General features: G+C 68.0%; 105 protein-coding genes and 3 tRNA genes (2 of these 108 cut by a window edge). 23 read left to right on the top strand and 85 right to left on the bottom strand.

Translation table 11 applies throughout. The features are described from left to right. Nucleotides 1–156: the 5' end (the start) of a (2Fe-2S)-binding protein gene (locus tag AC07VX_RS20795; RefSeq protein WP_493166170.1), read on the bottom strand. Its footprint begins 339 nt before the window's first position; only the first 156 of its 495 coding nucleotides appear in the window; it begins with the start codon at nt 154–156; its stop codon lies off the left edge, out of view. A gap of 90 nt (nt 157–246) precedes the next feature. On the opposite strand from AC07VX_RS20795, the gene AC07VX_RS20790 reads away from it, so the two are divergent. Further along, the gene (locus AC07VX_RS20790; protein ID WP_493166171.1) at nt 247–741 is read left to right on the top strand and encodes a type 1 glutamine amidotransferase domain-containing protein; all 495 of its coding nucleotides are present in this window, start codon (nt 247–249) and stop codon (nt 739–741) included. Then, complete coding sequence (locus AC07VX_RS20785) at nt 742–1005, top strand: hypothetical protein (RefSeq protein WP_493166172.1); 264 nt, start codon at nt 742–744, stop codon at nt 1003–1005. It abuts the gene before it with no gap. Between the two features lie 16 nt (nt 1006–1021). Here the strand turns inward: AC07VX_RS20785 and AC07VX_RS20780 are convergent, their stop codons facing one another. Beyond that, nucleotides 1022–1315: a hypothetical protein gene (locus AC07VX_RS20780; RefSeq protein ID WP_493166173.1), complete on the bottom strand. Its 294-nt coding sequence runs from the start codon at nt 1313–1315 to the stop codon at nt 1022–1024. Between the two features lie 428 nt (nt 1316–1743). Between AC07VX_RS20780 and AC07VX_RS20775 the strand changes: the two genes are divergently transcribed. After that, nucleotides 1744–2430 carry an N-acyl amino acid synthase FeeM domain-containing protein gene (locus AC07VX_RS20775; protein ID WP_493166174.1) on the top strand — a complete coding sequence of 229 codons (687 nt, stop codon included), beginning with the start codon at nt 1744–1746 and terminating at the stop codon, nt 2428–2430. 26 nt (nt 2431–2456) lie between these two features. On the opposite strand, the gene AC07VX_RS20770 is transcribed toward AC07VX_RS20775, so the two are convergent. The 8 genes from AC07VX_RS20770 to AC07VX_RS20735 all read right to left on the bottom strand — a co-directional run bounded on the left by AC07VX_RS20770 (nt 2457) and on the right by AC07VX_RS20735 (nt 11390). Beyond that, on the bottom strand, nt 2457–2711 hold the full coding sequence (locus AC07VX_RS20770) for a hypothetical protein (protein WP_493183945.1): 255 nt from the start codon (nt 2709–2711) through the stop codon (nt 2457–2459). Continuing rightward, nucleotides 2689–2886, bottom strand: coding sequence for a hypothetical protein (locus tag AC07VX_RS20765; RefSeq protein WP_493166176.1), 198 nt, complete (start codon nt 2884–2886; stop codon nt 2689–2691). The genes AC07VX_RS20770 and AC07VX_RS20765 overlap by 23 nt, the downstream gene beginning before the upstream one ends. Before the next feature lie 23 nt (nt 2887–2909). Next, nucleotides 2910–3095: a hypothetical protein gene (locus tag AC07VX_RS20760; protein WP_493166177.1), complete on the bottom strand. Its 186-nt coding sequence runs from the start codon at nt 3093–3095 to the stop codon at nt 2910–2912. Between the two features lie 212 nt (nt 3096–3307). Continuing rightward, a tRNA-Arg gene (locus tag AC07VX_RS20755) sits at nt 3308–3384 on the bottom strand. Between the two features lie 16 nt (nt 3385–3400). Next, the gene (locus AC07VX_RS20750) at nt 3401–5380 is read right to left on the bottom strand and encodes an OPT family oligopeptide transporter (RefSeq protein ID WP_493166178.1); all 1980 of its coding nucleotides are present in this window, start codon (nt 5378–5380) and stop codon (nt 3401–3403) included. A gap of 177 nt (nt 5381–5557) precedes the next feature. Further along, nucleotides 5558–5634: transfer RNA gene (locus AC07VX_RS20745), tRNA-Pro, on the bottom strand. A 15-nt stretch (nt 5635–5649) separates the two neighbouring features. Continuing rightward, nucleotides 5650–8859, bottom strand: a complete 3210-nt coding sequence (locus AC07VX_RS20740) for a UvrD-helicase domain-containing protein (RefSeq protein ID WP_493166179.1) — start codon at nt 8857–8859, stop codon at nt 5650–5652. Further along, nucleotides 8856–11390 (bottom strand): PD-(D/E)XK nuclease family protein, encoded by a 2535-nt coding sequence (locus AC07VX_RS20735; RefSeq protein WP_493166180.1) that lies wholly within the window; start codon nt 11388–11390, stop codon nt 8856–8858. Before AC07VX_RS20735 ends, AC07VX_RS20740 begins: the two co-directional genes overlap by 4 nt. Before the next feature lie 145 nt (nt 11391–11535). On the opposite strand from AC07VX_RS20735, the gene trxA reads away from it, so the two are divergent. From trxA to AC07VX_RS20715, 4 genes are all read left to right on the top strand, one after another. Next, the gene (gene trxA / locus AC07VX_RS20730) at nt 11536–11865 is read left to right on the top strand and encodes a thioredoxin TrxA (protein ID WP_056195487.1); all 330 of its coding nucleotides are present in this window, start codon (nt 11536–11538) and stop codon (nt 11863–11865) included. A 242-nt stretch (nt 11866–12107) separates the two neighbouring features. After that, nucleotides 12108–13373: a transcription termination factor Rho gene (gene rho / locus AC07VX_RS20725; RefSeq protein WP_493166181.1), complete on the top strand. Its 1266-nt coding sequence runs from the start codon at nt 12108–12110 to the stop codon at nt 13371–13373. Between the two features lie 136 nt (nt 13374–13509). Then, a complete protein-coding gene (locus tag AC07VX_RS20720) occupies nt 13510–13761 on the top strand; it encodes a type B 50S ribosomal protein L31 (protein WP_493166182.1) in 252 nt (83 codons plus the stop codon). Nucleotides 13762–13875: 114 nt separating this feature from the next. After that, nucleotides 13876–15516, top strand: coding sequence for a hypothetical protein (locus tag AC07VX_RS20715; RefSeq protein ID WP_493166183.1), 1641 nt, complete (start codon nt 13876–13878; stop codon nt 15514–15516). Here the strand turns inward: AC07VX_RS20715 and phoR are convergent. From phoR to pstS, 7 genes are all read right to left on the bottom strand, one after another. Then, on the bottom strand, nt 15510–16877 hold the full coding sequence (gene phoR, locus AC07VX_RS20710; protein WP_493166184.1) for a phosphate regulon sensor histidine kinase PhoR: 1368 nt from the start codon (nt 16875–16877) through the stop codon (nt 15510–15512). The genes AC07VX_RS20715 and phoR overlap by 7 nt on opposite strands. 15 nt (nt 16878–16892) lie before the next feature. Continuing rightward, a complete protein-coding gene (gene phoB, locus AC07VX_RS20705) occupies nt 16893–17594 on the bottom strand; it encodes a phosphate regulon transcriptional regulator PhoB (protein ID WP_493166185.1) in 702 nt (233 codons plus the stop codon). 14 nt (nt 17595–17608) lie between these two features. Next, nucleotides 17609–18316, bottom strand: a complete 708-nt coding sequence (gene phoU / locus AC07VX_RS20700; RefSeq protein ID WP_493166186.1) for a phosphate signaling complex protein PhoU — start codon at nt 18314–18316, stop codon at nt 17609–17611. Nucleotides 18317–18333: 17 nt separating this feature from the next. Beyond that, nucleotides 18334–19119 (bottom strand): phosphate ABC transporter ATP-binding protein PstB, encoded by a 786-nt coding sequence (gene pstB / locus AC07VX_RS20695; RefSeq protein WP_493166187.1) that lies wholly within the window; start codon nt 19117–19119, stop codon nt 18334–18336. Between the two features lie 12 nt (nt 19120–19131). Further along, nucleotides 19132–19992: a phosphate ABC transporter permease PstA gene (gene pstA / locus AC07VX_RS20690; RefSeq protein ID WP_493166188.1), complete on the bottom strand. Its 861-nt coding sequence runs from the start codon at nt 19990–19992 to the stop codon at nt 19132–19134. Further along, nucleotides 19989–20948, bottom strand: coding sequence for a phosphate ABC transporter permease subunit PstC (pstC, locus tag AC07VX_RS20685; protein ID WP_493166189.1), 960 nt, complete (start codon nt 20946–20948; stop codon nt 19989–19991). Before pstC ends, pstA begins: the two co-directional genes overlap by 4 nt. Before the next feature lie 154 nt (nt 20949–21102). After that, nucleotides 21103–22152 (bottom strand): phosphate ABC transporter substrate-binding protein PstS, encoded by a 1050-nt coding sequence (gene pstS / locus AC07VX_RS20680; protein WP_493166190.1) that lies wholly within the window; start codon nt 22150–22152, stop codon nt 21103–21105. A gap of 227 nt (nt 22153–22379) precedes the next feature. Between pstS and AC07VX_RS20675 the strand changes: the two genes are divergently transcribed. Continuing rightward, the gene (locus AC07VX_RS20675; protein WP_493166191.1) at nt 22380–22859 is read left to right on the top strand and encodes a fasciclin domain-containing protein; all 480 of its coding nucleotides are present in this window, start codon (nt 22380–22382) and stop codon (nt 22857–22859) included. A 69-nt stretch (nt 22860–22928) separates the two neighbouring features. Here the strand turns inward: AC07VX_RS20675 and glmM are convergent, their stop codons facing one another. The 4 genes from glmM to AC07VX_RS20655 all read right to left on the bottom strand — a co-directional run bounded on the left by glmM (nt 22929) and on the right by AC07VX_RS20655 (nt 27837). Beyond that, nucleotides 22929–24260 carry a phosphoglucosamine mutase gene (glmM, locus tag AC07VX_RS20670; RefSeq protein WP_493166192.1) on the bottom strand — a complete coding sequence of 444 codons (1332 nt, stop codon included), beginning with the start codon at nt 24258–24260 and terminating at the stop codon, nt 22929–22931. 13 nt (nt 24261–24273) lie between these two features. Beyond that, nucleotides 24274–25116: a dihydropteroate synthase gene (gene folP, locus AC07VX_RS20665; RefSeq protein ID WP_493166193.1), complete on the bottom strand. Its 843-nt coding sequence runs from the start codon at nt 25114–25116 to the stop codon at nt 24274–24276. 59 nt (nt 25117–25175) lie between these two features. Next, the gene (gene ftsH / locus AC07VX_RS20660; protein WP_493166194.1) at nt 25176–27077 is read right to left on the bottom strand and encodes an ATP-dependent zinc metalloprotease FtsH; all 1902 of its coding nucleotides are present in this window, start codon (nt 27075–27077) and stop codon (nt 25176–25178) included. A gap of 85 nt (nt 27078–27162) precedes the next feature. Next, complete coding sequence (locus AC07VX_RS20655) at nt 27163–27837, bottom strand: RlmE family RNA methyltransferase (RefSeq protein WP_493166195.1); 675 nt, start codon at nt 27835–27837, stop codon at nt 27163–27165. Between the two features lie 20 nt (nt 27838–27857). Between AC07VX_RS20655 and AC07VX_RS20650 the strand changes: the two genes are divergently transcribed. After that, nucleotides 27858–28337, top strand: a complete 480-nt coding sequence (locus AC07VX_RS20650) for a YhbY family RNA-binding protein (protein ID WP_493166196.1) — start codon at nt 27858–27860, stop codon at nt 28335–28337. Here AC07VX_RS20650 and AC07VX_RS20645 read toward each other — a convergent pair. The 6 genes from AC07VX_RS20645 to AC07VX_RS20620 form a co-directional block, all read right to left on the bottom strand. Beyond that, nucleotides 28315–28758, bottom strand: coding sequence for a DUF4149 domain-containing protein (locus AC07VX_RS20645; protein ID WP_493166197.1), 444 nt, complete (start codon nt 28756–28758; stop codon nt 28315–28317). The two genes, AC07VX_RS20650 and AC07VX_RS20645, sit on opposite strands and share 23 nt — an antisense overlap. A 106-nt stretch (nt 28759–28864) precedes the next feature. After that, on the bottom strand, nt 28865–29341 hold the full coding sequence (gene greA, locus AC07VX_RS20640) for a transcription elongation factor GreA (protein ID WP_493166198.1): 477 nt from the start codon (nt 29339–29341) through the stop codon (nt 28865–28867). A gap of 81 nt (nt 29342–29422) precedes the next feature. After that, on the bottom strand, nt 29423–32698 hold the full coding sequence (gene carB / locus AC07VX_RS20635; RefSeq protein ID WP_493166199.1) for a carbamoyl-phosphate synthase large subunit: 3276 nt from the start codon (nt 32696–32698) through the stop codon (nt 29423–29425). Nucleotides 32699–32722: 24 nt separating this feature from the next. Beyond that, a complete protein-coding gene (gene leuE, locus AC07VX_RS20630) occupies nt 32723–33364 on the bottom strand; it encodes a leucine efflux protein LeuE (RefSeq protein ID WP_493166200.1) in 642 nt (213 codons plus the stop codon). A gap of 10 nt (nt 33365–33374) precedes the next feature. Beyond that, nucleotides 33375–34535, bottom strand: a complete 1161-nt coding sequence (carA, locus tag AC07VX_RS20625) for a glutamine-hydrolyzing carbamoyl-phosphate synthase small subunit (RefSeq protein WP_493166201.1) — start codon at nt 34533–34535, stop codon at nt 33375–33377. A gap of 168 nt (nt 34536–34703) precedes the next feature. After that, on the bottom strand, nt 34704–35105 hold the full coding sequence (locus AC07VX_RS20620; protein WP_493166202.1) for a GlcG/HbpS family heme-binding protein: 402 nt from the start codon (nt 35103–35105) through the stop codon (nt 34704–34706). A 91-nt stretch (nt 35106–35196) separates the two neighbouring features. On the opposite strand from AC07VX_RS20620, the gene AC07VX_RS20615 reads away from it, so the two are divergent. Continuing rightward, on the top strand, nt 35197–35889 hold the full coding sequence (locus tag AC07VX_RS20615) for a Bax inhibitor-1/YccA family protein (RefSeq protein ID WP_493166203.1): 693 nt from the start codon (nt 35197–35199) through the stop codon (nt 35887–35889). Between the two features lie 122 nt (nt 35890–36011). Here AC07VX_RS20615 and AC07VX_RS20610 read toward each other — a convergent pair whose 3' ends face one another. Both AC07VX_RS20610 and AC07VX_RS20605 read right to left on the bottom strand, forming a co-directional pair. After that, the gene (locus AC07VX_RS20610) at nt 36012–37523 is read right to left on the bottom strand and encodes a glycoside hydrolase family 5 protein (RefSeq protein ID WP_493166204.1); all 1512 of its coding nucleotides are present in this window, start codon (nt 37521–37523) and stop codon (nt 36012–36014) included. 128 nt (nt 37524–37651) lie between these two features. Continuing rightward, complete coding sequence (locus AC07VX_RS20605) at nt 37652–38776, bottom strand: PA0069 family radical SAM protein (protein WP_493166205.1); 1125 nt, start codon at nt 38774–38776, stop codon at nt 37652–37654. A gap of 150 nt (nt 38777–38926) precedes the next feature. Between AC07VX_RS20605 and trxC the strand changes: the two genes are divergently transcribed. Further along, nucleotides 38927–39349 (top strand): thioredoxin TrxC, encoded by a 423-nt coding sequence (trxC, locus tag AC07VX_RS20600; RefSeq protein ID WP_493166206.1) that lies wholly within the window; start codon nt 38927–38929, stop codon nt 39347–39349. 37 nt (nt 39350–39386) lie between these two features. Here trxC and dnaB read toward each other — a convergent pair whose 3' ends face one another. From dnaB to ppsA, 7 genes are all read right to left on the bottom strand, one after another. Continuing rightward, on the bottom strand, nt 39387–40811 hold the full coding sequence (gene dnaB, locus AC07VX_RS20595) for a replicative DNA helicase (RefSeq protein ID WP_493166207.1): 1425 nt from the start codon (nt 40809–40811) through the stop codon (nt 39387–39389). Nucleotides 40812–40978: 167 nt separating this feature from the next. Next, nucleotides 40979–41431 (bottom strand): 50S ribosomal protein L9, encoded by a 453-nt coding sequence (rplI, locus tag AC07VX_RS20590; RefSeq protein WP_493166208.1) that lies wholly within the window; start codon nt 41429–41431, stop codon nt 40979–40981. Between the two features lie 12 nt (nt 41432–41443). Then, nucleotides 41444–41734: a 30S ribosomal protein S18 gene (gene rpsR, locus AC07VX_RS20585; protein ID WP_415656944.1), complete on the bottom strand. Its 291-nt coding sequence runs from the start codon at nt 41732–41734 to the stop codon at nt 41444–41446. A gap of 28 nt (nt 41735–41762) precedes the next feature. Next, nucleotides 41763–42074 (bottom strand): primosomal replication protein N, encoded by a 312-nt coding sequence (priB, locus tag AC07VX_RS20580; protein WP_493166209.1) that lies wholly within the window; start codon nt 42072–42074, stop codon nt 41763–41765. 50 nt (nt 42075–42124) lie between these two features. Then, entirely contained in the window at nt 42125–42487 is a 363-nt protein-coding gene (gene rpsF, locus AC07VX_RS20575; protein WP_088481805.1) for a 30S ribosomal protein S6, read from the bottom strand. 144 nt (nt 42488–42631) lie between these two features. Then, entirely contained in the window at nt 42632–44698 is a 2067-nt protein-coding gene (locus AC07VX_RS20570) for a sodium:solute symporter family protein (protein ID WP_493166210.1), read from the bottom strand. Nucleotides 44699–44764: 66 nt separating this feature from the next. Next, nucleotides 44765–47173 (bottom strand): phosphoenolpyruvate synthase, encoded by a 2409-nt coding sequence (ppsA, locus tag AC07VX_RS20565; protein WP_493166211.1) that lies wholly within the window; start codon nt 47171–47173, stop codon nt 44765–44767. A 309-nt stretch (nt 47174–47482) separates the two neighbouring features. Between ppsA and AC07VX_RS20560 the strand changes: the two genes are divergently transcribed. Beyond that, a complete protein-coding gene (locus tag AC07VX_RS20560) occupies nt 47483–48787 on the top strand; it encodes an HD-GYP domain-containing protein (RefSeq protein ID WP_493166212.1) in 1305 nt (434 codons plus the stop codon). 45 nt (nt 48788–48832) lie between these two features. Next, nucleotides 48833–49654, top strand: a complete 822-nt coding sequence (gene ppsR, locus AC07VX_RS20555; RefSeq protein ID WP_493166213.1) for a posphoenolpyruvate synthetase regulatory kinase/phosphorylase PpsR — start codon at nt 48833–48835, stop codon at nt 49652–49654. A 149-nt stretch (nt 49655–49803) separates the two neighbouring features. Here ppsR and glgA read toward each other — a convergent pair whose 3' ends face one another. From glgA to rpsB, 20 genes are all read right to left on the bottom strand, one after another. Next, complete coding sequence (gene glgA / locus AC07VX_RS20550) at nt 49804–51261, bottom strand: glycogen synthase GlgA (protein ID WP_493166214.1); 1458 nt, start codon at nt 51259–51261, stop codon at nt 49804–49806. Next, on the bottom strand, nt 51261–52520 hold the full coding sequence (gene glgC / locus AC07VX_RS20545; RefSeq protein WP_493166215.1) for a glucose-1-phosphate adenylyltransferase: 1260 nt from the start codon (nt 52518–52520) through the stop codon (nt 51261–51263). Before glgC ends, glgA begins: the two co-directional genes overlap by 1 nt. Nucleotides 52521–52588: 68 nt before the next feature. Next, complete coding sequence (locus tag AC07VX_RS20540) at nt 52589–53767, bottom strand: DUF2325 domain-containing protein (RefSeq protein WP_493166216.1); 1179 nt, start codon at nt 53765–53767, stop codon at nt 52589–52591. Between the two features lie 59 nt (nt 53768–53826). Then, the gene (hemP, locus tag AC07VX_RS20535; RefSeq protein WP_493166217.1) at nt 53827–53955 is read right to left on the bottom strand and encodes a hemin uptake protein HemP; all 129 of its coding nucleotides are present in this window, start codon (nt 53953–53955) and stop codon (nt 53827–53829) included. Between the two features lie 106 nt (nt 53956–54061). Further along, entirely contained in the window at nt 54062–54838 is a 777-nt protein-coding gene (locus AC07VX_RS20530) for a TrmH family RNA methyltransferase (RefSeq protein WP_493166218.1), read from the bottom strand. Then, on the bottom strand, nt 54835–55452 hold the full coding sequence (gene rnhB, locus AC07VX_RS20525) for a ribonuclease HII (RefSeq protein ID WP_493166219.1): 618 nt from the start codon (nt 55450–55452) through the stop codon (nt 54835–54837). The genes AC07VX_RS20530 and rnhB overlap by 4 nt, the downstream gene beginning before the upstream one ends. Continuing rightward, nucleotides 55424–56557 (bottom strand): lipid-A-disaccharide synthase, encoded by a 1134-nt coding sequence (lpxB, locus tag AC07VX_RS20520; protein ID WP_493166220.1) that lies wholly within the window; start codon nt 56555–56557, stop codon nt 55424–55426. The genes rnhB and lpxB overlap by 29 nt, the downstream gene beginning before the upstream one ends. Before the next feature lie 3 nt (nt 56558–56560). Then, the gene (gene lpxA, locus AC07VX_RS20515; RefSeq protein ID WP_493166221.1) at nt 56561–57349 is read right to left on the bottom strand and encodes an acyl-ACP--UDP-N-acetylglucosamine O-acyltransferase; all 789 of its coding nucleotides are present in this window, start codon (nt 57347–57349) and stop codon (nt 56561–56563) included. An 11-nt stretch (nt 57350–57360) separates the two neighbouring features. Beyond that, the gene (fabZ, locus tag AC07VX_RS20510) at nt 57361–57822 is read right to left on the bottom strand and encodes a 3-hydroxyacyl-ACP dehydratase FabZ (RefSeq protein ID WP_493166222.1); all 462 of its coding nucleotides are present in this window, start codon (nt 57820–57822) and stop codon (nt 57361–57363) included. Next, entirely contained in the window at nt 57819–58847 is a 1029-nt protein-coding gene (gene lpxD / locus AC07VX_RS20505; protein ID WP_493166223.1) for a UDP-3-O-(3-hydroxymyristoyl)glucosamine N-acyltransferase, read from the bottom strand. The genes fabZ and lpxD overlap by 4 nt, the downstream gene beginning before the upstream one ends. Before the next feature lie 13 nt (nt 58848–58860). Then, nucleotides 58861–59370, bottom strand: a complete 510-nt coding sequence (locus tag AC07VX_RS20500; RefSeq protein ID WP_493166224.1) for an OmpH/Skp family outer membrane protein — start codon at nt 59368–59370, stop codon at nt 58861–58863. Next, entirely contained in the window at nt 59370–61688 is a 2319-nt protein-coding gene (gene bamA / locus AC07VX_RS20495; RefSeq protein WP_493166225.1) for an outer membrane protein assembly factor BamA, read from the bottom strand. The genes AC07VX_RS20500 and bamA overlap by 1 nt, the downstream gene beginning before the upstream one ends. Before the next feature lie 15 nt (nt 61689–61703). Then, nucleotides 61704–63065 (bottom strand): RIP metalloprotease RseP, encoded by a 1362-nt coding sequence (gene rseP / locus AC07VX_RS20490; protein WP_493166226.1) that lies wholly within the window; start codon nt 63063–63065, stop codon nt 61704–61706. Next, nucleotides 63062–64228: a 1-deoxy-D-xylulose-5-phosphate reductoisomerase gene (gene ispC / locus AC07VX_RS20485; protein WP_493166227.1), complete on the bottom strand. Its 1167-nt coding sequence runs from the start codon at nt 64226–64228 to the stop codon at nt 63062–63064. Before ispC ends, rseP begins: the two co-directional genes overlap by 4 nt. Beyond that, nucleotides 64225–65061: a phosphatidate cytidylyltransferase gene (locus tag AC07VX_RS20480; protein WP_493166228.1), complete on the bottom strand. Its 837-nt coding sequence runs from the start codon at nt 65059–65061 to the stop codon at nt 64225–64227. Before AC07VX_RS20480 ends, ispC begins: the two co-directional genes overlap by 4 nt. Before the next feature lie 10 nt (nt 65062–65071). Beyond that, entirely contained in the window at nt 65072–65791 is a 720-nt protein-coding gene (gene uppS / locus AC07VX_RS20475) for a polyprenyl diphosphate synthase (protein ID WP_493166362.1), read from the bottom strand. 11 nt (nt 65792–65802) lie between these two features. Beyond that, complete coding sequence (frr, locus tag AC07VX_RS20470; protein WP_493166229.1) at nt 65803–66363, bottom strand: ribosome recycling factor; 561 nt, start codon at nt 66361–66363, stop codon at nt 65803–65805. A 20-nt stretch (nt 66364–66383) separates the two neighbouring features. Then, entirely contained in the window at nt 66384–67094 is a 711-nt protein-coding gene (pyrH, locus tag AC07VX_RS20465) for a UMP kinase (protein WP_493166230.1), read from the bottom strand. Between the two features lie 92 nt (nt 67095–67186). Further along, a complete protein-coding gene (gene tsf / locus AC07VX_RS20460; RefSeq protein WP_493166231.1) occupies nt 67187–68080 on the bottom strand; it encodes a translation elongation factor Ts in 894 nt (297 codons plus the stop codon). Between the two features lie 68 nt (nt 68081–68148). Further along, entirely contained in the window at nt 68149–68895 is a 747-nt protein-coding gene (gene rpsB, locus AC07VX_RS20455; RefSeq protein ID WP_493166232.1) for a 30S ribosomal protein S2, read from the bottom strand. A gap of 310 nt (nt 68896–69205) precedes the next feature. Between rpsB and AC07VX_RS20450 the strand changes: the two genes are divergently transcribed. Both AC07VX_RS20450 and AC07VX_RS20445 read left to right on the top strand, forming a co-directional pair. Continuing rightward, nucleotides 69206–70456: an NAD(P)/FAD-dependent oxidoreductase gene (locus tag AC07VX_RS20450; protein ID WP_493166233.1), complete on the top strand. Its 1251-nt coding sequence runs from the start codon at nt 69206–69208 to the stop codon at nt 70454–70456. Between the two features lie 9 nt (nt 70457–70465). Next, nucleotides 70466–71818 (top strand): NAD(P)H-hydrate dehydratase, encoded by a 1353-nt coding sequence (locus AC07VX_RS20445; RefSeq protein ID WP_493166234.1) that lies wholly within the window; start codon nt 70466–70468, stop codon nt 71816–71818. A 4-nt stretch (nt 71819–71822) separates the two neighbouring features. On the opposite strand, the gene rnr is transcribed toward AC07VX_RS20445, so the two are convergent. Continuing rightward, entirely contained in the window at nt 71823–74102 is a 2280-nt protein-coding gene (rnr, locus tag AC07VX_RS20440) for a ribonuclease R (protein ID WP_493166363.1), read from the bottom strand. Between the two features lie 113 nt (nt 74103–74215). On the opposite strand from rnr, the gene AC07VX_RS20435 reads away from it, so the two are divergent. After that, nucleotides 74216–74300 (top strand) — tRNA-Leu (locus tag AC07VX_RS20435). 199 nt (nt 74301–74499) lie between these two features. Here AC07VX_RS20435 and AC07VX_RS20430 read toward each other — a convergent pair. From AC07VX_RS20430 to AC07VX_RS20335, 20 genes are all read right to left on the bottom strand, one after another. Continuing rightward, a complete protein-coding gene (locus AC07VX_RS20430; RefSeq protein ID WP_493166235.1) occupies nt 74500–75021 on the bottom strand; it encodes a phosphoribosyltransferase in 522 nt (173 codons plus the stop codon). Between the two features lie 31 nt (nt 75022–75052). Continuing rightward, entirely contained in the window at nt 75053–76384 is a 1332-nt protein-coding gene (locus AC07VX_RS20425) for an adenylosuccinate synthase (RefSeq protein ID WP_493166236.1), read from the bottom strand. 44 nt (nt 76385–76428) lie between these two features. After that, nucleotides 76429–77592 carry an ATP phosphoribosyltransferase regulatory subunit gene (locus AC07VX_RS20420; RefSeq protein WP_493166237.1) on the bottom strand — a complete coding sequence of 388 codons (1164 nt, stop codon included), beginning with the start codon at nt 77590–77592 and terminating at the stop codon, nt 76429–76431. Nucleotides 77593–77656: 64 nt separating this feature from the next. Next, the gene (locus tag AC07VX_RS20415; protein ID WP_493166238.1) at nt 77657–77839 is read right to left on the bottom strand and encodes a DUF2065 domain-containing protein; all 183 of its coding nucleotides are present in this window, start codon (nt 77837–77839) and stop codon (nt 77657–77659) included. Next, nucleotides 77836–78732 carry a protease modulator HflC gene (gene hflC / locus AC07VX_RS20410; RefSeq protein ID WP_493166239.1) on the bottom strand — a complete coding sequence of 299 codons (897 nt, stop codon included), beginning with the start codon at nt 78730–78732 and terminating at the stop codon, nt 77836–77838. Before hflC ends, AC07VX_RS20415 begins: the two co-directional genes overlap by 4 nt. 14 nt (nt 78733–78746) lie before the next feature. Next, nucleotides 78747–79994 (bottom strand): FtsH protease activity modulator HflK, encoded by a 1248-nt coding sequence (gene hflK, locus AC07VX_RS20405; RefSeq protein WP_493166240.1) that lies wholly within the window; start codon nt 79992–79994, stop codon nt 78747–78749. Further along, nucleotides 79991–81232: a GTPase HflX gene (hflX, locus tag AC07VX_RS20400; RefSeq protein WP_493166241.1), complete on the bottom strand. Its 1242-nt coding sequence runs from the start codon at nt 81230–81232 to the stop codon at nt 79991–79993. The genes hflK and hflX overlap by 4 nt, the downstream gene beginning before the upstream one ends. A gap of 10 nt (nt 81233–81242) precedes the next feature. Then, entirely contained in the window at nt 81243–81485 is a 243-nt protein-coding gene (gene hfq / locus AC07VX_RS20395) for an RNA chaperone Hfq (protein WP_056198163.1), read from the bottom strand. A gap of 79 nt (nt 81486–81564) precedes the next feature. Next, entirely contained in the window at nt 81565–82902 is a 1338-nt protein-coding gene (gene der, locus AC07VX_RS20390) for a ribosome biogenesis GTPase Der (protein WP_493166242.1), read from the bottom strand. Continuing rightward, on the bottom strand, nt 82899–84035 hold the full coding sequence (bamB, locus tag AC07VX_RS20385) for an outer membrane protein assembly factor BamB (protein WP_493166243.1): 1137 nt from the start codon (nt 84033–84035) through the stop codon (nt 82899–82901). Before bamB ends, der begins: the two co-directional genes overlap by 4 nt. After that, nucleotides 84032–84703 (bottom strand): YfgM family protein, encoded by a 672-nt coding sequence (locus tag AC07VX_RS20380; protein ID WP_493166244.1) that lies wholly within the window; start codon nt 84701–84703, stop codon nt 84032–84034. The genes bamB and AC07VX_RS20380 overlap by 4 nt, the downstream gene beginning before the upstream one ends. A gap of 39 nt (nt 84704–84742) precedes the next feature. Then, on the bottom strand, nt 84743–86050 hold the full coding sequence (hisS, locus tag AC07VX_RS20375) for a histidine--tRNA ligase (protein ID WP_493166245.1): 1308 nt from the start codon (nt 86048–86050) through the stop codon (nt 84743–84745). Then, nucleotides 86047–87309, bottom strand: coding sequence for a flavodoxin-dependent (E)-4-hydroxy-3-methylbut-2-enyl-diphosphate synthase (ispG, locus tag AC07VX_RS20370; protein WP_493166246.1), 1263 nt, complete (start codon nt 87307–87309; stop codon nt 86047–86049). The genes hisS and ispG overlap by 4 nt, the downstream gene beginning before the upstream one ends. Beyond that, complete coding sequence (locus tag AC07VX_RS20365) at nt 87309–88262, bottom strand: helix-turn-helix domain-containing protein (RefSeq protein ID WP_493166247.1); 954 nt, start codon at nt 88260–88262, stop codon at nt 87309–87311. Before AC07VX_RS20365 ends, ispG begins: the two co-directional genes overlap by 1 nt. 3 nt (nt 88263–88265) lie before the next feature. Then, nucleotides 88266–89051 carry a type IV pilus biogenesis/stability protein PilW gene (pilW, locus tag AC07VX_RS20360; RefSeq protein ID WP_493166248.1) on the bottom strand — a complete coding sequence of 262 codons (786 nt, stop codon included), beginning with the start codon at nt 89049–89051 and terminating at the stop codon, nt 88266–88268. A gap of 20 nt (nt 89052–89071) precedes the next feature. Further along, nucleotides 89072–90181 (bottom strand): dual-specificity RNA methyltransferase RlmN, encoded by a 1110-nt coding sequence (rlmN, locus tag AC07VX_RS20355; RefSeq protein ID WP_493166249.1) that lies wholly within the window; start codon nt 90179–90181, stop codon nt 89072–89074. Between the two features lie 42 nt (nt 90182–90223). After that, the gene (gene ndk, locus AC07VX_RS20350; protein WP_057297017.1) at nt 90224–90652 is read right to left on the bottom strand and encodes a nucleoside-diphosphate kinase; all 429 of its coding nucleotides are present in this window, start codon (nt 90650–90652) and stop codon (nt 90224–90226) included. A gap of 83 nt (nt 90653–90735) precedes the next feature. Then, the gene (locus AC07VX_RS20345; protein ID WP_493166250.1) at nt 90736–92703 is read right to left on the bottom strand and encodes a pseudouridine synthase; all 1968 of its coding nucleotides are present in this window, start codon (nt 92701–92703) and stop codon (nt 90736–90738) included. Next, the gene (gene scpB, locus AC07VX_RS20340; RefSeq protein WP_493166251.1) at nt 92700–93407 is read right to left on the bottom strand and encodes an SMC-Scp complex subunit ScpB; all 708 of its coding nucleotides are present in this window, start codon (nt 93405–93407) and stop codon (nt 92700–92702) included. The genes AC07VX_RS20345 and scpB overlap by 4 nt, the downstream gene beginning before the upstream one ends. Nucleotides 93408–93644: 237 nt before the next feature. Beyond that, a complete protein-coding gene (locus AC07VX_RS20335; protein ID WP_493166364.1) occupies nt 93645–94643 on the bottom strand; it encodes an RluA family pseudouridine synthase in 999 nt (332 codons plus the stop codon). 43 nt (nt 94644–94686) lie between these two features. Between AC07VX_RS20335 and AC07VX_RS20330 the strand changes: the two genes are divergently transcribed. Then, nucleotides 94687–95502 carry an outer membrane protein assembly factor BamD gene (locus tag AC07VX_RS20330; protein ID WP_493166252.1) on the top strand — a complete coding sequence of 272 codons (816 nt, stop codon included), beginning with the start codon at nt 94687–94689 and terminating at the stop codon, nt 95500–95502. A gap of 18 nt (nt 95503–95520) precedes the next feature. Here the strand turns inward: AC07VX_RS20330 and yoaA are convergent, their stop codons facing one another. Both yoaA and AC07VX_RS20320 read right to left on the bottom strand, forming a co-directional pair. Then, a complete protein-coding gene (gene yoaA, locus AC07VX_RS20325; RefSeq protein ID WP_493166253.1) occupies nt 95521–97572 on the bottom strand; it encodes a DNA repair helicase YoaA in 2052 nt (683 codons plus the stop codon). Further along, entirely contained in the window at nt 97559–97762 is a 204-nt protein-coding gene (locus tag AC07VX_RS20320) for a YdcH family protein (protein WP_493166254.1), read from the bottom strand. The genes yoaA and AC07VX_RS20320 overlap by 14 nt, the downstream gene beginning before the upstream one ends. 62 nt (nt 97763–97824) lie before the next feature. On the opposite strand from AC07VX_RS20320, the gene AC07VX_RS20315 reads away from it, so the two are divergent. Further along, nucleotides 97825–98595, top strand: coding sequence for a PP2C family protein-serine/threonine phosphatase (locus AC07VX_RS20315; protein WP_493166255.1), 771 nt, complete (start codon nt 97825–97827; stop codon nt 98593–98595). On the opposite strand, the gene AC07VX_RS20310 is transcribed toward AC07VX_RS20315, so the two are convergent. The 5 genes from AC07VX_RS20310 to AC07VX_RS20290 all read right to left on the bottom strand — a co-directional run bounded on the left by AC07VX_RS20310 (nt 98592) and on the right by AC07VX_RS20290 (nt 105968). Beyond that, nucleotides 98592–99173, bottom strand: a complete 582-nt coding sequence (locus AC07VX_RS20310; RefSeq protein ID WP_493166256.1) for a hypothetical protein — start codon at nt 99171–99173, stop codon at nt 98592–98594. The two genes, AC07VX_RS20315 and AC07VX_RS20310, sit on opposite strands and share 4 nt — an antisense overlap. Then, a complete protein-coding gene (zapE, locus tag AC07VX_RS20305; protein ID WP_493166257.1) occupies nt 99170–100270 on the bottom strand; it encodes a cell division protein ZapE in 1101 nt (366 codons plus the stop codon). The genes AC07VX_RS20310 and zapE overlap by 4 nt, the downstream gene beginning before the upstream one ends. Nucleotides 100271–100322: 52 nt before the next feature. Beyond that, nucleotides 100323–101744 carry a dihydrolipoyl dehydrogenase gene (gene lpdA / locus AC07VX_RS20300; RefSeq protein ID WP_493166258.1) on the bottom strand — a complete coding sequence of 474 codons (1422 nt, stop codon included), beginning with the start codon at nt 101742–101744 and terminating at the stop codon, nt 100323–100325. Between the two features lie 18 nt (nt 101745–101762). Beyond that, entirely contained in the window at nt 101763–103025 is a 1263-nt protein-coding gene (odhB, locus tag AC07VX_RS20295) for a 2-oxoglutarate dehydrogenase complex dihydrolipoyllysine-residue succinyltransferase (RefSeq protein WP_493166259.1), read from the bottom strand. A gap of 87 nt (nt 103026–103112) precedes the next feature. Further along, nucleotides 103113–105968: a 2-oxoglutarate dehydrogenase E1 component gene (locus AC07VX_RS20290; RefSeq protein WP_493166260.1), complete on the bottom strand. Its 2856-nt coding sequence runs from the start codon at nt 105966–105968 to the stop codon at nt 103113–103115. A 305-nt stretch (nt 105969–106273) separates the two neighbouring features. On the opposite strand from AC07VX_RS20290, the gene AC07VX_RS20285 reads away from it, so the two are divergent. The 4 genes from AC07VX_RS20285 to AC07VX_RS20270 all read left to right on the top strand — a co-directional run bounded on the left by AC07VX_RS20285 (nt 106274) and on the right by AC07VX_RS20270 (nt 111246). Continuing rightward, on the top strand, nt 106274–107116 hold the full coding sequence (locus tag AC07VX_RS20285; protein WP_493166261.1) for a 2OG-Fe(II) oxygenase family protein: 843 nt from the start codon (nt 106274–106276) through the stop codon (nt 107114–107116). 339 nt (nt 107117–107455) lie between these two features. After that, complete coding sequence (locus AC07VX_RS20280) at nt 107456–109024, top strand: ABC transporter substrate-binding protein (RefSeq protein WP_493166262.1); 1569 nt, start codon at nt 107456–107458, stop codon at nt 109022–109024. Further along, the gene (locus tag AC07VX_RS20275) at nt 109021–110583 is read left to right on the top strand and encodes an ABC transporter substrate-binding protein (protein ID WP_493166263.1); all 1563 of its coding nucleotides are present in this window, start codon (nt 109021–109023) and stop codon (nt 110581–110583) included. Before AC07VX_RS20280 ends, AC07VX_RS20275 begins: the two co-directional genes overlap by 4 nt. A gap of 15 nt (nt 110584–110598) precedes the next feature. Then, entirely contained in the window at nt 110599–111246 is a 648-nt protein-coding gene (locus tag AC07VX_RS20270) for a trimeric intracellular cation channel family protein (protein WP_493166264.1), read from the top strand. Between the two features lie 58 nt (nt 111247–111304). On the opposite strand, the gene cadR is transcribed toward AC07VX_RS20270, so the two are convergent. After that, nucleotides 111305–111757 carry a Cd(II)/Pb(II)-responsive transcriptional regulator gene (cadR, locus tag AC07VX_RS20265; RefSeq protein WP_493166265.1) on the bottom strand — a complete coding sequence of 151 codons (453 nt, stop codon included), beginning with the start codon at nt 111755–111757 and terminating at the stop codon, nt 111305–111307. Nucleotides 111758–111854: 97 nt separating this feature from the next. Here cadR and AC07VX_RS20260 point away from each other — a divergent pair, with 97 nt between their 5' ends. Continuing rightward, nucleotides 111855–112430, top strand: the start of a protein-coding gene (locus tag AC07VX_RS20260) for a heavy metal translocating P-type ATPase (protein ID WP_493166266.1). Its footprint extends 1692 nt past the window's final position; the window shows 576 of its 2268 coding nt (coding positions 1–576); its start codon is at nt 111855–111857; the stop codon falls past the right edge of the window.

Raw genomic sequence — 112430 nt, 5'->3', positions numbered from 1 at the left:
GCCGTCGATGTGCACGGTGCAGGCGCCACACTGGGCGACACCGCAACCGTATTTGGTGCCCGTGAGGCTGAGCTGCTCGCGCAGCACCCAGAGCAGCGGGGTGTCGGCTTCCGCCTCGAACTGCATCCGCTTGCCGTTGACCGTCAATTCCGCCATGCCTGCCGCTCCCGCTCCGCCACCTTTGGCGGGCGCGGGCAGCCTAGCAGCATCGGCGCCCTCCTGTCTTGTCCTCCTAAGATGGCCGCGATGGCCCGCCTCCTGATCCCGCTGCCCGCCCAGGACTACGACCCCAGCGAGGCCGCCATCCCCTGGCGGCTGCTCACCGGGCGCGGCCACGCCATCTGCTTTGCCACGCCCGACGGCCAGCCGGCCCAGGCCGACCCGCGCATGCTGGACGGCCGCGGGCTGGGGATCTGGGCGCCCCTGCTGCGCGCCGACGCCAACGCGCGCACGGCCCACGCGGCGATGGTGCAGAGCGAGGCCTTCCAAAGGCCCATCGCCTATGCCGACATCGACGATGACACCGTCGACGCCCTGCTACTGCCCGGCGGCCATGCACCGGGCATGCGGGTCTACCTCGAATCGCCCAGCCTGCAGGCCCTGGTCGCCGCCCAGTTCGCTGCCGACAAGCCGGTGGCCGCGATCTGCCATGGCGTGCTGCTGGCGGCCCGCAGCAGGCGGGCGGACGGCCGATCCGTGCTGCATGGCCGGCGCACGACCGGCCTGACGAAGCAGCAGTAATTGACCGCGTGGCTGATGACGGCCGCCTGGCTGGGCCGCTACTACCGCACCTACCCAACGCCGCTGCAGACGGAGGTGCAGTCGCTGCTGGTCAGCCCGGGCGACTTCGACGCCGGCCCGCCGCCACTGCTGCGCGACTCGCCGGAGCGCCCGGGTCGCGGCTTCACGCTGCGCGACGGAAACTACCTCAGCGCCCGCTGGCCGGGCGACGCCCATGCCTTTGTGCAGGCGTTGGCGCAAATGCTGGACGGCGTCTCACGCTGACAGGCGGGTGGCGACTTCATCCGCCGAACACGCGCCAGCCCCTTGCCTCCATGCAACGCTTGCGCGCATTGACGGCCTCGGCGGTCGTCTGGATGCGCTGGTTCTCGGCCAGGCTTAGGCACATCGGCCCATCGACGCAATTGCGGCTCGCCACCTGGCTGCCGAGCTGATTGAGCCGCCCGACGCGCTCGGCATCCCTGTCGCACGCGACGCCGTCGGCCTCGAGATCAGCGCCGGGGTTCTGCGGGTTCACCCAACGAGGCGAGGCACATGCACTCAGCGCAATGCAGACGAACAGCAGAACTCTCATGGGCGGGCGAACGGGTCGTGGGCGGCAGCGCATGCTAGCGCCGCATCGGCGCGGCCTTACCGATGCCGCCGGATGCGTCCAGGGCCGAGGCTCAAAAAGAAACCCCGGCCATCGGCCGGGGTTGAAACCGTCATCCGCTGTCACGGCGACGCCTGCTCAGGGAGGAAAGCAGGGGGCTCGAAACCCACCACCAATTTATCGCCGTGCATGGCGCCGGCGTGTAGGACGGCATGCCGAGTTTGCTCCGATGAACAAAGGCTTCTCCGGCATACGAAGCCTTACAACTTGGCGCAAGGCGCAGTGCCCCGGCGTGCGAAATCGCATGGACCTCATGTGTCCGGTGTATCGGTCTGTGAGACTCGATCAAAGCCCGCTCATGCATCCCTAGACTGCGGCCCGCGCAATCGGCGCTGGCAAGGATGCAGTCCATGGTCCCCAACTTTCAAGCGCGGCGCAGCCCGCCCGACAACGCCTTCGGCGGCATGCCCCTGGCGCTGGACAGCGGCTTTGGCGGGCTCGAAGGCGATGCCCTCGATCTGGTCGAGCGGCGCTACGGCGCCCGCGGGCTGACCGTTTCGCGCGAGCGCTTCAGCAGCCGCAACCAGGACGGCGACATCGTCTGCACGGCGCGCGACGGCGACGAGATCGTCGGCACGCTGTCCGTGCGCTTCGACGGTGCCGGCGGCCTGCACGCCGACCTGCTGTTCAAGGCCGAGCTCGACGAATGGCGGGCCGACGGCGCGAGGCTCTGCGAGTTCGGCGGCCTGGCCGTGGACCGGCATTCCCACGACCCCAAGCGCGTTCTGGCCCAGATCTTTCACCTCGGCTATCTGCACGCCCACCGCCGGGCGCGCTGCGAGCGGCTGGTCATCGAGGTCAATCCGCGCCACGTGCCGTTCTACCGGCGCTGCCTGGGCCTGGTGCCGCTGACCGTGGCCCGCCACAACCCGCGCGTGCAGGCGCCGGCGGTGCTGATGAGCATCGAGTTCGCCGACGTGCGCGAGCAGATCGCGCTGTGGGGCGGCCGCCCCGACAGCGTCGCCTCGGCGCGCAGCCTCTACCCGCTGGCCTGGGACGAGGCGACCGAGGCCACCATGCTCGCCCGCCTGCCCTGACGCGGGCGGCAGGGCAGGCGCTCGGCTCAGAAGGGGAAGGCCGGCGGCGGCCGCGTGCCGATGCGGGTCAGGTCGGACGCACGCTGCGCCGCGGCGCCGACGTCGAACGCCGCTGCCAGGCGTGCGCCGAACAAGGGGTCGGTCGCGATGGCCATCAGCACCCGCCCCTCGCCATCGCAGGCGTTGATCTGGCCGGGGATGGACTCGTACACCCAGTGGCTGATGCGCGGCGCCGACGCCCAAGGGCGGCGTTCGGCGTCAAACATGGAACTGGCGAACATCGAAGCTCGTCTCTTCCCATTCGGACCAGCTGACCTCGCTGGCCTCCACGCCAGCCAGGAACTCGTCTTCGAGCTGTTCTTCGAGGGTGTTGGCGTGCAGCGTCGTCACGCGGCGCAGGGCCTCGCGCAGCTGCTGGACGGAGGCCTGTGCCAGTGAGGCGAGGGGAACGCGCATGGCGAGTGTCGCGGGGGCGAGCTTCACAGCACCGTCCTGCGCACGTCGATCTCGGTGCCTTCCCAGGCTTCCTCGTCAGCCGGCACGGTGATGCAGTGCCTCGCGGCCTCGACCTCCCAGGCGCGCAGCTGGCCAAGGGTGATGCGCAGGATATCGGCGCTTGCCCAACGGATGTCGTCGGGTGCCGGCGGGCTGGACTGGATTTGCATGATGGCTCCTGTGTCGATGAAGCCAGTCTCGGCGCCGGGGCCCGATCGGGATATCGCCCTTTGGGGGTGTCGAAGGGGGAGAAGTCCGACGGCATCCCCCTCGCATCCCCCCAAAGGGGGATGGTGTTTTCGGTGCTCGCCAAGAAAAAAGGCGCCGGGTTCTCGGTGAACCCAGGCGCCTGATGGCGGCAAGACGGAGCGATCCGCCGAGTTGGCCTGCCCGGAGGGACTCGAACCCCCGACCTGCTGCTTAGAAGGCAGCTGCTCTATCCAGTTGAGCTACGGGCAGACAGAACGGCCGATTATCAGATCAGCACGTTGATGATCGCGTTGCCGATGCCCATCAGCGCGGCACCGGAGATCAGGCCGGCGCAGATCGGCTCCATGCCTTCGACCCAGACACGGTGGCCGGGCGTGCCAGCCGTCTTGTGCTTCTTGCTCATGATGAAGAACACCAGCGCGCCCAGGAACATGGCCAACACGGACTCCGGCGGCAGCACGACGCCCAGGCCGGTGGCCACGGCGGAGATGGGGAACCGGCCCTTGGTCTTGATGCGGGCGATTTCCATCGCCACGGCGGCCACGGCGGCGAAGGCCATGGAGATCAGTGCCGAGGTCGGCAGGCCCTTCAGGCCCTTGGCGATGATGTCGGCCACGCCCTTCCACTGCAGGGCCGCCGGCATGGCGAACTGGTCGGACACCAGCGTCGCGACGCTGCGCACGCCGCTCGAATCGGGCGTCAGGAACAGCAGGAAGAACAGCGGCACGCAGAACAGCACGCCAGCCAGGTTGCCGATGACGTGGCCGACGGCCTGGTGGCGCGGCTTGCCGCCCAGCATGTAGCCGGGCTTGATGTCCGACAGCAGGTTAGCGGCGTTGGAGGCGATCTCGCTGGTCATGCCGGCCGGCAGCAGGTTGGAGCCGGGATTGCTGCGGTCGATGGCGCCCATCGTGAACTGCGTGATCTTGGCCAGCGAGCCCGTGGGCGTCCAGGACGTCAGCGCCATGGAGTTGGTGCAGATGACGGTCAGCACGAAGATCAGCGGCAGCGACACAAGAGCCAGCCAGAACGGCACGCCGAAGAAGGCGTGGGTCACGTAGCTGCCCAGCACGCTGAACACTGGCACGCCGATGTAGCTGATCCACAGCGGCACCTCGATGTCCTTCAGCAGATCGCCGTTGCTGCCGGCGGCGGCCTTGGCCTTGCGCTTGAAGGCGCTCTTGAAGATCTCGGGCTTGGCGAGCAGGCCCACCAGCGCGCCGACAACCATCATCGTCACGCCCCACCACAGCGACCACTGGTTGACGATCTCCGCGCGGTTCAGCGGGATCAGCACACCGTTGGCGCCCAGGCGCGGCGCGATGTCGCCGGCCTGGATCATCATCGGCGCCAGGATGACGAAGTTGATGAAGGCTCCAAGGAAGCAGCTCGTCGCCACGGCGATGCCCATCAGGCCGCCAACGCCCAGCATGGCGGCGTCCAGCGTCAGGCGCAGGCCGAGCTGGCGGATGTCGGTGCCCATGATGGTGGGGATGAGCGAAGTCGTCTTGCCGGCCCAGGCGTAGTAATACTGGTCCAGGCGCTCGTGCAGATACCAGGGCTCCTTCATGCCAGCCCATTTGTCCATCATCAGGATCTTGAACTGCACCAGCTTCATCCAGCCGTCGCTGATGATGGCCTGGTAGAGCGCCGTGAAGCCGCCCACCACGCCCAGCAGCTTGGCCTTGAAGATGCCTTCGTCACCGGCGCCGTGGTAGAGCGAGTCCAGCACCACGCCGCAGGCGCGGCCCTCCGGGAAGGGGGCCTGGTCTTCGTTGATGAAGCGGCGCTTGAGCGGGAAGGCCAGCAGCACGCCGATCATGGACACGACGAAGATCCACACCATCAGCTGCCACCAGGTCGGGATGACGCCGGTGACCAGCATATAGGCCGCCAGGCTGGAGAAAAGCGGCGTGATGACGTAGCCCGCCGCGGTGGCGATGGACTGGGTGCAGTTGTTCTCGAGGATGGTGTAGTCCTGCGCGAAGCCGCTGGCGTGCAGCGCGCGGAACAAGGCGAAGGCCAGGATCACCGAGGTGAGGCCGACGCCAATGGCGATGCCGGTCTTGGCGCCGATGTACAGGCCCGTGGCCGACAGGATGCCGCCCAGCAGGAAGCCGGTGAAGCCCGAGCGCAGCGTGAGCTGGGCCATGTCGCCGCGGAAGACGTTCTTGAACCACCACTCGTCCTTTTGGGCGCGGGTCCAGGTGGCGATCTGCTCGTCGGTCAGGTGTTGGAGTGCCATGGAATCTCGGGCGGCGCTTGTGGCCCCGCCTGGGTTGAAGCAAAGCTGCGGATTGTCCCGGCCGACCGCTCGGTCGGACTTTGGGGGATGCCCTGGGATCGAAGCCTCCGGATGCGGGGGCCTCAAAAAAACAAACCCGCCGTGGCACGGGCCAGCGGCGGGTCGGTCGGAAAAGTTTGGTCGGGGCGGCGGGATTCGAACTCGCGACCCTCTGCTCCCAAAGCAGATGCGCTACCAGGCTGCGCTACGCCCCGAACAAGCCCGACATTCTATGCGACGTGGACCACCCTGCCCTCACCGCTGATCAAAGCGGCCTTCACCGGCTCGCCCGGCTGCAGCACCTGCACCGCCGCCACGTAGCCGCGCAACTGGGCGTGGTAGGCCTCCACCGACTCGGGCGTGAGGCCCAGCTTGTAGTCAAGCACCCACCAGGTCGCCGGCTCGTGGGCGGTGGCGCGGCGCTGCACCAGCCGGTCGATGCGGCCTTCGCCACCGTCCAGCGTCACCGCCACCTCGTTGCCGGCCCACAGCAGCTCTGCCGGGTCGAAGAAGGGCCGCGCCTCGGGGCTGGCCAGGATGGCGCGCACGCTGCGCTCCAATTGCTGGCGCCCGGCCGCGTCCAGCCCGAAGGCCTGGCCGCTGCCGGCCAGCAGCGCATCCAGCGGCTGGGCCTGGCCGGGCTGGCTGGCCCACTCCAGCACGCGGTGCAAGGCCTCGCCCACCTGCGCGGCGCGGGCGTTGTCGGCCGTGCGCGGCGGCAACGCCAGGCGCTGGCCCTGCCAGGCCGGCAGCGGCCACCAGCAGGGTGCCGCCGGCTCGGTCACCGCGCCGTCCTGCAAGGCCAGCGGCCAGGGCTGGCCCAGCGGCGCGAGCCGCGCCCACCAGCTCGCCTGCGGCCGCCTGGCCGGCGTGCGGCTCACGACGAGGGTGCGCCGGGCGCGCGTCAGTGCCACGTAGAGCGCGTTGAACTCCTCGCGTTCGCGGGCCGCCTGCTCCTGGGCGACGAGACCGGCCAGCGACGGTGGCGGCTTGGCCTCGGAGCCGAAGAAGGCCGCCTGGCGCGGCGCGGGCTGGTCCACCGGCCAGTCCAGCAGCAGGCCGTAGGTCTCGGCCTTGGGCGGCTGAGCGTCGGTGTCCAGCAGGATGACGACCTCGGCCTCAAGGCCCTTGGCGCCGTGGATGGTCAGCAGTTGCACGCCGGCTTCCCCCGCCGCCGCGGCCCAGGTGATGGGCCGGCTGCGCAACGCGCGCACGAAGCCGTAGAGCTGCGTGTAGCGGCCACCGTCCAGGTCCAGCGCGGCGCGCAACAGGGCCTGCACGCTTTGCACGCGGGCGGCGGCCTCGGTGGGCGGGCTGGCGGCCAGCAGACGCGGCAGCAACTCGCCCTCATGGACGATGCGATCCAGCAACTCGTGCGGCGTGCTGCGCGCGGCGGCCTCGCGCCAACTGGCCAGCAGGCCGCGGGCGCGGGCCAGCGCGGGGCTGGGCCGGGCCAATGCCTGCGCGGCCTCCCACCACGGCGTCGGCGTCTCGGCGGCCGGTGCGTCCAGATAGGCCACACGGCCGCTGGTCCGGGCGATGTGCAGCAGCTCGTCGTCGGCGATGCCGAACAGCGGGCTGGCCAACGCCTGGGCCAGCGAATGGTCGTGGCCGGGCGATGCCAGCACGTCCAGCAGCGCCAACAGGTCGCGCACGGCGGGCGCCTCGGCCAGCGGCGTCTCCTCGGGTGCGGCATGCGGGATGCCGGCGGCCGTCAGCGCCACGCTGAGCTGGCGCAACGGCTCGCGCTTGCGGGCCAGCACGAAGATGTGCTGCGGCCCCAGGTCGGGCCGCTCAGCCAGCAGGCCGGCGATGCAGGCGGCCACGCGCCGGGCCTCGGCAGCGCGACGCTCGAACTCGGGCTCGTGGCGAGGCTCGGTCAGGCTCGGGCGCCAGGCCAGCGGGTCCAGCTCGCGCTCGGTCTTCTCGCCGGGCGGGCCGTCCAGCAGCCACAGGCCGGCCAGCGCGTCGCTGCCCGGCCGGCCTTCGGTGGTGTGCGGGCGAAAGCCTTCCAGCACGCCGTCCAAGGCGCCGTTCACGGCGGCAAGCACCTCGGGCGCGTTGCGCCGCGTGTGGTCGCAGGCCAGGCTGACACCCGCCAGGCCGCCCAGCACGAACTCGCGCGCGGCTATGAAGACGCGCGGCTCGGCGCGGCGGAAGCGGTAGATGCTCTGCTTGGGGTCGCCGACGATGAAGACGCTGATCTGCGCGCCACCACCCGCGCCGGCATAGGCCTGCAGCCAGCCGTGCAGCGCCTGCCATTGCAGCGGGCTGGTGTCCTGGAACTCGTCGATGAGCAGGTGGCGCACCTGGGCGTCCAGCCGCTGCTGCACCCAGCCGGCCAGTTCGGGCTTGGCCAGCAGCGCCAGCGCGCCGCGCTCCAGGTCGTTCATGTCGACGAGGCCGCGGCCGCGCTTGAGCGCATCGAACTCGGCCACCAGCACGCGGGCCAGCCGCGTCATCTGCGCGTGCTGATGGGCGGCGGCCTGCTGGTCGAAATCGGCGCGCAGGCCTTCCAGCTCGGCGAGCGCGGCGCGCAGCGACGCCAGCGCTTCGCTGGCCTTGTCGAACTTGCGCGGCGTGCCGGAGGCCGTGAACAGGGCGGCCCAGACTTCGTCGAAGTTGCCGGCATCCACCAGCGCCGCCGCGGCCGTCTGCGCCTTGGCGCCCCCCCCCTGCCCCAGCTCGCTGGCCAGAGCCACCAACGCCGGCGCGAGCTGCTCGAAGCGCTCGGCCGGGTCCTGCGCCGGCGGCTGCAGGCTGGCCTCCAGCACGCCGCCCGCATCGGCCAGGCCCAGCTCCACGCGCTTGGCAAAGGCGGCCAGCAGCCATTCGCGCAGGTTGTGCCGGCCGCGCACCAGCGTCAGCGCCTGGAAGTCGGCCAGCAGCCCGGCGTCGCCCAGCACCCGGCCATGGAAGCGCCGCCACAGCGGCGGCATCAACTCGGTCTCGTCCTCGACGAGCTGCAGTTCGGGCGAGATGCCCAGCTCGGCTAGCAGGCTCATGGGCGCAGCACGCAGCAGCTGCGAGAACCAGCCGTGGAAGGTGCGCACCTCCACGCCCCGCCCGCCGCGCAGCAGCTCGGCCTGCAGCACGGCCAGGCGCGGGCGCAGGCGCTCGGCCTCGGCGAGATCCAGGCCGCGCTCCAGCAGCGCCTGGCGCTGGGCCGCTTCGTCCGCACGCGCAAAGCCGGCCAGCCATTCGGACAGCCGCTCGCGCATCTCGCCCGCGGCCTTGCGGGTGAAGGTGATGGCGACGATCTGCTGCGGCTCGGCGCCGGCCAGCAGCGCGCGCAGGATGCGCGACACCAGCATCCAGGTCTTGCCCGCGCCGGCGCAGGCTTCGACGATGCTGCTGCGCGCCGGGTCGCAGGCGATGGCGTAGAAGCGCTCGCGCGGGATCAGCTGCCCATCGGCGTAGTAGGCGAAATCCGTCGTCATGCCCAGTCGTCCTTGCGGCACAGGCCGCGCGCCTCGCAGAAGTCGCAGACCCGGCCCTCGCCCAGCGCCGGCAGCGCGGCGCCGCCCAGCACGGCGGCCAGGTCGGCCTGCAGACCTTCGCGCAGCGCAAGCGCGGTCTCGCCGACGGCCTCGTGCGGCACGAGCTTCAGCGCATCGGGCTCGTCCAGCGCCAGATAAGCCGCCTGCAGCGCGGGATCGCCCCCCATCAGCAGCGCGTAGACGGCCAGCTGGGTGTCCTCCAGCGGGGTCTTGAGCTTGTCCTTCAACTCCGCCGCGCGGCCGGTCTTGTAGTCCAGCAGCAGCGTGCCCGCGGGCGTGGTGTCGATGCGGTCGATGCGGCCCTGCAGCGTCAGCCCGGCCAGCGCGCCGGCGAAGGGCTGGCAGCGCTTGTCCACCTCACCGGCCTCGAAGCGCTGGCCCTGCGCCTCGGTCTCGGCCAGCCAGCTCACGTAGCGCGGCAGCAGGCGCTCGAAGGCGGCGCGGTAGGGCAGGAAGTCGGCCGCGTCCAGCCGCTCGCCCTCGGCATCGGCGGCGGCACGCAGGTCGGTCAGGTCGTTACCGCTGCGGTGCTCGTGGAAGCGCTTGAGCACGTCGTGCAGCCAGGTGCCGTAGTCGCGCTTGTCCAGCTCCACGTCCAGCTCGTCGGGCTCGCGCAGGCCCAGCAGGCTGCGGCTGAAGAACTGGTAGGGGCAGTTGCGCAGCGCCTCGATGCTGCTGGCGCTCAGGCTGGCCGGCACCCGAGCCGGGAGCGCCTCTCGCCGTAGCATGAGCGTGTGGGCCAGCGCCTGGGGCAAGCGCTGGTCCTGCCAGGGCGCCAGTGGCCGGCCCCAGGCCGCCTCCAGGCGCTCCAGCAACGGACTGGGCGGCAGCGGTTCGGCACCGGCATGGCTGCAGCGCAGCAGCGTCACGGCGGGCAGGCGCAGCAACTGCGCGAAGGCCCAGGCCTGGGCTTGGCGCTGCGCTGCCATGTGGGGCAGGCCCAGGGCCTGGGCATCGGCGTCCGACAGCACGCCGTTGCGCGGCGGTGCGGCGGCAAGCGTCGCGGCGTCCACGCCGGGCAGCACGGCAGCGCCGAAGGGCCGCAGCAGCGCGCGCGCCAGCGGCGTGATGACGACGGCCGCCTGAGCGTCTTCCTGGGGGCTGAACTGGGCGCCCTCCAGCGTGGCGTCCACCCAGGCCAGGAACTCGTCGGGCCGCAGCCTCGTTGCGCCGATGACCTGCTCGTGGGCGCTGCCTTCCCAGGGGTTGCGGCTGATCCACAAAGCATCCAGCAGCGGCTCGCCGCCCTCCACGCCGGCCAGCGGCCCCAGGCGGCGCAGTACGCGGCCCAGGTCGGCCAGCCAGCCGCCCAGCTTGCGGGCACCGCCACCGGCCAACGGCGCCGTCGCGTCGCGCGCCTCGCGCCACAGCGGCAGGCCCAGGGCATCCAGCGGGCCGGTCTGGCGCCAGCCCTTGCGGCGGCACAGGGCTTCCAGCTCGCGCAGCGCAGCGGCGTCCCAGCCGGCGCCGAGCGGCGACTTCAACCAGGCCAGCCAGTCGTCCAGCGACGGCTGGGCCAGCAGGGCACGCAGCAAGGCCATCAGCGCCGCAGCGGCAGGCGTGGTGGCCAGCGTCCAGCCGGTCTCGTCCTGCACCGGCACGCGCTGGCGCATCAGCAGCGTGCGCACGCGGCGCACGACGACGCGGTCCTGGGCCAGCAGCGCCACCGGCACGCGCCCGGCATTGAGGTGCTGCAGCACCGCCGTGGCGGCCTGCTCGGCCAGGGCCTCGAAGTCGGCGCCGGTGGCCAGGCCCAGATCCACGCCGGTGGGCACGGCGGCATCCAGATCCACATCGGCCTGCAGGCACAGCGCCGGCAGCCCCTGGGCCATCAGCGCCTGGCACAGCGGGTCGTGGCCGCCCACCTGCAACACCAGCCAGGCGCTGGGACGCTGGCCGAACAAGGCGTCGGTGGCCGGCCGGCGGTCGTCGGCCTCCACCCAGGCCACGGCCACCAGGCCCAGCGCACGTTCGAGGTCACCAGGACCGCCGGCCTGCAGTTGCAGCCGTGCGCGGGCGGCCTCGAAGAAGGCCGGCCGCGCCTGCGGCTGGCCCTGCGCCGCGCCGCGCGCCAGCGCATGGGCGGTCTCGACCAGCCGGGCCCGCGCCGCCACGTAGGCCTTCTCGTCGCGACCACGCAAGGCCTGGGCCCAGCTCTGGTCGGCCAGCAGCCCTTCGGCAGTGAAGGCGTCGATGGCGGCGTCTTGGCTGATCTGCCCCGGCGCGGCCAGTCGGCTGGGGCCCAGCGACGAGGCCAGGCTGTGGCTGGTGGTGATCAGCGGCGCCCAGCCGCCGCGCGCGGCAAAGGCGCGCCGCGCAGGAGCGATCTGCTGGGCGAAGGGCAGCAGCAGCACGGCGTCGCGCAGCGCCAGGCCCTGCCCGGCCGACCAATCCGCGCAACAGGCTGCGACGCGGCGCCAGAAGGTTTCGATGTCTTCCCCAGGGACCAGGCCCAGGCTGATGGCTTGCAATCCGGGCCTCCCGCCCTCACGTTTAACGCCGCTTTGGTCACCCCGGTGACCGTCCGGGCAAAAGTGGCTATGTCACAATGATTTTGCCTATTCGGACGGCGCCCCCGCGGTGACCGCCACCCCTTTGAGGCCAAGGAACCCTCCCATGAGCAGCGAATTGATCAAGCATGTTTCCGACGCGTCCTTCGACGCCGACGTGATCCAGTCCGGCAAGCCGGTGCTGGTGGACTACTGGGCCGAATGGTGCGGCCCCTGCAAGATGATCGCGCCCATCCTGGACGAGGTCGCCACCGGCTACGGTGACAAGCTGCAGATCGCCAAGATGAACGTGGACGAGAACCGCGAAGTGCCGGCCAAGTTCGGCATCCGCGGCATCCCGACACTGATGCTGTTCAAGGACGGCCAGCTCGCCGCCACCAAGGTCGGCGCCTTGTCCAAGGCCCAGTTGACCGCCTTCCTCGACGCGAACCTATAATCGCGCCCAACTGCTGCAGTGTCTGTCTGACGCCTACCGGCGCCGGCACTGCAGCAGCCAAAGCCAACACGCCCCGGGTTCCACGGGACCCAGCCAGCGTGGCCTCGGCTCCCCTTCCCCCAACTTTCTGAATCCGCTTCGCTCGCTGTTTGAGCGTTTGCCTTTTCGGTCCTGTCCCGGGGCAGCCGTGGAATCGCCGTTGCGCCTTGGCTGGCGCTGCGGCCCCTGACGGGTGTTCACCCATGCATCTTTCCGAACTCAAAGCCCTCCACGTCTCCGCCCTCATCCAGATGGGTGAGGAGCTGGAGATCGACAACGTCACGCGTCTGCGCAAGCAGGAGCTGATGTTCGCCATCATGAAGAAGCGCGCCAAGGCCGGCGAGCAGGTCTTCGGCGATGGCGTGCTGGAAGTGCTGCCTGACGGCTTCGGCTTCCTGCGCTCGATCGAGGCGAGCTACATGGCCTCCACGGACGACATCTACCTGTCGCCCAGCCAGATCCGCCGCTTCAACCTCCACACCGGCGACCTCGTCGAAGGTGAAGTCCGCGTCCCCAAGGACGGCGAGCGTTACTTCGCGCTCGTGAAGGTCGACCGCGTCAACAACCAGACGCCGGAGGAGAGCAAGAACAAGATCATGTTCGAGAACCTGACGCCCTTGTTCCCCAAGGAGCAGTTCAAGCTCGAACGTGAAGGGTTCAAGGGCGAGGAGAACATCACGGGCCGCATCGTCGACCTGATCGCCCCCATCGGCAAAGGCCAGCGCGCGCTGATCGTGTCGCAGCCCAAGACCGGCAAGACCGAGATGATGAAGAGCCTGGCGCACGCGCTGGTGGCCAACCATCCGGACTGCCATCTCATCGTGCTGCTCGTGGACGAGCGCCCCGAGGAAGTGACCGAGATGATCCGCACCGTGCGCGGCGAAGTCATCAGCTCCACCTTCGACGAGCCGGCCGCCCGTCACGTGCAGGTGGCCGAGATGGTCATCGAGCGCGCCAAGCGCCTGGTCGAGCTGAAGAAGGATGTGATCATCCTGCTGGACTCGATCACCCGCCTGGCCCGCGCCTACAACAACGTGCTGCCCAGCTCCGGCAAGGTGCTGACCGGTGGCGTGGACGCAAACGCGCTGCAGCGCCCGAAGCGCTTCTTCGGCGCGGCGCGCAACATCGAGGAAGGCGGCTCGCTGACCATCATCGGCACGGCCCTCATCGACACCGGCTCCAAGATGGACGAGGTGATTTACGAAGAGTTCAAGGGCACCGGCAACTGCGAAATCCACCTGGATCGCCGCATGGCCGAGAAGCGCGTCTACCCGTCCATCCTGATCAACAAGTCCGGCACGCGCCGCGAAGAGCTGCTGCTCAAGCCCGAGATCCTGCAAAAGAGCTGGATCCTGCGCAAGCTGCTCTACAACATGGACGAGATCGAGGCGATGGAGTTCATCCTCGACAAGATGAAGGCGTCGAAGAACAACCTGGACTTCTTCGACATGATGCGGCGCGGCGGGTAACTTCAGCCCCAAACTAGCCAAACCGCAGGGAAGCCCGCTACAATCGCAGGTTTTCCGCCCTGACACCCCCGGAAAGTGCGCCGACCGAGCGATTGATCATCGTCGGCGTGGCTCCCGACCTAGCCAAGAGGTTCCCATGAAAGAAGGCATTCACCCCAACTACCGCGAAGTCGCGTTCGTTGACCTGTCCAACGGCTTCCAGTTCGTGACGCGTTCCACCGTCCAGTCCAAGGAAACCATCGAGATCGACGGCAAGACCCTGCCGCTGGTGAAGCTGGAAACCACCAGCGAGTCGCACCCCTTCTACACGGGCACGCAAAAGAGCGTGGACAACCTGGGCGGCCGCGTCGAGAAGTTCCGCAACAAGTTCGCTCACCTCAAGAAGTAAGCTGGCTGCGGCTGTTTCGCCGCGCCAACGTCAAAGGGCAGCCTCGGCTGCCCTTTTGCATTGCCGTGCGCCGTTTGACGGCATGATGCCGGCCGACCCCCTCATCTTCAGCGCGTGAATCTCCCCACCCCTGCCATCGTCGCCGAGCGCGGCGTCGAGCGTCTGCCGCGCCTGGCGCTGCTCCTGCTGTGCGCAGCCTATGTGCTGCCCGGGATCTTTGGCCGCGATCCCTGGCGCAATGCCGACCTCTCCGCCTTCGGCTTCATGGCCAGCATCGCCGAGGGCCGCGCGCCCTGGTGGCAACCGGCCATCGCCGGCATCCCGGCCGAGGGCGGTCCCCTGCCGTACTGGCTGGGGGCGCTGGCCATCAAGGCCCTGCCCTTCCTGGACGCGCCCGTTGCCGCCCGCCTGCCCTATGCCCTCGTTCTGGCCGGCGTGCTCGTCGCCGTCTGGTACGCCTGCTTCCACCTCGCTCGCACCGAGGCCGCCCAGCCGGTGGCCTTTGCCTTTGGCGGCGAAGCCCAGGCCGTGGACTACGCCCGCGCGCTGGCCGACGGCGCGCTGCTGGCGCTAATGGCGTCCCTGGGCCTGCTGCAGCTGGGCCACGAGACGACGCCGGAGCTGATGCAGCTGCTGGCCGTGTCCGTCTATCTTTACGGGCTGGCGGCGGCGCCCTTGCGACCCGGCCGGGCGCGGATCGCCGTGCTGGTCGCCCTGCCGGTGCTGGCCGCCAGTGGCGCGCCGACCGTGGCCTGCGCGCTCGGCCTGCTGGGCGTGCTGCTCAACCATCGCTCCAGCTACGACGAGGCCAAGGCCCAGCGCGTCTGGCTGCTGGGCGCACTGACGCTGGCCGTGCTGGCCGCCTGGGGCTTCAACGGCTGGGCCTGGCGCGTTCAACCGGGTCTTCAATTCGGCTCGCTGGCAAGCCTGCTGGCCTGGTTCTGCTGGCCGGCCGGACCGCTGGCCCTGTGGACGCTTTGGCGCTGGCGCCGCCACGGCCTGCGCCGCCACATCACCGTGCCGGCCATCGCGCTGCTGGTGCCGCTGTTGGCCTGCATCGCGATGGACGGCTCGGAACGCGCTCTGCTGCTGGCGCTGCCGTCACTGGCCATCCTGGCGGCGTTTGCGCTGCCGACGTTGAGCCGCGGCTTCTCGGCAGCGGTGGACTGGTTCTCGGTGTTCTTCTTCAGCGCCGCGGCGCTGTTCTTCTGGCTGTACTACCTGTCCATGCATCTGGGCTGGCCGCCGCGGCCGCTGGCCAACCTGCGCCGCCTGGCCGAGGGATTCGAGCCGCGCTTCAGCCTGCTGGCCCTGCTGTTCGCGATCGCGGCGACGGTGTCGTGGCTGGCCCTGGTGCGCTGGCGCACGGCCCGCCACCGCCACGCGCTGTGGAAGAGCCTGGCCCTGCCCGCCGGCGGCGTTGCCCTGGGCTGGCTGCTGGTCATGAGCCTGCTGCTGCCGCCGCTGGATTACGCGCGCAGTCTGGCGCCGCTGGTGGCGAGGCTGAGGGCGCGCATGCCGGCCGACGTGTCCTGCCTGGCGGCGCCGGGTCAGAACCTCGCGACGCTGGCCGCCCTGGAATGGCATGGCGGCTGGACCGTCCGCGGCCGCGGTTCGCTGGGAACCTCGGGCTGCAGCTATGCAGTCGTCGGTGCAGGCCAGCCCACGCCGCACGGCTGGCAGGTCGTCGCCCAGGTGAAGCGGCCGACCGACCGCAGCGGCAGCGCGGGGCTGGTGCTGCTCAAGCGTCAGTGATCTGACATCGCGGCGGCGTTGAAGGCCGCCTCGTCGCCCAGGGCCGAATCGCTGGCGTGGCGCACGCGCGCGGCCGGGAAGACGAGGCGGAAGCGCGACCCCTTGCCGACCTCGCTCTGGATCATCAGTTCGCCGCCGTGGCGCTGCATGACATGCTTGACGATGGACAGTCCCAGGCCCGTGCCGCCGGTTTCACGCGAACGGCTGCCGTCCACCCGATAGAAGCGTTCGGTCAGCCGCGGGATGTGCTCGCGCGCGATGCCGAGGCCCGTGTCGATGACAGTCAGTTCGCCATTGCCGCCCTCCAGCACCCGCCAGGTCACCTCGACCTCGCCGCCATCCGGGGTGTAGCGCACCGCATTGGTGACGAGGTTGGCGACGGCACTGAGCAGTTCGCTCTCGATGCCGGCCAGCTCGATGTGGGTCGCGGGCCTGAGACGCAGGTGGTGGCGGCCGGCGGACAACGCCTCGGCATCCGCCGCTATGCGCACCAGCAGCCCGTCCAGTGCCACCCAGCGGTCCGGCGCTGGGCGCGGGCTGCCTTCGAGCTGGGCCAGCGTCAGCAGGTCGGCCACCAGGGTCTGCATGCGCTGGGTCTGCTGCGTCATCAGCACGAGGACGCGCTCGCGCTCCACGGCCGTCAGCGGCAGCGTGTGCATGGTTTCGATGAAGCCCGCCAGCACGGTCAGCGGCGTGCGGATCTCGTGCGAGACGTTGGCGACGAAGTCGCGCCGCATGGCCTCGGAACGCAGGCGCTCCGTGACGTCCAGCGACAGCACGAGGCGCATGCCGTCACCGTACTCGCGCACGATGATGGACAGCGTGCCCGGGCCGCGACCGTTGCCGAGCACCAGCGGCTCGGCGAAGTTGCCGGCCTGCAGATAGGCCACGAAGGCCGGCGCGCGCACGAGATTGGTGATGCGCTGCTGCAGGTCGCGCTGGGGATCCAGCGAGAAGTGGTCTGCCGCCGAGCGGTTGCACCACATGATGTGTTCCTGGGCATCCAGCATCAGCACGCCGTTGGGCGAGGCCTCGATGGCCGACAGGAACTGCTCCAGCTCCAGCCGGCCACGGGCGACGTCGCGGTCGCGGTCGCGCACGGCGCGCTCGATGCGGTAGCCCACCTCGCCCCACAGGCCCGTGTCGCGGGGCGCGTTCCCTAGCTGGTTGCCGCGCAGCCAGCTCAGCAGGCGATGGCCGCGCACGGCATCGACCAGCAGCATCGTCACGACACCCCCGACCACGCCGATACCCAGGCCCAGGCCGTCCAGGCCCGTGGCCGTGCGCACGGCCGCTCCGATGACAAACCCGAGCAGTGCGGCCCCGAAGGCCAGCAGCAGTCGAGGCAACAGCCAGGTCATGAAGTCGGGCGAATCTCAGGCGGAGAGCGCGCTGCTCTGCTGGGTCAGGCGGTAGCCGGCGCCGCGCACGGTCTCGATCATGCGCGCGCACTGCACGCGCTCCAGCGCCTCGCGCAGCCGCTTGACGTGGACGTCGATGGTGCGCTCCTCGATGAAGACATGGTCGCCCCAGACGCGGTCCAGCAGCTGCGAGCGGCTGTGCACGCGCTCGGGATGCGTCATCAGGAAATGCAGCAGGCGGAACTCGGTGGGACCGAGCTTGACCTCGGCGCCGTCGCGACTGACTCGGCGCGTTCCGGGGTCCAGCAGCAGCGGGCCGATCTCGACCGCGCTGTCCAGCGCTTCGGGCGCCTTGCGACGCAGCACGGCACGGATGCGGGCCAGCAGCTCATTGGTCGAGAAGGGCTTGGTCACGTAGTCATCGGCACCGGCGTCCAGGCCGGCGATCTTGTCGCCTTCCTCGGCGCGCGCCGTCAACATGATGATGGGCAGCTCTTTCGTGCGGGCGGTGCCGCGCCATTGGCGGGCCAGGGCGACGCCGCTCTGGCCGGGCAGCATCCAGTCCAGCACGACGAGATCGGGCAGCACGCGGTCCACCTCGTGCTGGGCCTGCGTGGCGCTGCCGGCCAGCGTGACTTCAAAGCCGGCGTGGCGCAGATTGATGGAGATCAGCTCGGCAATCGCCGATTCGTCTTCCACCACCAGGATTCGACTCATTCGCTCGCTCCCTTTCAACGCACCATGGTCTCGACGGCTTCCGGCGAGTTGTGCCGGACGTCCTGACCCTTGACCACATAGATGACGACCTCGGCCAGGTTCTTGGCGTGGTCGCCGACGCGCTCGATGGCCTTGGCGACGAAGACCAGGTCGATGGACGACGAGATGGTGCGCGGGTCTTCCATCATGTAGGTGATGAGCTTGCGCAGCAGGCCGTCGAACTCCTTGTCGATCTCGTCGTCGTGCTTGAGCACGTCCAGTGCCCGTTCGACGTCCAGCCGGGCGAAGGCGTCCAGGGCCTTGCGCAACTGGGTGGTCGCCAGCTCGGCCTCGAAGGCCAGATCGGACATAGGCACGCGCAGGCGGCTCGACACGCCGCTGGCCACCAGGCGCTGCACGGTGCGGGCGATGCGCGCTGCCTCGTCGCCGACGCGTTCGAGGTTGGCGATGCTCTTGGAGATCGCGATCAGCAGGCGCAGGTCGCGGGCCGTGGGCTGGCGGCGCGCGATGATGGTCGAGAGATCGCGGTCGATCTCGACTTCCATCATGTTTACGCGACCCTCACGGGCCAGCACTTCGTCGGCCGACTCGGCCGAGAAGTCGCCCAGCGCCTGCACGGCCTGGGCTACCTGAGCTTCCACCAGGCCGCCCATTTCCAGCACGCGGGTCGAGATGCCGCTGAGTTCGGCGTCGAACTGGGTCGAGAGATGCTTGTCCACCATACCGTCCTCCTAGCGGGTCAGCCGAAGCGGCCCGTGATGTAGTCTTCCGTGTCCTTGCGCTTGGGCTTCATGAAGAGCTCGGCCGTGGGGCCGAACTCGATCAGGTCACCCAGGTACATATAGGCCGTGTAGTCGGAGCAGCGCGCGGCCTGCTGCATGTTGTGCGTCACGATGGCGACCGTGTAGTCGCTCTTCAGTTCGTGGATGAGCTCCTCGATCTTGCCGGTGGAGATCGGGTCCAGCGCCGAGCAGGGCTCGTCGAGCAGCAGGACTTCGGGCTTGATGGCGATGCCGCGTGCGATGCACAGACGCTGCTGCTGGCCGCCCGAGAGGCCGGCGCCGCTCTGGTTGAGCTTGTCCTTCACTTCCGTCCAGAGGGCTGCCTTCTTCAGGGCCCATTCGACGCGCTCGTCCATCTCCACGCGCGGCAGCGTCTCGAACAGGCGCACGCCGAAGGCGATGTTGTCGTAGATGGACATCGGGAAGGGCGTGGGCTTCTGGAAGACCATGCCAACCTTGGCGCGAATCAGAGAGACATCGTCATTGCTGGTCAGGATGTCTTCACCGTCCAGCAGGATCTGGCCTTCGGCGCGCTGCTCGGGATAGAGCTCGAACATGCGGTTCAAGGTGCGCAGCAGCGTGGACTTGCCGCAGCCCGACGGGCCGATGAAGGCGGTGACCTTCTTCTCGGGGATGTCGAGGTTGATGTTCTTCAGCGCATGGAAACTGCCGTAGAAGAAGTTCAGGTTGCGCACCGAGAGCTTGGCGCGCTCGCCCACGGGCGTTTCGATCTTGGCGTCCATGTGGGTGGATCCTTAGTGTTTGTTCTTGAAGAGCACGCGGGCGAGGATGTTCAGCAGCAGCACGCCGACGGTGATCAGGAAGACACCGGCCCAGGCCAGCTTCTGCCAGTTCTCATAGGGGCTCATCGCAAACTTGAAGATGGTGACCGGCAGGCTGGCCATGGGGGCGCCGAGATCGCTGGTCCAGAACTGGTTGGACAGTGCCGTGAACAGCAGCGGCGCGGTCTCGCCTGACACGCGGGCCAGTGCCAGCAGGATGCCGGTGATGACGCCGGCACGGGCCGCCTTCAGCGTGATGGACAGGATGACCTTCCACTTCGGCGTGCCCAGCGCGTAGGCGGCCTCGCGCAGCGCGTTGGGCACGAGGCTGAGCATGTTCTCGGTCGTGCGGATGACGACGGGAATGACCAGCAGCGCCAGGGCCAGCGCACCGGCCAGGCCGGAGAAGCTGTGCATCCGGGCGACGATGACCGCGTAGACGAACAGGCCGACGACGATGGACGGGGCGGACAGCAGGATGTCGTTGATGAAGCGCACCGCACTGCCGAGCCAGTTCTTCTGGCCGTACTCGGCGAGGTAGACGCCCGCCATGATGCCGATCGGCGTGCCGACCAGCGTCGCCAGGCCGACCATGACGAAGCTGCCGAAGATGGCGTTGGCCAGGCCACCACCCTCGCCTTGCGGCGGCGGCGTCATCTGCGTGAAGGTGGCGAAGTTCAAGCCGCCGATGCCGAGATAGATGGTTTCGAACAGGATCCAGATCAGCCAGAACACGCCGAAGGCCATGGCCCCCAGCGACAGCGTCAGCGCTACGGCGTTGACGCGCTTGCGCTTGGCGTGCATGGCCAGGCGGCCTGCGTCCAGCTTGCTCATGAGCGCGCTCCTTCGTTCTTCTTCAGGCGGATCAGCAGCAGCTTGGAGATGGACAGCACGACGAAGGTGATCAGGAAGAGGACCAGGCCGAGATACATCAGCGAGGCCTGGTGCAGACCCTCGCCGGCTTCGGCGAACTCGTTGGCGAGCGTGGACGTGATGCTGTTGGCCGCCTCGAACACCGACAGCGAGTTCAGCTGGTTCATGTTGCCGATGACGAAGGTGACCGCCATCGTCTCGCCCAGCGCCCGGCCCAGGCCCAGCATGACGCCGCCGACAACGCCCGTCTTGGTGTACGGCAGCACCACCTTGGAGACGACCTCCCAGGTCGTCGCGCCCAGGCCATAGGCGCTCTCCTTCAGCATCGGCGGGGTGACTTCGAAGACGTCACGCATCACCGAGGCGATGAAGGGGATGATCATGATCGCCAGGATGATGCCGGCGGACAGGATGCCGATGCCCACCGGCGGACCGGAGAACAGGGAGCCCACATAGGGCACCCCGCCGAACAAGGCCTGCAGCGGCTGCTGCACGAAGGTTGCGAGGATGGGACCGAACACCAGCAGGCCCCACATGCCGTAGACGATGGACGGGACGGCGGCCAGCAGCTCGATGGCGATACCCAGGGGGCGCTTGAGCCAGCTGGGGGAGAGCTCGGTCAGGAAGATGGCAATGCCGAAGCTAACCGGCACGGCGATGAGCAGCGCGATGAAGGAACTGGCCAGGGTGCCGTAGATCATCACCAGGCCGCCGAACTTCTCCTGGACCGGATCCCATTCCGCGCTGGTCAGAAAACCCAGGCCAAAGGCCTTCAGCGCCGGTGCAGCGCCGATGACGAGCGAGCCGATGATGCCGACCATCAGGGCCAGCGTCAGCCAGGCGGCCCCCTGGGACAGGGCGGCAAACAGCGCGTCGGCCCAGGGGGCGACGCGGCGGCGCGGGGGTTGCGGCTTCATCGAGTGCGGCTGAGGTTCGCTTCGATCAGCGCCGGCGCTGTCGGCGGGAAGTATGGCTGCCAAGGAACCTCCGGAGGGGCTGGTCGGTAGAGGTGGGCGCCTTCGATGTGGCGAAGCCCGGCCGGAGCCGGGCCTTTGCCTCAGCACCCCGATATCACTTGTAGGCGACGGGCTTGCCGGCCGTGTCCTTGATGTGATCGGCCCACTGCTTGCGCACCAGGTCCTTCACGCTGGCCGGCAGCGGCACGTAGTCGAGGTCATCGGCCATCTTGTCGCCATTGGAGTAGGCCCAGTCGAAGAACTTCAGCGCGGCGCTGGCGTTGGCGGCCTTGTCCTGCGACTTGAACATCAGGATGTAGGTCGGGTTGGTCAGCGGCCAGGCAGCCTTGCCGGGCTGGTCGGTCGTGATCTGGTAGAAGGTCTTGTTCCAGTCGGCGCCCGAGGCAGCGGCCTTGAAGGCGTCGTCGCTCGGATTGACCCACTGGCCGTCCTTGTTCTTCAGCTGGACGTAGGTCATCTTGTTCTGCTTCACATAGGCGTACTCGACGTAGCCGATGGAGTTGGGCAGGCGCTGCACGAAGGCGGCGACGCCCTCGTTGCCCTTGCCGGCCGTGCCGGCCAGCCACTTGACCGTCGTACCTTCGCCGACCTTGTCCTTCCAGTCGGCGCTGACCTTGGAAAGGTAGTTGGTGAAGATGAAGGTCGTGCCCGAGCCGTCGGCGCGAGCCACCGGCGCGATGGCCGCGTCAGGCAGCGCCACGCCGGGGTTCAGCGCCGTGATGGCCGCGTCGTTCCACTTCGTGACCTTGCCGAGGTAGATGTCGGCCAGCACGGTGCCCGTCAGCTTCAGCTGGCCCGGGGCGACGCCCTTGACGTTGACGACGGGCACCACGCCGCCGATGACTGTAGGGAACTGCACCAGGCCGTCCTTGGCCAGTTCCTCGTCCTTCAGCGGCATGTCGGAGGCGCCGAAGTCGACCGTCTTGGCCTTGATCTGGCGGATGCCGGCGCCGGAGCCCACCGACTGGTAGTTGATGCGCGCGCCGGTCGCCTTGTTGTAGGCATCGGCCCACTTGGCATAGATGGGCGCCGGGAAGGTCGCGCCTGCGCCGGTGACGTCCTGGGCAAGCGCCACTTGGGCACCGAACAGGCCCGCCAAAGTGGAAACAAGAGCGAGCGACTTGCTGACCTGGACAAATTTCATCTGAGACACCTTCCGCAGGGCGGTTTTGACGATGACGGCATCCTAGGGATCGAATGTGACGGTTCGGTGACCGTCGATTCGTCATTACGGGCATTGGAACGCGTCAAACGCCCGCTGGGAAGCACCCCAAACCCGCTTTGTGACAGCGTCATTTTCAATTCATGCGAATGTCATATGACACTCCTAGAGTGCCGACGAGTCGATTTCCATCCAACCGGAGCCCCTGAATGATTCGTCGCTCGTCGCTGATCGCCCTTGCCGCCAGCGCGCTGCTGGCCGCCTGCGCCACCACTCCTGCCCCCGCGCCGCTGACGGACACGCTCGCCCGCGACCCACAGCTCAGCACCTTCAACCGCCTCGTGGCCCAGGCTGGCCTGGCCGACGAACTGCGCGCAACCGGTCCGTTCACCGTCTTTGCCCCCAGCGACGAAGCCTTCAAGGCCGTCCCGGCCAAGACGATGGAAACGCTGGCCGCCGACCGGGCCCAGCTCAAGGCCGTGCTGAGCTATCACATCATCGACGGCCGCCTGGCCGCTGCCGACGTGAAGCCGGGCGCCGCCAAGACCCGCCAGGGCGCCTCCGTCGCCCTCGCGAAGGCAGGCAGCTTCGTTACCGTGGACGATGCCGTCGTTCAGCAGGCCGACATCGTCGCGACGAACGGCGTGGCCCATGTGGTCGACCGCGTGCTGATGCCGCCCAAGAAGTAAGCCAGGTACTCCGCCCGTCAAAAGGCCGCCCTCGGGCGGCCTTGTTCATCTGGCACGTGCACGCGACTGTCAGGCGGCGACGGCCTCGGCCAGACGCTGAGCGCAGCGCTGGGCAAGCCCGGCGTCGGAGGCCTCCACCATGACGCGCAGCAACGGCTCCGTGCCCGAAGCGCGGATCAGCACGCGGCCACGGTCGCCGAGCTCTGCCGTCACCGCGGTCTGCTCGTCGGCCAGGCGGGTATTGGTCTTCCAGTCTTGGCCCGCCTGCAGGCGAACGTTGATCAGCGTCTGAGGGAACAGCTCGACACCCTGAAGCTGCTCCGCCAGACCGCGACCACTGCGGCAAACCGACTGCAGCACCAGCAGCGCGCTGACGATGCCGTCGCCTGTCGTGTGTTTGTCCAGCGCCAGCAGGTGGCCAGAACCCTCACCGCCCAGTTGCCAGCCGCGCGCGGCCAGCTCTTCCAGCACGTAGCGGTCGCCGACCTTGGCGCGCACGAACTCGACATCGCGCGAGCGCAGCGCCAGCTCGACGGCCATGTTCGTCATCAGCGTACCGACGGCGCCGGCCACGCGCACGCCCTGGCTGAGGCGGTCGGCCACCATCACGTAGAGCAGTTCGTCGCCGTTGTAGAGGCGCCCGTTGGCATCCACCAGTTGCAGGCGGTCGGCGTCGCCGTCCAGCGCCACGCCGTAGTCCGCACCGTTGGCCTTGACGGCCTCGACCAGCGCGCCAGGCGAGGTCGCACCGAAGCCGGCGTTGATGTTGAAGCCATCGGGCTTGCAGCCAATGGCGATCACCTCGGCACCGAGCTCGTGAAAAACGTCGGGCGCCACGTGGTAGGCCGCGCCATGAGCGGCATCGACGACGATCTTCAGCCCCTTGAGCGTCAGGTCGGAGCCGAAGCTGTTCTTGCAGAACTCGATGTAGCGGCCGCGCGCGTCTTCCAGGCGCTTGGCGCGGCCGAGACTGGCGGAATCCACCCACTGCGGCGCTTCTTCCAGCGCGGCCTCGACGGCCAGCTCCCAGGCGTCGGGCAGCTTCTCGCCCCTGGCAGAGAAGAACTTGATGCCGTTGTCCTGGAATGCGTTGTGCGAGGCGCTGATGACGACGCCGAGGTCCTGGCGCAGCGCGCGGGTCAGGTAGGCGACGCCCGGGGTGGGCAACGGGCCGGTCAGCAGCACGTTGACGCCGGCGGAAGCGAAGCCGGCCTCCAGCGCCGATTCGATCATGTAGCCGGAGATGCGGGTGTCCTTGCCGATCAGCACCGTCGGGCGTTTGCTGGACTTGCGAAGCACGCGACCGACGGCATGGCCCAGGCGCAGCATGAAGTCGGGCGTGATCGGGTCCTGGCCCACCGTGCCGCGAATGCCGTCGGTTCCGAAATACTTGCGGCTCATCTAGCTCATCCTTTTATACAGTGGGCGAAATTGTCGCCGCATCGACGGCGGCCCAGACCTTGAGGGCGTCCACCGTGGCGGGGACATCGTGCACACGAATTACGTTTGCGCCGGCACTGACGGCCCGCAGCGCAGCGGCCAGGCTGGCAGCCAGGCGCTGGTCCACAGGCCGGCCGGTGATGTCGCCCAGGGTGCGCTTGCGCGACCAGCCCACCAGCAGCGGGTAGCCGAGTTCCGTCAGCCGCCGCTGACCGGCCAGCAGGCGCAGGTTGTGCTCGGCACTCTTGGCAAAGCCATAGCCTGGGTCGAGGGTGATGCAGTCGGCCGGCATGCCCGACTCGCGCGCGGCCTGGGCGCGCCGGGCCAGGAAGGCGCCCACTTCGGCCACGATGTCGCCATAGACGGCCAGGTCCATCATCGACGCAGGCTCGCCACGCATGTGCATCAGGCAGACGCCCGCGCCACTGCCGGCCACGGCGGCCAGTGCGCCTGGCATCTGCAGGGCCTGCACGTCGTTGATGATGTCTGCACCGGCATCCAGTGCGCGGTGCATGACGTCGGGCTTGTAGGTGTCGACGGAAACCGGCACCCCCAAGGTCACAGCTGCGGCCAACACCTCGGCAATGCGTGCCCACTCGCTGGCGGCATCGACGTGCGGCGCGCCCGGCCGCGTGGACTCGCCACCGATGTCGAGGATGTCCGCCCCCTCGGCCACCAGTCGCTCGCAATGCGCGATGGCCGCGCGAGTGTCGTCGTGGCTGCCACCGTCGGAGAAGGAGTCGGGTGTCACGTTGACGATGCCCATTACGCGGGGGCGGCTCAGATCGATGCGGAAGCGGCGGGTCTGCCAGTGCATGGTTGTCTGCCCGAATGGAAAACGGGCCCGGTGGAAGCCGGGCCCGTCTGGAGTGGGGATCAGGCCGCGGCCGGTGCGCCGTCGGTGCTGACCGGCGGCGTGCCGCCGCTCGGGCCGCTGCTGGGCGCCGACGGCGTGCTGCCGGGCTCGCGCGGCGGGCGGCCGGCCATGATGTCCAGGATCTGCTCGCGGTCAATGGTTTCCCACTTCATCAGCGCGGCCGTCATGGCCTCGACCTTGTCGCGGTTGTCTTCCAGGATCTTCTGCGCGACGGCGTACTGCTCGTCGAGGATGCGGCGGATCTCGCTGTCGACCTTCTGCTGCGTGGTCTCGCTGATGTTGGCCGTCTTGGTCATGCTGCGGCCGAGGAAGACCTCGCCCTCGTTCTCCGCATAGACCATCGGGCCCAGCGCCTCGCTCATGCCGTAGCGCGTGACCATGTCGCGGGCCATGCGGGTGGCGCGCTCGTAGTCGTTGGACGCACCGGTGGAGATGTCGTGGACGAACAGATCCTCGGCAATGCGGCCGCCGAACATGATGCTGATGCTGTTGAGCATCTGCTTGAAGTAGAGGCTGTGCTGGTCACGCTCGGGCAACTGCCAGGTCACGCCCAGGGCGCGGCCGCGCGGCATGACCGTGACCTTGTGGACCGGGTCGGTGCCCGGCAGCATCTCGGCGACGACGGCATGACCGGACTCGTGATAGGCCGTGGCCTTTTTCTCGTCCTCGGTCATGACCATGCTCTTGCGCTCGGGGCCCATGTAGAGCTTGTCCTTGGCGCGCTCGAAATCGATCATCTCGACGAGGCGGGCGTTGCGGCGGGCAGCGAACAGCGCAGCCTCGTTGACGAGGTTGGCCAGGTCAGCGCCGCTCATGCCGGGCGTGCCGCGGGCCAGGATGGACGCGTTCACGTCTTGGCCGATGGGCACCTTGCGCATGTGCACGTTCAGGATCTGCTCGCGGCCGCGGATGTCGGGCAGCGTGACGTAGACCTGGCGGTCGAAGCGGCCCGGGCGCAGCAGAGCTGGGTCGAGGATGTCGGGGCGGTTGGTGGCCGCGATGACGATGACGCCCAGGTTGGTGTCGAAGCCGTCCATCTCGACCAGCATCTGGTTCAGCGTCTGCTCGCGCTCATCGTTGCCGCCGCCCAGGCCCGCGCCACGGTGTCGGCCGACAGCGTCGATTTCGTCGATGAAGATGATGCAGGGCGCACTCTTCTTGGCCTGCTCGAACATGTCGCGCACGCGCGCCGCGCCGACGCCGACGAACATCTCGACGAAGTCGGAGCCGGAGATCGTGAAGAAGGGGACCTTGGCTTCGCCGGCGATGGACTTCGCCAGCAGCGTCTTGCCAGTGCCCGGGGGCCCCACCATCAGCACGCCGCGCGGAATGCGGCCGCCGAGCTTCTGGAACTTCTGCGGATCCTTCAGGAAGTCCACGAGTTCCTTCACCTCTTCCTTGGCTTCGTCGCAGCCGGCGACGTCAGCGAAGGTGATGGAGTTGTTGGCCTCGTCGAGCATGCGGGCCTTGGATTTGCCGAAGCTGAACGCTCCGCCCTTGCCGCCGCCCTGCATCTGGCGCATGAAATAGACCCACACCCCGATCAGCAGCAGCATGGGCGTCCAGTTGATCAGCATGCTGACCAGGAAGCTCTGCTCTTCGCGCGGCTTGATGTCGAACTTGACGCCGTTGCTGCGCAGGTCGCCCACGAGGCCGCGGTCCTGGTAGGTGGCCAGGGTGCGGATCTTGTTGCCTTCGGTGTCCTCGGCGTAGATGTCGCCGGTGATGCCGTCAGGCAGCGTCGCCGACTTGATCCGGTGCGCCTGGACCAGATCCAGGAACTCGGAATAGGTGACTTGCTTGCCGGGGGCCGTGGTGCTGCCGAACTGCTTGACGACCGTGAACAGCACCAGCGCGATGACGATCCAGACGGCGAACTTCGAAAACCATTGATTGTTCACTGCGACTCCTTGGCCCTGATGGCCCAGCGCGGGTTTCGGGACAGTGGGGACGATTTTATGTGAGGCAAGAGGGCCAGCCCTGTAATCAGCGGTTTTTCAACCCCAGGCCAACCAAGAATGTCTCGGAAGAGCGGATGCGCGAGGCCTTGGGCTTCACGACCTTGAAGACCTTGAAATGCGCCTTGAAGAGGTCGACGAGCTCGTTGTAGCCGCTGCCGTGGAAGACCTTGGCCACCAGCGCCCCATCGGGTTTGAGGTGCTTGTCGGCGAAATCGACGGCCAGCTCGATCAGGTTGGAAATGCGGGCGGCGTCTGTCGCCGCAATACCCGACAGATTGGGCGCCATGTCCGAAACAACGACATCCACGGGCTTGCCGGCCAGCGCTTCTTCCAGCTGGGCCAGCACGGCGTCTTCCTGGAAATCGCCCTGGATAAACTGCACGCCCTCGATGGGCTCGAACTCCAGCAGGTCCAGCGCAATGATGGTGCCGTTGAGCTGGCCCACCGCCGCCCCGCCCTGCCCCGCCTCCTTGGGCGCGAACTTGCGGCGCAGATACTGGCTCCAGGCGCCGGGGGTGGCGCCCAGGTCGACCACCACCTGGCCCGGGCGGATCAGCTTGAGCTCCTCGTCGATTTCCTTGAGCTTGTAGGCCGCGCGCGACCGGTAGCCGTCCTTTTGCGCTTGCTGGACGTAAGGATCCGAGACATGGTTGTTCAGCCATGCCTTGTTCAGCTTCTTGCTTTTGGTTTGAGTTTTCATGCCTACGGGATAATACGGGGATGCCTCAAATCAACCTGACCCCCGCCCAGCGCAAGGACAAGCGCGCCGATGCCCACCATCTCGACCCGGTCGTGATGATCGGCGGCGAGGGCCTGACGCCTGCCGTCGTCAAGGAAACCGACGCGGCGCTGAAGTCCCACGGCCTCATCAAGGTCCGCGTGCTGGGCGACGACCGCGCTGCCCGCGAAGCGATGTTTGCCCAGCTCTGCGACGAGCTGAGCGCGGCACCCATCCAGCACATCGGCAAGCTGCTGGTACTGTGGCGCCCCATCCCCGAGAAGGCCAAGGCCGAGCGCGAAGGCGCCATGCCCGGCCCGCGCGTCGTCAAGATCGTCAAGTTCTCCAAGAGCGGCAACGGCCGCCCCCAGATCAACAAGGTCAAGGTCATGGGCAATGAGCGCGTGACCCAGGGCGGCGAGATCAAGCGCATCAAGAAGCGCAGCAAGACTACGAGCGTCAAGAAGACCGCTGCTGACTGATCCAGGCGAGGCCCAGCACCGCGAGGCCCTTCACACCGAAAAAGGCCAGCGACACGCCATGCAGCGCCGCGAATGACGCGACGCCATGGCCGGCCTTGGCGTCCGCCATCATGGGCTGCAGCCCGTAGTAGCCGGCAATCGTGCAGAACAGCGCGACCGCCGGCAGCAGCAACTTGGGCGAGAAGACATTGCTTGTGGCGCCCGCCTCGACGGCGTCACGGGCAATGCGGCGCTCAAGCAGCATCAGGATCAGGGCTGCGGCCAGGCTGATCTGGGCCTCGATGGCGAACACACGTCCCACATAGGCGCCCGCCTGAGCCCGCTCCAGCACGGCGAAGGCACTGGGCGTGGCCGCAAAGGCAACGCAAAGCAAAAAGCCGCCCCAGAGGGCGGCCAGCAGGGCTTGGAGTTTCTGAAACATCGTCGCCAATTCGTAGTGCCTGACCGAGCGGCTGCCGCGGATCCGGCTTTGCCGGGCCGCTGGCTGCGCCCCCTAGAGGGGGCCGGCGCAGCAGGTAGGGGGTGGGCTATTCGTACCGGACTTCGACGATCTCGTAGCGCTTGATGCCGCCGGGGGCCTGCACTTCGGCGACGTCACCGGCCTCCTTGCCGATCAGCGCGCGCGCGATGGGCGAGCCGACCGAGATGCGACCCAGCTTGATGTCGGCCTCGTCGTCGCCGGTGATCTGGTAGGTCACCTCGGTGCCACTGGCCTCTTCTTCCAGATCCACGGTCGCGCCAAACACGACACGGCCGCCGGCGTCCAGCGTGGCGGGATCGATGATCTGCGCGGCCGCGAGCTTGCCCTCGATTTCGAGGATGCGGCCTTCGATGAAGCCCTGCTTGTCCTTGGCGGCGTCGTACTCGGCGTTCTCGCTCAGGTCGCCCTGGGCACGGGCCTCGGCAATGGCCTGGACGACGGCATGGCGCTCGACGGTCTTGAGGCGATGCAGTTCGGCCTTGAGCGCCTCGGCGCCGCGCTTGGTCAGGGGAATGGTCGTCATGTCAGAACTCGATGGCAAAAAGAGTTCCGCCGCTGCGGCCCGGGAGTCCAGGCTGCGGCGGCGGAATCGATGAGCTGTAGTTTAAGCCAGCTCGGCGTGCAGTTCCTGCAGGGATTGCACGGTCAGACCGTCACGGTGTTTCATGCCTTCGACCGCGGCTTCGCAGCCGGCCATCGTCGTGTAGTAGGTCACGCGGTTGGCCAGCGCGGACTGGCGGATGTAGCGGCTGTCCGCGATGGCCGTGCGGGTCTCGTCCACCGTCGTGAAGACGAGCTGGATGTCGCCACCCTTCAGCGCGTCGACGATGTGCGGCCGGCCGTCCTTGATCTTGTTGATCAGCTTGACCGGCACGCCGGCTTCCGTGATGGCCGCGGCCGTGCCCTTGGTCGCGACGATGCCGAAGCCCAGTTCGTGCAGGTCCTTGGCGATGGCAATCGCACGGGCCTTGTCGTTGTTCTTGACCGTGATCAGCACGTTGCCCTGGCGCGGCAGACGCGAGCCCGCGCCGATCTGGCTCTTCAGCATGGCTTCGCCAAAGGTCTTGGCTGCGCCCATCACTTCACCGGTCGAACGCATCTCGGGGCTGAGGATGGGGTCCACGCCCGGGAACTTGTTGAAGGGGAAGACGGCTTCCTTGACGCTGAAGTAAGGCGGAATCACCTCGGCCGGCACGCGGCCCTTGCGGTCGCGCTGGTCGGCGATCTTCTGGCCGGCCATGCAGCGGGCCGCAATCTTGGCGAGCTGCTGGCCGGTGGCCTTGGAGACGTAGGGCACCGTGCGCGAGGCGCGCGGGTTCACTTCCAGCACGTAGATCGTGCAGTGGGCGAGGCCCTTGGCCACGTCGCCCTGGATGGCGAACTGCACGTTCATCAGGCCGACGACCTTGAGCGCCTTGGCCATGGCCGCGGTCTGGCGGCGCAACTCGTCCTGCACGTCGGCCGCCAGCGTGTAGGGCGGCAGCGAGCAAGCTGAGTCGCCAGAGTGAATGCCGGCCGCCTCGATATGCTCCATGATGCCGCCGATCATCGTGTCGACGCCGTCGCTGATGCAGTCCACGTCCACCTCCACGGCGTCCTGCAGGAAATGGTCCAGCAGCACGGGCGATTTCTCGCTGACGCGCACGGCCTCGCGCATATAGCGCTCCAGGTCCTTGTCGCCGTGCACGATCTCCATCGCGCGGCCACCCAGCACATAACTCGGACGAACGACCAGCGGGTAGCCAATCTCATTGGCCAGCGTGACGGCCTGCTCTTCGGTGCGCGCGGTGCGGTTGGGCGGCTGCTTCAGGCCCAGCTCGTGCAGCAGCTTCTGGAAGCGCTCGCGGTCCTCGGCGATATCGATGGAATCAGGCGTGGTGCCGATGATGGGCACGCCGGCGCGCTCCAGGTCCAACGCCAGCTTCAGCGGCGTCTGGCCGCCGTACTGCACGATGACGCCGGCCGGCTTTTCCTTGTCGACGATCTCCAGCACGTCTTCCAGCGTGACCGGCTCGAAGTACAGGCGGTCGGACGTGTCGTAGTCGGTCGAGACGGTCTCAGGGTTGCAGTTGACCATCAGCGTCTCGTAGCCGTCCTCGCGCATGGCGAGGGCCGCGTGCACGCAGCAGTAGTCGAACTCGATACCCTGGCCGATGCGGTTGGGGCCACCGCCCAGCACCATGATCTTCTTCTTGTCCGTCGGCGCGGCCTCGCACTCGGCGCCCTCGCCCTCATAGGTCGAGTACATATAGGCCGTCTGCGTCGAGAACTCGGCGGCGCAGGTGTCCACGCGCTTGTAGACCGGGCGCACGTTCAGCGCGTGGCGGCGTTCGCGCACGGCATGCTGGTTCGTGCCCAGCAGCTTGGCCAGGCGCTTGTCAGAGAAGCCCTTGGTCTTGAGCAGGCGCAGTTCGGCTTCGGTGATCGATTCAATCGAACGCCCCTTCAGGTCGCCTTCGATCTGGATCAGCTGTTCGATCTGGGCCAGGAACCACGGGTCCACCGCGGTCTCGTCGTAGATCTCGTCCAGCGTCATGCCGATGCGGAAGGCATCGGCCAGGAAGAGGATGCGCTCGGGACCGGCTTCGCCGATCTCCTGCACGATCTCTTCACGGTCGGTCGAGCGCTCGGTCAGGCCGTCGATGCCCGTCTCCAGGCCGCGCAGCGCCTTCTGGAAGGATTCCTGGAAGGTGCGGCCCATGGCCATCACCTCGCCGACGGACTTCATCTGCGTCGTCAGCCGCGAGTCGGCCATCGGAAACTTCTCGAAGGCGAAGCGCGGGATCTTGGTGACGACGTAGTCGATGCTAGGTTCGAAGGACGCCGGCGTGGCGCCACCGGTGATGTCGTTCTTCAGCTCGTCCAGCGTGTAGCCGACGGCCAGCTTGGCCGCGACCTTGGCGATGGGGAAGCCGGTGGCCTTGGATGCCAGCGCGGATGAACGCGACACGCGCGGATTCATCTCGATGACGATCATGCGGCCGTTCTTCGGGTTGATGGAGAACTGCACGTTGGAGCCGCCCGTGTCCACGCCGATCTCGCGCAGCACGGCCAGCGACGCGTTGCGCAGCAGCTGGTATTCCTTGTCCGACAGCGTCTGGCTGGGCGCCACGGTGATGGAGTCACCGGTGTGGATGCCCATGGGATCCAGGTTCTCGATGGAGCAGACGATGATGCAGTTGTCCGCCTTATCGCGGACGACCTCCATCTCGTACTCCTTCCAGCCGATCAGGCTCTCTTCGATGAGGAGCTCGTTGGTAGGCGACAGGTCCAGGCCGCGCTTGCAAATCTCTTCGAACTCTTCCGGGTTGTAGGCAATGCCTCCGCCCGTGCCGCCCAGCGTGAAGCTGGGGCGGATGACCATAGGGAAGCCGGCGCCGCCGATCTCGGCGTGGATGCGCTTTTGCACGCCCCAGGCCTCTTCCAGCGTGTGCGCGATGCCCGACTTGGCCGAGTCCAGACCGATCTTGGTCATCGCGTCCTTGAACTTCAGGCGGTCCTCGGCCTTCTCGATGGCGACCTCGTTGGCGCCGATCATCTCGACGTTGTACTTGGCCAGCACGCCATGCTTGTGCAGGTCCAGCGCGCAGTTCAGCGCGGTCTGGCCGCCCATCGTGGGCAGCACCGCGTCCGGGCGCTCCTTGGCGATGATCTTCTCGACCACCTGCCAGGTGATGGGCTCGATGTAGGTGACGTCCGCCGTGTCCGGGTCCGTCATGATGGTCGCGGGGTTGCTGTTCACCAGGATGACCTTGTAGCCCTCCTCGCGCAGCGCCTTGCAGGCCTGGGCGCCCGAGTAGTCGAACTCGCAGGCCTGGCCGATGATGATCGGGCCGGCGCCGATGATGAGGATGCTCTTGAGGTCTGTACGTTTCGGCATGGCGGTCTGCGCTCTTGGAACTTTTTAGAGGGTGGCCGTGGCCAGCTTGGCCCCGAATCCAACGAAAAGGGCACCGACGCCTGCGTTAGCGGCACCGGAGAGACGACGCCGCGCACGGAAGGCCGCCGCGAGGCGGGCGCCGGCGAAGATCAGCGTCGAGAGATAGACGAAGCTGAGCACCTGGATGATGGCGCCCAGGATCAGGAAGGTCAGCGCCGGCGTCGGATAGGCCGGGTCGACGAACTGGATGAAGAAGGACAGCAGGAAGGCAATGGCCTTGGGGTTCAGCAGGCTGACGACCAGGGCCTTGCGGAAGGGCTGGCTGGCGTCGACGGCGCGCGGCGCCTCGTTGCTCTTGCCATCGCCGCGCCAGGTGCTCAGCGCGCCACGCAGCAGCTGGATGCCGATCCAGCCCAGGTAGACCGCGCCCACCATCTTCACGACGAAGAAGATCTGCGGGCTGGCCATCAACAGCGATGCGCCACCGGCCGCGGCAGCCGTCATCAACACCGTGTCGCCGACGAACACGCCGCAGGCGGCCGTGTAGCCGGCGCGCACGCCACGCTGCGCCGCAACGGACAGCACGTACAGCGAGTTCGGGCCCGGCAGCAGGATGATGAAGATCGCTGCCGCGAGAAAGGTGCCGAGGTCGGTGATGCCGAACATGCGAGCCTCCTCAAGCCTTGTTCATCAGGCCAATGAAACGGTCGAACAGATAGGCGATGTCGTGCGGGCCGGGGCTGGCTTCCGGGTGGCCCTGGAAGCTGAAGGCCGGCTTGTCGGTACGGGCGATGCCCTGCAGCGTGCCGTCGAAGAGGCTGACGTGGGTGGCGCGCAGGTTCGCCGGCAGCGTCTCGGGGTCGACGGCGAAGCCGTGGTTCTGGCTGGTGATGCCGACGCGGCCGCTGTCCAGGTCCTTGACCGGATGGTTGGCGCCGTGGTGGCCGAACTTCATCTTGAAGGTCTTGGCGCCCGAAGCCAGCGCCAGGATCTGGTGACCCAGGCAGATGCCGAAGACGGGGATGCCGGATTCGATCAACTGGGCCGTGGCCTTGATGGCGTAGTCGCAGGGCTCCGGGTCACCAGGACCGTTGGACAGGAACACGCCGTCCGGCTCCAGGTCGAACACGGTGCTGGCGGGCGTCTGTGCCGGCACGATGGTGACCTTGCAGCCGCGCTCGGCCAGCATGCGCAGGATGTTGAGCTTGACGCCGAAGTCGTAGGCGACGACGTGGAACTTCGGCGCGCCCTGAGTGCCGTAGCCGCTGCCGAGCTTCCACTCGGTCTGCGTCCAGGCTTCGCTCTCGGTGCGGCTGACGACCTTGGCGAGATCCAGGCCGGCCATCGACGGTGCGGCCTTGGCGGCGGCGACCGCCGTGTCGATGTGCGCCTGCGTGACGGCCTCACCAGCGGGCAGAGCCAGGATGCAGCCGTTCTGCGCGCCCTGGGTGCGCAGAACGCGCGTCAGGCGGCGCGTGTCCAGGCCGGCGATGCCGACTGTGCCCTGCTCGCGCAGGTAAGCATCCAGCGTCTTGCCGGAGCGGAAGTTGGACGCGCGGATCGGCAGGTCCTTGATGACAAGGCCGGCGGCGAAGACCTTGCCGGCCTCGACGTCTTCCTCGCTGATGCCGTAGCTGCCAATGTGCGGATACGTCAGCGTGACGATCTGGCGGCAGTAGCTGGGGTCGGTCAGGATTTCCTGGTAGCCGGTCAGCGCGGTGTTGAACACCACTTCACCGACCGTCTGGCCGGTCGCGCCGATGGACTGGCCTCGGAACACCGTCCCATCCGCCAGAGCCAGGATTGCTTGAGGGGGATGGAGCAGGTCGGTCAGCACAAAGGGTCTCCGCAAGTGGTTCGCGTGCCCAGCATCAACCCGTCCGGGGACGGGTCAACTTGTAGAAACCGAGGGGTTTTGGCGCCGGGCAGCGTAGGGTTCAGGTAAACCCATCGAGTATAGCCGACTGGGGTTAGTACGGAGGCTTCGTGACCGGCCCGTGACGCCTCAAAGTGCCGCGATGCCGGCCTTGGCAATCTCCGCGTCCTCGACGGACTTGACGCCGCTGACACCCACGGCGCCGACGACCTGTCCATCCACAACGATCGGCACTCCACCTTCCAGCATGCCGTGCATGCCGGGCACGCTGAGGAAGGACTGGCGCCCTCCGTTGATCATGTCCTCGTAGACCTTGGATTCACGCCGGCCGAGAGCTGAGGTGTGGGCCTTGGCGGGCGCGAACAGGGCCGAGCTGGGCGAGGCGCCATCCAGACGCTGCAGCCACAGCAGGTGGCCGCCGGCATCGACGATGGCAATGGACACCGCCCACCCCTTGCCGAGGGCATGGGCCTCGGCGGCGGCGGCGATGCGCTTGACGTCGGAGAGTTCGAGTTGAGCTTGCTGTTTCATGGTCTTGATTTCCTGATGACAGGCCTCAATGTACCGGCCCGATGCCGCCCTAGAATCCCTGCGGTTTTCTTTTCTCTCTTGGAGGATCGTCATGAACGAAAGCCTGCAAACCCAGTACGGCTATGCCGGCGTGGGCCTTGCCGCCGACCGCCAGCGCGTGCTGCGCAACACCTACTGGCTGCTGGCCCTGTCCCTGGTGCCGACGGTGCTGGGCGCCTGGATTGGCGTCTCGACCGGCGTCTTCCGCATGATGAGCCCGGGGATGAGCGCCCTGGTGTTCTTCGTCGGCGCCTTCGGCCTTATGTTCGTCATCGAGAAGACCAAGGACAGCGCCACCGGCGTCGCCGCGCTGCTCGGATTCACCTTCTTCATGGGCCTGATGCTGTCGCGCCTGGTGGGCTATGTGCTGGGCTTCAAGAACGGCACCTCGCTGGTCATGACCGCCTTTGGCGGCACGGCAGCGGTGTTCTTCACAATGGCCAGCCTCGCCACCATCATCAAGCGCGACCTGTCCTCGATGGGCAAGTTCCTGGTGGTGGGCGCCGTGATCCTGATGGTGGCCGGCATCGCCAACATCTTCCTGCAGTCGTCGGCGCTGATGCTGACCATGCTGGTGATGTCGCTGGGCATCTTCTCGGCCTTCATGCTGTACGACATCAAGCGCGTCGTGGACGGCGGCGAGACCAACTACATCACGGCCACGCTGGCCATCTACCTGGACATCTACAACGTGTTCCAGAGCCTGCTGTCGCTGTTGGGCATCTTCGGCGGCGATCGCGACTAATTGATCCGCCCCCCCGGGAGGCGCTTTGCGCCTCCCCCTCAAGGGGACGCCGCCAGTGGCCCGGCAAAGCCGGCTCCACTGCGGCAGCTCGATGAAGGAGCCTGCTGTCGCGGCTCCTTTTTTTATTTGCCGCTCGGCGTGTAGTTGCGCAGCACAAAGGGCGCGCTGACCCAGATGGGCTGGCCCACCTGGCCCACATGGGCCGACAGCATCACCGTGCCGGCGGCCTGGTTGTCCTGGGCCGTGCCGTTGAGCACCACGGGCTCGAGCTTGCTCGTCAACGTCGCCACGCCGGACAGCAGGGCCGTGTAGGGCGCGCCATTCAGCTGCAGCGCCACCGGCACGCTGACCTTGGCCCTGGCATCGTCCGTGTCCAGCCGCATCCACACCAGCACCTGCAGCTTGTCGCCCTTGCGGATGTCGGCCGTGATGGGCGCGATGACGCCGTTGTCCCAGGGGTTGGCGCGCCTGCCCTGCAGGTCTACGCGCAGGCAGGTCTTGCCCGAGGCCTCGCAGGGCACCTGCTGGGTGGACTGGCCTTCGCCGTAGACCGACCAGGCGCTGACCTTGGGCGAGTTGATCAGGTGGTCCAGCGCCGGGTCGCTGCTGCGCGCAACGGGCTGAGCCGCGCCGGGAACAGGCACGAGAGCACTCAGGATGGGCCTCACCCAGCCGTCCGCCTTCATGTCCCAGACGACGAAGTCCGAGTCGAACTGCCAGTAGCTCCAGCCGAAGCCCCTCGCCTCCGCCGCGCGGGCGACGGCCGCCGTCCAGGCCACGCGCTGCGCCATGCCCGCTGTCTCCAGCGCGCCGAATTCACCCAGCAGGATGGGCCGGCCGGTGCGCTGCGACCAGGCCTTCACCCGGTCGAAGTCCTGCTTTAGCTTGTCCAGCTCCGGCGGCACACCCCAGGTCACGCCTGAGAGCTTCTGGAACTGCGGAGTCCACGACGCCCCCTGGTGCGTGAACTCCATCGGCGTGTAGTAGTGGAAGGTCACGATGAGGTTGCGGTCGGCCTCGGGCAGTTGCAGGCTGTCGAGCTGGTCCAGCGAGTTCCAGAACTTGGGGCCGACAACGACGCGGCGCCTGGGGTTGGTCTCGCGGATGATGGCCAGGTTCTCGGCCAGCATGTCGTTCCAGACCGCGTCGGCAGCCCCGTTGGGCTCATTCAGGATCTCGAACAGCACGGCATCGGGCGCGTCCCTGAAGCGTGGCGCCACCTGGCGCCAGAAGGCCTTGAGCCGCGCTCGGCACTTCTCGATCTCCTTGGCGCAGTCGTTGAAGTTGTGCTGGTCCACGATGACCTGCAGGCCGGCATTCAGCGCCGCCGCCGTCACTTCGTCCAGCGTCTTCAGCCAGGTCACCGACAGGCGCCCCTCGGCATCCATGTGCTCGAAGGCATGCAGGTTCAGACGCACATGGTCGAAACCGCCGTCACGGATGGCCTGCATGTGGCGCAGTTGGAAGCGCGCCTTGGCCGGCTCGCTCCAGAGCGGGTCATAGCCCAGCACGTTGACACCGCGTTTGAGCGCCTGCTGCGGCAGAGCCGCCGTTTGCGCCAGCGCGGCAGAGGCCAGCCCCAGGATCAGGCAGATGACGCCCAGCGCGCGGGGCAAGGGATTTCGAATGGACATGGCCGACCTCTTGTATCCGGATTCTTCAGATAAACAAACTAAACAAACTTGTTTATCTATTTTGTCCACCCACCGGGAATCGACACCCCGTACTTACGCGGAGGCACGCGCGGCCCAGGAGGCCATCGCTAAAACAGATCGCCCTGCGCCGAAAGCTTGCGCGGTGGCTTGAAGAGCGCCAACTGCACCGGCCGCCGCTCCGTGCGCAGCCCCAGCTTGGCGGCCGCGCGGCGCAGTCGCGCGCGCAGCAGGTCGGCCCAGATGCCCTCGCCGGTGAAGCGGGTGCCGAAGCGCGCATCGTTGTCCTTGCCGCCACGCATGTCGCGGATGCGGGCCATCACGCGCTCGGCGCGGTCGGGAAAGTGGCGGGCAAGCCAGTCCTGGAACAGCGGGTTCACCTCCCAGGGCAGGCGCACGGGGATGCTGAAGGCGCTGCTGGCGCCAGCCTGGGCAGCGACAGCGAGGATGCGCTCCAGCTCGGGCTCGTTGATGAAAGGAATGATGGGCGACACGCTGACACCCACCGGCACGCCCGCTTCGGCCAGCGCCTGAATCGTGCGCAGCCGCCGGGCCGGCGCCGCCGCGCGTGGCTCCATGATGCGGGAGAGTTCGTTGTCCAGCGTCGTCACCGACAGATAGACCGACACCAGGCCCTGAGCCGCCATCGGCGCGATCAGGTCCAGCTCACGCTCGATGCCCGAGGACTTGGTGACGACGGAAAAGGGGTGGCCGCACTCTGCGAGCACCTCGACGACACGCCGCGTGATGCCGAGCCTGCGCTCGACGGGCTGGTAAGCATCGGTGGCGGTGCCCAGCACCAGCGAACGTGGCTCATACCTCGCACCGGCCAGCGTCTCGCGCAGCCGTTCGGCCGCGTTCACCTTGGCGACGATGCGGGTCTCGAAATCCAGGCCGGGCGACAGGTTCAGATAGCTGTGCGTCGGCCGGGCGAAGCAGTAGATGCAGCCGTGTTCGCAGCCCCGGTAGGGGTTGATCGAGTAGTCGAAGCTGATGTCCGGCGACTGGTTGCGCGTGACGATCTTCTTCGCCGGCTCCTCAATGATCTGCGTGGCAGGCGGCAGATGCTCCTGGGCGGCGTCCTGATCCAGCGATCCCCAGCCGTCGTCGTACTGCTCCCGCTGCCGTTGCTCGAAGCGATGGGGCATGGCCGTGGCACTGCCGCGGCCCTTGATGGAGTCGAGCGGAACAAGGGCCGGCTGGGCCGGGGCAACGCGAGTGGGGGCGGGCGACATACTGTAAATATATACAGTATTCATCATCTCGCCAGCGCCAAGTCCAGGCGACGCGAACAGATTTGCACCCGCGCAGGCCAAGCCCCTCTTGAGGCCGATGTCATCCACACCACATGCAAGGCCAACACCAACAGCAACCCGGAGATTGGCATGCTGCTCGTTTGCCCCAGCTGCGGAACCCGCAATCGCGTTCCCGATGAGAGACTGGCTGACAACCCGGTCTGCGGCCATTGCGGCCAGGCCGTGGCGCCACACCAGCCCATGCCGCTGGGCGACGCCGAACTCCTGCCTTACCTGCAAGGCACGGAGGCGCCCGTTCTCGTTGACTTCTGGGCCGCGTGGTGCGGTCCCTGCCGGGCCTATGCCCCGCAGTTCGAACAACTCGCCGCCGCGAGGCCCGACCTGCGCTTCATCAAGGTGGACAGCGATGCCGCGCCACGCGCCAGCGCGAGCCTACAGATCCGCAGCATCCCGACCACACTGCTGTTCCTGAACGGCCGCGAAGTGGGGCGCCAGAGCGGTGCCATGTCGGCGGCACAGCTCAACAGCTGGGTAGACCAGGCCCTGCGCTGAAGTCGGTCCCGCCGACCCTCACGCGAGGGTCGACAGGCTAGTACTCGTCGCGCTCCACGCCGACATATCCAGGCGCTAGGTTCTCGAACTTGGTGTGCATGCGCTGGAAGGCCAGCTTCACCGTGCCGACCGGGCCGTTACGCTGCTTGGCGATGATGATCTCGGCCACGCCCGGCTCCTTGCACTCGTCCTTGGTGTAGTACTCGTCGCGGTAGATGAACATGATGATGTCCGCGTCCTGCTCGATGGCGCCGGACTCGCGCAGGTCCGACATCATGGGGCGCTTGTCGGGGCGCTGCTCCACCGAGCGGTTCAGCTGCGACAGCGCAATGACCGGGCACTTCAGCTCCTTGGCCAGGGCCTTCAGGCCCCGTGAGATTTCGCCCAGAACCGTCGCGCGGTTTTCCTCGCTGCCGCCGCCGTTGCCGGACATCAGCTGCAGGTAGTCGATGACGATGAGGCCCAGCTGGCCGCAGATGCGCGCTTGGCGGCGCGCGCGCGCGCGCACTTCCGACGGCGACAGGCCGGGGCTCTCGTCGATAAAGATGCTGGACTTGCCGAGCTTGTCGACGGCTTCGGCCAAGCGCCCCCACTCGTCGTCCTTGAGTTGACCCGTGCGCAGATGGCTCTGGTCGATGCGGCCGATGGAGCCCACCATCCGCAGCGCCAGCTGGGCGGCACCCATTTCCATCGAGTAGATGACGACGGGCAGGCCCTCGCTGATGGCGACGTTCTCGGCGATGTTGACCGCGAACGCCGTCTTGCCCATGGAGGGGCGGGCCGCCAGCACGATGAGGTCGCCGGGCTGCAGACCGGCAGTCTGGCGGTCGAGGTCGTAGAACCCCGTGCGCACGCCGGTCACGTCCTGGGCGCCGCTCTCGGCCAGCTCGTTGACGCGGTCCATCAGCGCGATCATCAGGTGATCGATGGCCTGGAAGCCCTGTTTGCTGCGTGAGCCTTCCTCGCCGATGCGGAAGATCTTGCCCTCGGCCTCGTCGAGGATTTGCGTGACAGCGCGGCCCTGCGGGTTCATCGCGGCGGTGGCGATCTCGTCGCTGGTGGCGACCAGCTTTCTCAGGATGGCCCGCTCACGGACGATCTCGGCATAACGGCGCAGATTGGCGGCACTCGGCACGCTCTGCGCAAGCGCGTTCAGATAGGCCAGGCCGCCGCATTCCTCGGCGCGGCCCAGCGAGGTCAGTTCGTCGAAGACGGTGACGACGTCGGCCGGCTTGCCGGCGTTGATCAGCTTGCCGACCGCCGCGTAGACATGCTTGTGCTCGAAGCGGTAGAAGTCGGTCTCGGTCAACAGGTCGGCGGCCTTGTCCCAGGCCGAGTTGTCGATCAGCAGGCCGCCGAGCACGCTCTGCTCGGCTTCGACCGAGTGGGGCGGCACGCGCAGCCGCGCGACCTCGTCATCTTGCGGCGCGGCGGAGGAAGAGGCGGGAAAGATCGCGGACATGCCTGTGGATAAAGCTGTGAACGGACGGGGGGCAAACGGTGGTCAGCGCTGGAAAACACGGGCCACAAAAACCGAAGGCCGAAACCCTCGGGGGCCTCGGCCTTCGTTCGATGTTGCGACGCCCTGCGGCATCGCACATCAGGGGAAGCGAGCTTCCCTGAAGCTGATTACTCGGCTTCGGCAACCACCTGGACGCTGATCTCGACAACCACGTCCGTGTGGGCAGCGACGCTCACCGGGAACTCGCCGACGGTCTTCAGCGGGCCGTTGGGCAGACGCACCTGAGCCTTGGCGATGGGCGAACCCAGCTTGGTCAGCGCGTCAGCGATGTCGGCGTTGGTGACGGAGCCGAACAGGCGGCCGTCCACACCGGCCTTCTGGGCGATGCGCACGGTCTTGCCGGCGATGGCTTCGCCCAGCTTCTGGGCAGCAGCCAGCTTCTCGGCGGCAGCCTTTTCGAGCTCGACACGGCGAGCTTCGAATTCCTTGATCGCGGCCTCGGTGGCGCGGCGCGCCTGCTTGGTCGGGATCAGGAAGTTGCGGGCGTAGCCGTCCTTGACCTTGACGACGTCGCCGAGGTTGCCGAGGTTGGCCACTTTTTCGAGCAGGATCACTTGCATGTCGTCAGCTCCTTAGACCTTGTGCTGGTCGCTGTACGGCAGCAGGGCCAGGAAGCGCGCGCGCTTGATGGCGACCGTCAGCTGACGCTGGAAGAAGGCGCGCGTGCCGGTCAGGCGAGCGGGCGTGATCTTGCCGTTCTCGGCGACGAAATCGCGCAGCGTGTCGATGTCCTTGTAGTCGATCTGCTCGACACCGGCGACGGTGAAGCGGCAGAAACGCTTGCGACGGAACAGCAGCGACTGTTGGTTGCGCTTGGGCTTCTTGTCCTTGGAGAAGCGACCTTTACCACGGGGCGGGGGCATAGTGGACCTCTGTTAAATCTATCCGGATTCAAATAATTTCCGGGTTCTGCGAAGCAGCGGGTTCGATCACGGTCACATGGGCGATAAAGCCTCGGCCGTTGCGCTGGTGGGTCAGGAAACCGCGGAAGACCGCGACGCCACCGACTCCCAGCGCCTGCAACTGCCTGGCCACCTCTCCCACCGCGACCGCCTTGATCTCCAGGGAGACCTTGCGCGGCTTGCCGGCTTCGATGACTTCGGACTCGGCCTTGAGGCTCGCGTCCAGGGCCATCAGCCCGGCGGGGGTGTATCGGATCAGACCGAGTTGCTGGATCTGTGCCTGCAGGTGAAGCTGGTTCACGCTGTCAGCACGCTGCTCGAAAAACCTGGTTCTCTAGCGATGACCTGGGCTCAGGCCGCTTCTTGCTGCGGCGCCTTGCGGGCTTCTTCGCGCTCGACGGCCTTCATCATGACCGAAGGGGTCGTGATGGCCTTGTCCTGAACCACGGTGAGGTGGCGCAGCACGGCGTCGTTGAAGCGGAAGCCGGTCTCGAGCTCAGCCAGGACTTCCTTGCTGCACTCGATGTTCAGGCACAGGTAATGGGCCTTGGCGAGCTTCTGGATCAGGTAAGCCATCTGGCGACGGCCCCAGTCCTCGACCCGGTGCACGACACCGCCGCCGGCAGTGATCAGGCCCTTGTAACGCTCCAGCATGGCCGGAACCTGTTCGCTTTGATCCGGATGGATCAGCAGAACGATTTCGTAATGACGCATAGTTGCTCCTTGTGGATTCCAGCCCGGATAAGCCCGGACTGCGGAAGCCGTGCCACAGCGTCGACTCGTGACTCGGCAAGGGGGAACCCGTGATTCTAGCCCGGGAAGTCCGATCCGCCAAATCCCGAAGCCCGAAGAGCCGGCTCAACGCTGCAGCGGGCTGCGCAGTGCGTCGACGAAATCACGCTGGCGCGCGCCAGGCGCCGCCGTCATCAGGCTGACCAGCACCAGGGCCAGCGCCCCGGCCGGCACGCCGAACAGGCCGGCCGAGGCTGGCTGGATGCCCCAGATCAGCGACGCAGGCCCGGGCAGGCCGATCAGGGCCCTCAGCGCCGGATGGGCCACCACGAGATAGGCAAGACAGACGCCCAGCCCCGCCAACATCCCGGCCAGCGCCCCCGCGCGATTGGCACGACGCCAGAACACACCGGCCACCAGGGCCGGGAAGAAGGTCGACCCCGCGATGGAGAACGCCGCCGTGACGACGGCCAGGATGTCCGCCGGCCGGCTGGACGCCACCGCCGCCGCCGCCAGCGCCGCCGCCAGCAGCAGGGCCTTGGACAGCGTGACCCTCCGAGTGCGCGAGGCCTCGGGGTTGATGGCCTTGTAGTAGAAGTCGTGGGAGAGCGAACTGGAGATGGCCAGCAGCAGTCCGTCCGCCGTGGACAGCGCCGCCGCCAGGCCACCGGCCGCGACCATGCCGGAGATGACGTAGGGCAGGCCACCCAGCTCGGGCATGACCAGCATGACAAGGTCGGGGTGCAGGCGCAGCTCGCCCAGCTGCAGCCGGCCGTCGCCGTTCAGGTCCACCGCTGACAGCAGCGTCGGGTCGACGCGCTGCCACTGGCGTATCCAGGCCGGCAACTGCTCGAAACTGCTGCCGACCAGGTCGTTGAAGACCTCCGTCTTGACCATCACCGCCAGGGCCGGCGCCGTCAGGTAGAGCAGGCAGATGAAGACCAGCGACCACGCGACCGACTCGCGCGCCGTCGCCACCGAGGTGGTGGTGTAGTAGCGCGTCAGCAGATGCGGCAGGCCGGCCGTACCCACCATGAGACACAGGGCCAGCGCGATGAAGTTGCGCCGCGCCGTGCTGGCCTGCTCGCGCTCGGCGGGGCTGCCGTCGGGATTGCCGGCAAACGGCTGGGTGTGCGGCACCAGGCCGGAGAGCGGCTGAGCCAGCTGAGCCTCGCTGACCTGCTCGCGCCGCCAGCGCTCCTCCGCCTCGGCCGAGGTGCGCGGCAGCGCGGCACGCTGCTTCTCCGCGACCTGGATCTGGGCCAACGGCGCGTTCGCGGCCTTCAGCGCCGCCACGCTCGCAGCCGCCCTCGCCTGCTCGTCGGCCAGCGCCCTGGGCACGTCGGACAGGCGCGCCGCGGCGGCGTCCGCGCGTTGTTGGTGGATGGCGCGCACCTGCAGCTCGCCCGGGTCGCGTATCAGCTCCCGTTCGCGCTCCGCCAGCTGGTGCAGTTGCTGGCCATAGACCAGTTGGGGCAGCGGCCAGCCCGTCTGCTTGACGCTGAGCCAGATGACCGGCACCAGATAGGCCAGGATCATGATGAGGTACTGGGCCACCTGGGTCCAGGTGACGGCTCGCATGCCGCCCAGGAAGGAGCACACCAGCACGCCGCCCAGGCCGACGAAGACGCCGACCTCGAAGCCCAGGCCGGTGAGCCGCGTCGTGATCAGGCCGACGCCGTAGATCTGCGCGACCAGATACACGAAGGACACCAGGATGGCCGAGCCGGCACCGACGAGTCGCAGCGTACGGCTCTCGAAGCGTTCGGCCAGAAAGTCGGCCAGCGTGAACTGCCCGAAGCGGCGCAGATAGGGTGCGATGCACAGAGCCACCAGCACGAAGCCGCCGGTCCAGCCCAGCACGTAGGCCAGGCCCGCATAGCCGGTGGCGTACAGCGTGCCCGCCAGGCCGATGAAGCTGGCTGCACTCATCCAGTCGGCACCCGCGGCCATGCCGTTGTAGAGCGGTGGCACGCGGCGGCCGGCGACGAAGTATTCGGCCGGATCGGTCGTGCGGCACAGGATGCCGATGACGGCGTAGACCGCCACCGTCGCGCCCAGGAAGGTGTAGCCGATCCAGGCCTTGGGCAGGCCGCGCCGCTCGGCCAGGCCGAGGGCGATCACGAGCGCGATGAAGCTCAGCGCGAACAGTGCGTAGCGGCGGTGCAGATGGCGGGCAGACACAGTCGTCATCATCGGCAACAAAAAGCCCGGATTCCCCTGCGGAGAACCCGGGCTGCTCTCGTCAGTCGTGCAGACTTACTTGGCGGCCAGGCGCTGCCAGGTCTCGATGACCGTGTCGGGATTCAGCGAGATGGACACAATGCCCTCCTCGGCCAGCCAGTCGGCGAAGTCCGGGTGGTCGCTGGGGCCCTGACCGCAGATGCCGATGTACTTGCCGGTGGCGCGGCAGGCGCGGATGGCGCGCGAGATCATGGCCTTCACCGCCGGGTCGCGCTCGTCGAAATCGCCGGCCAGCTGTTCCAGGCCCGAGTCGCGGTCCAGGCCCAGCGTGAGCTGCGTCAGGTCGTTGGAGCCGATGGACATGCCGTCGAAATGCTCCAGGAACTGCTCAGCCAGGATGGCGTTGCTCGGCACCTCGCACATCATGATGAGGCGCAGGCCGTCCGTCCCTCCCGCCGCGGCGCGCTTCAGGCCGCGCTCGGCCAGCATGGTGACGACCTTCTCGGCCTGCTTCACGGTACGCACGAAGGGCACCATGATCTCGACGTTGGTCAGGCCCATGTCCTTGCGCACGCGCTTGAGCGCTTCGCACTCCATCGCGAAGGCGTCCTGGAAGTCGCCGCTGATGTAGCGCGACGCGCCGCGGAAGCCAAGCATAGGGTTCTCTTCGTCCGGCTCGTAGCGGGTGCCGCCGATAAGCTTGCGGTACTCGTTGGACTTGAAGTCCGACAGGCGCACGATGACCGGGCGTGGGAAGAAGGCGGCGGCAATCGTCGCGATGCCCTCGGCCAGCTTGTCCACGTAGAAGGCGCGCGGCGACGCGTGGCCGCGGGCCACCGACTCGACGGCCTTCTTCAGGTCGGCGTCGATGTTGGGATAGTCCAGGATGGCCTTGGGATGGACGCCGATGTTGTTGTTGATGATGAACTCGAGGCGGGCCAGTCCCACGCCGCTGGACGGCATCTGCGCGAAGTTGAAGGCCAGCTGCGGGTTGCCGACGTTCATCATGATCTTGATGGGGCAATAGGGCAGCTCGCCGCGGTGCACCTCGCTGATCTCGGTTTCCAGCAGGCCGTCGTAGATGAAGCCCGTGTCGCCCTCGGAGCAGGCCACGGTGACGAGCTGGCCGTCCTTGAGCTTCTCGGTCGCGTCACCACAGCCGACGACAGCTGGGATGCCCAGCTCGCGGGCGATGATGGCCGCGTGGCAGGTGCGGCCGCCGCGGTTGGTGACGATGGCGCTGGCGCGCTTCATGACCGGCTCCCAGTTCGGGTCGGTCATGTCGGTGACGAGCACGTCGCCCGGCTGCACGCGCTCCATCTCGGCGACGCTGTCGACCAGGCGGACCGGGCCGGTGCCGATCTTCTGGCCGATGGCGCGGCCCTCGGCCAGCACGGCGCTGTGCGCCTTGAGCTTGTAGTGGTGCTCGACCTGGCCGGCGGCCTGGCTCTTCACGGTCTCGGGGCGGGCCTGCAGGATGTAGAGCTTGCCGTCGACGCCGTCGCGGCCCCACTCGATGTCCATCGCGCGGCCGTAGTGCTGCTCGATGATGAGGGCGTACTTCGCCAGCTCCGTGACCTCGGCATCGTTCAGCGAGTAGCGGTTGCGGGCCTCGGGCGCGGTGTCGACCGTCTTGACCAGCTTGCCGCTCGCCGCCTTCTCCTCGGGCGTCGAGAACTCCATGCGGATCAGCTTGGAACCCAGGTTGCGGCGGATGATGGCCAGCTTGTTCGCCCTCAGCGCGGGCTTGTGGACATAGAACTCGTCCGGGTTCACGGCGCCCTGCACCACCGTCTCGCCCAGGCCGTAGCTGGAGGTGATGAAGACGGCGTCGGGGAAGCCGCTCTCGGTGTCGATGGTGAACATCACGCCGGCCGAGCCGAGGTCGCTGCGCACCATGCGCTGCACGCCGGCGGACAAGGCCACGTCACCGTGGGCGAAGCCCTTGTGCACGCGGTAGCTGATGGCGCGGTCGTTGTAGAGCGAGGCGAAGACCTCGCGCATCTTGTGCAGCACCTCGTCGATGCCATGCACATTGAGAAAGGTCTCCTGCTGACCCGCGAAGGACGCGTCGGGCAGGTCTTCCGCCGTGGCGGAGGAGCGCACGGCGAAGGTCGCATCCGGATTGTCGGCGGTCAGCTGGGCGTAGGACGAGCGCACGCCGGCTTCCAGTTCGGCCGGGAAGGGTTGGTTCTCGATCCAGCCGCGAATCTCGCCACCGGCCTCGGCCAGCGCGCGGACGTCGTCGGTGTTGAGCGTGGCCAAGCGCGCCGCGATGCGCGCGTCCAGCCCCTCGTGCTTGAGGAACTGCCGGAAGGCATGCGCCGTGGTGGCGAAGCCTCCGGGGACGCGCACGCCGCTGGCGGCGAGCTGCGAGATCATTTCGCCGAGGCTGGCGTTCTTGCCGCCAACGACCTCGACGTCGGTCATCCTCAGGTTCTCAAACGGTACGACCAGGGCGGTCGCCTCGAACAGGGTGGACATGAAAAAACTCCGGGAGGTTGAAAAACCGGTGTCGTCGCGTCGCCCACGCCCGGTGCCGAGCCAAGGGGCTCAAGGCAGGCGCAGCTCCACCCATTTCTGGATTCTTCTCGGAGGATGGGGCTGCGCATGGGGCTGAACGCGAGGAATTGCGGTGGATTCTAGGCTCTGGGTTTCACCCGATAACAGCGCGTGGATGTGCAATAAGTCCCGCCGGGCATCCATGCCCCCTTTTCCGGGTGTCGTGAAAACGTTGTCAATCGGCTGACCCAAGTCAAGTCGCCGGGCCGTCCGCCTGTGCACAATGCTGGCGTGAGTAGCGACGAAGCCAGCCCCGAGGAAGTCAACCCGCATTACCTGGACCATGTCATCCATGTGTCCGAGTCGCGGCCCGTGGAGGCAAGCGAGGACATCGTCAGCCAGAACGGCATCAAGCTGCTGGCCAAGGGTTCCCAGATCAATGACAAGGTGCGGGAGCGCCTGTTGATGCACAAGCTGCAGAAGCCGCTGGAGGACTGCATCCATGTCAAGGAAGGCGTCATGCCGGAGAGCTTCGGCCCCATCGGCAAGGCCCTGCTCGAACAGCATCCCCTGCTCAGGGTTCTCTGCGCCCACGATCTCTATCCCAGCGCGCCGACGACGCTGGCCACCCTGAAGCTCAGCAACCCGGTGCAGTCCCTGCTGACCGTCTATGCCGAGTACCAGAGCGACCGCCTCAAGCACACCGCCGGCGTCGCCATGCTGGCCCTGGCCCTGGCCCGGCGCATGTTGCCCGGCGAGAGCGAGCGCCACCGCATGCTGGCGCTGGCCGGGCTGCTTCACGATGTGGGCGAGCTCTACATCGATCCGGCCTACATGCGCCCCGGCACGCCGCTCGGCCCGCCGGAATGGCGGCATGTGGCCTCCCATCCCGTCGTCGGCGAGCGCGTGCTGCGCAACATGCCGGGCGCCGGCAAGGACGTGGCCAGCGCCGTGCTTCACCACCACGAGAGGCTGGACGGCTTCGGCTATCCACGCGGCGTGCAGGGCACGGCATTGCCGGTGAACGGCCAGATCCTGGGCGCCGCCGAATGGCTGATGGCCCTCATCGAGACCAGCATGACGCCGATGACGCGCGCCAGCGTGGCCACCAAGCTCATCCCCGGGGAATTCAGCCGCGAGCTCACCGAGGCCATCACGGCCGCCGCCCTGGCCGACACGTCGCCGGCAGCCGTCGTCGTCGACCCCATGCCGCTGGAGTCCGCCATTCCGCGCGTCGTCGGCATCGCCTCGACCCTGGAGCGCTTCCGCGAGATCCGGCCCTGGATAGACTCACGCATCGCCACGGCACGGCCCGGCCTGCGCGCCGTTCTGGAGGCCGGCCTGAACCGGCTGCTGCGCATCCAGACGGCGTTCTCCAGCACCGGCCTGGACACCCATGACCCCGACGCCCTCGTCGCCGGCCTTGCCGAGCAGCGCGATGCGGAACTGCAGGTCGAGCTGATGACGGTCGTCGGCGAGCTGGAATGGCGGCTGCGCGAGCTGGAGCGGGAGTCCCTGCTGCGCGCCGGCCTGCTGCCGCCCGAGGAAAGCGCCGTCATGCGCGAGCTCATCGCGAGGCTCAAGGGCGAGGGCTGAATCCGCTGGCTATCATGCCCGCGCCCTTGCTTGACCGGAGCCGCCATGACCGACAGAACCGTCTACTTCATCTCTGACGGTACCGGCATCACCGCCGAAACCTTCGGCAATTCCATCCTGGCTCAGTTCGAGATCAAGCCCCGCCACGTGCGCCGGCCGTTCATCGACACGGCCGACAAGGCGCATGCCGTCGTGCAGGAGATCAACGAGGTCGCCATGCGCGAGGGACGCCGCCCGATCGTTTTCGCGACGCTGGTGGACCGCGACGTGCTCAAGATCGTGCGCGAGCACTGCCAGGGCCGGGTCATGGACATGTTCGGCACCTTCATCGAGCCGCTGGAAGACGAGTTCGGCATCAAGAGCAACCACCGCGTGGGCCGCTTCTCCGACGTTGCCCAGAGCCAGGAGTACCACGACCGCATCGAGGCCATCAACTTCTCGCTGGCCCACGACGACGGCCAATCGTCCAGGAACCTCGACACGGCCGACGTGATCCTGGTGGGCGTGAGCCGCTGCGGCAAGACGCCCACCTCGCTGTATCTCGCGATGCAGCACGGCATCAAGGCCGCCAACTACCCGCTGATCCCCGAGGACTTCGAGCGCCGCAAGCTGCCCGCGCCGCTGCTGCCGCACAAGCGCAAGTGCTTCGGGCTGACGATCGACCCCGAACGGCTGTCCTCCATCCGCAACGAGCGCCGCCCCGGCAGCAAGTACGCCGACGTGCTGAACTGCCGCTACGAGGTCAACGAGGCCGAGGGCATGATGAAGCGCGACGGCATCTCCTGGCTGTCGTCCACGCACAAGAGCATCGAAGAGATCGCGACGACCATCCTGCGCGACATCCGGCCGGATCGGCTGATGTACTGACGCCGGCCCACGCGCTCGCGCTCGTCCTCACCGCCGCTCGCCTCCAAGCCCTCCGGAACCTCGCCGCCAAAAAGTAGGGCGGCGGTCAGCAATTCGTCCTCAGCCGCGCCCTGGGCGTGACGGTGCTGATCGGTGCCGGCGTCATCGGCCTAGCGCTGTAGCAGGCCCGCGTAGATCTCGACATAGCGCCGCGCCGCGGCATCCCAGCCGAAATGCCGGCGCATCGCCGCGGACCGTACGCGAGCCCAGTACTCCTGCCGGCTCCACAACGCGAAGGCGCGGCGCAGCGCGCGGCGGTAGGCCTCGGCCGTGAAGGCGTTGAAGACGAAGCCCGTGGCGGCGCCAGCAGCGAGGTCTTCCAGCGTCGTATCGACGACGGTATCGGCCAGTCCGCCGACACGGTGCACCAGCGGTAGCGCGCCATAGCTCAGGCCGTAGAGCTGCGTCAGGCCGCAGGGCTCGAAGCGGCTGGGCACGAGGACCACATCGCTGCCGGCGACGATGCGGTGGGCCAGGCCCTCGTCCATGCCGGTACGGCGAGCGACTTGGCCGGGATGCCTGGCGGCGGCATCGGCAAAAGCGGCCTCCAGGCGCGCATCACCGCTGCCCAGCACGACGAGCTGGCCGCCGGCATCGGTCAGGTCGCTCAAAGCCTCCAGCACCAGCGGCAGGCCCTTCTGCTCGGTCAGGCGGCTGACGATGCCGAAGAGGGGCGCCTCCGCCTTCACGTCCAGGCCACATTCGCGCTGCAGCGCGGCCTTGCAGGCTGCCTTGCCCTCGGGGCGCTCGACGCTGTAGGCCTGGGCGACGCTGCGATCGTGGGCGGGCGACCAGACGGCGTAGTCCACTCCGTTCAGGATGCCGTGCAGGTCTTGCGCGCGATGCCGCAGCAGGCCGTCCAGGCCGCAGCCCTGCTCGGGCGTCTGGATCTCGTGCGCGTAGCTGGGGCTGACCGTCGTGATGGCGTCGGCGAAGTGCAGGCCGGCCTTCATGAAACTCACCTGGCCGTAGAACTCCAGACCTTCGACGGCGTAGTGGGCTGGCGGCAGGCCGAGGTCGCAGAACTGCTCGGCCGGGAACAGGCCCTGGTAGGCCAGGTTGTGCACGGTGAAGACCGTCCTGGCTTCGGTGCGGCGCCGCGAGCGGCTGGCGGCGATGTGGGCGCAGGCCAGGCCCGCGTGCCAGTCGTGGGCATGCGCGATCTGCGGTCGCCAGGAAGGGTCCACGCCTTCGGCCAGGCGGGCCGCGGCCAGGCCCAGCAGCGCGAAGCGGCGGTGGTTGTCGGCGTAGGCCACGCCGGCCGCGTCGCCATAGGGGTTGCCGGGGCGGTCGAAGAGGCCCGGCGCATCCAGCACGTAGACGGGCATGTCGAAGCCGGCCAGGCGGCCGCGCAGCAGCGCCGCCCTGCCCTCGCTCCACGGCAGCGCCACGGGGGCAACGGCACATTCCTGGGTCAGCGACTCGCGGATGGCCGGAAAGCCCGGCACCAGCAGCCGCGGCTCGGCGCCTGCCGCTGCCAGCGCCGCGGGCAAAGCGCCCGCCACATCGGCCAAGCCGCCCGTCTTCAGCAGCGGGAACAGCTCCGCGCTGACTTGCAGGACGCGCATCACAGCCGGGCCAGCATCTGCTTGGTGATCAGCACGACGCCGTTCTCCGTGCGCTCGAAGCGCGCGGCATCCAGGGCGGGGTTTTCGCCGACGACGAGGCCGTCGGGAATGTCGCAGCCGCGGTCGATGATGACCTTGGTCAGCCGGCAGTGCCGCCCCACGCTGACGCCCGGCAGCAGCACGCTCTGGTGGATGTTGCAGAAGGAGCGGATGCGCACGTTGTTGAACAGCACCGACTGGACGACGTGCGAGCCCGACACGATGCAGCCGGCGCTGACGATGGTGTTGACCGTCATGCCGTGCATGCCGTTGTGGTCGGGAATGAACTTGGCCGGTGGCAGCTGGCGCTGGTAGGTCCAGATGGGCCAGTCGGTGTCGTAGATGTCGAGCTCGGGGCTGATGGAGGCGAGGTCCAGGTTGGCGGCCCAGAACGCATCCAGGGTGCCGACGTCGCGCCAGTAGGGCGGCGCGCCGTTGGGGTTGTGGATGCAGCTCATGCTGAAGGGATGGGCCACGGCTTGCGTCTCGCCCACGACCTTGGGAATGACGTCCTTGCCGAAGTCATGGCTGGAGTCGGGGTCGGCCAGGTCCTCGGCGAGCAGGCGGTAGAGGTAGTCGGCGTTGAAGATGTAGATGCCCATGCTGGCCAGGCAGGTGCCGTCGCGGCCAGGCATGCAGGGCGGGTCGGCGGGCTTTTCCTTGAAGGCGGTGATGCGGCGCTCGTCGTCCACCGCCATCACGCCGAAGGCGCTGGCCTCGGCCTTGGGCACCTCGATGCAGCCCACCGTGCAGCCCGCGCCGCTGGCGACGTGGTCCACCAGCATGCTGGAGTAGTCCATCTTGTAGATGTGGTCGCCGGCCAGCACGACGATGTAGTCCGCACCCGTACTCTGGATGATGTCCAGGTTCTGGAACACCGCGTCGGCGGTGCCGCGGTACCAGCTCTCCTCGTCCACGCGCTGCTGCGCCGGCATCAGGTCCACGGTCTCGTTCAGCTCGGCGCGCAGAAAGCTCCAGCCGCGCTGGATGTGGCGCAGCAGTGAATGGCTCTTGTACTGCGTGACGACGCCGATGCGGCGGATGCCGCTGTTGACGCAGTTGCTGAGCGCGAAGTCGATGATGCGGAATTTGCCGCCGAAATAGACGGCCGGCTTGGCGCGCGAATCGGTCAGTTGCTTCAGCCGCGAGCCCCGGCCACCGGCCAGGACAAGGGCGATGGCGCGGCGCGCGAGCTGATGGGGCGAGGCGACGGGGGGCATGGCGGTCTCCGGCTGCAAACGCTTGCAGCGTACGCCAGCGAGTTCGCCGTCCTGCTGCGGGCTTCCCCTCAGACTTCCGCGCTTGTCCCTTCGTCGGCGGCGGCCTTGGCCAGCGCACGTTCGAAGGCGCTGCGGCTGGGCGTCTCGACGAAGACGCAGCGCTTGTGATGCCGCTTGCAGTGGTCCTTCACGCGCCAGTAGGCATCGTGGCTGATGCAGCCGGTCTGGCAGATGACGAGGTCCGCCGCGGCCAGCTGCGGCTCCAGCTGGGCCGGCTTGTGTTCCTCGCCGCCATCGTGGTGCAGGAACAGTGCGCCGCAGCCCTCCACGGCCTGGCGGTACTGGGGCACGCTGCCGCCCCGCCCGCCCACGCAGAGGACGACGCGGTGCTCCAGCTTCGCCGGCTCGGCCGGCACCGGCTCCTCGGGGAGCGGGTGTGCCGCAGCATCCACCACCCGGGGCGAGGGCGACGCAAGCCGGTTGAGCTCGCGCTGCAAGGCCTGGTTGCGTTCGAGCTGCATCGCCAGGCGCGCGTGCAGAGCCTCGCGCTCCGGCAGGTCGGGCCGCTCGGCCTGCCAATGCAGCAACTGCTCCCGGGCCTGGGCCAGCCGGGTCTGCAGGCCGATCTGCGTGGCGCGCAGGTGCATGCGTTCCTGCTCCCAGGTCTGCTGCTCGCGGGCACGCTCCTGGCTCCAGGCCGTCAAGCGCTGCTGCACCTCGGCGTAGTCGCGCAGCAGGGCCTGGTGCTCCTGGGCCAGCTCGCGGTGGCGAGCCAGGTCCACGCGCTGCGCGGCGCCGAACTGGTGCTGCAGCATGTGCACCTGGCCCAGCACCCGCATCTCCAGCCACTCGTCGCAGCGCGCATGCGTCAGCGTGGCCCACAGCGCGCCGGCGATCTCGCCCTGGGCCGCGCGGCCGCGCCACCAGGCCATCAGGCTGTCGCGGCATTTCGCCTTGGCGGCAGCGCGCAGATCCAGCGCAAAGCGCTGCTCCAGGTCTTTCTGCAGCGCCTCGGCCACGGCGTTGCGGCGCGCGGCGGCGGTGACGAGGCTGCAGTGCAGCGCGTAGTCGTCCTCGTCGCCCTGCAGCACCAGCAGCTTTTTCGCGAGCTGGCGCACGCGCTCCAGCGGCAGGCAGACGCCGATGACGGGGCAATGGGCATGGCTGCCCAACTCCCAGAGGCGGCGGCGGCGCGAGCCCGTGGCGAAAGGGAGCGCGGCATGCGCGGCGCAGCAGAGCTCGGCCATTCTTGGGTCTCCAGGGGGAGGCGCGGGCGGGCGATGGCTGGCTGGCGCGGTGGACGGGGTTACTTGGTCAGGATCAGCTTGCCCAGCGCCGTGACGCGCAGGCGGTAGACCTGCTGCTGATGAACGATGAAGACCTCGCCGCGGGGGGCGAGCAGGGTCGCGCTGTCGATGTGGCGGGGCTGGGCCATTACCGGATCGGGCGGCCGGGGCAAAGGGGGCGGGGCAGGCATGATTGCACTTTAATGAGAATCATTCTCAATTGCAAGCCACAAACCTCCCTGGCCGCGCGGGCACTCAGACCTTCTGACGCTCGCTCTCGTACAGGCAGATGGCGGCCGCGGCGGCGACGTTGAGCGACTCCTCGCCGCCCGGCTGCGGGATGCCCACGGCCAGCGCGCAGCGCGCCATCAGCTCGGGCGACACGCCCTGCCCTTCGTGGCCCATGACCCAGGCGCAGGGGGACGGCAGCGCAACGCGATGCAGCACATGCTCGGTGTGCGAACTGGTGGCGATCAGCGGCACCGCCAGCGCGGCGAGGTCGGCCGCGGCCAGGCCTTCGACGAGGCGCAGCCCGAAGTGCGCGCCCTGCCCTGCCCGCACGACCTTGGGCGACCACAGTGCCGCCGTGCCCTTCAGCGCCAGCACCTGGCGCACGCCGAAGGCCGCAGCGCTGCGCAGGATGGCGCCGACGTTGCCGGCGTCCTGCAGCCGGTCCAGCACGACGCTGGCGGCATGGCTGTCGATGGCGGGCGCCGTGGGCAGCGTCAGCTCCGCACCGATCTGGGCCGGCGACTCCAGGCCGCTGAGGCCCTTGAACAAAGCCGTGGGCACGACCAGCGCCCGGGTGGCCGACTCGGCCAGCTCGCGCAAGACCGCGTCCTGCATCGCAGCCTCGGTGATGACGACCAGACCCAGCGGCCAGCCTCGCTGGCGCGCCGCGCGCAACAGGTGGTCGCCCTCTATCCAGACGCTGCCGGTCTTGCGGTAGCCGCCCGGGTCGGCAGCAAGCTTACGCAGCCGCACCAGGGCCGGGTTGTCGCGCGAGGTGACGGGCAGGATCTGGGCGTTCATCGCAGGTTCTCTTTCACCGGCGCGAAGCTGCGGCGGTGCCAGGGGCTGGCACCGTGTTCCTTCAGCGCCGCGAGGTGCTCGGGTGTGCCATAGCCCTTGTGCGTGGCAAAGCCGTATTCCGGGTGGCTGGCATGCATCTGCTCGCAGAACAGGTCGCGGGCGACCTTGGCGAGGATGCTGGCGGCCGAGATTGCCTGCACGGTGGCGTCGCCCTTCACGATGGCCTCGGCGGCCATCGGCAGCACGGGTAGGCGGTTGCCGTCGACGCGCACCAGCACGGGCTTGAGCCGCAGGCCGTTCACCGCGCGCTGCATGGCCAGCATGGTGGCCTGCAGGATGTTGATCTCGTCGATCTCCTCGGTCGTCGCGTGCGCGATGCAGAAGCACAGCGCCTTGGCGCGGATCTCGTCGTAGAGTCGCGCCCGTTTGGCCGCGGTGAGGACCTTGGAGTCAGCTAGGCCGGCGATGGGCTGGAGGTCGTCGAGGATGACGGCGGCCGCGAACACGGGCCCGGCGAGCGGCCCCCGCCCGGCCTCGTCCACGCCGGCGACGAGGCCGGGTGGCGTCCAGTCCAGGCTGGCCTGCTCAGGCACCGATGAGGCTCGCGATCGCATCGCTGGCGCGCTGCGCGGTGTCTTGCCGCAGCAGCTCGTGGAGTTGAACGAAACGCGCGTGCAAGGCCTCGCGGCGCGGTGCGTCGGCCAGCAGCGCCTCGGCCTCGCGGGCCAGAGCCTCGGGCGTGCAGGCGTCCTGGATCAGCTCGGGCACCAGAAACTCGCACGCCAGGATGTTGGGCAGGCCCACCCAGGGCTGCAGGCCCCTGCCCTTCATACGCCACCAGTTCAGCGCGTTCATGCGGTAGGCGATGACCATGGGGCGCTTGAACAGCGCCGCTTCCAGCGTGGCCGTACCGCTGGCCACCAGCGTCAGGTCGCAGGCGGCCAGCACCGTGTGGGACTGGCCGTCGACGAGCTGGATGTCAGCACCGGCCACGTCCTTGAGCAAAGGCTCGACAAGGCCGCGCAGGCCCGGCACGACAGGCATCACGAAGCGCCGACCAGGCCGGGCCAGCAGCCTGGCCGCGCCGATCAGCGCCGGGGCGATGTACTTGATCTCGCTCTTGCGGCTGCCGGGCAACAGCGCGATGACAGTGTCGCCCTCGGGCAGCTTGAGCGCCTCCCGAGCGGCGGCGCGTGGCGCCTCCATCGGGATGGCATCGGCCAGCGGATGGCCGACGTAGGTCGCGCCGATGCCGGCCTTGTGCAGGATCTCGGGCTCGAAGGGGAAGAGGCAGAGCACGTGATCGGCCGCGGCCTTGATCTTCACGACCCGCTCGGGCCGCCAGGCCCAGATCGACGGGCAGACGAAATGGACCGTCTTGATGCCCGCCTCGCGCAGCCGCGTCTCCAGGCCGAAGTTGAAGTCGGGCGCGTCGACGCCGATGAAGACGTCGGGCTTGTTCGCGATGAGTCGCGTGCCAAGCTGCTTGCGAATGGCCAGCAGCTCGCGGATGTTCAGCAGCGCATCGACGTAACCGAAGATGGACAGCTTGCTGTGCGGCCACCAGGTCTCGAAGCCCTGGGCCAGCATCTTCGGGCCGCCGATGCCTTGCGAGGTCAACGCAGGCCAGCGCGCCCGCAGGCCTTGCAGCAGCAGGCCGGCCAGCAGATCACCGCTGGCCTCGCCGGCCACCATGCCGAGGCGGGGCGCGGTCTGCATCGGCTATCGCACGATGCCGCGGGTGGAAGCGGCGAGGAAGGCGAGCATGTTGTCGATGTCGCCGTCGGCGGCGGCGCCCTCGGAGCCCTTCAGCGCCCCGATGGCCGCCTTGGCCTCGTCCAGCGTGTGGCCGCTGCGGTAGAGCAGCTTGTAGATCTGGCGGATGACGCCGATGCGCTCGGCGCTGAAGTCGCGGCGCTTCAGGCCGACGACATTGACGGCGCGCGCCGCCAGCGGGTTGCCGTCCACGGTCATGAAGGGCGGCACGTCCTGGGCCACGTGGGCCTGGAAGCCGATCATCGCGTGATCGCCGATGCGCATGCGCTGCAGGATGCCGGTCAGGCCGCCGATGGTGACGTGGTCGCCCACCTGCACATGGCCCGCCAGCGTGGCGTTGTTGGCCAGCACGCACTCGTTGCCGATGACGACGTCATGCGCCAGATGGCAGTAGGCCATGATCCAGTTGTCATCGCCCAGCGTCGTCTCGCCACGGTCCTGGACCGTGCCGACATTCAGCGTGCAGAACTCGCGGATGGTGTTGCGGTCGCCGATGACCAGGGTCGTCGGCTCTCCGGCGTACTTCTTGTCCTGGTTGGCCGCGCCGATGGAGCTGAACTGGAAAAAGGTGTTGTCGCGGCCGATGGTGGTGTGGCCTTCGATGACGACATGCGGGCCGACCTTCGTGCCCGCCGCGATCCTCACGTGCGGGCCGATCAGCGAGTAGGCGCCGACCTCGACGGAGCTGTCCAGCTCGGCGGCCGGATCGACGATGGCGGTGGGGTGGATGGCCATCGCGCCCACCCTCAAGCCTCGATGCGGCGCATGGTGCACATCAGCTCGGCTTCCGCCGCAACCTGATCGCCCACCAACGCCTTGGCGGAGAACTTGTAGATGCCGGCCTTGGAGCGGCCCAGCGTCACTTCCAGCACGAGCTGGTCACCCGGCTCCACCGGGCGCTTGAAGCGCGCGCCGTCGATGCCGGCGAAATACACCACCGAGTTCTCGTCCAACACCATGTCCATGCTGCGCAGGGCCAGCAGCGTGGCGGCCTGGGCCATGGCTTCGAGGATCAGCACACCGGGCATCACCGGGCGGTGCGGAAAGTGGCCGAGGAAGAAGGGCTCGTTGATGGACACGTTCTTGATCGCCCGGATGCGCTCGCCCTTGACGAGCTCCACCACCCGGTCCACGAGCAGGATGGGGTAGCGGTGCGGCAGCCGCGTCAGGATTTCGTGGATGTCCATCGTGATCGTGTCGGTCGTCATTTCTTTTCAAGCGCGCGGACACGCTCTCTCAGGGTGTGGAGCTGGCGCAGCGTCGCCGCGTTCTTCTGCCAGCTTGAATTTTCTTCGAAGGGGTGCGGGCCGCTGTAGACGCCGGGCTCGCTGATGCTGCGCGTGATGGTGGTGGCGGCCGAGATGTGCACGCCGTCCACCAAGATCAGGTGGCCGATGATGTTGGCCGCGCCGCCGATGGTGCAGTTCGCACCGATGCGGGTCGAGCCAGCCACCGCCGAACAGCCGGCCATCGCCGTGTTGCGACCGATGTGCACGTTGTGGGCGATCTGGATCAGGTTGTCGAGCTTGACCCCGTCCTCGATGACGGTGTCGGCCAGGGCGCCGCGGTCGATGCAGGTGTTGGCGCCGATCTCGACGTCGTCACCGATCGTGACGTTGCCGAGCTGCTCGATCTTCACGTAGCCGCTCTTGCTCGGCGCCAGGCCGAAGCCGTCAGCGCCGATGACGACGCCGCTGTGCACCAGGCCACGCGCGCCGATGCGGCAGCCATAGCCCAGCACGACACGCGGCGCGAGACGGGTGCCCTCGCCGACCTGTGCATCGCGCTCGACGACGCAGTGGGCGCCGATGCGGGCGCGGTCGCCAATGACCGCACCGGCCTCGATGACGGCCAGCGGGCCGATCTCGACGCCCTGCCCCAGCCTGGCCTCGGGCGACACGATGGCGCTCGGGTGCACGCCGACGCTCGGTGCCGGGCGCGTGCGCGCCGCCCACCACTGCGTCAGGCGGGCGAAGTAGAGGTAGGGGTCGGGCGTGACGATGGCCGCGCCGCGCGCTGCCGCCGCTTCGGCATATGCCGGCGAGACGATGACGCAGGCCGCCCGCGTCGTGCCGAGCTGGGCCTGGTAGCGCGGATTGGCCAGGAAGCTGATGCTGCCGGCGTCGGCCTCATCCAGCGGCGCGATACGGCCGATGCCGATATCGGACCCACCAAGCAAATCGCCGCCCAAGGCGGCGATCAGCTCGGCGAGCGCGACGGTCGTCGAGCTCATAGCGACGTGCGATTTACTTCTGCGCGTTCAGCGCGTCGATCACCTTCTTGGTGATGTCCACGCGGGCGCTGAAGTGGATCGCGTCCTGCAGGATGAGGTCGTACTTCTCGGCGTCGAAGATCTGCTTGATGACCTTGTTGGCCTTCTCGACCACGGACGACAGCTCTTCGTTCTTGCGCTGGGTCAGGTCTTCCTGCCACTCGCGGCGCTTGCGCTGCAGGTCGCGCTCCTGCTCGACGACGTCGCGCTGGCGGCGATTGCGCTCGTTCTCGGACAGCGTCGGGGCGTCCTTCTCCAGCTTCTCGGCGGCGCCGCGCAGCTTGGTTTCCAGATCGCGCAGATCCTTCTCACGCTTGCCGAACTCAGCCTCCAGCTTGGCCTGTGCGGTCTTGGCCAGGTTGGCCTCACGCAGCACGCGCTCGCTGTTGACGTAGCCGATCTTCAGTTCCTGGGCTTGCACGGCCGAAGTGGCCACAACCATCGAAGCGGCCAGGGCCACCGATTGCAAGAGCTTGCTCATCATCAGAATGCAGTCCCGATCTGGAATTGGAATTTCTCGATTCTATCCGTGCGTTGTTTGCGGATAGGTTTGCCATAACTCAGGCGCAGCGGCCCCATCGGCGAGATCCAGGACAGACCCAGACCGGCCGACACGCGGATGGTGTCGAAGCTGACCTTCTCCGCGAGGCCCGTGCCCCAAACGTTGCCGGCGTCCATGAAGCCGAAGATGCGGAAGCTCTTGTCGTTGCCGCTGCCAGGCACCGGCAGATAGAGCTCGGCGTTGGTGTTGAAGCGCTTGCTGCCGCCGCTGTAGGAGCCGGTCACGTCCACCGGGCCCAGCGAGCCGGCCTCGAAGACACGCACCGAGCCCAGGCCGCCGCCATAGAAGTTCTTGAAGATCGGGTAGGGCTTGCCGCCCAGACCCACGCCCCAGCCGAGTTCGCTGTTGATGCCCAGCGTGATCTTGTTGGTGATCTCGAAATACTGCTGGTACTGCAGATTCAAGCGCGCGTACTGGGCGTCGCCGATGGCGCTGGCCTCGACGTTGACGCGCTGGTAGCGGCCCTTCATAGGCGAGATCACGCTGTCGCGGCTGTCGCGCTGCCAGCCGATGGTCAGCGGCACGGAGTTGCTGCGCTGACCGAACTGGTTGGCGAACAGGAAGTAGCTGTTGGGCAGTCCCTTGGACGTCGTGATGTTGGTCTGCTCGTAGCCGATACCGAAGAAGACGGTGTCGAGCTCCGAGAAGGGCACGCCGAAGCGGATCGCACCGCCCTTGGTGACGTACTGGTACTCCTCGCCCAGCGTGTTGATCGGGCGGGTGGTGCGGTAGAACACGTCGAGCGAGCGCGACACGCCGTCCACAGTGAAGTACGGGTCCACCGTGCTGACCTGCAGCTGGCGGCCGGTGCGGGCCGTCGCCACGTCGATGCCGAGGTAGTTGCCCGAGCCGAACACGTTGTCCTGGCGGATGGAGCCGGTGAAGGACAGCTTGGTCTGGCTGGAGTAGCCGGCACCGACCGTGATGGCGCCGGTGGGGCGCTCGACAACGGTCAGGATGACGTCGACCTGGTCTTGGGCGCCCGGCACCTCCTGGGTGTCGATGCTGACTTCCTTGTCCTTGAAGTAGCCCAGGCGCTCGACGCGGTCGCGCGAAGCCTTGATCTTCTGGCCGTCGTACCAGGCCGCCTCGAACTGGCGGAACTCGCGGCGGATGACTTCGTCGCGGGTGCGAGAGTTGCCGGAGATGATGACCTTGCGCACGTAAACACGGCGCTGCGGTTCGGCGGCGAAGGTGACGACGACCTGGCCGGTGGCGCGGTCGATGTCGGGCTTGCTGTCGACGCGCGCGAAGGCATAGCCGTAGGTGCCAAACAGGTCGCTGAAGGCGCGCGTCGTCGTGGCCACCGCCTCGCCCTGGTAGGCCTCGCCGGGCTTGAGGTAGACGAGGTGCTTGAAGTCCTCCTCGCGGCCCAGGTAGTCACCTTCGAGCTTGATGCCGGTGACCGTGTAGGGCTGGCCTTCGCTGATCGTGACGGCGATGCTGATGCTCTGCTTGTCCGGCGAGATCGTCACCTGCGTGGAGGTGACGGCGAACTCCAGATAGCCACGGTTCAGGTAGTAGCTGCGGATGGTTTCCAGGTCCGCATTCAGCTTGGCGCGCGAGTAGCGGTCGGTCTTGGTGTACCAGGTCAGCCAGCCGGTGGTCGTCTGCTCCAGCAGGCCCAGCAGCGTGCTCTCCGAGAACACCTTGGTGCCCAGGATGCGGATCTCGGCGATCTTGGCCGGCTCGCCCTCGGTCACGTTGAAGCTGACGTTGACGCGGTTGCGCTCGATCGGGGTGATGGTCGTCGTGACCTCGGCACCGTAGAGGCTGCGCGTCAGGTACTGGCGCTTGAGCTCCTGCTCGGCACGGTCGGCCAGGGCCTTGTCGAAGGGCTTGCCTTCGCCGATGCCGACGTCCTTCAGCGACTTGGTCAGGGCTTCGGTATCGAACTCCTTCAGGCCGACGAAGTTGACGTTGGCGATGATGGGTCGCTCGTCGATGATGACGACGACGGCAGTGCCCTCGATGCTGATGCGCACGTCCTTGAACAGGCCGGTCGCGAACAGGGCGCGCAGGGCGGCGGCACCTTTTTCATCGTTGTAGGTGTCGCCGATGCGGAAGGGCAGCGACGCGAACACGGTGCCCGGGTCGGTGCGCTGCAGGCCCTCGACGCGAATGTCCTTGAGCACGAAGGGATCGACGGCCCAGGCTGCGCCCGACTGGAAGATCCCCGCGAGAGCCAACGCCAGGAGTGAGGGGCGACGCTTCGCTCCCGAACTGAAAGAAAAGGACATGGGAACCGGGGAGTGTCAGTGCCAGCCCGCGAAACGGGCGACGTCGTTGGAAAGGGCCAAGGCCATCATCAGCATCAGGATCAGCGCACCAGCGCGCTGCAGTTGCCGTTGCCACCATTCGGAGACGGGGCGGCCACTCAGACCCTCGAAAAGATGATACATGAGGTGCCCGCCGTCGAGCATCGGCAGCGGCAGCAGGTTCAGCACGGCCAGGCTCAGTGAAATCTTCGCCAGGAAGTCCAGATACGGGGCCAGTCCGGCCTGGGCGGACTGGCCCGCGTAGTCGGCGATGGTCAACGGCCCGCTGAGGTTCTTTACCGAAGCTTCACCAATCAGCATGCGGCCGAGCAGCCGCACGGTCGTGGTGGCCATGTCCCAGCTCTGCTCGGCGCCTCGCCACAGGCCATCGATCAGGCCGTAGCTGACGAAGACGCGCTCGGGCGGCGAGCCGACACCAATCTCCAGCCGGGCCACGCGCTGGCCGCCCTCGTCGACCAGGCGTGGCGTTGCGGTCAGCTCGACCACCTGGCCACCCCGCTCGACGCGCAAGGCCATCGCTCGCGGCTGGTCGCCGTCGCGGGCGCGGCGGATGGCATCGCGCAGGAAGCCCGCATCCGGCACTACCTGGCCATCGATGGCCAGCACGCGGTCGCCAGCCACCAAGCCGGCCGCGGCACCCGCGCCACCGGCAGCCACCTGACGGATCAGCGGCTCGGCCAGCGGCGCCAGACCGATGTCATTGAACAGCCGCGCATCGGGAGCCCGGCCGGCCAGGCGCTCGGTCTCCAGCCGGACGCTGCGCGACCCATGCCCCTGGACGTCGGTGACCGACAGGTGCACTGGCTCGCCCAGGGCCTGGGCGCGCGCGACTGCGGACTGCAGCGCAGGCAGGGCTTCGAGGTCCTGCCACTGCTGGCCATCGACAGAGGTGGCGCGCACCCAGTCACCGGCATGCAGGCCCGCACGTTCGGCCAGGGAGCCGGCGGGCGGTGTGCCGAGCACGGCCTTGGGTACTTCGCTGCCCATCCAGGCGACGGCGGCGAACAGCAGCACCGCCAGCACCCAGTTGGCGAAGGGACCCGCCGCGACGATGGCAGCGCGCTGGCGCAGGGGGCGCTGGTTGAAGGCCTGCTCGCGCTCGTTTGGCGCCACCGGGCCGTCGCGCTCGTCCAGCATGCGCACGTAGCCGCCCAGCGGCAGTGCACTCAGCGTGAACTCGGTGCCGTCGCGCCCGACACGCCGCCACAGCACGCGGCCGAAGCCGATGGAGAAGCGCAGTACCTTGACGCCGCAGGCCCGCGCAACGCGGTAGTGGCCCCATTCATGGACCGCGATCAGCAGGGCCAGCGCGGCCAGGAAGGCGAGGACGGTCGTCACAGCAGTTGTCGTGCATGGGCGCGAGCCCGGGCATCGAGATCCAGCAGCGCCTCGATGCTGGCGCAGTCGCCCGGCTGAACGTCGGCCAGACACTGGGCGTTGACTGCGTGGATGCGATCGAAACGCAGGCGCCCGTTCAGGAAGGCGTCGACGGCGATCTCGTTGGCCGCATTCAGCACCGTCGTGCTGCCCTCCGGAGCACGCAGCGCCTGCCAGGACAGGTGCAGGCCGGGGAAGCGCTGCGCGTCGGCCTCCTCGAACGTCAGGCTGGGCGTGCCCAGCAGGTCGAGCCGGCTTGCGCCCGAGGTGATGCGCTCGGGGAAGGACAGGCCGTAGGCGATGGGGACCCGCATGTCGGGCGTGCCGAGCTGGGCCAGCACGGACTGGTCACGGCAGACCACCATCGAGTGGATGATGCTCTGCGGGTGGATCAGCACCTTGATCTGCCCGGGCGCGAGGTTGAACAGCCAGCGCGCCTCGATGACCTCCAGCGCCTTGTTCATCATCGTGGCCGAGTCCACCGAGATCTTGCGGCCCATGACCCAGTTGGGGTGGGCACAGGCCTGGTCGGGCGTCACATCGGCCAGCGTCCTGGGGTCGCGGCTGCGGAAGGGGCCGCCGGAGGCCGTCAGCACGATGTGGTCGATGCGCTCGTGCCAGGTGGCACGGTCCTCGGGCAGGCACTGGAAGATGGCCGAGTGCTCGCTGTCGATGGGCAGCAGCGTCGCCCCGCCCTCTTCCACCGCATGCATGAACAGGGCGCCACCGACGACGATGGCCTCCTTGTTGGCCAGCAGCAGACGCTTGCCGGCACGGGCCGCGGCGATGGCCGGCGCCAGACCTGCGGCGCCGACGATGGCCGCCATGACGGTATCGACGTCCGGGTGGGCGGCAATGTCGGCCAGGGCCTGGGCGCCGTCCAGCACCTCGGTCGCGCTGCCCGCTTCACGCAGGCGCTCGCGCAGGCGCGCGGCGGCGTCGCGCTCGGGCATGACGGCAAAGCGCGGCTTCCAGCTCAGGCACTGGGCCAGCAGTTCATCGACACGGCTCATCGCGCTCAACGCGAAGACTTCGTAGCGCTCAGGGTGACGCGCGATGACGTCCAGCGTGTTGACGCCGATGGAGCCGGTCGAGCCCAGCACGCAGACGCGTTGGCGATTCATAGGGAGATCAGCGCGAGCGCCAGCGGGAAGACCGGCAGCAGCGCGTCGATGCGGTCCAGCACGCCGCCATGGCCGGGCAGCAGGCCGCTGCTGTCCTTGGCGCCGGCGGCCCGCTTGACGAGGGATTCGAACAGGTCACCGACGACGCTCATCGCGCCCAGGAAAACCAGGGCCAGCAGCGACACCCAGCCATGGCTCTGCACCAGCAGGGTATAGAGACTGGGCGAGTCCACAGCCAGCTTAACGTCGATGACGTGGACCCACACGAAGCCCAGCAGGATGACACCGGCCAGCCCGCCCCAGACGCCCTCCCAGCTCTTGCCCGGGCTGATGGCCGGTGCGAGCTTGCGCCTGCCGAAGGCCCGGCCGCAGAAGTAGGCGGCGATGTCGGCCATCCACACGAGGCAGAACACCGACAGGATGAAGTTGATGCCATGCACCTTGGCCTGCACGATAGCCAGCCAGGCGCCCCACAGCAGCAGAGCACCCATCGCAAGGCGGCCACCGCGTGCGATCTTCGGCCAGCCCGCCGGGCCCGCGCGCAGCGCGTAGGCGCCACCCAGCACCCACACAAGGCTGGACAGGGACCAGACCCAGGCCGGCGGTGCGTTCAGGCCGCCGATCAACAGCGTCCAGACGCAGGCCAGGGCCAGGGCCACGCCGGCGGCAATGGCGCCCATGCCGGGCAGGCCGTTGAGCCGCGCCCATTCCCAGCCGGCGGCACCCATCATGACGACGGTCACCCAGGCAAAGGGCCAGGGCGAGGCCTGGAAGAGCACTGGCAGCAGGATGGCCAGCAGCACGACCGCAGTGATGACGCGCGTTCTCAGCATGGCCAGCCTTTCAGGCAGCGGGAGTTTCTTTGACGCCGCCGAAGCGGCGGTCGCGCTCGTGGAAGGCCGCGATGGCCGCGTCCAGTTCTCGCTCGCCGAACTCGGGCCACAGGCAGTCCGAGAACACGAATTCGGTATACGCCGCCTGCCAGAGCAGGAAGTTGCTGATGCGAACCTCGCCACCCGTGCGGATGAAAAGGTCCGGATCGGGCGCATAGCTCATGGCCATGAACTCCGACAGCTTGGCCTCGGTCAGCTCCGCGGCCGGCACGCCAGCCTCGATGGCCTTCTTGCAGGCCTGCACGATGTCCCAGCGGCCACCGTAGTTGAAGGCGACGTTCAGCGTCAGCTTGGTGTTGTGCAGCGTGCTGCTCTCGGCCTCGTTCCAGGCATTGCGCAGCTTGTCCGACACGGCATCGCGATCGCCGACGATGCGGATGCGCACGCCCATGGCGCCCATCTTGGCCAGGTAGCGGCTGACAGCCGCCAGCACCAGGCCCATCAATCCGGAGACCTCGTCACTGGGCCGCTTCCAGTTCTCGCTGGAGAAGGCAAAGACGGTCAGGTGCTCAATGTCGCGGGCTATGCAGGCCTGAACAATCTTGACGAGGCTGTCCACGCCGGCCTTGTGGCCGAAGAAGCGCGGCAGGAAGCGCTTCTTGGCCCAGCGGCCGTTGCCATCCATGACGATGGCGACATGGCGCGGCGGCGCCAGGCGGTCTTGCGCCATGAGGACGGCGCTCAAACCGCGAGGATCTCGGCTTCCTTGGCCGAGATCACCTTGTCGATCTCGTTGATCACGCGGTCGGTGAGCTTCTGCACCTCGTCGAGGCTGCGGCGCTCGTCGTCCTCGCCGATTTCCTTGTCCTTCAGCAGCTTCTTGGCGTGCTCGTTGGCATCACGGCGCAGGTTGCGCACGGCGATCTTGGCGTCCTCGCCGGCGTTGCGCACGACCTTGGTCAGGTCGCGGCGGCGCTCCTCGGTCAGCGGCGGCATCGGCACGCGGATCAGGTCGCCCTGCGAGGCCGGGTTCAGGCCCAGGTCGCTTTCGCGGATGGCTTTCTCGATCTTGGCGCCCATGCCCTTTTCCCAGGGCTGGACGGAGATGGTGCGCGCGTCCAGCAGGGTCACGTTGGCCACCTGCGAGATCGGCACCATGGAGCCGTAGTAGTCGACGCTGACCTGATCGAGGATGCCCGGGTGGGCGCGACCGGTGCGGATCTTCTGCAGCTCGCCCTTCAGGGCCTCGACGGACTTGGCCATCTTGGCCTCGGCGTTCTTCTTGATGTCGGCAGTGCTCATGATCTGTCTCTCTTGCTCACTTAAACGTGGACGAGCGTGCCCTCGTCCTCGCCCTGCACCACGCGCTTCAGGGCGCCGGGCTTGAAGATGCTGAAGACCTTGATCGGCAGCTTCTGGTCACGGCACAGCGCGAAGGCGGCGCCGTCCATCACCTGCAGATTGCGGCTGATGGCCTCGTCGAAGGTGATGGCCGAGTAGCGCTTGGCCTCGGGGTCCTTCTTGGGGTCGGCCGTGTAGACGCCGTCAACCTTGGTAGCCTTCAGCACGATCTCGGCACCGATCTCGGCACCGCGCAGCGCGGCGGCCGTGTCGGTCGTGAAGAAGGGGTTGCCGGTGCCGGCGGCGAACACGACGACCTTGCCCTCTTCGAGGTATTGCAGCGCCTTGGGGCGCACATAGGGCTCGACGACCTGCTCGATGGCGATGGCGGACATCACGCGCGCCGTCATGCCTTCCTGGCGCATGGTGTCGGCCAGGGCCAGCGAGTTCATCACCGTAGCCAGCATGCCCATGTAGTCGGCGGTGGCACGGTCCATGCCGACCGAACCGCCGGCCACGCCGCGGAAGATGTTGCCGCCACCGATGACGACCGCGACTTCCACGCCCATCTGCGTGATCTCGCGGACTTCCTGCACCATGCGCACGATGGTCGCGCGGTTGATGCCGTAGGCGTCGTCGCCCATCAGGGCTTCACCGGAGAGTTTGAGCAGGATGCGCTTGTACGCGGGCATGGTGTCCTCGGGGTTTTAAGGCCTGTCGGGGCCGGAAGTTTAAAGGGCGCCAACTTGGCGCCCCTTCATTTCGTTCGATTTCGCAAGCGTCTTTACTGACCCTTGGCGGCCGCCACCTGGGCAGCCACTTCAGCCGCGAAGTCGTCGACCTTCTTCTCGATGCCTTCACCGACGACGTAGAGCGTGAAGCCCTTGACGGTCGTGTTGGCAGCCTTCAGGTGGGCGCCCACGGTCTGCTTGCCGTCGGCGGCCTTCACGAAGACCTGGTCCAGCAGCGAGACTTCCTTCAGGAACTTCTGCACCGAGCCTTCGACCATCTTGGCGACGATGTCGGCCGGCTTGCCGGACTCGGCTGCCTTCTCGGTGGCGATCTTGCGCTCCTTCTCGACCAGCTCGGCCGGCACGTCGGAGCTGGACAGCGCGGCGGGCTTCATGGCGGCGATGTGCATGGCCACGTCCTTGGCGGCCACGTCGTCACCTTCGAACTCGACGACCACGCCGATGCGGGTGCCGTGCAGGTAGGTGGCCAGCTTGCTGCCGGTGTAGCGCTGGAAGCGGCGGATCGTCATGTTCTCGCCGATCTTGCCGATCAGGCCCTTGCGCACGTCTTCCACCGTCGGGCCGAAGCCTTCCTGCGACAGGGGCAAGGCCGACAGCGCGGCCACGTCGGCCGGGTTGTGCTCGGCCACCAGGCCGGCCAGCGCGCCGACGAAGGCCAGGAATGCGTCGTTCTTGGAGACGAAGTCGGTCTCGCAGTTGACTTCGATCAGCGCGCCGTTGCCGCCGACCACGGCCGAGGCGACGATGCCTTCGGCGGTGATGCGCGAGGCGGCCTTGCCGGCCTTGTTGCCCAGCTTGACGCGCAGGATCTCTTCAGCGCGGCCCAGGTCGCCGTCGGCCTCGGTCAGCGCCTTCTTGCACTCCATCATCGGGGCGTCGGTGCGGGCACGCAGTTCGCCCACCATGCTTGCAGTGATTGCAGCCATTTCTCTCTCCAGATTTCGGTTGGCAAAAGGGGCCTCGCGGCCCCTTTCAGATGCAGGGTCGAAAGGGCTTACGCCTCTTCGGAAACCTCGACGAACTCGTCGCCGGCGGGGGCAACCGCAGCCAGCACTTCGTTCGTGGCGTTGGCCTTGCCTTCCAGCACGGCATCAGCGACGGCACGGGCGTACAGCGCGACAGCCTTGGCGGAGTCGTCGTTGCCGGGAATGACGTAGTCGATGCCGATGGGCGAGTGGTTGGTGTCCACCACGCCGATGACGGGAATGCCCAGCTTCTTGGCTTCGGCCACGGCAATCTTGTGGTAGCCGACGTCGATGACGAAGATGGCATCGGGCAGGGCGGTCATGTCCTGGATGCCGCCGATGTTCTTTTCCAGCTTAGCGATGTCGCGCTGGAACAGCAGGGCTTCCTTCTTGATCGCGGGCTGGGTGCCAGCCTCGACCTGGGCCTGCATGTCCTTCAGGTTCTTGAGGGAGGTCTTGACCGTCTTGAAGTTGGTCATCATGCCGCCCAGCCAACGCGAGTCGACGTAGGGCATGCCGGCGCGCTGCGCTTCGGCGGCGATGAACTCACGGGCCTGGCGCTTCGTGCCGATCATGAGGATCGTGCCGCGCTTGGCAGCCAGCGATCGGATGAACTTCATCGCATCGTTGAACGCGGGCAGCGTCTTCTCGAGGTTGATGATGTGAATCTTGTTGCGATGGCCGTAGATATACGGGGCCATCTTGGGATTCCAGAAGCGGGTTTGGTGGCCGAAATGGACGCCGGCTTCCAGCATCTCGCGCATCGTGACAGACATGGGTCTTACTCCGAAGGTTGTGTCTAAAATCCGGCCCGAATTGCGTTGCAGCGCCTGGAAACAAACGTTTCCCGATGCCGCAAACCACAACACCTTTGCGTGACCGGTTTGCGATTTGTTGCGACGAGTGGCGGCCGAACCGTTCAGCCACGACACCCTCACAACCGTTCTGCCCAGACTCCGGCGCGAAAAATGCGCTGAGCCCTCCGGCAAAACCCGCAGAGTATACACAATCCATGGCTCTCTTCTGCCAAAGCCGCTGCGCAGCGGCCGCCGGCGCACCCGCCGAAGCATCCTGCAGGGTGCGCGCTTGAGCCGCCGCGTCGCGGTGGTGGGCGCCGGCCTGGCCGGTGTGGCAACGGCCTACGAGCTGGCCGCGCTGGGCTGCCAGGTGCAGGTCTTCGAGCGCGGCGGCAGCGTCGCCGAACAGGCGAGCTTTGCCGGCAGCGCCCTGCTCTCTCCCTTCGTTCCAGACCTCGCTGACACGACGTCGCCGGCGCCGCTGGCCTTCCGCTTTCGCCGCTGGCGCGCCGGGCGCCGCGGCGGCGACGCCGCCGGACAGGTCGTCGCGCTGAGCCAGCTGGGCCTGGCCCGCACCGCCGAGCTGCGGCGCGAACTCGGCCTGGACGATGAATCGGCCGACGGCCTGCTCGTCGCGCTGACCGACGCCAAGCGCGTCGCGGCCGCCGAAGCACGCCTGGGCAGCTGGAAGGCGCTGGGCCTGCAGGTCGACCTCATCGATGCCGGTGAGGCGCGCCTGCGCGAGCCGGGGCTGAATGCCGACGCACCGCTGGCCGCCGCGCTGGCCTTCACCGGCGGCGGCGTGGGCAATGCCCGCCTCTTCGCCCAGCAGTTGCGGCACCAGGCTCAGCGACTGCGCGCCGAGTTTCGCTTCCACACGACGGTGCGCAGCGTCAGCGCCGATGGCGCGGGCCTGCTGCTTCGCCACGAGTACACGCCACCCACGGAGGCGCCGACACGCGGCGCTGAACGCGAGGCCGGCGACACCCTGCCCCAGCAGCTCGACCCGCAGGATGAGCGCTTCGACGCCGTCGTGCTGTGCAACGGCCTGGACGCGCCGGAACTGCTCGGCCGGCGTCTACCGCTGGCGGCTCGCCACGAGGCCTCCGTCACCGCCCCGCTGCGCCTGCTCGAAGCCCACCCCGACCTCGGCCCCAGGGCCGGCTGGGTGGACGCGTCGCGCGGCCTCGTGATCGCACGCATCGGCCAGCGGGTGCGTATGTCCGGAGAGCTCGCAGTGACCGGCGCCAGAGACAAGCACGCCCCCGACTTCGAAGCCCTGCACCGCGGCCTGCAGCACTGGTTCCCCGGGTCGGTGATGCACAGCCAGGTGCAGCACGGCCAGAGCCGGCGCGCGCTCGCGGCCGATGGCCTGCCGGTGCTCGGCGCCAGCGGCCGCGCAGGCCTCTGGCTGAACCTGTCGCCCGGCGGCCATGGCTGGGGCCTGGCCTGCGGCGCCGCCCGGGTACTGGCCCAGCAGGTCGCCGGCCAGACGCTCGCACTCGACATCGGCGCCCTGGACGCCCGGCGTCTGGCCTAAGCTCGGGGCATGCACGCGCTGCTGCCCACCACCACCACGCTGCCGCTGTTCGACGTTGCCGCCAGCCGACGCATCGAGGCGCGCGCCCTTGTCCATTCGCCCGATCTGATGGCGCGAGCGGGCCTGGCCGTCGCCAAGCTCGCGCTGGCGCTGCGGCGCGGTGACGGCCCCGTCTGGATCGCCTGCGGCCCGGGCAACAATGGCGGCGACGGGCTCGTGGCCGCGCGCCAGCTCGCCGGGCATGGCGTGGCGGTCCACGTCGGCCACGCCGCGCCGCCGAGCCCTTCCCTCGTCATCGACGCCTTGCTGGGCCTGGGCCTGAACCGCGCACCGTCGGAGGAGATGCTCACCACGATCGCGGCGATGCAGGCTTGTGGCGCCCCCCTCCTGGCCGTCGACCTGCCCAGCGGCCTGCTCGCCGACACGGGCCAGCCGGCCGGTGAGCGCGCAGTGCGCGCCGATCACACGCTGACGCTGCTGACGATCAAGCCCGGCCTCTTCACCGGTGAGGGCCGGGCGCATTGCGGACGCCTCTGGTTTGACGGCCTGGGCATCACGCCCGACGAGGCGCCCTCGGCCGATCTGCTCGGGCCCGCAGGCGCGCCAGTACGCAGCCCGACCAGCCACAAGGGCAGTCACGGCCAGGTGCTGGTCGTCGGCGGCGCGCCAGGCATGCAGGGTGCCGCACGGCTGGCCGCGCGGGCAGCGCTGGCCTGTGGCGCGGGACGGGTCTACGTCGATCTGCCAGGACTGCCGGCCGACGAAGTCGCCGACCCCGGCCGACCCGAACTGATGCGCGGCCGGCCGGTCGATCTGCCGCAGGCCGTGGGCGTCGTCGGCTGCGGTGCCGGGCCGGACATCGGCGCCACCCTGCCCGCATTGCTGAAGGCCTTGCCGCGGCTGATCCTGGATGCCGATGCACTGAACGTCATCGCAGCCGACACGGCGCTGCAAGCTCTGCTGCGCGCACGGTCTGCCGGCACGACGCTGCTGACCCCCCACCCCCTGGAAGCCTCACGCCTGCTGGGCCGGGACACCGCCCGGCTGCAGGCCGACCGCCTCGCCGCCGCCCGCGAGCTGGCCGGGCAGCTGGACTGCACCGTCGTGCTGAAGGGCTCGGGCAGCATCGTCGCGTCGCCCGGCGAACGGCCGGCCGTCTGCGCCAGCGGCGGGCCGGCATTGGCCACAGCGGGCAGCGGCGACGTGCTTGCCGGCTGGCTGGGCGGACTCTGGGCACAGCAGCCCGAGGCGGGCGCGCATGCCATCGCCTGCGCCGGCGTGGACGCGCATGGCCGTGCCGGCGAGGTCGGCGGCGTGCTGCGCGCCGCCGACCTCGTCGAGCGCCTGGCGTCGCGCCGCTAGCGCATCAGCGGCGCTTGCGCGGCGCGGCCTTGGCGGGCGTCTTCTTGGACGCCTTGCTCGCCGCGCGCTTGGCGGCCTGCTGTGCCGCCTTGACGGGGTGCAGCGCCGCGATGACTTCCTTGCGGCTCTTCTTCACGTCGCGGTCGGCTTGGCGCACCTCGTCCAGCGCCTCGACGGCGGTCTTGGGGGCGCGCTTCTTCGCTGGCACCTTGGCCGATGGTTTGCCGGCGGGCTTGGCAGCACCGCCGCGACCCGCCGTGCGCAACTCGTCGCCATCGCGCACGAGGCGGAAGTCGATGCGCCGGCCGTCCAGGTCGACGCGGCTGACCTGCACCTGCACGCGCGCGCCGGTGGCGTAGCGGATGCCAGTGCGCTCGCCGCGCAGCTCCTGACGGACCTCGTCGAAGCGGTAGTACTCGCCGCCCAGCTCGGTGATGTGGACCAGGCCTTCGACGTAGAGCGCATCCAGCTGCACGAAGAGGCCGAAGGACGTGACCGCGCTGACGGTGCCGGCGAACTCCTCGCCGAGTCGGTCGCGCATGTAGCGGCACTTCAGCCAGGCCTCGACGTCACGGCTGGCCTCGTCAGCGCGACGCTCGTTGGCGCTGCAGTGTGCGCCGACGACCTCCCAACGCTCGGCCTCGTTGCGGGCCTCGGCAGGATTCGGCGGCGCCGCACGGCCGGGGCGCTTGGGCGCCTGCGGCACGTTCATCTTGCTGGCATCCAGCGTGTAGCGCTTGTTGCCGAGCAGGGCCTTGATGACGCGATGCACCAGCAGGTCGGGGTAGCGCCGGATCGGGCTGGTGAAGTGCGTGTACGCCGGGTAGGCCAGGCCGAAATGGCCGGAGTTGGTGCCGGTGTAGATGGCCTGCTGCATGGAGCGCAGCAGCATGGTGTGGATCTGCTGGGCGTCGGCCCTGTCCTTGGTGGACTGGGCGATGGCCTGGAACTCGCGCGGCGACGGATCGTCGGAGATGCCCATGCCGATGCCGAGCGAGCGCAGATACGCCTGCAACGTCTGCCGCTTCTCGGGCGTCGGGCCTTCGTGCACCCGGTAGAGCGAGTGATGCTTGGCGCCCTGGATGAAATCTGCCGAGCAGGTGTTGGCGGCCAGCATGGCCTCCTCGATCAGCCGGTGCGCATCGTTGCGAGTGCGCGGGATGATCTTCTCGATGCGGCCGTTGTCGTCGCAGACGATCTGGGTCTCGGTGGTCTCGAAATCGATGGCGCCGCGGCGCTGGCGCTCGCTGAGCAGCGCACGGTAGACCTCGTGCAGATGCAGCAGATGCGGCACCAGCTCGCGTCGCTTGGCGGCTTCGGGGCCGTGGGTGTTGCCGAGGATGGCCGCCACCTCGGTGTAGGTGAAGCGCGCGTGCGAGCAAATCACCGCCGGATAGAACTGGTAGGCCGTGACCGTGCCCTCGCTGGACACGAGCATGTCGCAGACCATGCTCAGCCGGTCTTCATAAGGGTTCAGCGAGCACAGACCGTTGGACAGCTTCTCCGGCAGCATCGGGATGACGCGGCGCGGGAAGTAGACCGAGGTCGCACGCTCGTAAGCATCGGCGTCCAGCGGCTCGCCGGGCTTGACGTAGTGCGAGACGTCGGCGATGGCGACCAACAGGCGCCAGCCTTCGAAGGCCTTCTTGCCGCGCCCCGCCTTGTGGGGCTCGCAGTAGACCGCATCGTCGAAGTCGCGCGCGTCCTCGCCGTCGATGGTGACCAGGGGCACGTCGCGCAGGTCGACGCGGTGCTTGAGGTCGGCGGCGCGCAGCTTCTCGGGCAGCTTGGCACTCTGCGCCAGCGTCTCGGGGCTGAAGCGGTGCGGCACGTCGTACTTGCGCACGGCGATCTCGATCTCCATGCCGGGATCATCGATCTCGCCCAGCACCTCGACGACGCGGCCGACCGGCTGCGAGTACAGCGACGGCGGCTCGGTCAGCTCGACGGCAACGACCTGGCCGGCCGTGGCGTTGGCGATGCCGTTCTTGGGGATAAGGATGTCCTGACCCATGCGCCGGTCCTCGGGCGCAACGAGCCAGATGCCGGATTCGAGCAGCAGGCGGCCGATCAGCGGACGCTTCTTGCGCTCGAGGATCTCCAGCACGCGCCCCTCGGGGCGGCCGCGCTTGTCGAAGCGCACGACGCGCACGCGCAGGCGGTCGCCGTGCATGACGGCATGGGTTTCCTGCGAGGAAAGGTAGATGTCGGCCGAGCCATCGTCGGGGATCAGGAAGCCGTGGCCATCGCGGTGGCCTTGCAGCGTGCCCTCGACCTCACCCAGCAGGCCCGCACCGTCGCCCGTAGGCGAAGTATTTGTGTTCTTCAAGTTTTTGATGATATAGTCTCTGTTTTCCTGAAACGGCTCAGGTCTTCGATCGAAGTCTTGAGCACCTTGCCCAGGTGGCGGAATTGGTAGACGCACTAGTTTCAGGTACTAGCGGGTAACTCCGTGGAGGTTCGAGTCCTCTCCTGGGCACCAAAACAAAAGCAAAAGGCCGACGCGAAAGCGCCGGCCTTTTGCTTTTGGGTGCGCAGGAGAGGATTCGACCACTTCGGCGCTGCGCGTCGAAGTGGGACGCGCAGCGCGGCAAAGGCGCCCGACGAGGCGCCCTCGATGGGCACTTCGTCGAGTGGTGGCACAAACCGAGCTTCTTCGATCCGCGCCACAAACACCCCAATCAAACGACGAACTTCTTCGCCAGTTGCTCCGGCCCCATCCCGTCGTACTCCTCGAACGGCTGATGGATCCACGGCGAAGTTTCCAGCATCTCGCAGTAGTAGTCAGGCGTATAGGCCGACACCTTCTTGGTCCAGATGACCGCCGAGCGCAGTTCGGTGATGGAGGGCATGCCTCGCAGGCGCTCCACCACGGCCTTCAGCGTGACACCCGAGTCCGCCAAGTCATCCACCAGCAGCACGCGGCCAGCCAGTTCGCCCTTGGGCATGGTGATGTACTTGGCCATGTCCAGGCGCCCCTGGATGGTGCCCGCCTCGGCGCGGTAGGAACTCGTCGACATGATGCCCAGCGGCTTGTCGAAGACACGCGACAACACGTCACCCGGGCGCATGCCGCCACGGGCCAGGCAGAGGATCTGGTCGAACTCCCAGCCCGAGGCGTGGACCTTGAGCGCCAGCCGCTCGGTCAGCAGGTGGTACTCGTCCCAGGATACGTATAGGTGCTTGCCGTCGTCGGTCAACATGGTGGCGTTGTCTCCGTGGAGTGATTGGTGATCAGGCGGAATACGGATGGCGCAGCACGATGGTGTGCTCGCGGTCAGGGCCGGTGGAGACCATGTCGATGGGTGCGCCGATGACCTCTTCCACGCGCTTCAGGTAATTGCGCGCGTTGGCGGGCAGTGCGTCCCAGGACGTCACGCCGAAGGTGGTCTCGGTCCAGCCCGGGAAGGTCTCGAAAACGGGCTCGCAGGCCTCGATCTCGTCTGCATCCAGCGGCAGGATGTCGAGCAGCTTGCCGTCAAGCCTGTAGCCCACGCACATCTTGATCTCGCTCAGGCCGTCCAGCACGTCGAGCTTGGTCAGGCACAGACCGGTGATGCCGTTGATGATGATGGAGCGCTTCAGCGCGGCAGCATCCAGCCAGCCGCAGCGGCGGGCGCGGCCGGTCACGGTGCCGCGCTCCTGGCCCACCGTGGACAGGTGATAGCCCACGGTGCCCGGCTGCTCCCAGTCCAGTTCGGTCGGGAAGGGGCCGGAGCCGACACGCGTCGTGTAGGCCTTGGTGATGCCCAGCATGTAGTGCAGCATCTGCGGGCCCACGCCGGCGCCAGCCGCGGCGTTGCCGGCCACGCAGTTGCTGGACGTGACGTAGGGGTAGGTGCCGTGGTCGATGTCCAGCAGCGTGCCCTGGGCGCCTTCGAACAGGATGTTGGCGCCGGCCATGCTGGCCTTGTGGATCATGTAGCCGACGTCGGCCAGCATGGGCTTGATCTGCTCGGCCATCTTCATGGCCTGCTCGAAGATGGGCTCGAAGGCCAGCTCTTCACCCTTGAGGTAACCGCGCAGCGCGAAGTTGTGCAGCTCCAGCAGTTCGCGCAGCTTCTTGGCAAAACGCTCGGGATGCTTCAGGTCCTGGGCGCGCAGGGCGCGGCGGGCAACCTTGTCTTCGTAGGCCGGGCCGATGCCCTTGCCGGTCGTGCCGATCTTGCCGCTGCCGCTGGTCTCGCGCAGCGCCTCGCGCGCCTTGTCGACGGCCACGTGGAAGGGCAGGATCAGCGGGCAGGATTCGCTGATGAAGAGGCGCGAACGCACCTCGACACCAGCCGCTTCCAGGCGCTCGATCTCGGTCAGCAGGTGGGTCGGGTCGAGCACGACGCCATTGCCGATATAGCAGGCCACGCCGTCGCGCATGATGCCGCTGGGGATGAGCTGCAGCGCGGTCTTCACGCCCTTGATGACCAGCGTATGGCCTGCGTTGTGGCCACCCTGGAAACGCACCACGCCTTGAGCATGGTCGGTCATCCAGTCGACGACCTTACCCTTGCCCTCGTCACCCCACTGGGTGCCGACGACGACCACATTGCGTCCACGCGCGGTTTGGCTCATGTTGATTGCCTGTATTGCTTGAAATGGAGGATGGGCGCCGCGCCTTACAGCGTCCGGACGACCCACTCATGGTGCTCGCGAACGAGCTCGCGGTCACAGTCGAATTCATCGGCCTCGTGCTCATGCCCCGGCAGCACGCAGACCACGGTCTCGCCCTGCTCCCGCAGCGCCCGCACGGCCTGGCGCAGCGAGGCGTCCTCACCCCAGGGCGCGCGCACGGCGGCGCGCAGCTTCGTTGCCGGCACCAGCGTCACCAGTGTCTTCAGGTCCAGGCTGAAGCCCACGGCCGGGCGGCGGCGGCCGAAGGCCGCGCCCACCTCGTCGTAGCGCCCGCCGCGCAGCACGGCGTCGGAGCAGCCCGCGGCATAGGCCGCGAAGCGGATGCCGGTGTAGTAGGCATAGCCCTGCAGGTCGGCCAGGTCGAAACCCAGCGCCACTTCGGGGTGGACCGTGGCCAGATGGCCGGCCAGCCAGTCCAGGTCGGCCAGCGCCGCCTTGACCAGCGGGTGGTCAGGCAGGCGCCGCGCCGCCTCGGCCAGCACCTCGCGGCCACCGTACAGGCTGGGCAGAGCCAGCAGTGCGTCGCGCGTCACGGCGGGCATTCCTGCCGTCAACGTGCCCAGCACGCCCATGTCCTTGGCCGCCAGCGCGCCGGTCAGCGAATTCAGCGTGTCGGCGGGCAGCTTCACCCCGTCCAGCACGCCTTGCAGCAGGCGCGCATCGCCCAGATCCAGCATGACGTCGCTGAGGCCGGCGCGGCGCAGCGCGTCCAGGGCCAGCTCGTGCACTTCCAGGTCGGCTTCCAGGCCGGCGTGGCCATAGACCTCGACGCCGAATTGCAGCGGCTCACGGCTGGTATTCAGGCCGTCGGGCCGCGTGTGCGCCACGGGACCGCAGTAGCACAGCCGAGTCACGCCCTGGCGGTTCAGCAGATGGGCGTCGATGCGGGCGACCTGGGGCGTGGTGTCGGCACGCAGGCCCAGGCTGCGACCGGAAAGCTGGTCGACCAGTTTGAAGAGCTTGATTTCGGAGCCGCTGCCCGTACCGGACAACAGGGAATCGAGGTGCTCCAGCAGCGGCGGGATGACGAGCTCGCAGCCATAGCTGCGGGCCATGTCGAGCAGCTCTCTACGCAGCTCTTCGATGCGGCGCGCCTGCGAAGGCAGGACATCGGCAATGTGCTCGGGCAGCAGCCAAGCAGAGGACATGGGCGCAGGCTAGGCGGTTAAAAACGGCATTGTACCTATGCCCTCCCGCCATCGAAGCTTCGGATCAGCGCAACCAGAGCAATCCGAACAGGCCCATCAGGATGCTGGCCAGACCGATGAAACGGATCTGGCCATCGCTCATCGCGAGGATACGGCTGAACAGCTCGCGCCAGCGCGCCGGGCTGATCAGCGGCATCAGCCCCTCGATGACCATCACCAGCGCAAGCGCGGCCAGCAGCTCGTTCACTTGCGCGCAGGTGCGGCAGCCGGTGCGGCGCCGGAGCCGCGCATCGCCTTGAAGAAGTCGCTGCTGGGATCGACCACCATGACGTCGCTCTTGTTGCGGAAGCTGGCGCGATAAGCCTCCAGCGAGCGATAGAACTGCGCGAACTGCGGATCGCGGCCGAAGGCGTCGGCGTACAGGGCCGACGCCTTGGCATCACCCTCACCCTTGATCACCTGCGCGTCACGGTAGGCCTCGGCCACGATGATCTCGCGCTGACGGTCGGCGTCGGCGCGGATCTTCTCGCCCTCGGCCGCGCCGGTCGAGCGCGTCTCGTTGGCCACGCGTTTGCGTTCCGACTCCATGCGACGGTAGACCGAGTCGGTGATCGTGGAGGCGAAATCCACACGCTTGATACGCACGTCGACGACCTCGATGCCGAACTGCTTGGCCTCGTCGGCCAGGCGCTTGCGCACGTCGTTCATGACCTTCTCGCGCTCCGTGGATAGCACGGCGATGACCGTGCGCTTGGTCACTTCCTCGTTGAAGGCCGCCTGCACGATGGGCGCGAGGCGGTTGTCGACGTTGCGCATGTCGGCGCCACTGTTGCGGATGAACTGCCGCGGCTCGGCAACACGCCATTTGATGAGCCAGTCGATGACCAGGCTCTTCTTCTCGGCCGTGAAGATGGGACGGGACTCGGGACTGTCCAGCGTCTGCACGCGGCGGTCCAGCAGCACGACGTTTTGCAGGGGCGGCGGCGCCTTGGCGTGCAGCCCCGGCTCGGTGATGACTTCCTTGATCTCACCCAGCGCGTAGATGACGGCGAACTGGCGCTGGTCGACGACGAAGAGCATCGACGACAGCAGCATCAGCACGACGATGACGCCGGCGAGGATGGCGGCAATACGGTTCATTCGGTGGTCCTCGGTCAGCGGCCGTCGCGGCTGCGCTGGTTGTCACGGCTGCGCAGATCGCTGGCACTGGGCAGCGTCTGCGGCTCGGGCACGCTGGTCGGCTGCGGCGCCGACACAGTCACCGTGCCGCTGCTGCCCTGCTGCAGCAGCTTGTCCAACGGCAGATAGAGCATGTTGGAGCCGCTCCTGCTGTCCACCATGACCTTGCTGACGTTGGCATAGACCTGCTGCATCGCGTCGATGTAGAGGCGGTCGCGCATGACCTGCGGAGCCTTCTGGTATTCGGCATAGACGCTCTTGAAGCGCTGCGCATCGCCCTCGGCGGTTGCGATGACGCGGGCCTTGTAGCCCTCGGCCTGCTCGCGCAGCTTGGCCGACTCGCCACGCGCGCGCGGGATCACGTCGTTGGCATAGGCCTGGGCCTCGTTCTTCAGCTGCTCGCGGTTGGCGTTGGCCTTGAACGCGTCCTCGAAGGCAGCCTGCACCTGCTCGGGCGGCTGCACGCTCTGCACGTTGACGTTCTTGATCTGGATGCCGGCCTTGAGGCGGTCGAGCTGTGCCTGGATGGACTTGATCAGGTCGGCAGCGATGGCGTCGCGCTGCTCGTAGAGCACCGAGTCCATCGTGTTCTTGCCGACGATCTCGCGCACCGCGGACTCGGCGGCCAGCAGCACGGCCTGCTCGGGGTCGCGGTTCTCGAACAGGAAGTCGCGCAGGTCGCGGATCGTGAACTGGACGGTGAAGCGGATGTCGACGATGTTCTCGTCCTGCGTCAGCATGGACGAGTCGCGCAGGCCCGTGGCCGCGACGACGGAGCTGCGACCCACCTCGACTTGGCGCAGTTGCGAGACCGGCTGGATCTCATGCGCCTGGAAGGGATAGGGCAGGCGCCACTGGAAGCCTGCCTCGACCGTCTTGCTGTACTTGCCGAAGGACGTGACGACGCCCTGCTGGCCTTCCTGCACGATGAAGAAGCCGCTGGCCAGCCAGCCCAGCGCCACGACACCGGCAATCAGCCCGACGCCGATGCCGGCCCCCTTCATGTCGGGTGAACCGCCCGCACCATTGGGGCCGGTCGGCCCGCCAGACTTGCCGCCGAACATGCCCGAGAGCTTGCGGTTGAAGTCGCGCCAGAGTTCATCGAGATCGGGCGGGCCGTCGTTGCGGCCGTTGTTCAGCAGCCGGCCCGCGGCTTTGGCCACGGGCGTCATCAGACGCTGGACCCACGGGCTGCGGGGCTGGGAGTGAGGTGTGCTGCTCATGCCTGGGAAGGGTCTGAGGGAGAAGGTTCGTCGTCGGGCGAGTCCACGTCGAAACGTGGGTCCCGCTCGTCGGGAATCAAGGGCTGGGCCTGCATGGCCGTCGCAATCAGCTGGCGCAGTTCGGCCAGGCCGCTGCCGTCGATGGCACTGACGAAGACGCGCGGCGTGGGCTCGGTGCTGCCGTTGGCGCGCAGCACCGCATCGACGATCTCGCGCGGGCGCTGGTCGTCGGAAAGCAGGTCCTGCTTGTTGTAGACGAGTATCTGCGGCACATCGGCGGCGCCGATCTCGGCCAGCACGCGCTCGACCTCGACCATCTGCTCGTCCAGCACCGGACTGGCAGCGTCGACGACGTGCAGCAGCAGGTCAGCATCAGCCGCCTCCTGCAGCGTGGCGCGAAAGGCCTCAACGAGCTTGTGCGGCAGATCGCGGATGAAGCCCACCGTGTCGGACAGCGACACGCTGGCCGCCGCCTGCTCCAGGTAAAGCGAGCGGGTCGTCGTGTCCAGCGTCGCGAAAAGCTGGTTGGCTGCGTAGGCACGGGCCTTGGTCAGCGCATTGAATAGCGTACTCTTGCCCGCATTCGTGTAGCCGACCAGCGAGACCTTGAAGACGCCGTTGCGCGAGCGGGACTTGCGCTGCGTGCTGCGCTGGCGCTGCACCTGCTTGAGCCGCTCCTTGGTCTTCTTGATGCGGTCGTCGATCATGCGACGGTCCAGCTCGATCTGGGCCTCGCCGGGGCCGCCGCGCATGCCGATGCCGCCGCTCTGGCGCTCCAGGTGGCTCCAGCGCCGCACCAGGCGTGTGGCCAGGTATTGCAGCCGCGCCAGTTCGACCTGCAGCTTGCCTTCGTGGCTCTGTGCGCGGGCGGCGAAGATCTCGAGGATCAGCGCCGTGCGGTCGGCCACGGGCACGCCGAGCACGCGCTCCAGGTTGCGCTGCTGGGCCGGTGAGATGGCCTGGTCGAACAGCACCGTGTGGGCCTGGTGGGCCTGCACGAGGAGCTTGATCTCGTCGGCCTTGCCGGAACCGACAAAAAGCGCCGCGTCGGGTGCCGGGCGGCGCGCGATGACCTTGGCCACCGGCGTGTCGCCGGCGGATTCGGCCAGCAGGGCCAACTCGTCCAGGCTCTCGTCGAAGCCCTGGGCGGCGTTGCGCCGGCCGAAATCGACACCCACAAGAATGGCGCGCGCCGCCTCGGAGGGCGGCGTCGCGGTATGGGCAGAGGTCGAGGACAAGGGGTGGGGATCAGGCGTCCGCGGGGGCGTCGCCGGCGTGGAAGTTGACCGCACGACCCGGCACGACGGTGGAGATTGCGTGCTTGTAGACCATCTGCGTCACGGTGTTGCGCAGCAGGACGACGTACTGGTCAAAGGATTCGATGTGGCCCTGGAGCTTGATGCCGTTGACCAGGTAGATCGAGACGGGCACATGCTCTTTGCGGAGCAGGTTCAAAAAGGGGTCCTGCAAAAGTTGGCCTTTGTTGCTCATCGGTATGCTCCGAGTTATCGGGGGGAAGGGACTACGGGTTAGACCTTAACACAGGGTCCCGGCGGTGCCGGCCGTCAGCCTAGGTCTTTTCGTCGAAGGGATTCTTCGAAGAACGCAGCTCGATCTTCAGCGGCGTTCCGACCAGCTTGTAGTGGGCGCGGATGCGGCCCTCCAGGTAGCGTTTGTAGACCTCCGTGACGCCCTCCAGTGCATTGCCGTGGATGACGACGATGGGCGGGTTCTGGCCGCCCTGGTGGGCATAGCGCAGCTTGGGGCGCGACAGGCCGGCCCGCTTGGGCTGCTGATGCTCGACGGCTTCCTGGATGAGACGGGTCAGCACCGGCGTGGTCATCTTGCGGTAGGCCGAGGCGTAGGCGTCGGCCATGGCGTTCCACAGCGCGGCCAGGCCCTGGCGCTTGAGCGCCGAGATCTGGTGCATCGGCGCGAACTTCAGGAAGGCCAGTCGCTGCTCGATCTGGCGCTTCAGCGTCTCGCGCTGGTAGCTGTCGACGGCATCCCACTTGTTGACGGCCAGCACGACGGCACGGCCGCTGTCGAGGATGTAGCCGGCGATGTGGGCGTCCTGGTCGGTGACGCCCTGCGTAGCATCCAGCAGCAGCAGCACGACATGGGCGTCAGCGATGGCCTGCAGCGTCTTGACGACCGAGAACTTCTCGATGGCCTCGAAGACCTTGCCCTTGCGGCGCAGGCCGGCCGTGTCGATGAGCTTGAACTTCTGGCCGTTGCGCTCGAAGTCCACCGCAATGGCGTCGCGGGTCGTGCCCGGCATGTCGAAGGCGACCAGGCGCTCCTCGCCGAGCCAGGTGTTGATCAGCGTGCTCTTGCCGACGTTGGGCCGGCCGGCCACAGCCAGGCGGATGACGCCATCCTGCTGCGGGCCGGCGCCGAACTCCTCGCTGGTGTCCTCGAAGGGCTCCAGCACCGCGTCCAGCAGGCTGCGGATGCCCTGCCCGTGCGCCGACGAGATGGGATGCGGCTCGCCCATGCCGAGTTCGTGGAACTCGGCCAGCAGCGGCGACTCGCTCATGCCCTCGGCCTTGTTGACGGCCAGGTGCACGCGCTTGTTGACGCTGCGCAGGTAGCGGGCGATCTCGCTGTCGTGGGCCGACAGCCCCAGGCGGATGTCGACGACGAAGATGACCGCATCGGCCTCGGCGACGGCCTGCTTGGTCTGCTTGGCCATCTCCTTGACGATGCCGGTCGTCGAATCGGGCTCGAAGCCGCCGGTGTCGATGACGATGAACTCGCGGTCGCCCAGGCGGCCGTCGCCGTAGTGGCGGTCACGCGTCAGGCCGGCGAAGTCGGCCACGATGGCATCGCGCGACTTCGTCAGGCGGTTGAACAGCGTCGACTTGCCCACATTGGGGCGGCCGACGAGGGCGATGACAGGTTTCATTCGGCCTTGATCGCGAACAGGCCGCCGCTCTTGGTGGCGACCAGCGCGGTATCGCGCAGCAGCGCGATGGTGACGATGGCCGAGCTATCGGTCGCCAGGCGCGACCGGGTCCTGCCGGTGTCACGGTCCAGCAGATGCAGCTGGCCTTCGAAGTCGCCGATCAGGACCTGCTTGTTCAGCAGCACGGGCTCGGAGAGCTTGCGGCGCTGAAACTGGTCGGCCGACCAGGCCAGGTCGCCATTGGCCAGCTTCCAGGCCGACAGGCGATCGGAGGCGTCGCCGGCCACGACGATCTGGTCGTCGGCGCCGATGCCGTTGGTGCCGCCGACGACACGGTTCCACAGCGCGCCACCGCGCTCGGCGTTGACGCAGCCGACCGAGGACTGGAAGGCGCGCGCGCAGATCAGCTCGCCCTGGCGCACGGCCGGGCCGACGAGGTCGGCCAGCCGCTCGACTTCATTCGTGCCGCGCGGCGTGGCCACGCTGGCCTCCCAGCGCAGCTGGCCCTTGAGCGGGTCGACACCGGCCAGGCGCGAGCCCTGGCCCACGATCAGCGTGTCCTTGTAGGCCAGCAACACGCCGGCCTTGGCCAGCGTCAGCGGCTCGCCGGGACGCTTGAGCTCCCAGATCTTGCGGCCGTCCAGCGCGTCGAAGGCCAGCACCTGGCGGTCCAGCGTCAACGCGAAGACGCGCTCGCCGGCCACCAGCGGCGCGGCGACGACGGGCGTGGGCAGGGCCTTCTTCCAGACCAGCTTGCCGGCGTCCAGCACGACGAGTTCGTTGTCGCGGTTGACGACGGCGGCAAAGCGGCCATCGCTGCCGATGCCGGCCGACAGCTTGGCCCCGGCATCACCACGCCACAGCTCGCGGCCGTCGGCAGCGGCCAGTGCGCGCACGCTGCCATCACTGCCAGCAACGACGAAGCGGTCACCCGGCGTCGCGATACTGAGCGGGAAATTGACGTTGTCGCCCTTGCTGCTCCAGACGATGCGAGCAGTGGCAGAGCCGGTGAGGGTCTCCAGCGCGGCGGGCTTGTTCTTGTCGTCGCCGAACCAGTTGTTCCAGGTCGAACTGATGGTCGAGCAGCCGGCCAGCGACGCGGCCAGCAGCGAAATCAGGACGGCGCGCTTCATTGCGGCGCTCCGGTGGCATCGACGGCCGTCGGCACGCCCAGCGTCGCGAGCTTGGCCTCGACGACGCGACGGTAGTCCAGCGTCTTGTCCAGCGCGGCCAGGGCCTTCTGGTACTCGGCCTTGGCAGCGTCGCGCTTGTCCTGCAACAGCAGCAGATCGCCGCGGCGGTCGGCAACGAGGCCGGCAAACTCGGGCGACTTGATCGCGTCCAGCGACCTGGTCGCCTCGTCATAGGCCTTGGCATCGAGCTGCAGGCCGGCCAGGCGCAGCCGTGCAATGTCCTGGTAGGGGCCGCCGTCGGCACCATGTTCGGTCACCCAGGTCAGGCTCTGCCTGGCATCGTCGAGCTTGTCCTTGTCCAGCTGCAGCCTGGCGACCTGCAGGCTGGCCTGCGTTGCGTAGCCGGTACCGGCGAAACGGGCCCTCAGGTCGCCCGCGGCGCCGGCGGCCTTGTCGAGATCCTGGGCTGCAAGCGCACGGTCGAACTCGTCGTACATCGCGGCGGCCTTGGCGGCCTGATCGCGCTGGTACCAGTTCCAGCCCTGCCAGGCGGCAAAGGCGGCCAGTGCGGCCGTGATCAGCCAGGTGATGAGGTTGCCCCAGCGCTTCCAGAACGCTTTGACTTGCTCAAGTTGTTCTTGTTCTTCGAGGTCGAGATGGGCTGCCATGGGAAAAAGGATCGAGAAAGGGGCTCGGGAGGCCCGGGATTATGCGGGGAGGAGCTCGGCCGCCCAGGCAGCCACGTCGGCAAGCGGACGACCGAACTGTTCGGCGCCATCCCTCAGCGACTTGACGGACACCTCGCCGCGCGCCAGCTCGTCGGCCCCGAAGACCAGCGCGAAACGGGCGCCCGAGGCATCGGCTTTCTTGAACTGCGACTTGAACGAGCCGCCGCCGGCATGCATCTGCACGGCGACGCCGGCATGGCGCAGCGCCTCCAGCACGAGGAAGGCCTGGGGCAAGGCCGCCGCGTCGGGCAGGATGGCGTAGGCGTGCGGCGCGGCGGACGGCACGGGCAGGCCCAGCTCGTCGATCAGCAGCAGCAGGCGCTCGATGCCCAGGCCGAAACCCACCGCGGGCGTCGGCTTGCCGCCGAGCTGCTCGAACAGCCCGTCATAGCGGCCGCCGCCGCAGACCGTGCCCTGGGCCCCGAGCTGGTCGGTCACCCATTCGAAGACGGTCAGGTTGTAGTAGTCCATGCCGCGCACCAGGCGGGTGTTGACGCGGTATTCCAGGCCCGCGGCGTCAAGGATGGCGCGCACGGCGTTGAAGTGGGCCAGCGTCTCCTCGCCGAGGAAATCCATCAGCTTGGGCGCGGCCTCCACCATGGGCTGCATGGCCGGATTCTTGGTGTCCAGGATGCGCAGCGGGTTGCTGTGCAGGCGGCGCCGGGCGTCCTCGTCGAGCAGTTCGGCGTGCGCCTCGAAGTGATTGATCAGCGCCGCGCGGTGGGCGGCGCGCTCGGCGGGCTGACCGAGGGAGTTCAGCTCCAGGCGCACATGCTCGCCGACAACCAGGCCGAGCTGCTGCCACAGCCGGCGCACCATCAGGATGATCTCGGCGTCCACATCCGGACCGGCGAAGCCCAGGGCCTCGACGTCGAGCTGGTTGAACTGGCGGTAGCGGCCCTTCTGCGGGCGCTCGTGGCGGAACATCGGGCCCATCGTCCACAGCCGCAGGGGGCCGTTGTAGAGTGCGTTGTGCTCCACCATGGCGCGCACGATGCCGGCCGTGGCCTCGGGGCGCAGCGTCAGCTGGTCGCCGTTCATGCTGTCGGTGAAGGAATACATCTCCTTCTCGACGATGTCTGTCACCTCGCCCAGGCCGCGCACGAACAGGGCCGTGGGCTCGACGATGGGCGTCAGCATGTATTTATAGCCGTAGCGGCCGAGCACGTCGCGCAGCGTGGTCTCGAACCAGCTCCACAGCTCACTGCTGGGCAGCTTGTCCTTGCGGGTGACGCTGGCCGGGAGGATGTCGTTCATCCCCTTGACCGCTTGAATCGTCTTGCTCATGCAGTAGCCGTGGCGCCGAAGCGCTTCTCGATGTAGTTCTCGACCAGGGCGTGGAATTCGGCAGCGATGTTGTCGCCGCGCAGTGTCACGGCCTTCTCGCCGTCGATGAAGACGGGCGCCGCCGGCGCCTCGCCGGTACCGGGCAGGCTGATGCCGATGTCGGCATGCTTGCTCTCGCCGGGGCCGTTGACGATGCAGCCCATGACGGCCACCTTCATCTCCTCGACGCCCGGGTACTTGTTGCGCCAGACCGGCATCTGCAGGCGCAGGAAATCGTCGATCTGCTTGGCCAGTTCCTGGAAGGTGGTGCTGGTGGTGCGGCCACAGCCCGGGCAGGCGGTCACGCTGGGGTTGAAGTGGCGCAGGCCCAGAGCCTGCAGGATCTCTAGCGCGACGACGACCTCCTGCGTGCGCGACTCGCCCGGCTGGGGCGTGAGGCTGACGCGGATGGTGTCGCCGATGCCTTCCTGGGCCAGGATGCCCAGGGCCACGCTGGAGGCCACCGTGCCCTTGGTACCCATGCCGGCTTCGGTCAGGCCCAGGTGCAGCGCGTAGTCGCAGCGACGGGCCAGCTCGCGGTAGACCGAGATCAGGTCCTGCACGCCGCTGACCTTGCAGCTGATGATGATGCTATCGGGGTTCATGCCCAGCTCGCGGGCATAGCTGGCCGAGGTCAGGGCCGACTCGACGAGGGCCTGGTACATGACCGGCTTGGCATCCCAGGGCTGGGCGCGGCGGGCGTTCTCGTCCATGAACTGGGCGAGCAGCTCCTGGTCCAGGCTGCCCCAGTTGACGCCGATACGCACGACCTTGTCGTACTTCATCGCCGCCTCGATCATCTGCGCGAACTGCCTGTCCTTCTTCTCGCCCTTGCCCACGTTGCCGGGGTTGATGCGGTACTTGGACAAGGCCTGGGCCATGGCCGGGTAGTCAGTCAGCAGGCGGTGGCCGTTGTAGTGGAAGTCGCCCACCAGCGGCACGTCGATGCCCATGCGGTCGAGCTGCTCGCGGATGTAAGGCACCTGCTCGGCAGCCTCGGGCGTGTTGACCGTGATGCGCACCATCTCCGAGCCGGCAATGGCCAGCTCCTTGACCTGGATGGCCGTGCCGATGGCGTCCACCGTGTCGGTGTTGGTCATGGACTGCACGCGCACCGGCGCGTCGCCGCCGACCGTGACGACGCGGCTGCCCCAGACGACGCGGGCCTGCCGGCTCCTGCGCGGCGCGGGGGCGGCCTCGGGAATGATCCATTCGCTCATCAATTCAACTCCAGACGGGCGACGTTGTCCTTGCCGCGCGCCGCCAGATCGACGGCGGCACCGCGCCATTCGATCCGGGTGCCGCTGACATTGCCGACGCGCACCTTGTAGGGCGACGCGCCGCTGAATTCCTGCTGCTCGCCCTCACGCAGCACGCGCGACAGCAGCACCTGGCCCTGCGCATCGGCCACCTCGATCCAGGTGTCGGCAGTGGCGGTGACACGCAGGCTGCTGCCGGGGGTGGCCGTCAGCGCGGTCTTGACGGCCGCGGATGCCGGCGCCGAGGCCAGGGCCGGCGGCGGCGGCGCGACGTCACGAACCTGCAGCGGCGCGGAGGCCACGGGCAGGGCCACCGCCACCGGAGCCGAAGCGGCCGGCTCCGAGGCCGCCGGAGCGGGCACGAAATCCACGACCGGCGCGCTCGCCGCCGTGCCGACGACGCTCGACGCCGGGAAGGCGGGCGCCGTGACCACGCGCTCGCGCTCGCTCACCCAGCCGGCTGGCACCCAGTACACGGCAGCAGCCGCCAGCAGCAGCAGCAGCGGCCCCCAGACGACGGGCCGCGCCAGCAGGGCCAATGCGTTGCCGTCGATCGGGCCGCCGGCACCGCGCTCGCGGAAGGGCTGGTTCAGCCCGGGGCGCACGTCGAGCCCTTGCTCGCTGCTGCGCGGCAGCAGGGCCAGCACGGGCGCCGGGTCGACCTTGAGCGCGCGACACATGGCCGTGGCCAGCGCGCGGGCGAAGGTCGCGTCGGGCAGCAGGTCGAAGCGGTCGGCCTCCAGGGCCTCCAGCTTGGCCTGGGGCACCTTGAGCATAACGGCCAGTGCCGCAATGTGCAGGCCGCGCTGCTGACGCGCATTCCTGAGCCAGGCACCGGCCGTGGCAGCCGGGCTGGCGCGTCCCTCGTGGATGGATTCCATCGTCTGGTCGTTCTTGTTGTGCGCCGGAGTCACGGCTTATTCGTCGTAGCGGCCGGCGTCCAGGAACTGGGTCTCGGGAGCCTGGGGGTATTTGCGACGCAATTGCAGGGAGAGGTCATCCACCTGCGCGGCGTTGCCGAGCTTGCGCTCGATGCGCAACTGCAGCCACAGGCTCTGCGCATTGATCTGCTCGGCCTGGGCGTTGACGCGCCTCACGTAGAAGCGCGCGCGCTCCAGCTCCTGGTTGCGGAACAGCACTTCGGACAGGTTCACGGCGATGGCCGGGCTGGCGGGGTCGAGTTCGAAGGCGCGCGCGAGCGTCTTCTCCGCCACCAGCAGGCGGCCGGCGCGGGCCTCGCAGACGCCCTTGGCCAGCAGCGTGCGGGCCGGCGCGCGGTAGGTGGACTGGGCCAGGGCCTGGTCGAACAGCGAATCGGCCGTCTGCCAACGCTGCTGCTGGCACATGAACCAGCCGTAGTTGTGCAGGGTGTCGGGGTCGTTGGGGTAGATGACCAGTCCGCGGCGGAAAGCCTCCTCGGCGAGCTGGCTGTCGCCCATGGCGGCATAGATGAGGCCGCGCAGGTTTACGGCCTCCCGCATGTCCGGCTTGGCCTGCAGCGCGAGCTTCAGCTCGTCCAGGGCCGTGTTGAACTGGCCGCGCGAGAAATACCCCTGGGCCAGTTCCAGCCGGATGCTGGCGCGCCGGTCGGCGTCAGTCTGGTCGGAGTCGGTCTTGATCTCACGGTCGGCGGTGGGCGCCGTGCCGGTGCCGGCGCAGGCAGCGAGCAGGACGGCGGTCAGGGCGGGCAGCAGACGCTTCATCAAATCCTCGATGGATGACATCAGACGGATTTGGCCACCGTCACGGGGGCCCTGACCATGCGGATATGCGCGCGGGTGCGGTCCTGAACCTCACCGGCCAGCTGGCCGCAGGCGGCGTCGATGTCGTCGCCGCGCGTCTTGCGCACGGTCGTCACGATGCCGGCCTGGATCAACACCTCGGCAAAGGCCTGCACGCGGGCATTCGTGCTGCGCGTCAGGCCCGAGGCCGGGAAGGGGTTGAACGGAATCAGGTTGATCTTGCAGCTGACCCTGCCCTTGAGCAGACGCACCAGTTCGCGGGCCTGCTCCGGCGCATCGTTCACCTCCTGCAGCATGCAGTATTCGAAGGTGATGAAGTCGCGCGGCGCCTTTTCGAGGTAGCGGTTGCAGGCTGCCAGCAGTTCCTCGATCGGGTACTTCTTGTTCAGCGGCACGAGCTGGTCGCGCAACGGATCGGTGGGTGCATGCAGACTGACGGCCAGGGCCACGGGGCAATCCTCGCGCAGCCGGTCGATCATGGGCACGACGCCGGACGTCGATACCGTCACGCGGCGCCGGCTCAGGCCATAGCCATGGTCGTCCAGCATGGTCTTCAAGGCCGGCACGAGCTGGTCGTAGTTCTGCAGCGGCTCGCCCATGCCCATCATGACGACGTTGGAGATGACCCGCTCGTCGGTGTTCTGGCGCTTGCGCAGGCTGTGCTCGGCGAACCAGAGCTGGGCCACGATCTCGGCCGTCGTCAGGTTGCGGCTGAAGCCCTGGTGGCCTGTGGAGCAGAAACGGCAGCCCACGGCGCAACCTGCCTGGCTGGAGATGCACAAGGTGCCGCGGTCATCCTCGGGAATGAAGACCGCCTCGACGGCATTGCCGGCGCCGACGTCGAACAGCCACTTGATGGTGCCGTCCGCCGAGACGTGCTCGGAGATGACGTCCAGGCCGCGAATGAAGGCGCGGCCGGCGAGCTTCTCGCGCAGCGACTTGGCGAGGTCGGACATCTGCTCGAAGTCCGACGCGCCCTTCTGGTGGATCCAGCGGAAGAGCTGGGTCGCACGGAATTTCTTTTCGCCCAGTTGCTCGCAGTAGGCGGCCAAGCCTGGCAGATCGAAACCGAGCAGGTTGACCGCGTCCATACGAACTTCCTGGGCCGGGGTCACCGACCCCGTTGGGGGCAATTAACGGCCGGCGTAGACGTTCATGCCGGGGAAGAAGAAGGCCACTTCGACGGCGGCCGTCTCGGCAGCGTCGGAGCCGTGCACGGCGTTGGCGTCGATGCTGTCGGCGAAGTCGGCGCGGATGGTGCCCTTCTCGGCCTTCTTCGGATCGGTGGCGCCCATCAGGTCGCGGTTCTTCAGGATGGCGCCTTCGCCTTGCAGGGCCTGGATCATCACGGGGCCGCTGATCATGAAGTTGACCAGGTCGTTGAAGAAGGGGCGGGCCTTGTGGACGGCGTAGAACTGCTCGGCTTCGACGCGCGACAGGTGCACCATCTTGGCGGCCACGACCTTCAGGCCAGCGGCCTCGAAGCGGGCGTAGATCTGGCCGATGACGTTCTTCGCCACGGCATCGGGCTTGATGATGGACAGGGTGGTTTCGATCGCCATGGTGTTCTCCTGAAGGGGCGTACTGGACAAAGCCCGTGATTGTAGCCGCCAGGGATGACCCTGATCAGGTCACCCCAAATGCTTCAGCGATGCCGGCCGCCGAAGCCGCCGCCGGAGCGACCGCCGCCACCGCCCTTGCCACCCCGGCCACCGCCACCACCGCCGCGGCGCAGATAGGCGTCACCGCCGATGTAGCCGACCGAAGTCTGCATGGGATCGGGTTCGCGCGGGCCACCGCCCTTGTTGCCGCCCTTGCCGGGCTTGTGGCCACTCTGGTCGCTGCCGCCGGCGCCGAAGCCCTGCGGCAGGCCGCGCTTGCCGCCGGTGGCGTGGCGGCGGTCGAAGGTCTGCTCCAGCGGATTGATGTGGTGCGGGATGAAGTCGTCGTCATCCTCGTCGTCGCGACGCTGGACGCGCTCCTCGCGCGGCGGGCGCTGCTGCTGCTGCTGCTGCGCCTCGGGCGGGCGGCTCGGGCGGGGACCGACGCCGCCGTGGCGGTCGTCGGATCGGCGCTTGTTGCGGTCCTTCTTGCCCTGCCCCTGGCCTTGGCCTTGCGGCTGGCCGCCCTGGACTTGCGGCTGAGCCTGGCCGCTGTTGGACGTATGGCCGGCCAGGCGACGGATGACGCGCACGTCGTCGTCACCCAGCTCCACCCAGACGCCGCGCTTGAGGCCGCGCGGCAGCACGACGGTGCCGTAGCGGATGCGGATCAGGCGGCTGACCACCATGCCGACGGCCTCGAAGAGCTTGCGCACCTCGCGGTTGCGGCCTTCGGTGATGACGACGCGGTACCAGCGGTTGGCACCTTCGCCGCCGCCGTCCTCGATGCTCTTGAACGAGGCCGTCTGCCCTTCGACGTTGACCCCCTCCAGCAGCTTGGCGCGCTGCTCGTCGCTCAGGCTGCCCAGCACGCGCGCCGCGTACTCGCGCTCGACGCCGAAGCGCGGGTGCATCAGCTGGTTGGCCAGCTCGCCCGAGTTCGTGAACAGCAACAGGCCTTCGGTGTTGATGTCCAGGCGGCCAACGGACTGCCACTTCTGGCCCTGCACACGCGGCAGCGTGCGGAAGACCGTCGGGCGGCCTTCGGGATCGTTGAAGGTGGAGACCTCGCCCGTGGGCTTGTGATAGGCCAGGATGCGCGGGTTGGGCGGCGAGATGCGCACGCGCACCTCCTTGCCGTTGACGCGCACGCGGTCACCGAAAGAGATGCGCTGGCCCACGTGGGCCACTTCGCCGTTCACCTCGATCTTGCCGTCGGCGATCCACTCCTCGATGTCGCGGCGCGAGCCGATGCCGGCCTGGGCCAGCACCTTCTGCAGCTTGGGTGCGTCGGCATCGGGTGCCAGCACGCGCTTGGCGCTGTCCTCGGCGCCCTCTTCAGCCGCCGCCTCACCCGGCTCGGGCCGCAGCTGCGGCGGCTCGCCCGCCGGGCCTTCGGACTCGGCATCCAGGTTGCCCGAAAGCACGTCGGCGAAACGCGCCCCCGCGGCCTCGACCAGTTCGGGCGCCGCTGCCGGGGCCGTCGGCTCGGCGCTGCCGGCGACGACCTGGGCAGTCGCCTGGCGCTCGGCGCGTTCCTTGCGGTTGCGGCGGCGGTTGCGGCTGCGGCCGCCACGCTCGCCTTCCTCGCCTTCCTCGCCCTCATCGTCTCCTTCGCCCCCGTCATCCTCCTGCCGCGCCACGATCACCGGCGCCTCGTCGCCCAGCGTGAAGATCGGTGCGGGTGCGGGAGCTGCCGCCTCGGCAGCTGGCGCCTCGGCCGCGGCCTCTGCCGCGGCGGCCTTGCGGGGCGTGCGCTTGCGGGCCGGGGCAGGCGCGGCCTCGGCGGGCACGGCATCTGCCGCAGGGGCTTCGGGCGCCGCGTCGGACACCGTCTCGGCCTTCCGGCGCGCGCGCTTCACGGGCACGGCGGCTTCGGCGGCCTCGGCCACCTCGGGAGCGGCGTCGGCAGCGGCAGCCTTGGCCGTCGTGCGGCGGCGCTTGGGCGCGGCGGGCGCCTCGGGCTCGGCGGCGGGAAGCAAGGGCTTTTCTTGATCGGCAGCGTCGTTCATGCGGATTCGGGCTGGAGTTGCGGGGGCGGGTCGTTGGGGTCGGGATTGGGAAGTGCGGGCGTGCCGTCGTCGCCAAACAGGCTCAGCGAGGGTGCAGGCAGGTCGGCCGGCGCCTCGTCGGTCGCCACTTCGGCGGCCTCTTCGGCGGTGTCCAGCAGCTGGCCCTGCAGGGCCTCGAAGGCCGGCGGCTCGCTGCCGACTTCCAGGGCCGGCAGCTGCTCCAGGCTGGCCAGGCCAAGGTCGTCGAGGAAGGCCTTGGTCGTCGCGTACAAGGCGGGGCGGCCCGGCGTCTCGCGGTGGCCGATGGCCTCGATCCAGCCACGGTCTTCCAGCTGCTTGACGATCTGGCTGGCGACGACGACACCGCGGATGTCCTCGATGTCGCCGCGCGTGACCGGCTGGCGGTAGGCAATGATGGCCAGCGTCTCCAGCACGGCACGCGAATAGCGGGGCGGCTTCTCGGGGTGCAGACGGTCTAGGTATTCGCGCAGCTCGGGCCGGCTCTGGAAGCGCCAGCCCGAGGCCAGCGCCACCAGCTCGACGCCCTTGCCTTCCCAGTCACGGGAAAGTTCGTCGAGCAGGCTGCGCAGGGTATCGGCGCCGAGCTCGTCGGCGAACAGGCTGCGCATCTCGCGCAGCGTCAGCGGCTGCGAGGCACAGATCAGCGCGGTCTCGAGGACGCGCTTGGCATCCTGGGTGTTCATGAACGCAATCGCGCCCTCAATCAAGCCAAGTCTGGCAATCCGTCCGGGCCTGGGCGCTCACAGCGTTCATCAGGCGAAGCGGACGGGGTCTGTCCGGGCGTCACCATGGGGCTCAACAGCTTTCCAACGGGACGCGATCGGGGTGGTTGACCGGCGGGCGGATGGACTGCTTACCGCGCGGGTCGCGCCCATTCGGCGCGCTGGCTGCCACGACAACCGAAGCGCATTGTAGCCGCCTCATTCAGGAAGGTCGGCGGCGCCGAGTTCCGCCCAGGCGGCAGCCATGTCAGGCGGCAGCGGCGCCCGCAGCGACAAGGCCTCGCCCGTGACCGGATGCGTGAAGCCCAGCCGCGCCGCATGCAGGGCCTGACGCGAAAGGCCGAGAGCCGGCGCGCCGCCGTAGAGGGCATCAGCCAGCAGCGGGTGCCCGCTGTGCGTCAGGTGCACGCGGATCTGGTGGGTGCGGCCCGTGTGCAGCACGCAATGCACAGCACTGACCGCCCGACCCTTCACCTCGCCGACGCCCAGCGGGAAGACGTCCGTGCGCGCCGGCTTGCCGAGGTTGGCCGGCGCGATGGCCATCTTCACGCGCGACACCGGGTCGCGGCGCATCGCCTTGTCGACCGTGAAGGCCTCCTCGACGCGCCCCCAGACCAGCGCCAGGTATTCCCGGTGCACCTCGCGCGCCGCGATCTGGCGCGTCAGCGCCGTCACGGCCTCCAGCGTCTTGCCGACGACCATCAGCCCGCTGGTGTCCTTGTCCAGGCGGTGCACGATGCCGGCGCGCGGCAGCGTGGCGGCGACCGGGTGATGCGCCAGCAGGCCGTTCATCAGCGTGCCCGACCAGTTGCCCGGCGCGGGGTGCACGACGAGGCAGGCCGGCTTGTCAATGACGGCCAGATGCTCGTCCTCGAAGACGAAGTCGAGCGCCATGGCCTCGGCGCGGAAGGCGCGGCTCTCGTCGGTGGGCTGCAGTTCGACTTCGACACGCTGGCCGGCGCGCAGCTTGTGCGCGGCCTTCAGCAGGGGTTTGCCGTCCACCGTCACGCAACCGCGCTCAATCAATGCCTGCAGGTGATTGCGCGAGAACTCCGGCGCAATCCCCGTCAGCCAGCGGTCCAGACGCTCGCCGTGGCCGCTGGCCTCGACGTCCGCGCAGCGCCTCTCGACGTCACCGCCTTCTTCGGCGTCCTGCTCGAAGTCGTCCTGCCCCCCCACCCTATACTCCGCGTCCATTGTTCCTTGTGACCAGCCGGCAGCATCGCCGTCGACTTCAGACATGTTTGTTGAGAAATTCAAGGCCGGCCGCGTTGTCGCCGGTGCTGTGCTGATGGCGCTCGCGCTCGGCATGAGCGGCTGCGGCTCCACTGCCAAGGAAGATCCGAACTCCCAGGCGGCGCTGGACAAATTGTATGCAGACGCCAAGGACGACCTGAGCGCCGGCAGCTACGACCGCGCGATCAAGTCCCTGGAGAAGATCGAAGGCCGCGCCGCCGGCACGACCATGGGCCAGCAGGCGACGCTGGACGTGGCCTGGGCCTACTACCGCACCGCCGAGCGCGCCCAGGCCATCGCCACGCTGGACCGCTTCATCAAGCTCAACCCGTCCAGCCCGGCGATGGACTACGCCCTGTACATGAAGGGCATCGTCAACTTCAACGAGGACCTGGGCCTGTTCGGCCGCCTGGCCAACCAGGACGTGGCCGAGCGCGACCAGCAGGCCTCGCGCGAGGCGCTGCTGGCCTTCCGCCAGCTCGTCGAGCAATTCCCCGACTCCAAGTACGCGGCCGAGGCGCAGACGCGCATCAACTTCATCACCAACACGCTGGCAGCCTACGAGATCCACGTCGCGCGCTACTACTTCAACCGCAAGGCCTACGTTGCCGCGGCCAACCGCGCGCAGGCGGCCGTGGCCGAATTCCAGTACGCACCCGGCATCGAGGAAGGCCTGTTCATCATGGGCGAGAGCTATGACAAGCTCGGCTTGACCCAGCTGCGCGACGATGCCCGCCGCGTGCTGGACAAGAATTTCCCGAGCAGCGTCTACGCTACCGGCAACGCGAACAAGCGCAAGCCCTGGTGGCAGCTCTGGTAACTTGAATTGAACGGGCCGTCAGGCCCGTTCTTCATTCAGCCGCTGCAACCATTCGAGGGCCTCGGCCTCGTTGGCCACCGGCGTCATCGGGGGCAGTGCCGCGCGCAGGCGCCGGCCGTAGTTCATGCCCGCCATGCGCGGATCGCACACCACCAGCAGGCCGCGGTCGGTCTCGGTGCGGATCAGGCGACCGGCGCCCTGCTTCAGCGCAATGGCCGCCTCGGCGACGAAGTACTCCGAGAAAGCATTGCGCCCCTGCGCCTCCAGCCGCTGCACGCGCGCCTCCACCAGCGGGTCGTTGGGCGGCGGGAAGGGCAGCTTGTCAATGACGACGCACTGCAGCGCGTCTCCGGGGACGTCGATGCCCTCCCAGAAGCTGGCCGAGCCGACGAGGACGGCCGCCGGGTTGTCCAGGAAGCGCTGCAGCAGCAACCGCTTGGGCAGCGCGCCCTGCTGCAGCACGGCGATGGCGTCGCCGCCTTCCTCGAAGCGCTCGCGCAGCGCGTCGGCCACAGTCTGAAGATTGCGCAACGTCGTCGTCAGCACGAAGGTGCGGCCGCCCAGCGCCCGCGCGAGCCGCGACGCCAGCAACGCCACGCTGACGGGGTGATTCGGCTCGGAGGGCTTGGGAAAGCCGCGCGGCACGTACAGCCGCGCGTGGGCTGGGTAGTCGAAGGGGCTGCCGACGCGCAGCACCTCCGCCTCAGTCAGGCCGGCCGGCTCGGTGAACCAGGTCAGGCCTTCGTCGTCGCCCAGCGTGGCCGAGGTGAAGACCCAGGCCTTCGGCGAGCCTTCCAGCTGATGCTGCATCGCGTCGCGGATGTCCAGCGGCGACTCGACCAGGCGGGCCGCGTGCGGGCTGATGTCGATCCAGCGCACATCGCCCGGATCGGGCTCGGCGGCGAACACCTTGGCCAGATCCCGCAACTCCTGGGCCCGTTCACACAGCCGGGCAAAATCCGGCGCCGCCTCGCGCACGGCGGTCAGGGCTTCGAGGGCCGCCGACGTTGCCGCCGCCACACCTGCCAGCGCCGCGGCGAAGCCGGGCTGGTTCGCCCGCTCCTTCCAGCCCAGCTTGAGCGTGCCACGCAGCTCGCGTCCCGCCGTGGCAAGCGGCCCCGCCGCCGCAAGGCGCAGCTCCCGCGCCGCCTTCTCGATGCCGGCATGCAGGGCCTGCCAGTCGTGCACGCCACGCGCATGAGCCAGGCCCTGGGCCAGGATGTCGCGGGCGAAGTCGATCAGCGCCGCCGTGCCCAGCAGCGTGCCGAGAAACTGCACGCCGGCTTCGGCGAGCTGGTGGGCCTCGTCGAAGATGGCGACCTCGACGCTGGGCAGCAGTTCGGCCACGCCGGTGTCGCGCAGCGTCATGTCGGCGAAGAACAGGTGGTGGTTGACGACGACGACGTCGGCCTCCATGGCCTCGCGCCGCGCCTTCACCACGTAGCAGCCCTTCCAGTCCGGGCATTCCTGGCCGAGGCAGTTCTCGCGGCTAGAGCTGACGATGGGGATGATGGGCGAGCGCTCGTCCAGCCCGTCGATCTCGGCGAAATCGCCCGTCGCCGTGCCGAGTGCCCAGCGCTCGATGCGGGCCAGCGACAGCGCCGTGCGGCGGTCAGGGAATTCACCGGAGACGCGCGCCTCCTTCATGCGGTGCAGGCACAGGTAGCTGCCGCGACCCTTCAGCAGCGCCAGCCGCGCAGGCGTGCTCAGCGCCTTGGTCAGCCGCGGCAGGTCGCGCAGGAAGAGCTGGTCCTGCAGGCTCTTGGTAGCCGTGCTGATCAGCGCCCTGCTGCCCGCCAGCAGCACCGGCACGAGGTAGGCGAATGTCTTGCCCACGCCGGTGCCGGCCTCCACCACCAGCGCCTGGCGGCGGCTGAGCGCGCGGGCCACCGCGCGGGTCATCTGCAGTTGCGGCTCGCGGGGCTTGTAGCCTGCGTCCAGCCGCGCCAGCGGGCCCTCCGCGTCGAAAGCGGCCAGCACGGCCTGTTCGAGTTCGTCGGCGGGGGGCGGTGCGGGAGGGGTGGCCTGATCGAGGGCGTCGAGCCAGTCGTCGAGGTCAGGCTCGGTCATCAGGGTCGGCAGTGGCTTCCAGCCGCGCAATCATGTCTTTCAACGCCAGCCGCCGCTTCTTCAGCCGCTGCAGCGCCAGTTCGTCCACCGGCGGCTGTTCGACCAGGCGGTCGATCATCGCGTCGAGGTCGGCGTGCTCGATGCGCAACTCGATGAGCCGCCGCGGCAACGAGTGAAGTTGTTCATCCATCCGGGGTATACCAGTGCAGGGCGCGGCGGAGCGAAAGCGGACGGGCCAGTATAGTTTTCGGCATGGCCTCACCCTCAGCCGTCGGATTCCGACTCACCGCCGCCACCGGCACCCATCGCGGGGACCGGGCCTATCAGCAGGATCAGGTGGCCGTCATCGCCCACCCGCGCATCGCGGGCTGCATGATGGGCATCGTGGCCGACGGCATGGGGGGCAAGAGCGGCGGGCGCAAGGCGGCCGATCAGGTCATCCTGACGGCCAATCAGCTGTTCGAGCGCTATTCACCCGACGACGAGCTGCCGGCCGAGTTGCTGAGCCAGATCGCGTCCGAGGCCCATCTGATGATCAAGCTGACGGCCATCTCCGCCGAGGAGGAGCCGCACAGCACGATTGCCGCCTTCGTCGTCACCAGCGATCGCTGCGTGCACTGGATTCACTCTGGCGACTCGCGCATCTACTGGTTCCGTGGCGCCCGCCTCGTCAAGCGCACCATGGACCATTCCTACGTGCAGCGCCTGGTCGACGAGGGCCAGCTGACCGAGGCCGAGGCCAGCTCGCATCCGCAGAGCAATCTGCTGACAGCCTGCCTGGGCACGGTGCAGGACCCGACGTCCACGTCGGAGCGCTTCGAAGGCCTGGAAGTGGGCGACACGCTGATGTGCTGCAGCGACGGCCTCTGGCACTACTTCACCGCCCAGGAACTGGGCAGCGTGCTCTACAGCCTGCCGCCGCGCGAAGCAGCCGAGCTGCTGGTGAGCAAGGCGCGCCAACGCGCGCGGGGCGGCGGCGACAACCTGTCGCTGGCCATCGTCAAGGTCGAGAACCTCGACTAACGCGACGCTGCCGACGCGCCGGGCAGCGGCAGCGGGGCTGCCACCGGCTTGTCGCGGCTCTTCTGCCTGGCCTCACGGGCGGCGATGCGCTGCTGCTGACGCGACTCGCGCTCACGGGCCTGGTCACGGCGCCTGGCAGCCTCGAACTCGGCCTTCTGCTCTGCCTGCCGCTGGGCCTGGACGGCCTGCTCGGGGCTGCGCGCGCGCGCCGGGTGCGAGGCCGGTACGACCGGCGTCGCCGCGACGACCCGCTCGCGGCGCTGCCCTTCGTCCTGGGCCGCGGCCTGCTCGCGCTCGCGCACCCGCTGCGCCTGGGCAACCGCCCGCTGGCGGCGCTCCTCGGCCGCCAGTTCATGTTCGCGCCGCACCAGGGGGACGAGTGCGTCATGGCGGCGCTGGCGCACCTCGTCGAGACAGGCCGAGACGCTGAACAGCTGCTCGCATTCGGCCTTCTCACGGGCAAAGCGCTGCTCGATCGCGGCACGTTGCGCGGCGACTTCGGCACGCGTGGCCGGCTGGGCCGTGGCGGCCGTGGCGGCCGTGGCGGCGAGCAGCAGGATCAGGGGGCGCAGGCTCATGTGAGCGAAGTATCGACCTCGCGCCGCGCCAGGGCCAGGTACTCGGCCGAGCGCATCTCCTGCAGCCTGGATACGGTGCGCGGGAATTCGTGGGCCAGCGGGCCTTCGGTGTAGAGCGCTTCAGCCGGCACGGCGGCGGAGATGACAAGCTTGACGCGGCGGTCGTAGAGCACGTCCACCAGCCACGTGAAGCGGCGCGCCTCGCTGGCCAGGCGCACGGGCATCTCGGGCACCTCGGACAGGATGACGGTGTGGAACTGGCTGGCCAGCTCCAGGTAGTCGTTCTGCGAGCGCGGGCCGCCACAAAGGGTTGCGAAATCGAACCAGACGACACCACCGGCGCGCCGCCGCGCGTAGATGGCGCGGTGCTCGATCATCAGCTTGCGGTCTTCGTCCTGGGCCTCGGCGAGGGACTCGAACGCCTTCGTCAGCGCGGCCTCGGTGTCCTCGTTCAGCGGCGTCAGGTAGAGGTTCATGTCCTCCAGCGTGCGGCGCCGGTAGTCGGTGCCGGCGTCGACGTTGATGACTTCGAGGTTGGCCTTCAGCAGCTCGATGGCCGGCAGGATGCGGTCGCGATGCAGGCCGTTGGGATACAGCTCGTCGGGGTGGAAGTTGGACGTCGTGACGATGGAGACGCGGTTGCGGAACAGCGCGTCCAGCAGCCGGTGCAGGATCATCGCGTCGGTCACGTCGGCGACGTGGAACTCGTCGAAGCAGATCAGCCGGAACTTGCGTGCGATGCGCTTGCCCAGCTCCTCCAACGGGTCGGCGATGCCCTTGAGCTCCTGCAACTCGCGGTGCACCTCACGCATGAATTCGTGGAAGTGCAGCCGCGTCTTGCGCGTCAGCGGCACGGCCTGAAAGAAGCAGTCCATCAGGAAGCTCTTGCCCCGCCCCACGCCACCGTACATGTAGACGCCACGAGGGATGGGCGGGCGCACCAGCAGCTTGGTCACGGCATTGCTGCGACGCAACTTGTAGGCGGCCCACTCATCCTGGCAACGTTGCAAGGCTTGGATGGCGCGCAGTTGCGCCTCGTCGGCCTTGAAGCCGCGCTCCGAGAGGGTCTGTTGGTAGAGGTCGGTGACTGAAGTCATCACAAAAAAAGGGGCGACTGAATGGCCGCCCCTTGTTGACTGCGCTGCTCGATCAGAAGTTCAGCGTGCGCTTGTCGACGGCCAGCGCCGCTTCCTTGGTCGCCTCGGACAGCGACGGGTGGGCGTGGCAGATGCGGGCGATGTCCTCGGCCGAGGCCTTGAACTCCATTGCGACCACGGCTTCCGAAATCAGCTCGGACGCGAACGGGCCGATGATGTGTACCCCCAGGATCTCGTCGGTCGTGGCGTCGGCCAGGAACTTGACGAAGCCGGTCGTGTCGCCCAGCGCACGGGCGCGGCCGTTGGCCAGGAAGGGGAACTGGCCGGCCTTGTAGGCCACGCCTTCGCTTTTCAGCTGCTGCTCGGTCTTGCCGACCCAGGCGATCTCCGGCGAGGTGTAGATGACCCAGGGGATGGTGTTGAAGTTGACGTGGCCATACTGACCGGCCATGCGCTCGGCCACCGCCACGCCCTCTTCCTCGGCCTTGTGGGCGAGCATGGGGCCGCGCACCACATCACCCACGGCCCAGACGCCGGGCAGGTTGGTCTTGCACTCGTCGTCCACCACGATGGCGCCACGCTCGTCGAGCTTCAGGCCCACGGCGTCGGCGTTCAGGCCGATGGTGTTGGGCACGCGGCCGATGGACACGATGAGCTTGTCCACCACCAGCGTCTGCTCGGCGCCCTTGGCGTCGGTGTAGGCGACGGTGACGTCCTTCTTGCCCTTGGTGACCTTGCTGATCTTGACGCTGAGCTGGATGTCCAGGCCCTGCTTCTTGAAGACCTTGGCGGCTTCCTTGGCCACGCCTTCGTCGGCGGCGGCCAGGAAGGCCGGCATGGCTTCGAGGATCGTGACCTCGGAACCCAGGCGGCGCCAGACCGAACCCATTTCCAGGCCGATGACGCCCGAGCCGATGACGCCCAGCTTCGTGGGCACGGCCGGGATGCGCAGGGCGCCGTCGTTGGAGAGGATCAGCTCCTCGTCGAACTCCGCGCCGGGCAGCTGGCGGGCGTTGGAGCCCGTGGCCAGGATGACCTGCTTGGCAAACACGGTCTCGTCGCCGGCCTTCAACTCATAACCGCCATCCTTAGCGGCAACGAACGAGCCGCGGCCATGGAAGAACGTGACCTTGTTCTTCTTGAACAGGTAGAGGATGCCGTCGTTGTTCTGCTTCACGACGGCGTCCTTGCGGCCGACCATCTTGGCGACGTCGATCTTCAGGTTGTCCAGGCTGATGCCGTGGTCGGCGAAGTGGTGGCCGGCGTGGTCGAAGTGTTCCGACGACTGCAGCAGCGCCTTGGACGGGATGCAGCCGACATTGGTGCAGGTGCCGCCCGGCGCCGGGCCGCCCTTGTCGTTCTTCCACTCGTCGACGCAGGCCACGTTCATGCCCAGTTGGGCCGCGCGGATGGCCGCGATGTAGCCGCCGGGGCCGCCGCCGATGACGACGACGTCGAATTGCTTGGTGCTCATGCTCGTTCGTCCCTTGGCTTAGATGTCGAACAGCAGGCGGGCCGGGTCTTCCAGCGCTTCCTTCATCGTGACCAGGCCCAGCACGGCTTCGCGGCCGTCGATGATGCGGTGGTCGTACGACATCGCGAGGTAGTTGATCGGGCGCACCACGACCTGACCGTTCTCGACGACGGCGCGGTCCTTGGTGGCGTGCACGCCCAGGATGGCCGACTGCGGCGGGTTGATGATGGGCGTGGACAGCATGGAGCCAAAGGTGCCGCCGTTCGAAATCGAGAACGTGCCGCCGGTCAACTCGTCGATGGACAGCTTGCCTTCCTTGGCCTTGGCACCGAACTCGGCGATCTTCTTCTCGATGTCGGCGAAGCTCATCTGGTCGACGTTGCGCAGCACTGGCACGACGAGGCCGCGCGGCGAACCGACGGCGATGCCGATGTCGAAGTAGCCGTGGTAGACGATGTCGTTGCCGTCGACGGAGGCGTTGATGATGGGGTACTTCTTCAGCGCCGCGACCGCCGCCTTGACGAAGAAGCTCATGAAGCCCAGCTTGACGCCGTGTTCCTTCTCGAACTTCTCCTGGAACTTCTTGCGCATCTCCATGACCGGGGCCATGTTGACTTCGTTGAAGGTGGTCAGGATGGCGTTGGTCGACTGCGACTGCACCAGGCGCTCGGCGATGCGGGCGCGCAGGCGGGTCATGGGCACGCGCTGCTCGGGGCGGTCACCCAGGTTGGGCTGCACCGGTGCGGCGACAGCCGGCAGCGGTTTAGCCACAGCGGGCGAGGCGGGCACGACCAGCGGCGCCGCCACGGCGGCGGGCTTGGCGGAGGCGGCCAAAGCGTCGCCCTTGGTCACGCGGCCGTCCTTGCCGGAGCCAGCGACATCGGTCGCGGCCAGGCCCTTCTCGGCCAGGATCTTGGCGGCAGCGGGCATGGCCACGTCACCCTTGTTGCCGCCCGTGGCGGCTGCAGGCGCAGCAGCGACAGCAGCCGGGGCGGCTGCGACCGACGCCGTCGTGGCGGGCGCGGCGACGCCGGCCTTGCCTTCGGTGTCGATCTTGGCGAGCAGTTGCTGGCTGGTGACCGTGCTGCCGTCGGCGACACCGATCTCGGCCAACACGCCGGAGGCGGGTGCGGGCACCTCGAGCACGACCTTGTCGGTCTCGATCTCGACGAGGGTCTCGTCGACGGTGACGGCTTCGCCGGGCTTCTTCTTCCAGGTCAGCAGCGTGCCCTCGGAAACGGATTCGGAGAACTGGGGAACTTGAACGTCAACGATGGCCATGATTTGAGGCTCCGTGTTCTTTATTCGGTGTGAATGGTGCAGGCGCGAGCGAACGCAGCGCCATCTACTGGCGCTGCGTGTTCGGTCTTATTTGGTGAGGATGAAGCCCTTGAGCTTGGCGAAGGCCTGATCCAGCAGCGCCTTCTGCTGCTCCTGGTGCAGATGGGCATAGCCACAGGCCGGGCTGGCGCTGGCCGGGCGGCCGGCGTAGCCGAGCTTCTGGCCTTCCGTCATGTTCTCGTGCACATAGTGCTGCACGAAGAACCAGGCGCCCTGGTTCTGCGGTTCGTCCTGGCACCACACGATCTCGGTCGCGTTCGGGTACTTCTTGAGCTCGGCCGCGAAAGCCTTGTGCGGGAAGGGATAGAGCTGCTCGACGCGGATGATGGCCACGTCGGCGGACTTCTTCTCGGCGCGCGCACGCACCAAGTCGTAGTAGACCTTGCCCGAGCAGACAATGACACGCTTGACCTTGTCGGCCACCACGTCGGCGCTCTGCTCGCCGATCACGGTCTTGAACTCGCCCTTGGTGAAGTCCGACAGCGGCGAGGTCGCATCCTTGGCGCGCAGCAGGCTCTTGGGCGTCATGATGACGAGGGGCTTGCGGAACATGCGCAGCATCTGGCGGCGCAGCACGTGGAAGATCTGCGCGGCGTTGGTCGGCTGCACGATCTGCATGTTGTTGTCCGCGGCCAGCTGCATGAAGCGCTCCAGGCGGGCCGAGCTGTGCTCGGGGCCCTGGCCTTCGTAGCCGTGCGGCAGCATCATGGTCAGACCGTTGGAGCGGCCCCACTTCACTTCGCCGGAGGCGATGAACTGGTCGATGACAACCTGGGCACCATTGACGAAGTCGCCGAACTGGGCTTCCCAGATGGTCAGCGTGTTGGGCTCGGCGGCGGCGTAGCCGTACTCGAAGCCCAGCACCGCCTCTTCCGACAGGATGGAGTCGATGACGGTGAAGGGCGCCTGGCCTTCCGCAACGTTCTGCAGCGGGATGTAGGTGCCGGCGTCCCAGTTGGCGCGGTTCTGGTCATGCAGCACGGCATGACGGTGCGTGAACGTGCCGCGGCCGCTGTCCTCGCCGGACAGGCGCACCGGGTAGCCCGAGGCCACCAGCGACGCGAAGGCCATGGACTCGCCCATGCCCCAGTCGATGTTGACTTCGCCGCGGCCCATGGTGGCGCGGTCGGCGTAGAGCTTGGCGACGAGGTTGTGCGGCGCGAAGTCCTTGGGCAGCGTCGTCAGCTTCTCGGCCAGGCGCTTCCACTCGGTGACGGGGATGGCGGTGTCGCAGCTGTCCGTCCACTTCTTGCCCAGGAAGGGCGACCAGTCGGTGGCGAACTTGCTCTTGAAGTTGGTCAGCACCGGGTCGACGGTGTGGCGGCCTTCGTCCATGGCTGCGCGATAGGTCTTGACCATCTCGTCCGGGCCCTCGGCGGGCAGCACGCCCTGAGCCACCAGCTTGTCGCCGTAGACCTTGCGGGTGCCGGGGTGGGCGCCAATCTTCTTGTACATCAGCGGCTGGGTCAGGGCCGGGGTGTCCTGCTCGTTGTGGCCCAGCTTGCGGAAGCAGACGATGTCCAGGACGACGTCCTTCTTGAACTCCGCGCGGTAGTCCATGGCCAACTGCGTGGCCCACACGACGGCTTCGGGGTCGTCGCCGTTCACGTGCAGCACCGGGGCTTCGATCATCTTGACGACGTCGGAGCAGTACCAGGTGGAGCGCAGGTCGCGCGGGTCGCTGGTGGTGAAGCCGATCTGGTTGTTGATGACGATGTGGACCGTGCCGCCCGTGCGGTAGCCGCGGGTCTGGGCCATGGCCAGCGTTTCCTGCACGACGCCCTGGCCGCCGAAGGCCGCGTCACCGTGCACCAGCACCGGCAGCACCTGCGCGCCGACGTTGTCGCCACGGCGGTCCTGGCGGGCGCGCACGCTGCCTTCGACGACCGGGTTGACGATTTCGAGGTGGGAGGGGTTGAAGGCCAGCGACAGGTGGACCGGGCCGCCCTTGGTCGACACGTCGGAGCTGAAGCCCTGGTGGTACTTCACGTCACCGGCAGGCAGGTCCTCGGCGGCCTTGTGCTCGAACTCGGCGAACAGGTCGGCGGGCATCTTGCCCAGCGTGTTGACCAGCACGTTCAGGCGGCCGCGGTGGGCCATGCCGATGACGATTTCCTGCACGCCGCGCTCGCCGCCGCGCTGGATGACCTCATCCATCGCCGCGATGAAGCTCTCGCCGCCTTCCAGAGAGAAGCGCTTCTGGCCGACGTACTTGGTGTGGAGGAAGCGCTCCAGGCCTTCGGCCGCCGTCAGGCGTTCGAGGATGTGCTTCTTCTCTTCGGCCGTGAAGGTCGGCTTGCCGCGCGCCTTCTCCAGGCGCTCCTGCCACCAGCGCTTCTCGGCCGGGTCGGAGCCGTGCATGAATTCGGAGCCGATGCTGCCGCAGTAGGTCTCGCGCAGGGCCTGCACGATCTGGCGCAGCGTCATGGTCTCGCCGCCGAAATAGCTGTTCACGGCGCTGAACGAGATGTCCATGTCGGACTCGGTCAGGTCGTAGAACGCGGGGTCGAGTTCGGGAATCTTGGGGCGCTCGGCGCGCTTGAGGGGATCCAGTTCCGCCCAGCGGTTGCCGAGGAAGCGGTAGGCCGCGATCAGCGACTGGACATGGACCTGCTTGCGGGCGACGGCAAGGTCGGCGCTGCTGGCCTTGTTGGCGAAGGCGTTGGCCTTGGCGCGTTGAGCGAAAGATTCGACGACCGGGGCATGGGCCACGTCGCGGGCCTCACTGCCGTCCACCGCGGGAACGTGCTGGAGGGCGTCGAAGTAGGCGCGCCAGTTGTCGGGCACGGAGCCCGGGTTGTCGAGGTAAGCCTCGTACATCTCCTCCACGTACGGGGCATTGCCACCGAACAGGTAGGAGTTCGACCTGTATTGCTGCATCATCTTTCGCTCACCTCATGCCCCGGTTTCCAGGGAGTTGGCTGGTTGAAGAACCTTCCGCGACACGGCTCGACCGATTGGCGGATTGCGACCCACCTCTGCTGTTGCCAGGGGCAACGACAAAAGGGACGGGAAGGACCGAAAAGTCTCAGGGGCCGAACTCTAGCACTTCGGGTTTGCCCGACAAGGTGCACGGGATGCGACAAAGTGCACTGATCAGGGTCATGGAAAGTTGACTGACTCGTAAACTTGGCGCCGCGACAGCCCCGCGATTGAATGGCTGCGCCACGGGACAACAAGGAATCCCCATGCAAGTCCAGGTCGTCGACTACCGCGCGCCCGACGCGGCCGAAAAGTTCACCCGCTCCCTGCACGAGACCGGTTTCGGCGTGCTGACCAACCACCCGATCCGCCAGGCCCTGGTCGAGAAGATCTACGCCGATTGGCTGGCCTTCTTCAACAGTGAGGCCAAGCATGGATTCGCGTTCTCCAAGGAGACGCAGGACGGATATTTCTCCACCGAGATTTCCGAAACTGCGAAGGGTTCGACGCAGAAGGACATCAAGGAATACTTCCACATCTACCCCTGGGGCCGCATCCCGGAACAGCTGAAGCAGGATGCCCTCACCTACTACCGCGAGGCCAACGCACTGGCCGAGGAACTGCTGGGCTGGGTCGAGAAATACACGCCGCCGGAGATCGCCGCCAAGTACCGCGAGCCGCTGTCGAACATGATCCAGGGCAGCACCAAGACGCTGCTGCGCGTGCTGCGCTACCCGCCGCTGACGGGCCTGGAGCCTGAAGGCTCGCTGCGCGCCGCCGCGCATGGCGACATCAACCTGCTGACCATCCTGCCCGCCGCCAACGAGCCGGGCCTGCAGGTGCTCGGCAAGGACAACGCCTGGCACGACGTGCCCTGCGACTTCGGCACGCTGACCATCAACATCGGCGACATGCTGCAGGAAGCCTCCGAGGGCTACTACCCTTCGACCCAGCACCGCGTCGTCAACCCGACCGGCGAGGGCGCGAAGAAGAGCCGGGTGTCCCTGCCCCTCTTCCTGCACCCCCGCGACGACGTGGTCCTGAGCGACCGCTACACCGCCAACAGCTACCTGGACGAGCGCCTGCGCGAGCTGGGCGTGAAGACCTGAACCGAGTCATCCAGATCCACCCCGACGCGCCGCCCAAGCCGGCGCTCGGGGCCGCCTGCAACGGCTGCGGCATCTGCTGCCTGGCCGAGCCCTGCCCTCTGGGCGTGATCCTGAGCCGGCGCCTCAAAGGTGCATGCGTTGCCCTGCGCTGGGACGGCGCACGCTATGTGTGCGGCGCGCTGGCGGCACGGCCGAGCGGGCTGCGTGGCTGGCTGGTGCGACGCTGGATCGCCGCGGGCGCAGGTTGCGATTGCTCGCTCGAACCTGCGGGCAAGCCCTAGCGGACACCCCGGAGGCCGGGGCTACATTTTTCGGCTTCTGCAGTCCCTTGGAAGCCGCATGAAATCCGTTCTCCGTGCACTCCCCCTGCTCGCCGCGTTGACCGTGGGCGCCGCGACCGCCGCCCCGCTGCGCTGGGCCGCCACCAACGACATCCTGACGCTGGACCCTCACTCGCAGGACCACAACACATCCAATGCCATCGGCACCCACATCTACGAGGGTCTGACGCGCTTGAGCAGGGAGTACCGCCCCGAGCCCTCGCTGGCCACCAAGTGGACCTACCTCTCCCAGACCCAGGTGCGCTTCGAGCTGCGCAAGGGGGTCAAGTTCCACGACGGCTCGCCTTTCACGGCCGACGACGTCGTCTTCAGCTTCAGCCGCATCACCCAGCCCCAGGGCACCAAGCAGACCTATGTGTCCGGCATCAAGGAGGTGAAGAAGATCGACGACCACACCGTCGACCTGATCCTGGAAGCGCCCACGCCCATGCTGCTGCAGAACATCATCAGCTTCCCCATCATGAGCAAGGCCTGGTCGACCAAGAACAACACGACCAACACCCAGGACTACAAGGCCAAGGAAGAGAACTACGCCTCGCGCAACGCCAACGGCACCGGCCCCTACAAGCTGGTGAGCTGGCAGCCCGACCAGGCCGTGAAGATGGTGGCCAACAAGGACTGGTGGGACAAGAACCCCGGCAACGTCACCGAGCTGAGCTACCTGCCCATCAAGAGCGCGCCGACGCGCGTGGCGGCGCTGCTGTCGGGCGACGTGGACATCGTCACCGACCTGCCACCGCAGGACTTCTTCAAGCTCAAGGAGGAAGGCAAGGTCCGGCTGCTGGAAGGCGCCGAGATCCGCACCGTCTTCTTCGTCATGGACGAGGGCAGCGAGGAACTGCGCGAGTCCAGCGTGAAGGGCAAGAACCCGTTCAAGGACCGGCGCGTGCGCGAGGCCCTGAACCTGGCCCTGGACCGCGAGGCCATCAAGCGCAGCATCATGCGCGGCCTGTCCGTGCCAGCCGCGCTGATGGTGCCCCCAGGCGTCAACGGCTACGACGCGGCGCTGGACGCGCCTGTCAAGCCCGACCTGGACAGGGCCCGCAAGCTGCTGGCCGAGGCCGGCTACCCGCAGGGCTTCGAGGTCCCGCTGCACTGCCCCAACAACCGCTACGTCAATGACGAGCAGGTCTGCCAAGCGGCGGTGTCGATGTGGGCCAAGATCGGCGTCAGGGTGCGCCTCATCGCCGCGCCTTTCGCAACGCACAGCCAGACCTTCCAGCGAGGCGAGTCGCCCTTCTACATGCTGGGCTGGGGCGTGTCGACCTACGATGCGCTGTACGCCATGCAGGCCTGGGGCCACACGCGCACCAACGGCGCCGACGGCAACTTCAACTTCGGCAAGGTCAGCGACGCGCCGCTGGACGCGCTGATCCAGAAGATCAAGTTCGAGCCCGACGTGCCCAAGCGCAACGCCCTCATCAAGGAGGCGCTGCTGCGCATCCGCGACGAGTCCCTCTTCATCCCCATCCACCACCAGATCAGGCCCTGGGCCATGAAGCCCGGCGTAGACACCATCCACCGCTCGAACGACTACTTCGAAGCCCGCTACACGACGATCAAATGAAGCCACTGACCACGCTTGCCGCGCTGCTTCTGGCTGCCGGCCTCGCCAGCGCCAACCCGCTGCGCTGGGCCGCCCAGAACGACATCCAGACCCTGGACCCGCATTCGCAGAATCATTCCGCCACGTCCACCATCACCGGCTATGCCTACGAAGGCCTGACCCGCTACACCGAGAAGTTCGACGTCGAGCCGGCACTCGCCACGAAGTGGACCTACGTCACGCCGACGCAGCTGCGCTTCGACCTGCGCCGCGGCGTGAAGTTCCACGACGGCACCCCATTCACGGCGGACGACGTCGTCTTCAGCCTGCAGCGCATCAAGCACCCGGCCAGCAACATGGTCATCTACGCCTCCGGCATCAAGGAGGTGAAGAAGATCGACGACCACACGGTGGACCTCATCCTCGAAGGCCCCAACCCCGTGCTGGCGCGCAACCTCACCTATGTGCGCATCCTCAGCAAGGCCTGGGCGACGAAGAACCGCAGCGAGAACCCGCAGGATTTCAAGGCCAAGGAGGACACCTACGCCTCGCGCAACGCCAACGGCACGGGGCCGTTCAGGATCACGAGCTGGACGCCCGACCAGAAGATCACGATGGTGGCCAACAAGGACTGGTGGGACAAGCCCAAGGGCAACGTCAGCGAGGTGACCTACCTGCCCATCAAACAGGACGCCACCCGCGTGGCCGCCCTGCTCTCGGGCGACCTGGACCTGTTGAGCGACCTGCCCCCGCAGGACGTCGCCAAGCTCAAGGCCGACCCGCGGCTCAAGGTCATCGACGGCCCCGAGAACCGCACCATCTTCTTCGCCATGGACCTGGGCAGCGACGAGATCAAGGGCAGCAGCGTGAAGGGCCGGAACCCCTTCAAGGACCGCCGCGTGCGCGAGGCCATGAGCCTGGCCATCGACCGCGAGGCCATCAAGCGCAGCCTGATGCGCGGCCTGTCCATCCCGGCGGCCATCATGGTGGCGCCGGTGGCCTACGGCTGGTCGCAAGAGTTGGACACCGTCGCCAAGCCCGACCTCGCCCGCGCCAAGCAGCTGATGACGGACGCCGGCTATGCCGACGGCTTCGACACGCCGCTGGCCTGCCCCAACGATCGCTACGTCAACGACGAGGAAATCTGCCAGGCCGTCGTCTCGATGTGGGCGCGCATTGGCATCAAGGCCAAGCTGCAGACCCAGCCGATGACCCAGCACTCCGCCGCCATGCAGCGCTTCGAGCTGCCGCTCTACATGTACGGCTGGGGCGTGACGACCTTCGACGCGCAGTACACGCTGCAGGACATCGTGCACACCAAGACAGCCGGCGCCGATGGCAAGGGCAACTACTCGCGCGTCAGCGACGCCAGGGTGGACGCCCTGGTGCAGCAGATGAAGGTCGAGACCGACGTGCCCAAGCGCCTGGCGCTGATGCAGGAAGCCCTGAAGCGCACGCGCGACGAGGTTCTCTTCATCCCCATCCACCACCAGGTGCGCCCCTGGGCGATGAAGGCCGGCGTGACGATCCCGCACTCGGCCAACGATGCCCCCCAGGCCAAGTGGGCCACGGTGAAGTGAAGGGATGATGCGGGAGTGAAGCCTCCCGTCATCAACTTCTCCACGCTGCAGGCGGCCGTCGAGATCACGGCCACCCTCGCCTTCGCGCTGTCCGGCCTGCTGGCCGGCGCGCGCAAGCAGCTCGACGTCGTCGGCCTGTGCGTCGTCGCGGGCCTCTCTGCCTTCGGCGGCGGCACGCTGCGCGACGTGCTGCTGGACCGCCGGCCCTTCTTCTGGGTCGAGCATGCCGACTGGCTGTGGGTGCTGATGGGCTTGTGCCTGGCAGCCATGCTGGGCATGCGGCGGCGCCACCTGGGCCTCACCGAGCGCGCCATCCAGTGGCCCGATGCGCTGGGCCTCGGACTCTTCACCGCCAACGGCACGCTGGTGGCGCTGGACGCGGGCATGCCGGCCATCGTGGCCGTGCTGATGGGCGTCATCACGGCCGTGTTCGGTGGCGTGCTGCGCGACATCGTCTGCAACGAGATCCCGGCCGCTTTCCACGACCACCGGCCCTACGCGCTGTGCAGCTTCGTCGGCGGCTGGGTGATGGTGGCGGCCGTGCGGCTGGACGCGCCGCAGTGGGCCGCCATCAGCGCAGCGGCCGCGACAGCGGTGGTGCTGCGCGGCCTGGCCTTGTGGACGGGGTGGACACTGCCGGCCTGGCGGATCAACAAGCGTTGATCGCCAGGCTGGGGCTTACCAGCCGACGGTCCATCCCTGCCCCCAAGTTGTCAGGCCTTCAGTGTGAATGCACCGAACGCAAGTGCGAAACAGGCGCAACCTGCGCCCCGCCCTCCTGGGCCGCGGCGGCCAGGCCGTTCAGGATGCCGCACTGATCGACCCCTTGGGCTTCGCCGCAGCGCTGGCGCAGTTCCTTGAGCTGCTTCTCCAGCACGCGCAGCTCCTTGATGCGGCGCGACACATGGCCGATGTGCGAATCCAGCACCGCGTTGACGTCGCCGCAGTCGCCGCCCGGCGCGTCCTTCACCCGCAGCAGCACGCGCACCTCGTCGAGCGACATGTCCAGCCCGCGGCAGTACCGGATGAACTGCAGCCGCTCCAGGTGAGGCGTCTCATAGACCCGGAAACCGCCCTGCGTGCGCCCCGGCGCCGGCAGCAGGCCCTCGCGCTCGTAGTAGCGGATGGTGTCGACGGCGGTCGACGAGGCGGCGGCGAGGTCTCCGATCTTCACGGCGGCTTCCAAGAGGTGTGCAGGCATCCAGTCTAGACACTTGACTCTGGAGCTGCTCCAGGGATTCCAATAGCCACAACAGCGCTACGACAAGCCCATGAGCTCCCACGATCACGCCCACACCGGGCACCGGCACGACGACCATGACCACCACCATCATGGCCACGACCACGCCCATGAACACGCCCCCGCAACGACGGCCTGCTGCCACGGCAGCGCTTGCGCCACCACCGCCGCACCCCCGCCCGCCCCGGCGCCGGCGGGCGGGCTGCTGCTGCGCATCCCCGCGATGGACTGCCCCACCGAGGAAGGCCAGATCCGCCGCGCGCTGGAGGGGGTGGCCGACATCCGCCACCTGCACTTCGACCTGCCGGCGCGCGCACTGACCGTCCACGCACCGTCGTCGTCGTGGAACGACATCAACGCTGCCATCGCCCGCGCCGGCTTCAAGACCGAGACGCTGTCGGCCCCGCCGGCTGCCGAAGAAACGGCCATGGCCCGGCGCGCCGAACTCCTGCGCCTGGTGGCCGCGCTGGCAGTGGCGGTGGGCGCCGAGTTGCTGCACTTCTTCGCGCCCGATGACATCGCCTGGCAGGCCGCCGGCATGGCCATCGCTGCGGCTGCGATCGCGCTGTCGGGCCTCGCCGTGTTCCGCAAAGGCCTCGCGTCCCTC

This window comes from Roseateles sp. GW821-FHT03B02 (genome assembly GCF_059421025.1).
The sequence above is the reverse complement of the archived record's forward strand: the minus strand, read 5'-3'. Positions and strand labels throughout refer to the sequence as shown.

What these genes read in the sequence shown, in the direction of transcription:
- der (WP_493166242.1), bottom strand. Translation starts at nt 82,902, where the DNA reads ATGAAACCTGTCATCGCCCTCGTCGGCCGCCCCAATGTGGGCAAGTCG.
- AC07VX_RS20750 (WP_493166178.1), bottom strand. Translation starts at nt 5,380, where the DNA reads ATGGCACTCCAACACCTGACCGACGAGCAGATCGCCACCTGGACCCGC.
- AC07VX_RS20315 (WP_493166255.1), top strand. Translation starts at nt 97,825, where the DNA reads ATGGCCTCACCCTCAGCCGTCGGATTCCGACTCACCGCCGCCACCGGC.
- folP (WP_493166193.1), bottom strand. Translation starts at nt 25,116, where the DNA reads ATGCACTGGCAGACCCGCCGCTTCCGCATCGATCTGAGCCGCCCCCGC.
- bamB (WP_493166243.1), bottom strand. Translation starts at nt 84,035, where the DNA reads ATGAAGCGCGCCGTCCTGATTTCGCTGCTGGCCGCGTCGCTGGCCGGC.
- AC07VX_RS20335 (WP_493166364.1), bottom strand. Translation starts at nt 94,643, where the DNA reads ATGGACGCGGAGTATAGGGTGGGGGGGCAGGACGACTTCGAGCAGGAC.
- pstS (WP_493166190.1), bottom strand. Translation starts at nt 22,152, where the DNA reads ATGAAATTTGTCCAGGTCAGCAAGTCGCTCGCTCTTGTTTCCACTTTG.
- AC07VX_RS20320 (WP_493166254.1), bottom strand. Translation starts at nt 97,762, where the DNA reads ATGGATGAACAACTTCACTCGTTGCCGCGGCGGCTCATCGAGTTGCGC.
- trxC (WP_493166206.1), top strand. Translation starts at nt 38,927, where the DNA reads ATGCTGCTCGTTTGCCCCAGCTGCGGAACCCGCAATCGCGTTCCCGAT.
- ppsR (WP_493166213.1), top strand. Translation starts at nt 48,833, where the DNA reads ATGACCGACAGAACCGTCTACTTCATCTCTGACGGTACCGGCATCACC.
- hfq (WP_056198163.1), bottom strand. Translation starts at nt 81,485, where the DNA reads ATGAGCAACAAAGGCCAACTTTTGCAGGACCCCTTTTTGAACCTGCTC.
- AC07VX_RS20275 (WP_493166263.1), top strand. Translation starts at nt 109,021, where the DNA reads ATGAAGCCACTGACCACGCTTGCCGCGCTGCTTCTGGCTGCCGGCCTC.
- AC07VX_RS20675 (WP_493166191.1), top strand. Translation starts at nt 22,380, where the DNA reads ATGATTCGTCGCTCGTCGCTGATCGCCCTTGCCGCCAGCGCGCTGCTG.
- phoB (WP_493166185.1), bottom strand. Translation starts at nt 17,594, where the DNA reads ATGAGTCGAATCCTGGTGGTGGAAGACGAATCGGCGATTGCCGAGCTG.
- AC07VX_RS20605 (WP_493166205.1), bottom strand. Translation starts at nt 38,776, where the DNA reads ATGTCGCCCGCCCCCACTCGCGTTGCCCCGGCCCAGCCGGCCCTTGTT.
- AC07VX_RS20650 (WP_493166196.1), top strand. Translation starts at nt 27,858, where the DNA reads ATGCCTCAAATCAACCTGACCCCCGCCCAGCGCAAGGACAAGCGCGCC.
- bamA (WP_493166225.1), bottom strand. Translation starts at nt 61,688, where the DNA reads ATGTCCTTTTCTTTCAGTTCGGGAGCGAAGCGTCGCCCCTCACTCCTG.
- AC07VX_RS20290 (WP_493166260.1), bottom strand. Translation starts at nt 105,968, where the DNA reads ATGATGCAGCAATACAGGTCGAACTCCTACCTGTTCGGTGGCAATGCC.
- lpxD (WP_493166223.1), bottom strand. Translation starts at nt 58,847, where the DNA reads ATGAGCTCGACGACCGTCGCGCTCGCCGAGCTGATCGCCGCCTTGGGC.
- pstB (WP_493166187.1), bottom strand. Translation starts at nt 19,119, where the DNA reads ATGGACGCCAAGATCGAAACGCCCGTGGGCGAGCGCGCCAAGCTCTCG.
- ispG (WP_493166246.1), bottom strand. Translation starts at nt 87,309, where the DNA reads ATGAGCGAATGGATCATTCCCGAGGCCGCCCCCGCGCCGCGCAGGAGC.
- AC07VX_RS20380 (WP_493166244.1), bottom strand. Translation starts at nt 84,703, where the DNA reads ATGGCAGCCCATCTCGACCTCGAAGAACAAGAACAACTTGAGCAAGTC.
- rpsB (WP_493166232.1), bottom strand. Translation starts at nt 68,895, where the DNA reads ATGTCTGTCACGATGCGCGAGATGCTGGAAGCCGGCGTCCATTTCGGC.
- leuE (WP_493166200.1), bottom strand. Translation starts at nt 33,364, where the DNA reads ATGTTCGGCATCACCGACCTCGGCACCTTTCTCGCGGCAGCGATCTTC.
- AC07VX_RS20530 (WP_493166218.1), bottom strand. Translation starts at nt 54,838, where the DNA reads ATGAACGCCCAGATCCTGCCCGTCACCTCGCGCGACAACCCGGCCCTG.
- AC07VX_RS20770 (WP_493183945.1), bottom strand. Translation starts at nt 2,711, where the DNA reads ATGTTCGCCAGTTCCATGTTTGACGCCGAACGCCGCCCTTGGGCGTCG.
- AC07VX_RS20760 (WP_493166177.1), bottom strand. Translation starts at nt 3,095, where the DNA reads ATGCAAATCCAGTCCAGCCCGCCGGCACCCGACGACATCCGTTGGGCA.
- AC07VX_RS20500 (WP_493166224.1), bottom strand. Translation starts at nt 59,370, where the DNA reads ATGATGAGCAAGCTCTTGCAATCGGTGGCCCTGGCCGCTTCGATGGTT.
- AC07VX_RS20655 (WP_493166195.1), bottom strand. Translation starts at nt 27,837, where the DNA reads ATGAAAACTCAAACCAAAAGCAAGAAGCTGAACAAGGCATGGCTGAAC.
- tsf (WP_493166231.1), bottom strand. Translation starts at nt 68,080, where the DNA reads ATGGCTGCAATCACTGCAAGCATGGTGGGCGAACTGCGTGCCCGCACC.
- lpxB (WP_493166220.1), bottom strand. Translation starts at nt 56,557, where the DNA reads ATGCAGACCGCGCCCCGCCTCGGCATGGTGGCCGGCGAGGCCAGCGGT.
- AC07VX_RS20430 (WP_493166235.1), bottom strand. Translation starts at nt 75,021, where the DNA reads ATGTTGACCGACGACGGCAAGCACCTATACGTATCCTGGGACGAGTAC.
- rho (WP_493166181.1), top strand. Translation starts at nt 12,108, where the DNA reads ATGCATCTTTCCGAACTCAAAGCCCTCCACGTCTCCGCCCTCATCCAG.
- AC07VX_RS20740 (WP_493166179.1), bottom strand. Translation starts at nt 8,859, where the DNA reads ATGACGACGGATTTCGCCTACTACGCCGATGGGCAGCTGATCCCGCGC.
- AC07VX_RS20570 (WP_493166210.1), bottom strand. Translation starts at nt 44,698, where the DNA reads ATGACGACTGTGTCTGCCCGCCATCTGCACCGCCGCTACGCACTGTTC.
- ispC (WP_493166227.1), bottom strand. Translation starts at nt 64,228, where the DNA reads ATGAATCGCCAACGCGTCTGCGTGCTGGGCTCGACCGGCTCCATCGGC.
- AC07VX_RS20480 (WP_493166228.1), bottom strand. Translation starts at nt 65,061, where the DNA reads ATGCTGAGAACGCGCGTCATCACTGCGGTCGTGCTGCTGGCCATCCTG.
- rplI (WP_493166208.1), bottom strand. Translation starts at nt 41,431, where the DNA reads ATGCAAGTGATCCTGCTCGAAAAAGTGGCCAACCTCGGCAACCTCGGC.
- hflC (WP_493166239.1), bottom strand. Translation starts at nt 78,732, where the DNA reads ATGAACCGTATTGCCGCCATCCTCGCCGGCGTCATCGTCGTGCTGATG.
- pstC (WP_493166189.1), bottom strand. Translation starts at nt 20,948, where the DNA reads ATGAAGCCGCAACCCCCGCGCCGCCGCGTCGCCCCCTGGGCCGACGCG.
- trxA (WP_056195487.1), top strand. Translation starts at nt 11,536, where the DNA reads ATGAGCAGCGAATTGATCAAGCATGTTTCCGACGCGTCCTTCGACGCC.
- AC07VX_RS20280 (WP_493166262.1), top strand. Translation starts at nt 107,456, where the DNA reads ATGAAATCCGTTCTCCGTGCACTCCCCCTGCTCGCCGCGTTGACCGTG.
- AC07VX_RS20345 (WP_493166250.1), bottom strand. Translation starts at nt 92,703, where the DNA reads ATGAACGACGCTGCCGATCAAGAAAAGCCCTTGCTTCCCGCCGCCGAG.
- frr (WP_493166229.1), bottom strand. Translation starts at nt 66,363, where the DNA reads ATGAGCACTGCCGACATCAAGAAGAACGCCGAGGCCAAGATGGCCAAG.
- pstA (WP_493166188.1), bottom strand. Translation starts at nt 19,992, where the DNA reads ATGAGCAAGCTGGACGCAGGCCGCCTGGCCATGCACGCCAAGCGCAAG.
- AC07VX_RS20720 (WP_493166182.1), top strand. Translation starts at nt 13,510, where the DNA reads ATGAAAGAAGGCATTCACCCCAACTACCGCGAAGTCGCGTTCGTTGAC.
- ndk (WP_057297017.1), bottom strand. Translation starts at nt 90,652, where the DNA reads ATGGCGATCGAAACCACCCTGTCCATCATCAAGCCCGATGCCGTGGCG.
- AC07VX_RS20445 (WP_493166234.1), top strand. Translation starts at nt 70,466, where the DNA reads ATGCACGCGCTGCTGCCCACCACCACCACGCTGCCGCTGTTCGACGTT.
- AC07VX_RS20620 (WP_493166202.1), bottom strand. Translation starts at nt 35,105, where the DNA reads ATGAAACAGCAAGCTCAACTCGAACTCTCCGACGTCAAGCGCATCGCC.
- rnhB (WP_493166219.1), bottom strand. Translation starts at nt 55,452, where the DNA reads ATGCGATCGCGAGCCTCATCGGTGCCTGAGCAGGCCAGCCTGGACTGG.
- glgA (WP_493166214.1), bottom strand. Translation starts at nt 51,261, where the DNA reads ATGCGCGTCCTGCAAGTCAGCGCGGAGCTGTTCCCGCTGCTGAAGACG.
- AC07VX_RS20310 (WP_493166256.1), bottom strand. Translation starts at nt 99,173, where the DNA reads ATGAGCCTGCGCCCCCTGATCCTGCTGCTCGCCGCCACGGCCGCCACG.
- AC07VX_RS20610 (WP_493166204.1), bottom strand. Translation starts at nt 37,523, where the DNA reads ATGTCCATTCGAAATCCCTTGCCCCGCGCGCTGGGCGTCATCTGCCTG.
- AC07VX_RS20790 (WP_493166171.1), top strand. Translation starts at nt 247, where the DNA reads ATGGCCCGCCTCCTGATCCCGCTGCCCGCCCAGGACTACGACCCCAGC.
- AC07VX_RS20285 (WP_493166261.1), top strand. Translation starts at nt 106,274, where the DNA reads ATGCAAGTCCAGGTCGTCGACTACCGCGCGCCCGACGCGGCCGAAAAG.
- phoR (WP_493166184.1), bottom strand. Translation starts at nt 16,877, where the DNA reads ATGACCTGGCTGTTGCCTCGACTGCTGCTGGCCTTCGGGGCCGCACTG.
- lpdA (WP_493166258.1), bottom strand. Translation starts at nt 101,744, where the DNA reads ATGAGCACCAAGCAATTCGACGTCGTCGTCATCGGCGGCGGCCCCGGC.
- AC07VX_RS20420 (WP_493166237.1), bottom strand. Translation starts at nt 77,592, where the DNA reads ATGTCCTCTGCTTGGCTGCTGCCCGAGCACATTGCCGATGTCCTGCCT.
- zapE (WP_493166257.1), bottom strand. Translation starts at nt 100,270, where the DNA reads ATGACTTCAGTCACCGACCTCTACCAACAGACCCTCTCGGAGCGCGGC.
- glmM (WP_493166192.1), bottom strand. Translation starts at nt 24,260, where the DNA reads ATGAGCCGCAAGTATTTCGGAACCGACGGCATTCGCGGCACGGTGGGC.
- AC07VX_RS20775 (WP_493166174.1), top strand. Translation starts at nt 1,744, where the DNA reads ATGGTCCCCAACTTTCAAGCGCGGCGCAGCCCGCCCGACAACGCCTTC.
- AC07VX_RS20540 (WP_493166216.1), bottom strand. Translation starts at nt 53,767, where the DNA reads ATGGCCGAGCTCTGCTGCGCCGCGCATGCCGCGCTCCCTTTCGCCACG.
- ppsA (WP_493166211.1), bottom strand. Translation starts at nt 47,173, where the DNA reads ATGTCCACCCTGTTCGAGGCGACCGCCCTGGTCGTACCGTTTGAGAAC.
- hflK (WP_493166240.1), bottom strand. Translation starts at nt 79,994, where the DNA reads ATGAGCAGCACACCTCACTCCCAGCCCCGCAGCCCGTGGGTCCAGCGT.
- AC07VX_RS20765 (WP_493166176.1), bottom strand. Translation starts at nt 2,886, where the DNA reads ATGCGCGTTCCCCTCGCCTCACTGGCACAGGCCTCCGTCCAGCAGCTG.
- rpsF (WP_088481805.1), bottom strand. Translation starts at nt 42,487, where the DNA reads ATGCGTCATTACGAAATCGTTCTGCTGATCCATCCGGATCAAAGCGAA.
- AC07VX_RS20615 (WP_493166203.1), top strand. Translation starts at nt 35,197, where the DNA reads ATGAACGAAAGCCTGCAAACCCAGTACGGCTATGCCGGCGTGGGCCTT.
- uppS (WP_493166362.1), bottom strand. Translation starts at nt 65,791, where the DNA reads ATGGCGCAAGACCGCCTGGCGCCGCCGCGCCATGTCGCCATCGTCATG.
- AC07VX_RS20645 (WP_493166197.1), bottom strand. Translation starts at nt 28,758, where the DNA reads ATGTTTCAGAAACTCCAAGCCCTGCTGGCCGCCCTCTGGGGCGGCTTT.
- dnaB (WP_493166207.1), bottom strand. Translation starts at nt 40,811, where the DNA reads ATGTCCGCGATCTTTCCCGCCTCTTCCTCCGCCGCGCCGCAAGATGAC.
- pilW (WP_493166248.1), bottom strand. Translation starts at nt 89,051, where the DNA reads ATGAAGCGTCTGCTGCCCGCCCTGACCGCCGTCCTGCTCGCTGCCTGC.
- rlmN (WP_493166249.1), bottom strand. Translation starts at nt 90,181, where the DNA reads ATGGACGCGGTCAACCTGCTCGGTTTCGATCTGCCAGGCTTGGCCGCC.
- odhB (WP_493166259.1), bottom strand. Translation starts at nt 103,025, where the DNA reads ATGGCCATCGTTGACGTTCAAGTTCCCCAGTTCTCCGAATCCGTTTCC.
- scpB (WP_493166251.1), bottom strand. Translation starts at nt 93,407, where the DNA reads ATGAACACCCAGGATGCCAAGCGCGTCCTCGAGACCGCGCTGATCTGT.
- carB (WP_493166199.1), bottom strand. Translation starts at nt 32,698, where the DNA reads ATGCCGAAACGTACAGACCTCAAGAGCATCCTCATCATCGGCGCCGGC.
- AC07VX_RS20425 (WP_493166236.1), bottom strand. Translation starts at nt 76,384, where the DNA reads ATGAGCCAAACCGCGCGTGGACGCAATGTGGTCGTCGTCGGCACCCAG.
- greA (WP_493166198.1), bottom strand. Translation starts at nt 29,341, where the DNA reads ATGACGACCATTCCCCTGACCAAGCGCGGCGCCGAGGCGCTCAAGGCC.
- glgC (WP_493166215.1), bottom strand. Translation starts at nt 52,520, where the DNA reads ATGCCCCCCGTCGCCTCGCCCCATCAGCTCGCGCGCCGCGCCATCGCC.
- lpxA (WP_493166221.1), bottom strand. Translation starts at nt 57,349, where the DNA reads ATGGCCATCCACCCCACCGCCATCGTCGATCCGGCCGCCGAGCTGGAC.
- fabZ (WP_493166222.1), bottom strand. Translation starts at nt 57,822, where the DNA reads ATGACGACCGACACGATCACGATGGACATCCACGAAATCCTGACGCGG.
- AC07VX_RS20780 (WP_493166173.1), bottom strand. Translation starts at nt 1,315, where the DNA reads ATGAGAGTTCTGCTGTTCGTCTGCATTGCGCTGAGTGCATGTGCCTCG.
- yoaA (WP_493166253.1), bottom strand. Translation starts at nt 97,572, where the DNA reads ATGACCGAGCCTGACCTCGACGACTGGCTCGACGCCCTCGATCAGGCC.
- hemP (WP_493166217.1), bottom strand. Translation starts at nt 53,955, where the DNA reads ATGGCCCAGCCCCGCCACATCGACAGCGCGACCCTGCTCGCCCCCCGC.
- phoU (WP_493166186.1), bottom strand. Translation starts at nt 18,316, where the DNA reads ATGGTGGACAAGCATCTCTCGACCCAGTTCGACGCCGAACTCAGCGGC.
- pyrH (WP_493166230.1), bottom strand. Translation starts at nt 67,094, where the DNA reads ATGCCCGCGTACAAGCGCATCCTGCTCAAACTCTCCGGTGAAGCCCTG.
- rpsR (WP_415656944.1), bottom strand. Translation starts at nt 41,734, where the DNA reads ATGCCCCCGCCCCGTGGTAAAGGTCGCTTCTCCAAGGACAAGAAGCCC.
- AC07VX_RS20330 (WP_493166252.1), top strand. Translation starts at nt 94,687, where the DNA reads ATGTTTGTTGAGAAATTCAAGGCCGGCCGCGTTGTCGCCGGTGCTGTG.
- hisS (WP_493166245.1), bottom strand. Translation starts at nt 86,050, where the DNA reads ATGAGCAAGACGATTCAAGCGGTCAAGGGGATGAACGACATCCTCCCG.